General features: G+C 68.1%; 98 protein-coding genes. 53 read left to right on the top strand and 45 right to left on the bottom strand.

Going from position 1 to position 94,612, the window contains the following annotated elements; all coding sequences use genetic code 11:
- The 3 genes from AC07YH_RS11355 to AC07YH_RS11345 all read left to right on the top strand — a co-directional run.
- The coding region (locus AC07YH_RS11355; RefSeq protein ID WP_494747090.1) for a hypothetical protein at nucleotides 1–224 on the top strand (224 nt) is incomplete at its 5' end.
- Entirely contained in the window at nucleotides 221–880 is a 660-nt protein-coding gene (locus AC07YH_RS11350; protein WP_494747089.1) for an outer-membrane lipoprotein carrier protein LolA, read from the top strand. The genes AC07YH_RS11355 and AC07YH_RS11350, both read left to right, overlap by 4 nt.
- 316 nt (nucleotides 881–1,196) lie before the next feature.
- On the top strand, nucleotides 1,197–2,003 hold the full coding sequence (locus AC07YH_RS11345) for an exodeoxyribonuclease III (protein ID WP_494747088.1): 807 nt from the start codon (nucleotides 1,197–1,199) through the stop codon (nucleotides 2,001–2,003).
- Here the strand turns inward: AC07YH_RS11345 and AC07YH_RS11340 are convergent.
- Nucleotides 2,000–2,866 carry an SDR family oxidoreductase gene (locus AC07YH_RS11340; protein ID WP_494747087.1) on the bottom strand — a complete coding sequence of 289 codons (867 nt, stop codon included), beginning with the start codon at nucleotides 2,864–2,866 and terminating at the stop codon, nucleotides 2,000–2,002. The genes AC07YH_RS11345 and AC07YH_RS11340 overlap by 4 nt on opposite strands.
- A 94-nt stretch (nucleotides 2,867–2,960) precedes the next feature.
- Between AC07YH_RS11340 and AC07YH_RS11335 the strand changes: the two genes are divergently transcribed.
- Entirely contained in the window at nucleotides 2,961–3,797 is an 837-nt protein-coding gene (locus AC07YH_RS11335) for a helix-turn-helix transcriptional regulator (RefSeq protein ID WP_494747086.1), read from the top strand.
- A 5-nt stretch (nucleotides 3,798–3,802) separates the two neighbouring features.
- On the opposite strand, the gene AC07YH_RS11330 is transcribed toward AC07YH_RS11335, so the two are convergent.
- Genes AC07YH_RS11330 through AC07YH_RS11305 form a run of 6 tightly spaced genes read right to left on the bottom strand, consistent with a single transcriptional unit; the run spans nucleotide 3,803 to nucleotide 7,736 of the window.
- Nucleotides 3,803–3,985 carry a hypothetical protein gene (locus tag AC07YH_RS11330; RefSeq protein ID WP_494747085.1) on the bottom strand — a complete coding sequence of 61 codons (183 nt, stop codon included), beginning with the start codon at nucleotides 3,983–3,985 and terminating at the stop codon, nucleotides 3,803–3,805.
- Between the two features lie 58 nt (nucleotides 3,986–4,043).
- A complete protein-coding gene (gene dnaQ / locus AC07YH_RS11325; protein ID WP_494747084.1) occupies nucleotides 4,044–4,754 on the bottom strand; it encodes a DNA polymerase III subunit epsilon in 711 nt (236 codons plus the stop codon).
- A gap of 31 nt (nucleotides 4,755–4,785) precedes the next feature.
- Entirely contained in the window at nucleotides 4,786–5,385 is a 600-nt protein-coding gene (gene coaE, locus AC07YH_RS11320; RefSeq protein ID WP_494747083.1) for a dephospho-CoA kinase, read from the bottom strand.
- 1 nt (nucleotide 5,386) lies between these two features.
- On the bottom strand, nucleotides 5,387–6,238 hold the full coding sequence (gene aroE, locus AC07YH_RS11315) for a shikimate dehydrogenase (protein WP_494747082.1): 852 nt from the start codon (nucleotides 6,236–6,238) through the stop codon (nucleotides 5,387–5,389).
- Complete coding sequence (locus AC07YH_RS11310) at nucleotides 6,235–6,834, bottom strand: Maf family protein (protein WP_494747081.1); 600 nt, start codon at nucleotides 6,832–6,834, stop codon at nucleotides 6,235–6,237. Before AC07YH_RS11310 ends, aroE begins: the two co-directional genes overlap by 4 nt.
- Nucleotides 6,831–7,736, bottom strand: a complete 906-nt coding sequence (locus AC07YH_RS11305; RefSeq protein WP_494747080.1) for a pyruvate, water dikinase regulatory protein — start codon at nucleotides 7,734–7,736, stop codon at nucleotides 6,831–6,833. The genes AC07YH_RS11310 and AC07YH_RS11305 overlap by 4 nt, the downstream gene beginning before the upstream one ends.
- 446 nt (nucleotides 7,737–8,182) lie before the next feature.
- Between AC07YH_RS11305 and hemE the strand changes: the two genes are divergently transcribed.
- From hemE to rho, 4 genes are all read left to right on the top strand, one after another.
- Complete coding sequence (gene hemE / locus AC07YH_RS11300; RefSeq protein ID WP_494747079.1) at nucleotides 8,183–9,226, top strand: uroporphyrinogen decarboxylase; 1,044 nt, start codon at nucleotides 8,183–8,185, stop codon at nucleotides 9,224–9,226.
- The gene (hemH, locus tag AC07YH_RS11295; protein ID WP_494747078.1) at nucleotides 9,226–10,254 is read left to right on the top strand and encodes a ferrochelatase; all 1,029 of its coding nucleotides are present in this window, start codon (nucleotides 9,226–9,228) and stop codon (nucleotides 10,252–10,254) included. Before hemE ends, hemH begins: the two co-directional genes overlap by 1 nt.
- Nucleotides 10,251–10,718: a CopD family protein gene (locus tag AC07YH_RS11290; RefSeq protein WP_494747077.1), complete on the top strand. Its 468-nt coding sequence runs from the start codon at nucleotides 10,251–10,253 to the stop codon at nucleotides 10,716–10,718. Before hemH ends, AC07YH_RS11290 begins: the two co-directional genes overlap by 4 nt.
- A 380-nt stretch (nucleotides 10,719–11,098) precedes the next feature.
- On the top strand, nucleotides 11,099–12,532 hold the full coding sequence (rho, locus tag AC07YH_RS11285) for a transcription termination factor Rho (protein WP_494747076.1): 1,434 nt from the start codon (nucleotides 11,099–11,101) through the stop codon (nucleotides 12,530–12,532).
- Nucleotides 12,533–12,731: 199 nt separating this feature from the next.
- On the opposite strand, the gene AC07YH_RS11280 is transcribed toward rho, so the two are convergent.
- Together AC07YH_RS11280 and AC07YH_RS11275 are read right to left on the bottom strand one after the other, a co-directional pair.
- Nucleotides 12,732–13,697: a quinone oxidoreductase family protein gene (locus tag AC07YH_RS11280; RefSeq protein ID WP_494747075.1), complete on the bottom strand. Its 966-nt coding sequence runs from the start codon at nucleotides 13,695–13,697 to the stop codon at nucleotides 12,732–12,734.
- The gene (locus AC07YH_RS11275; RefSeq protein ID WP_494747074.1) at nucleotides 13,697–14,404 is read right to left on the bottom strand and encodes a dienelactone hydrolase family protein; all 708 of its coding nucleotides are present in this window, start codon (nucleotides 14,402–14,404) and stop codon (nucleotides 13,697–13,699) included. The genes AC07YH_RS11280 and AC07YH_RS11275 overlap by 1 nt, the downstream gene beginning before the upstream one ends.
- 126 nt (nucleotides 14,405–14,530) lie before the next feature.
- Here AC07YH_RS11275 and AC07YH_RS11270 point away from each other — a divergent pair, with 126 nt between their 5' ends.
- The 6 genes from AC07YH_RS11270 to AC07YH_RS11245 all read left to right on the top strand — a co-directional run bounded on the left by AC07YH_RS11270 (nucleotide 14,531) and on the right by AC07YH_RS11245 (nucleotide 20,561).
- A complete protein-coding gene (locus tag AC07YH_RS11270) occupies nucleotides 14,531–14,776 on the top strand; it encodes a DUF6489 family protein (protein WP_494620026.1) in 246 nt (81 codons plus the stop codon).
- Between the two features lie 4 nt (nucleotides 14,777–14,780).
- Nucleotides 14,781–16,121 (top strand): tRNA uridine-5-carboxymethylaminomethyl(34) synthesis GTPase MnmE, encoded by a 1,341-nt coding sequence (mnmE, locus tag AC07YH_RS11265; RefSeq protein ID WP_494747073.1) that lies wholly within the window; start codon nucleotides 14,781–14,783, stop codon nucleotides 16,119–16,121.
- A 182-nt stretch (nucleotides 16,122–16,303) separates the two neighbouring features.
- On the top strand, nucleotides 16,304–18,160 hold the full coding sequence (gene mnmG, locus AC07YH_RS11260) for a tRNA uridine-5-carboxymethylaminomethyl(34) synthesis enzyme MnmG (RefSeq protein ID WP_494747072.1): 1,857 nt from the start codon (nucleotides 16,304–16,306) through the stop codon (nucleotides 18,158–18,160).
- A 16-nt stretch (nucleotides 18,161–18,176) separates the two neighbouring features.
- Nucleotides 18,177–18,815, top strand: a complete 639-nt coding sequence (rsmG, locus tag AC07YH_RS11255; RefSeq protein WP_494747071.1) for a 16S rRNA (guanine(527)-N(7))-methyltransferase RsmG — start codon at nucleotides 18,177–18,179, stop codon at nucleotides 18,813–18,815.
- A complete protein-coding gene (locus tag AC07YH_RS11250) occupies nucleotides 18,805–19,608 on the top strand; it encodes a ParA family protein (RefSeq protein ID WP_494747070.1) in 804 nt (267 codons plus the stop codon). The genes rsmG and AC07YH_RS11250 overlap by 11 nt, the downstream gene beginning before the upstream one ends.
- Nucleotides 19,609–19,649: 41 nt before the next feature.
- Nucleotides 19,650–20,561, top strand: coding sequence for a ParB/RepB/Spo0J family partition protein (locus AC07YH_RS11245; protein ID WP_494747069.1), 912 nt, complete (start codon nucleotides 19,650–19,652; stop codon nucleotides 20,559–20,561).
- A gap of 218 nt (nucleotides 20,562–20,779) precedes the next feature.
- Here AC07YH_RS11245 and holA read toward each other — a convergent pair whose 3' ends face one another.
- From holA to AC07YH_RS11225, 4 genes are all read right to left on the bottom strand, one after another.
- Nucleotides 20,780–21,832 carry a DNA polymerase III subunit delta gene (gene holA / locus AC07YH_RS11240; RefSeq protein ID WP_494747068.1) on the bottom strand — a complete coding sequence of 351 codons (1,053 nt, stop codon included), beginning with the start codon at nucleotides 21,830–21,832 and terminating at the stop codon, nucleotides 20,780–20,782.
- Nucleotides 21,833–21,839: 7 nt separating this feature from the next.
- Nucleotides 21,840–22,349 (bottom strand): LPS assembly lipoprotein LptE, encoded by a 510-nt coding sequence (gene lptE, locus AC07YH_RS11235; RefSeq protein ID WP_494747067.1) that lies wholly within the window; start codon nucleotides 22,347–22,349, stop codon nucleotides 21,840–21,842.
- 5 nt (nucleotides 22,350–22,354) lie between these two features.
- Entirely contained in the window at nucleotides 22,355–24,940 is a 2,586-nt protein-coding gene (leuS, locus tag AC07YH_RS11230) for a leucine--tRNA ligase (RefSeq protein ID WP_494747066.1), read from the bottom strand.
- A gap of 140 nt (nucleotides 24,941–25,080) precedes the next feature.
- Nucleotides 25,081–25,608, bottom strand: coding sequence for a DUF3576 domain-containing protein (locus tag AC07YH_RS11225; protein WP_494747065.1), 528 nt, complete (start codon nucleotides 25,606–25,608; stop codon nucleotides 25,081–25,083).
- Between the two features lie 253 nt (nucleotides 25,609–25,861).
- Between AC07YH_RS11225 and AC07YH_RS11220 the strand changes: the two genes are divergently transcribed.
- Nucleotides 25,862–26,272, top strand: coding sequence for an NtrZ family periplasmic regulatory protein (locus AC07YH_RS11220; protein ID WP_199743570.1), 411 nt, complete (start codon nucleotides 25,862–25,864; stop codon nucleotides 26,270–26,272).
- On the opposite strand, the gene AC07YH_RS11215 is transcribed toward AC07YH_RS11220, so the two are convergent.
- On the bottom strand, nucleotides 26,269–26,874 hold the full coding sequence (locus AC07YH_RS11215; RefSeq protein ID WP_494747106.1) for a thiamine phosphate synthase: 606 nt from the start codon (nucleotides 26,872–26,874) through the stop codon (nucleotides 26,269–26,271). The genes AC07YH_RS11220 and AC07YH_RS11215 overlap by 4 nt on opposite strands.
- Nucleotides 26,875–26,906: 32 nt before the next feature.
- On the opposite strand from AC07YH_RS11215, the gene AC07YH_RS11210 reads away from it, so the two are divergent.
- Complete coding sequence (locus AC07YH_RS11210) at nucleotides 26,907–27,560, top strand: YggS family pyridoxal phosphate-dependent enzyme (RefSeq protein WP_494747064.1); 654 nt, start codon at nucleotides 26,907–26,909, stop codon at nucleotides 27,558–27,560.
- Here the strand turns inward: AC07YH_RS11210 and AC07YH_RS11205 are convergent.
- Nucleotides 27,557–28,066, bottom strand: coding sequence for a L,D-transpeptidase family protein (locus AC07YH_RS11205; protein WP_494747063.1), 510 nt, complete (start codon nucleotides 28,064–28,066; stop codon nucleotides 27,557–27,559). The two genes, AC07YH_RS11210 and AC07YH_RS11205, sit on opposite strands and share 4 nt — an antisense overlap.
- Nucleotides 28,067–28,140: 74 nt before the next feature.
- Between AC07YH_RS11205 and AC07YH_RS11200 the strand changes: the two genes are divergently transcribed.
- Complete coding sequence (locus AC07YH_RS11200; RefSeq protein ID WP_494747105.1) at nucleotides 28,141–28,827, top strand: response regulator transcription factor; 687 nt, start codon at nucleotides 28,141–28,143, stop codon at nucleotides 28,825–28,827.
- A 59-nt stretch (nucleotides 28,828–28,886) separates the two neighbouring features.
- On the opposite strand, the gene secB is transcribed toward AC07YH_RS11200, so the two are convergent.
- On the bottom strand, nucleotides 28,887–29,381 hold the full coding sequence (gene secB / locus AC07YH_RS11195) for a protein-export chaperone SecB (RefSeq protein WP_494747062.1): 495 nt from the start codon (nucleotides 29,379–29,381) through the stop codon (nucleotides 28,887–28,889).
- Nucleotides 29,382–29,606: 225 nt separating this feature from the next.
- Between secB and timA the strand changes: the two genes are divergently transcribed.
- The 4 genes from timA to AC07YH_RS11175 are packed head-to-tail and all read left to right on the top strand — an operon-like array spanning nucleotide 29,607 to nucleotide 32,578.
- Nucleotides 29,607–30,212: a TIM44-related membrane protein TimA gene (timA, locus tag AC07YH_RS11190; RefSeq protein WP_494747061.1), complete on the top strand. Its 606-nt coding sequence runs from the start codon at nucleotides 29,607–29,609 to the stop codon at nucleotides 30,210–30,212.
- A complete protein-coding gene (gene mltA / locus AC07YH_RS11185; protein ID WP_494747060.1) occupies nucleotides 30,213–31,382 on the top strand; it encodes a murein transglycosylase A in 1,170 nt (389 codons plus the stop codon). It begins immediately after the preceding gene.
- 1 nt (nucleotide 31,383) lies between these two features.
- Nucleotides 31,384–31,968, top strand: coding sequence for a Smr/MutS family protein (locus tag AC07YH_RS11180; protein ID WP_494747059.1), 585 nt, complete (start codon nucleotides 31,384–31,386; stop codon nucleotides 31,966–31,968).
- A 49-nt stretch (nucleotides 31,969–32,017) separates the two neighbouring features.
- On the top strand, nucleotides 32,018–32,578 hold the full coding sequence (locus tag AC07YH_RS11175; RefSeq protein WP_494747058.1) for a DUF4337 domain-containing protein: 561 nt from the start codon (nucleotides 32,018–32,020) through the stop codon (nucleotides 32,576–32,578).
- Here AC07YH_RS11175 and AC07YH_RS11170 read toward each other — a convergent pair.
- Genes AC07YH_RS11170 through AC07YH_RS11145 form a run of 6 tightly spaced genes read right to left on the bottom strand, consistent with a single transcriptional unit; the run spans nucleotide 32,575 to nucleotide 36,632 of the window.
- Entirely contained in the window at nucleotides 32,575–32,898 is a 324-nt protein-coding gene (locus AC07YH_RS11170) for a phosphoribosyl-ATP diphosphatase (protein WP_494747057.1), read from the bottom strand. The genes AC07YH_RS11175 and AC07YH_RS11170 overlap by 4 nt on opposite strands.
- Nucleotides 32,895–33,671: an imidazole glycerol phosphate synthase subunit HisF gene (gene hisF, locus AC07YH_RS11165; protein ID WP_494620065.1), complete on the bottom strand. Its 777-nt coding sequence runs from the start codon at nucleotides 33,669–33,671 to the stop codon at nucleotides 32,895–32,897. Before hisF ends, AC07YH_RS11170 begins: the two co-directional genes overlap by 4 nt.
- Nucleotides 33,671–34,405, bottom strand: a complete 735-nt coding sequence (hisA, locus tag AC07YH_RS11160) for a 1-(5-phosphoribosyl)-5-[(5-phosphoribosylamino)methylideneamino]imidazole-4-carboxamide isomerase (RefSeq protein WP_494626320.1) — start codon at nucleotides 34,403–34,405, stop codon at nucleotides 33,671–33,673. The genes hisF and hisA overlap by 1 nt, the downstream gene beginning before the upstream one ends.
- A complete protein-coding gene (gene hisH, locus AC07YH_RS11155) occupies nucleotides 34,393–35,034 on the bottom strand; it encodes an imidazole glycerol phosphate synthase subunit HisH (protein WP_494747056.1) in 642 nt (213 codons plus the stop codon). The genes hisA and hisH overlap by 13 nt, the downstream gene beginning before the upstream one ends.
- A gap of 9 nt (nucleotides 35,035–35,043) precedes the next feature.
- On the bottom strand, nucleotides 35,044–35,634 hold the full coding sequence (gene hisB, locus AC07YH_RS11150) for an imidazoleglycerol-phosphate dehydratase HisB (protein ID WP_494646084.1): 591 nt from the start codon (nucleotides 35,632–35,634) through the stop codon (nucleotides 35,044–35,046).
- A gap of 8 nt (nucleotides 35,635–35,642) precedes the next feature.
- Nucleotides 35,643–36,632, bottom strand: a complete 990-nt coding sequence (locus AC07YH_RS11145) for an adenosine kinase (RefSeq protein WP_494747055.1) — start codon at nucleotides 36,630–36,632, stop codon at nucleotides 35,643–35,645.
- A gap of 145 nt (nucleotides 36,633–36,777) precedes the next feature.
- Here AC07YH_RS11145 and AC07YH_RS11140 point away from each other — a divergent pair, with 145 nt between their 5' ends.
- Nucleotides 36,778–37,638, top strand: a complete 861-nt coding sequence (locus AC07YH_RS11140; protein ID WP_494747054.1) for an ATP-grasp domain-containing protein — start codon at nucleotides 36,778–36,780, stop codon at nucleotides 37,636–37,638.
- A 144-nt stretch (nucleotides 37,639–37,782) separates the two neighbouring features.
- Here AC07YH_RS11140 and nth read toward each other — a convergent pair whose 3' ends face one another.
- On the bottom strand, nucleotides 37,783–38,490 hold the full coding sequence (nth, locus tag AC07YH_RS11135) for an endonuclease III (RefSeq protein ID WP_494747053.1): 708 nt from the start codon (nucleotides 38,488–38,490) through the stop codon (nucleotides 37,783–37,785).
- A gap of 98 nt (nucleotides 38,491–38,588) precedes the next feature.
- Here nth and AC07YH_RS11130 point away from each other — a divergent pair, with 98 nt between their 5' ends.
- The gene (locus tag AC07YH_RS11130) at nucleotides 38,589–39,494 is read left to right on the top strand and encodes a methylated-DNA--[protein]-cysteine S-methyltransferase (protein WP_494747052.1); all 906 of its coding nucleotides are present in this window, start codon (nucleotides 38,589–38,591) and stop codon (nucleotides 39,492–39,494) included.
- Between the two features lie 6 nt (nucleotides 39,495–39,500).
- Here AC07YH_RS11130 and hslU read toward each other — a convergent pair whose 3' ends face one another.
- The 3 genes from hslU to hslV form a co-directional block, all read right to left on the bottom strand.
- Nucleotides 39,501–40,796: an ATP-dependent protease ATPase subunit HslU gene (gene hslU / locus AC07YH_RS11125; RefSeq protein ID WP_494747051.1), complete on the bottom strand. Its 1,296-nt coding sequence runs from the start codon at nucleotides 40,794–40,796 to the stop codon at nucleotides 39,501–39,503.
- Nucleotides 40,793–41,611 (bottom strand): DUF4440 domain-containing protein, encoded by an 819-nt coding sequence (locus AC07YH_RS11120; protein ID WP_494747050.1) that lies wholly within the window; start codon nucleotides 41,609–41,611, stop codon nucleotides 40,793–40,795. The genes hslU and AC07YH_RS11120 overlap by 4 nt, the downstream gene beginning before the upstream one ends.
- A 70-nt stretch (nucleotides 41,612–41,681) precedes the next feature.
- Entirely contained in the window at nucleotides 41,682–42,281 is a 600-nt protein-coding gene (hslV, locus tag AC07YH_RS11115) for an ATP-dependent protease subunit HslV (RefSeq protein ID WP_492919295.1), read from the bottom strand.
- A 5-nt stretch (nucleotides 42,282–42,286) separates the two neighbouring features.
- On the opposite strand from hslV, the gene AC07YH_RS11110 reads away from it, so the two are divergent.
- Both AC07YH_RS11110 and AC07YH_RS11105 read left to right on the top strand, forming a co-directional pair.
- On the top strand, nucleotides 42,287–43,024 hold the full coding sequence (locus tag AC07YH_RS11110; RefSeq protein ID WP_494747049.1) for a HesA/MoeB/ThiF family protein: 738 nt from the start codon (nucleotides 42,287–42,289) through the stop codon (nucleotides 43,022–43,024).
- 59 nt (nucleotides 43,025–43,083) lie between these two features.
- Nucleotides 43,084–44,037, top strand: coding sequence for an alpha/beta fold hydrolase (locus AC07YH_RS11105; protein ID WP_494747048.1), 954 nt, complete (start codon nucleotides 43,084–43,086; stop codon nucleotides 44,035–44,037).
- Nucleotides 44,038–44,040: 3 nt separating this feature from the next.
- On the opposite strand, the gene AC07YH_RS11100 is transcribed toward AC07YH_RS11105, so the two are convergent.
- Together AC07YH_RS11100 and AC07YH_RS11095 are read right to left on the bottom strand one after the other, a co-directional pair.
- Nucleotides 44,041–46,053, bottom strand: a complete 2,013-nt coding sequence (locus AC07YH_RS11100; RefSeq protein ID WP_494747047.1) for an alpha/beta hydrolase family protein — start codon at nucleotides 46,051–46,053, stop codon at nucleotides 44,041–44,043.
- Between the two features lie 111 nt (nucleotides 46,054–46,164).
- Nucleotides 46,165–47,151, bottom strand: coding sequence for a 2-hydroxyacid dehydrogenase (locus AC07YH_RS11095; RefSeq protein ID WP_494620093.1), 987 nt, complete (start codon nucleotides 47,149–47,151; stop codon nucleotides 46,165–46,167).
- Between the two features lie 72 nt (nucleotides 47,152–47,223).
- On the opposite strand from AC07YH_RS11095, the gene AC07YH_RS11090 reads away from it, so the two are divergent.
- The 5 genes from AC07YH_RS11090 to AC07YH_RS11070 all read left to right on the top strand — a co-directional run bounded on the left by AC07YH_RS11090 (nucleotide 47,224) and on the right by AC07YH_RS11070 (nucleotide 52,310).
- Nucleotides 47,224–47,757 (top strand): SH3 domain-containing protein, encoded by a 534-nt coding sequence (locus tag AC07YH_RS11090; RefSeq protein WP_494747046.1) that lies wholly within the window; start codon nucleotides 47,224–47,226, stop codon nucleotides 47,755–47,757.
- Nucleotides 47,758–47,837: 80 nt separating this feature from the next.
- The gene (fabA, locus tag AC07YH_RS11085) at nucleotides 47,838–48,353 is read left to right on the top strand and encodes a 3-hydroxyacyl-[acyl-carrier-protein] dehydratase FabA (RefSeq protein ID WP_494747045.1); all 516 of its coding nucleotides are present in this window, start codon (nucleotides 47,838–47,840) and stop codon (nucleotides 48,351–48,353) included.
- Nucleotides 48,354–48,424: 71 nt separating this feature from the next.
- On the top strand, nucleotides 48,425–49,639 hold the full coding sequence (gene fabB / locus AC07YH_RS11080) for a beta-ketoacyl-ACP synthase I (protein ID WP_494747044.1): 1,215 nt from the start codon (nucleotides 48,425–48,427) through the stop codon (nucleotides 49,637–49,639).
- A gap of 15 nt (nucleotides 49,640–49,654) precedes the next feature.
- Entirely contained in the window at nucleotides 49,655–51,430 is a 1,776-nt protein-coding gene (locus AC07YH_RS11075; protein WP_494747043.1) for an O-linked N-acetylglucosamine transferase, SPINDLY family protein, read from the top strand.
- Between the two features lie 64 nt (nucleotides 51,431–51,494).
- Nucleotides 51,495–52,310: an enoyl-ACP reductase FabI gene (locus AC07YH_RS11070; RefSeq protein ID WP_494747042.1), complete on the top strand. Its 816-nt coding sequence runs from the start codon at nucleotides 51,495–51,497 to the stop codon at nucleotides 52,308–52,310.
- Between the two features lie 3 nt (nucleotides 52,311–52,313).
- Here the strand turns inward: AC07YH_RS11070 and AC07YH_RS11065 are convergent, their stop codons facing one another.
- The 4 genes from AC07YH_RS11065 to AC07YH_RS11050 all read right to left on the bottom strand — a co-directional run bounded on the left by AC07YH_RS11065 (nucleotide 52,314) and on the right by AC07YH_RS11050 (nucleotide 57,563).
- Nucleotides 52,314–52,922 (bottom strand): TetR/AcrR family transcriptional regulator, encoded by a 609-nt coding sequence (locus AC07YH_RS11065; protein ID WP_494747041.1) that lies wholly within the window; start codon nucleotides 52,920–52,922, stop codon nucleotides 52,314–52,316.
- Nucleotides 52,922–54,523 (bottom strand): DHA2 family efflux MFS transporter permease subunit, encoded by a 1,602-nt coding sequence (locus AC07YH_RS11060; protein WP_494747040.1) that lies wholly within the window; start codon nucleotides 54,521–54,523, stop codon nucleotides 52,922–52,924. The genes AC07YH_RS11065 and AC07YH_RS11060 overlap by 1 nt, the downstream gene beginning before the upstream one ends.
- Before the next feature lie 15 nt (nucleotides 54,524–54,538).
- Nucleotides 54,539–55,654 (bottom strand): HlyD family secretion protein, encoded by a 1,116-nt coding sequence (locus tag AC07YH_RS11055; protein WP_494747039.1) that lies wholly within the window; start codon nucleotides 55,652–55,654, stop codon nucleotides 54,539–54,541.
- Nucleotides 55,655–55,772: 118 nt separating this feature from the next.
- Entirely contained in the window at nucleotides 55,773–57,563 is a 1,791-nt protein-coding gene (locus tag AC07YH_RS11050) for a methyl-accepting chemotaxis protein (protein WP_494747038.1), read from the bottom strand.
- 393 nt (nucleotides 57,564–57,956) lie between these two features.
- Between AC07YH_RS11050 and AC07YH_RS11045 the strand changes: the two genes are divergently transcribed.
- Nucleotides 57,957–58,097 carry a hypothetical protein gene (locus AC07YH_RS11045; protein ID WP_494747037.1) on the top strand — a complete coding sequence of 47 codons (141 nt, stop codon included), beginning with the start codon at nucleotides 57,957–57,959 and terminating at the stop codon, nucleotides 58,095–58,097.
- Here the strand turns inward: AC07YH_RS11045 and dut are convergent.
- Together dut and coaBC are read right to left on the bottom strand one after the other, a co-directional pair.
- Nucleotides 58,094–58,561, bottom strand: a complete 468-nt coding sequence (gene dut, locus AC07YH_RS11040; RefSeq protein WP_494747036.1) for a dUTP diphosphatase — start codon at nucleotides 58,559–58,561, stop codon at nucleotides 58,094–58,096. The two genes, AC07YH_RS11045 and dut, sit on opposite strands and share 4 nt — an antisense overlap.
- A 63-nt stretch (nucleotides 58,562–58,624) precedes the next feature.
- Nucleotides 58,625–59,821: a bifunctional phosphopantothenoylcysteine decarboxylase/phosphopantothenate--cysteine ligase CoaBC gene (gene coaBC, locus AC07YH_RS11035; protein WP_494747104.1), complete on the bottom strand. Its 1,197-nt coding sequence runs from the start codon at nucleotides 59,819–59,821 to the stop codon at nucleotides 58,625–58,627.
- Between the two features lie 153 nt (nucleotides 59,822–59,974).
- Between coaBC and AC07YH_RS11030 the strand changes: the two genes are divergently transcribed.
- Nucleotides 59,975–60,535: a hypothetical protein gene (locus AC07YH_RS11030; protein ID WP_494747035.1), complete on the top strand. Its 561-nt coding sequence runs from the start codon at nucleotides 59,975–59,977 to the stop codon at nucleotides 60,533–60,535.
- Between the two features lie 4 nt (nucleotides 60,536–60,539).
- Here AC07YH_RS11030 and AC07YH_RS11025 read toward each other — a convergent pair whose 3' ends face one another.
- The 3 genes from AC07YH_RS11025 to AC07YH_RS11015 are packed head-to-tail and all read right to left on the bottom strand — an operon-like array spanning nucleotide 60,540 to nucleotide 63,453.
- On the bottom strand, nucleotides 60,540–61,136 hold the full coding sequence (locus AC07YH_RS11025; RefSeq protein WP_494747034.1) for a hypothetical protein: 597 nt from the start codon (nucleotides 61,134–61,136) through the stop codon (nucleotides 60,540–60,542).
- Nucleotides 61,137–61,184: 48 nt separating this feature from the next.
- Nucleotides 61,185–62,690, bottom strand: a complete 1,506-nt coding sequence (gene ubiB / locus AC07YH_RS11020) for a 2-polyprenylphenol 6-hydroxylase (RefSeq protein WP_494747033.1) — start codon at nucleotides 62,688–62,690, stop codon at nucleotides 61,185–61,187.
- 4 nt (nucleotides 62,691–62,694) lie between these two features.
- On the bottom strand, nucleotides 62,695–63,453 hold the full coding sequence (locus AC07YH_RS11015) for a class I SAM-dependent methyltransferase (RefSeq protein ID WP_494620122.1): 759 nt from the start codon (nucleotides 63,451–63,453) through the stop codon (nucleotides 62,695–62,697).
- A 70-nt stretch (nucleotides 63,454–63,523) separates the two neighbouring features.
- On the opposite strand from AC07YH_RS11015, the gene mutM reads away from it, so the two are divergent.
- From mutM to dnaA, 6 genes are all read left to right on the top strand, one after another.
- Nucleotides 63,524–64,387, top strand: coding sequence for a bifunctional DNA-formamidopyrimidine glycosylase/DNA-(apurinic or apyrimidinic site) lyase (mutM, locus tag AC07YH_RS11010; RefSeq protein ID WP_494747032.1), 864 nt, complete (start codon nucleotides 63,524–63,526; stop codon nucleotides 64,385–64,387).
- Between the two features lie 111 nt (nucleotides 64,388–64,498).
- Nucleotides 64,499–64,774, top strand: coding sequence for a hypothetical protein (locus tag AC07YH_RS11005; protein ID WP_494747031.1), 276 nt, complete (start codon nucleotides 64,499–64,501; stop codon nucleotides 64,772–64,774).
- A gap of 5 nt (nucleotides 64,775–64,779) precedes the next feature.
- On the top strand, nucleotides 64,780–66,630 hold the full coding sequence (locus AC07YH_RS11000; RefSeq protein ID WP_494747030.1) for a prolyl oligopeptidase family serine peptidase: 1,851 nt from the start codon (nucleotides 64,780–64,782) through the stop codon (nucleotides 66,628–66,630).
- A gap of 26 nt (nucleotides 66,631–66,656) precedes the next feature.
- A complete protein-coding gene (locus tag AC07YH_RS10995) occupies nucleotides 66,657–67,445 on the top strand; it encodes an enoyl-CoA hydratase (protein WP_494747029.1) in 789 nt (262 codons plus the stop codon).
- A gap of 198 nt (nucleotides 67,446–67,643) precedes the next feature.
- A complete protein-coding gene (gene rpsT, locus AC07YH_RS10990; protein ID WP_004617408.1) occupies nucleotides 67,644–67,919 on the top strand; it encodes a 30S ribosomal protein S20 in 276 nt (91 codons plus the stop codon).
- A gap of 404 nt (nucleotides 67,920–68,323) precedes the next feature.
- The gene (gene dnaA, locus AC07YH_RS10985; protein WP_494747028.1) at nucleotides 68,324–69,805 is read left to right on the top strand and encodes a chromosomal replication initiator protein DnaA; all 1,482 of its coding nucleotides are present in this window, start codon (nucleotides 68,324–68,326) and stop codon (nucleotides 69,803–69,805) included.
- 87 nt (nucleotides 69,806–69,892) lie between these two features.
- Here dnaA and AC07YH_RS10980 read toward each other — a convergent pair whose 3' ends face one another.
- Nucleotides 69,893–70,759: a type 1 glutamine amidotransferase domain-containing protein gene (locus AC07YH_RS10980; RefSeq protein ID WP_494747027.1), complete on the bottom strand. Its 867-nt coding sequence runs from the start codon at nucleotides 70,757–70,759 to the stop codon at nucleotides 69,893–69,895.
- Nucleotides 70,760–70,835: 76 nt separating this feature from the next.
- Here AC07YH_RS10980 and AC07YH_RS10975 point away from each other — a divergent pair, with 76 nt between their 5' ends.
- Nucleotides 70,836–71,309: a helix-turn-helix domain-containing protein gene (locus AC07YH_RS10975; RefSeq protein ID WP_494747026.1), complete on the top strand. Its 474-nt coding sequence runs from the start codon at nucleotides 70,836–70,838 to the stop codon at nucleotides 71,307–71,309.
- Here the strand turns inward: AC07YH_RS10975 and AC07YH_RS10970 are convergent.
- Nucleotides 71,306–71,917, bottom strand: coding sequence for an alpha-ketoglutarate-dependent dioxygenase AlkB (locus AC07YH_RS10970; RefSeq protein ID WP_494747025.1), 612 nt, complete (start codon nucleotides 71,915–71,917; stop codon nucleotides 71,306–71,308). The two genes, AC07YH_RS10975 and AC07YH_RS10970, sit on opposite strands and share 4 nt — an antisense overlap.
- Before the next feature lie 92 nt (nucleotides 71,918–72,009).
- On the opposite strand from AC07YH_RS10970, the gene AC07YH_RS10965 reads away from it, so the two are divergent.
- The 3 genes from AC07YH_RS10965 to dnaJ all read left to right on the top strand — a co-directional run bounded on the left by AC07YH_RS10965 (nucleotide 72,010) and on the right by dnaJ (nucleotide 78,221).
- The gene (locus AC07YH_RS10965) at nucleotides 72,010–74,673 is read left to right on the top strand and encodes a M1 family metallopeptidase (RefSeq protein WP_494747024.1); all 2,664 of its coding nucleotides are present in this window, start codon (nucleotides 72,010–72,012) and stop codon (nucleotides 74,671–74,673) included.
- Nucleotides 74,674–74,998: 325 nt separating this feature from the next.
- On the top strand, nucleotides 74,999–76,900 hold the full coding sequence (gene dnaK, locus AC07YH_RS10960) for a molecular chaperone DnaK (RefSeq protein WP_494747023.1): 1,902 nt from the start codon (nucleotides 74,999–75,001) through the stop codon (nucleotides 76,898–76,900).
- 160 nt (nucleotides 76,901–77,060) lie between these two features.
- Nucleotides 77,061–78,221 (top strand): molecular chaperone DnaJ, encoded by a 1,161-nt coding sequence (dnaJ, locus tag AC07YH_RS10955; protein ID WP_494747022.1) that lies wholly within the window; start codon nucleotides 77,061–77,063, stop codon nucleotides 78,219–78,221.
- Here the strand turns inward: dnaJ and AC07YH_RS10950 are convergent.
- Nucleotides 78,218–78,712, bottom strand: a complete 495-nt coding sequence (locus AC07YH_RS10950) for a TonB family protein (protein WP_494747021.1) — start codon at nucleotides 78,710–78,712, stop codon at nucleotides 78,218–78,220. The two genes, dnaJ and AC07YH_RS10950, sit on opposite strands and share 4 nt — an antisense overlap.
- A 130-nt stretch (nucleotides 78,713–78,842) precedes the next feature.
- Here AC07YH_RS10950 and mutS point away from each other — a divergent pair, with 130 nt between their 5' ends.
- The 4 genes from mutS to AC07YH_RS10930 all read left to right on the top strand — a co-directional run bounded on the left by mutS (nucleotide 78,843) and on the right by AC07YH_RS10930 (nucleotide 85,212).
- The gene (gene mutS, locus AC07YH_RS10945) at nucleotides 78,843–81,548 is read left to right on the top strand and encodes a DNA mismatch repair protein MutS (RefSeq protein WP_494747020.1); all 2,706 of its coding nucleotides are present in this window, start codon (nucleotides 78,843–78,845) and stop codon (nucleotides 81,546–81,548) included.
- Nucleotides 81,549–81,569: 21 nt separating this feature from the next.
- On the top strand, nucleotides 81,570–84,392 hold the full coding sequence (locus AC07YH_RS10940; RefSeq protein WP_494747019.1) for a [protein-PII] uridylyltransferase: 2,823 nt from the start codon (nucleotides 81,570–81,572) through the stop codon (nucleotides 84,390–84,392).
- Nucleotides 84,393–84,451: 59 nt separating this feature from the next.
- On the top strand, nucleotides 84,452–84,619 hold the full coding sequence (locus tag AC07YH_RS10935; RefSeq protein ID WP_494620161.1) for a hypothetical protein: 168 nt from the start codon (nucleotides 84,452–84,454) through the stop codon (nucleotides 84,617–84,619).
- A 62-nt stretch (nucleotides 84,620–84,681) separates the two neighbouring features.
- Nucleotides 84,682–85,212 carry a hypothetical protein gene (locus tag AC07YH_RS10930; RefSeq protein WP_494747018.1) on the top strand — a complete coding sequence of 177 codons (531 nt, stop codon included), beginning with the start codon at nucleotides 84,682–84,684 and terminating at the stop codon, nucleotides 85,210–85,212.
- On the opposite strand, the gene AC07YH_RS10925 is transcribed toward AC07YH_RS10930, so the two are convergent.
- The gene (locus AC07YH_RS10925) at nucleotides 85,184–85,768 is read right to left on the bottom strand and encodes a hypothetical protein (protein ID WP_494747017.1); all 585 of its coding nucleotides are present in this window, start codon (nucleotides 85,766–85,768) and stop codon (nucleotides 85,184–85,186) included. The genes AC07YH_RS10930 and AC07YH_RS10925 overlap by 29 nt on opposite strands.
- Before the next feature lie 157 nt (nucleotides 85,769–85,925).
- Nucleotides 85,926–86,309, bottom strand: coding sequence for a DUF2237 family protein (locus AC07YH_RS10920; RefSeq protein ID WP_494747016.1), 384 nt, complete (start codon nucleotides 86,307–86,309; stop codon nucleotides 85,926–85,928).
- A gap of 55 nt (nucleotides 86,310–86,364) precedes the next feature.
- On the opposite strand from AC07YH_RS10920, the gene AC07YH_RS10915 reads away from it, so the two are divergent.
- Both AC07YH_RS10915 and AC07YH_RS10910 read left to right on the top strand, forming a co-directional pair.
- Nucleotides 86,365–87,246, top strand: coding sequence for an HpcH/HpaI aldolase/citrate lyase family protein (locus AC07YH_RS10915; protein WP_494747015.1), 882 nt, complete (start codon nucleotides 86,365–86,367; stop codon nucleotides 87,244–87,246).
- A 19-nt stretch (nucleotides 87,247–87,265) separates the two neighbouring features.
- Nucleotides 87,266–88,282, top strand: a complete 1,017-nt coding sequence (locus AC07YH_RS10910) for a hypothetical protein (protein ID WP_494747014.1) — start codon at nucleotides 87,266–87,268, stop codon at nucleotides 88,280–88,282.
- On the opposite strand, the gene AC07YH_RS10905 is transcribed toward AC07YH_RS10910, so the two are convergent.
- Together AC07YH_RS10905 and AC07YH_RS10900 are read right to left on the bottom strand one after the other, a co-directional pair.
- Nucleotides 88,279–88,710 (bottom strand): HIT domain-containing protein, encoded by a 432-nt coding sequence (locus AC07YH_RS10905; RefSeq protein ID WP_494747013.1) that lies wholly within the window; start codon nucleotides 88,708–88,710, stop codon nucleotides 88,279–88,281. The genes AC07YH_RS10910 and AC07YH_RS10905 overlap by 4 nt on opposite strands.
- The gene (locus tag AC07YH_RS10900) at nucleotides 88,703–89,749 is read right to left on the bottom strand and encodes a MaoC family dehydratase (RefSeq protein WP_494747012.1); all 1,047 of its coding nucleotides are present in this window, start codon (nucleotides 89,747–89,749) and stop codon (nucleotides 88,703–88,705) included. The genes AC07YH_RS10905 and AC07YH_RS10900 overlap by 8 nt, the downstream gene beginning before the upstream one ends.
- 134 nt (nucleotides 89,750–89,883) lie before the next feature.
- On the opposite strand from AC07YH_RS10900, the gene mdh reads away from it, so the two are divergent.
- Nucleotides 89,884–90,846: a malate dehydrogenase gene (mdh, locus tag AC07YH_RS10895; RefSeq protein ID WP_494747011.1), complete on the top strand. Its 963-nt coding sequence runs from the start codon at nucleotides 89,884–89,886 to the stop codon at nucleotides 90,844–90,846.
- A gap of 203 nt (nucleotides 90,847–91,049) precedes the next feature.
- Nucleotides 91,050–91,187: a hypothetical protein gene (locus tag AC07YH_RS10890; protein WP_494747010.1), complete on the top strand. Its 138-nt coding sequence runs from the start codon at nucleotides 91,050–91,052 to the stop codon at nucleotides 91,185–91,187.
- Here AC07YH_RS10890 and AC07YH_RS10885 read toward each other — a convergent pair.
- Nucleotides 91,184–91,615 carry a CBS domain-containing protein gene (locus AC07YH_RS10885; RefSeq protein ID WP_494747009.1) on the bottom strand — a complete coding sequence of 144 codons (432 nt, stop codon included), beginning with the start codon at nucleotides 91,613–91,615 and terminating at the stop codon, nucleotides 91,184–91,186. The two genes, AC07YH_RS10890 and AC07YH_RS10885, sit on opposite strands and share 4 nt — an antisense overlap.
- 118 nt (nucleotides 91,616–91,733) lie before the next feature.
- Here AC07YH_RS10885 and AC07YH_RS10880 point away from each other — a divergent pair, with 118 nt between their 5' ends.
- From AC07YH_RS10880 to rpsP, 3 genes are all read left to right on the top strand, one after another.
- Nucleotides 91,734–92,240 (top strand): DUF1993 domain-containing protein, encoded by a 507-nt coding sequence (locus tag AC07YH_RS10880; RefSeq protein WP_494747008.1) that lies wholly within the window; start codon nucleotides 91,734–91,736, stop codon nucleotides 92,238–92,240.
- A 218-nt stretch (nucleotides 92,241–92,458) separates the two neighbouring features.
- Nucleotides 92,459–93,988, top strand: coding sequence for a signal recognition particle protein (gene ffh, locus AC07YH_RS10875; protein WP_494747007.1), 1,530 nt, complete (start codon nucleotides 92,459–92,461; stop codon nucleotides 93,986–93,988).
- 24 nt (nucleotides 93,989–94,012) lie between these two features.
- Nucleotides 94,013–94,564 carry a 30S ribosomal protein S16 gene (rpsP, locus tag AC07YH_RS10870; RefSeq protein WP_494747006.1) on the top strand — a complete coding sequence of 184 codons (552 nt, stop codon included), beginning with the start codon at nucleotides 94,013–94,015 and terminating at the stop codon, nucleotides 94,562–94,564.
- Nucleotides 94,565–94,612 lie beyond the last annotated feature (48 nt).

The following is a 94,612-nucleotide window of genomic DNA, read 5'->3' as shown; positions in this document are numbered from 1 at the left end:
ATCCTGTCCGGATCGCGGGCGTTTCTGCATGCGCCTCACAGCTCTACGATCTGGGCCCCGGCTTTCGCCGGGGAGACGGAGTAAGGGCAACCTTCACCTTGAGCAGGCGTTCCTCCCGTCCCAACTATGGGCTTCAACCTGAACGCCCCTTCATCGGGGCGCCGGAAAATGGCCTTGCGGCGGCCTTCGCGCAGGCCAAGGTTGCGGCTAAGGAGTTCGCATGACCACTCGCCGTCTTCTTCTCGCGGCCGGCCTCGCCGCCGCCATCGTCTCGCCCACCCTGGCCCCCTCGGCTTTCGCTCAGGACGCCAAGCCGGTCGCCGCCAAACTGACGCCTGAACAGCAGGCGCTGATGGACAAGGCCACCGCCTATATCCAGGGCCTGTCCTCGGCCAAGGGCCGCTTCGTGCAGACCGATGCGCGCGGAACCCAGACGCAGGGGACCTTCTACATGCAGCGTCCGGGCAAGGCGCGGTTCGCCTATGACCCGCCGGCCGGCCTGCTGGTCGTCAGCAACGGCAACAACGTCAACATCTTCGACAGCCGGCTGAAGACCTTTGAGAGCTATCCGCTCAGCAAGACGCCGCTGAACCTGCTGCTGGCCCGCGAGGTCCGCCTGGATCGCGGCGTGATCATCACCGACGTGCGCCCGTTGGCCGATGGCTTCACCATCGTCGCCCAGGACGCCAAGCGCCAGGCGTTGGGCCGCATCTCGCTGGACTTCTCCAACAGCCCGGTCGCCCTGATGGGCTGGACCATCACCGACATCAAGGGCGGCCAGATCCGTGTGCGCCTGGTCGATTTCGCCGAGACCTCGGACCTGGATCCCAAGCTGTTCGTGCTTACCGATCCGCGACGCAAGGTCGGGAAGCCCTCCTAGGTTGCCGGTTTTTCCGGTTCGGGACGGTGCAAACGTTGGAAATGTGACATTACCACAACAGGCAAGAATCAACCCACCTTGGGGTTGACTTAAAACTTGGAAGTGGCATATTTAACACGCATGGCGATGAGCGACCGACCCGCTCCTCGCAAACCGTGCCGGATCCTATCCCCTCCCGGCGGCGGCATGAGAGACTAGACTTTTGCCCCCGGACGCTAAGGTGTCCGGGGGCATTTTTCTTTTGGCGACCGGCCTCTGGCCGGAGGGTCGTCCTGACAGGCTGGCGTTTCCCCTTCCGGAGCTTTAGAGCGAGGCCATGCGCCTCCGTATCGCCACCTGGAACGTCAATTCCGTCCGCCTCCGCGCCGAACAGGCCGCTCGCTTCGTCGACGAGCAGGCTCCGGACGTCCTGTGCATGCAGGAGATCAAGTGCCAGGAGGGCGAGTTCCCGCGCGAGGCCTTCGAGGCCATGGGTCTGCCGCACCTGAAGATCGCCGGCCAGAAGGGCTGGCACGGGGTGGCCATCGCCTCGCGCCTGCCGTTCGAGGACGTGCCGACCCTGATGAACTGCCGCGAGGGCCATGCCCGCTGCGTGGCGGTCAAGGTCGCCGGTGTCGACATCCAGAACTTCTACATCCCGGCCGGCGGCGACACGCCCGACCGGATCGGCAATCCGAAGTTCGACCATAAGCTGGACTTCTACGAGACCCTGACCGCCGCCCTCAAGAAGCGCGACCCCAAGGCGCCTCTGATCGTCACCGGCGACCTGAACATCGCGCCCGGCGAGAACGACGTGTGGAGCCACCGCCAGATGCTGAAGGTCGTCAGCCACACGCCCGCCGAACTCGAAGCCTTCGACGCGATGATGAAGTCGATGGACCTCCTGGACCTGCCGCGCCTGGCGACGCCGGAGCCGGAGAAGCTGTTTTCCTGGTGGAGCTACCGCGCCGCCGACTTCCGCAAGTCCAACCGCGGCCTGCGCCTGGACCATATCCTGGCCAGCCCCGGCCTGCGCGACGCGGCGATCGTGGACGGCAAGGTGTCCTCGCGCGTCCACGACACCGTCCGGGAGTGGGAGCGTCCCAGCGACCACGCGCCGGTGACGGCGGACTTGAAGGTCTAGAAGTAGCCGGCGTTTTCCAGGTCTTCGGCCAAGCTCGGCCCCGTCGGCGCCCAGCCCAGCGTTTCCCGCGTCCAGGCCGCCGAGGTCGCCGCGTCCATGCCGGCGAACATGGCGAACCAGCCGAAGTGCTCGGCGGGCCGGCTCTCGACCGGGAGGCCCAGGCCCTTGCCGATCGCGGTCGCAATCGTCTTCATCGGCACGGCTTCCTCGGCGACGGCGTGATAGCGCTCGCCGCCCGCGCCGCGCTCGATGGCCAGGCGGTAGAGCTTGGCGGCGTCGCTGCGATGGACCGCCGACCACCTGTTGTCGCCTTCGCCGATATAGGCCGCGACGCCCTTCTCGCGGGCCAGGTTGATCAACATCGGTACGAAGCCGTGATCGCCGGCCCCGTGGGTGGTCGGCGCCAGGCGCACGATCGAGGCGCGGACGCCCTTGGCGACTAGCGCGTCGGCGGAAGGCTCGGAAATCCGGGGCGAGCCGCCGCCGGGCCGGTCTTCCTCGGTGGCCATCCGGCCGGAAGCCAGCATCGCCGTGCCCGAGGTCACCAGGATCGGCTTGGTCGTGCCCTCCAGCGCCGCGCCCAGAACGCCGATGGCCCGGCCGTCCTGCTGGGCGTTCTCGGCGAACTTCGAGAAGTCGTGGTTGAAGGCGGTGTGGATCACGCCGTCGCAAGCCGCCGCGCTGCTCGCCAGGACCTCATGGTCGTCGAGCGTGCCGAGCACGGCTTCCGCGCCCGCCGCCCGCAGCTGGGCCGCGCCGGCGTCGGAGCGCGACAGCCCCAGCACCTGATGGCCGTGGGCGAGCAGTTCCTGAACGACGGCCGAGCCGACGAAGCCGGTGGCGCCGGTGACGAAAATGCGCATGGGCGGGACCTTTCGAGGTTTCACTCCGGCCACCCTGCGCGCTAGGATCATCCTGTTAAAGTAGTGAGTTTATACGGGTATAAGACCTAACAGGATGAACGCGCCGCACCTGACCGAACATCGCCTGGGCGCCTATCTGCGCGACCGTCGGGCCAAGCTGGACGCCGCCGCCCTGGGTTTCTCGGGACCCCGCCGCCGCACGCCGGGCCTGCGCCGCGAGGAGGTCGCTCAGCGCGCCCACATCAGCGCCACCTGGTACACCTGGCTGGAGCAGGGCCGAGGCGGAGCGCCGTCGGCCGACGTTCTGGACCGCATCGCCCGCGCCCTGATGCTGACCGAGGTCGAGCGCGAACATCTCTATCTGCTGGGCCTGGGTCGGCCTCCGGAGGTCCGCTACCGCGAAACCGAAGGGGTGAGCCCCCGGCTACAGCGGGTGCTGGACGCCCTCGACCCCAGCCCGGCCATGATCAAGACCCTGACCTGGGACGTCATCGCCTGGAACCGCGCCGCCACCGTGGTGCTGGCCGACTATGGCGACTTGCCGCTGGAGGAGCGCAACATCCTGCGCCGCATCTTCTGCGATCCGCGCTCAAAGGCCTTCAACACGGAATGGGAGCACGTCGCCCGGTTCGTGGTCGCCGCCTTCCGCGCCGATGTCGCGCGGGCCGGGGCAGGGGCCGAGGCCTCGGTCAACGCCCTGGTCGAGGAGCTGACCCGCCGCAGTCCGGACTTCAGGACCATGTGGGCCGAGAACGACGTCCGCTACTACGGCGACGGCATCAAGACCCTGCGCCACCCGGTGCTGGGCCAGGTCTCGTTCGAGTACTCGGCCTTCGCCGTAGATGGGCGGCCGGACCTGGGGATGATCGTCTATAATCCGGCGACACCGGAGGACTTGGCGCGCGTCCGGGCGCTGGTGGACGGTAACTAGCGGTCTCAGCGGACGAAGATTGACCCCGCCACGCTCAGCACCAGCCCAACCCCGATCACCACCATGGCCACACGCACCTGTCGGTGAGCGACGTTCACGGTCCAGCCCATCATGGGATTCATTTTGGGAACGATGAGACGCGGATCGTGGGGGTCATTGTAGAAGCCCCAGCTGTACTTGTTTTGCATGGCGACAAAATCCTTGGGCAAGGAATTCTAACGCCGTTTCTCGATTGAAAGAAGAGCCTCAGCCTTCCAGCGCCACGACGCCCTGGGTGATCCACAGGGCCTTGTCCTTGAGGTTCTTGCGGATCCAGGCGGCGTGGACTTCGCGCTCGGCGTCGGTCGAGCGCAGGGGCAGGGGACGCGGGCGGGCGCCGTACGAACCCTGGACCGCGGCCGAGACCGATAGGGCCTCGACGTGGGTCAATTCCAGGGCGCGTTCCTTGCCGCCCTGCAGTTCCAGATAGACCTCAGCCAGCAGGTGCGAGTCGATCAGCGCCCCGTGCTTGTCGCGGCTGTCGAGGCTGATCTTGAAGCGTTTGCAGAGCGCGTCGAGCGAGTTGTACATGCCCGGAAAGCGCTTCTTGGCCATGGCCAGGGTGTCGATCCAGCGCTCTTCCAGGATCGGCGCGCGGCCGCATTTCTCCAGCTCGAAATTGACGAAGCTGCGGTCGAAGGCGGCGTTGTGGGCGACCACGACGCTGTCGCCGACGAAATCGATGAACTTGTCGGCGATCTCGTGGAACTTCGGCTTGCCGGTCAGGAAGGCCGACGACAGGCCGTGGACCTTCTCGGCCTCGGCCGGCATGTCGCGCAGCGGGTCGCAATATTCATGGAACGAGCGGCCGGTCGGCATGAAGTCGACCACCTCGATGCAGCCGATTTCGACCAGGCGGTCGCCCGTCTTCGGATCGAAGCCGGTGGTTTCGGTGTCGAGGATGATTTCCCGGGCCATCGCTTTTCAATGGCCCGCTTCGTCGCCGGCTTCAAGCGTGGCCGGGAGTTCTCAACAGAGTCAGAAGGTCGCGGACCTGCTGTTTGGCGCTGTCGAGCCCCTGGCTGGTGTCGATGACGAAGTCGGCGCGCGCGCGCTTTTCGGCGTCTGGCGTCTGGCGGGCCAGGATCGCCTCGAATTTCTCCGGGGTCATCTCCGGGCGGGCCAGGACGCGGGCCCGCTGGACGTCGGCGGGGGCGGAAACCACGACCACCTTGTGGACCTTCTTCTCGCCGCCGGTCTCGAAGAGGAGCGGGATGTCGAGCACCACGATCTCGTGGCCTTCGGCCTGGGCGGTTTCGAAGAACCCGATCCGATGCGCGCCGACCAGCGGGTGGACGATCGCCTCCAGCTTGGCCAGGGCCTCGGAATTGCCGACCACCTGGGCGGACAGTTTGGCGCGGTCGATCGCGCCGTCCACCACCACGCCGGGAAAGGCTTCCTCGACCGGTCCGACCGCCGCGCCGCCGGTGGCGTAGAGCGCGTGGACGGCGGCGTCGGAGTCGTAGACCGGCACGCCTTCGGCCTGGAACAGCGCCCCGGTCGTCGACTTGCCCATGCCGATCGAACCGGTGAGACCCAGGATCAGCATGTCAGGCCTCGCCCAGCAGCTTCAGCGCAATGGTCCGAACATCGACCTGCGCCGGCGGCGCGACGCCATAGATGGCTTCGAAGCTGGGGACCGCCTGGCGCAGCAGCATCTCCAGGCCATCGACCGTGCGGCGGCCTGCCGCTTCGGCGCGGCGCAGGAATTCGGTGCGCAGCGGCTTGTAGACCATGTCCATGACCACGGCCGTCTCTGGCGTCAGGGAAAGATCCGCCATGGGACCTTCGCCGCCGCCCAGGCCCAAGGAGGTCGCGTTGATCACCAGGCCGGCCTCGGACAACAGGCTGGGCAGGCCGGTCTCCTCGGACGCGATCACCTTGGGCCCGAAGGCGTCGGCCAGCTCCTGGGCGCGGGCCAGGGTGCGGTTGACGACACGGACATGCGGCGCGCCGGCCAGCAGCAGGGCCGCGACCGCGCCCCGCGCCGCGCCGCCGGCCCCGAGGATCACCACCGGCGCGGCCGTGATGTCGAAGCCGGGGGCCTGGATGGCGATGGCGTCCAGCAGGCCGGGGCCGTCGGTGTTGTCGGCATGGACCGTTCCGTCGGCGCTGAAGATCAGCAGGTTCGCCGCGCCGGCCATCTTGGCCAAGTCGCTGGCGGTGTCGGCCAGCGCCAGGGCCCGTTCCTTGAACGGGATGGTGACGTTGAGACCCTTGATCGCCCCACCGCGCAGACCGCCGATGAAGGCCTCGAACCCTTCCAGGGTCGGGGCGAACGGGACATAGGCGGCATCGAGACCGGCCGCCGCGATCCAGGCGTTGTGCAGGATCGGGCTCATCGAGTGCTTGATCGGCGCGCCGCAGACGCCGCCGACGATGGCGGCTCCAGAGATCGTCATGTGGCGAGAGCCCCGTGAAGACGCAGGAAGTCGAGCAGGCCGATCAGCGGCAGGCCCAGAATGGTGAAATAGTCGCCATCGACGGCGTCGAACAGCTGCACGCCCTCGCTCTCCAGCTCGTAGCAGCCGACCGACCACAGCAGGGCCTCGCCGCGCCGCTCTATATAGGCGTCGAGCCAGGCGTCGCTGAACGGACGCACCGACAGCTTGGCGCTCTCGACGATCCGCCAGATCGGCTGGCCGTCGCGGGCCACGACCACGGCCGAGTGCAGCTTGTGGGTCGTTCCGCGCAGCTCCAGCAGATGCTCGCGCGCCTGCGCCAGGCTTTCGGCCTTGTCGAACAGCTTGCCCTTGAGGTCGAGCGTCTGGTCGGCGCCGATCACCAGGCCGGGGCGCTTGGCCGAGACCTTGACCGCCTTCATCTCCGCGAGGGCGTCGGCGATGTCGCGCGGCGTGACCTCCTCGGCCAGCAGGCCGGCCTTGGCCGCGTCTTCGTCGACGCCGGGGCTGACCGCCTCGAAGGCGACGCCGGCGTTCTTCAGGATCATCTGCCGCGCCGAGCTCTTCGACGCGAGCGTTACCGGGGTGAGACTCATCCCAGGACCTCGACCTTGCCGCGGCCGCCCGACAGCAGGTTGATGATCGCCGCCGCCGTCTCCTCGACGGAACGGCGCGTGATGTCGATCACCGGCCAGTTCATCCGCTCGAACAGGCGGCGGGCGGCGATGATCTCCTGGCGCACGGCGTCGCCGTCCACATAGTCGCTCTCGCGGTTCTCCTTGAGGGACAGCAGGCGGTTGCGGCGGATCTGGATCAGCCGGTCGGGCGAGGTGATCAGGCCGACGATCAATGTGTTCTTCAGCTCGAACAGCTCGGGCGGCGGCGGCCGGCCAGGCACCAGCGGCACATTGGCCGCGCGCACGCCCCGGTGCGCCAGATAGATGCAGGTCGGGGTCTTGGAGGTCCGCGACACGCCGACCAGGATGACGTCGGCCTGGGTCAGGTCCTGACCGCCCTGGCCGTCGTCATGGGCGATGGCGTAGTCCAGGGCCTCGATGCGATCGAAATAGTCGTTGGTCAGGGCGTGCTGGGCGCCGACCCGGGTCGAGATCCGTGCGCCCAGATAGCGCGACATGGCGCTGATCACCGGATCCAGAGCGGCGATGCAGGGCATCTCCAGCTTGCGGCAGCCTTCCTCGAGCGCCTGGCGCAGGTTCGGATCGACGATGGTGTGCATCACAACGCCCGGCGCGCCGCCGATTTCCTCGAGCGCCCGGTCCAACTGACGCGTGGAACGGACAAGCGCGTAGATGTGTTCGATGGGCAGGATATCGGTGAAACGAGCGCACACCGCGCGCGCCATGGCGTTCAAGGTCTCGCCCGTGGAGTCCGAAACCAGGTGGATATGGAAGTAGGTGGCGAAGCGCGGCGGCAGCCGTTCCCCGTCCCCCTGAGCCAGACTCTCCTGTGGATCATCCGTTAACGGTTGCTTAACCACTTGCCGTGCCTCTGGGGACGCCTGGGCGCCGAATGGCCCAGAAGGTGTAGTGTCATGGCGCCGCTGTGATCAACGGTCGCATTGCTCGCGTACCATCCCCAGGCTCGCCCCGCATCCCCCGAAGCGTGAATCCCAGCTGTCCAAGGCCTGGGAAAGAGTCCCGTGAAGGGTCTTTGTCCCGGCGCGGCGAATTAAGATTTCATTAAGACCTTCAAGGCCCTGCAAGCCTGTCCACATGATTAACAGACTCTTAATCACATGTGGGAAGGCCTGGGGGAAAAGGCGGATCAGCTGTGCGAGTCACTCGCCCGTCAGGCGTTTTCCCCACTATGCAGTTGCCCTCCAACCCCCTCCATTCATCTTAATTTCTTATTAAGAAATGATAGAAAGACCTTAGGGAGCTTACGGACTTGAGCCGGGACGCTCGCCGGGCTTTAACCCGAGCCATGACGTCTCCCACCCAGACTCCTAAATTTCTCTCAACGCTCGCCGGAGAGCACCACGCGAACCCGCCGATCTGGTTCATGCGTCAGGCAGGCCGGTATCTGCCCGAGTATCGCGCGGTGCGCGCCACGGCGCCGGACTTCATCAGCTTCTGCTTCGATCCGGAAAAGGCGGCGGAAGTCACCCTGCAGCCCATGCGTCGGTTCCCCTACGACGCCTCGATCGTCTTCGCTGATATCCTGCTGATCCCCGGCGCCCTGGGCCAGAAGGTCTGGTTCGAGGCCGGCGAAGGTCCGAAGCTGGGCGAAATGCCGTCGATCGAGTCCATGGCCGACAAGGCCGGGAATGCGGGCGAGGCCCTCAAGCTCGTCGGGGAGACGCTGACCCGGGTTCGATCGGCGCTCGATCCTTCGAAGGCCCTGATCGGCTTCGCCGGCGCGCCGTGGACGGTGGCGACCTACATGATCGAAGGCGGCTCCAGCGATCGCAGCGGCGCGCGGACCTACGCTTACCAGAACGCCGAGAAGCTGGACGCCCTGATCCAGGTGCTGGTCGACTCGACGATCGACTACCTGGCCATGCAGGTCGACGCCGGCGCCCAGGCCCTGAAGCTGTTCGAAAGCTGGGCCGAGGGCCTGTCCGAGCCGCTGTTCGACCGCCTGGTCACCCAGCCGCACATCAAGATCATCGAGGGCCTGCGGGCGCGCGGCGTGACGGTCCCGATCATCGGCTTCCCACGCGGGGCCGGGACGCTGGTCGAGGACTACGCGACCAAGGTCCCGGTGCAGGGCGTGGCGCTGGACACCTCGGCTTCGGCGAAGCTGGGCCAATCGATCCAGAAGACCAAGACCATCCAGGGCGCGCTTGATCCGCTGCTGCTGCGGGCCGGTGGCGATGAACTCCTTCGCCGCGTCGACCAGCTGCTGGAACAGTGGAACCAGGGCCCCTACATCTTCAACCTGGGTCACGGCATCCTGCCCGACACGCCGATCGCCAATGTCGAACTCGTCCTCGAGCGGGTGACCGGCCAGAAGGTCGGCGGCTAGTGGCCAGGAAGCTCGCCGTCGTCCTGTTCAATCTCGGCGGGCCGGATGGTCCGCGCGCGGTGCGGCCGTTCCTGTTCAACCTGTTCCGTGATCCAGCCATCATCGGCCTGCCGGCGATCGCCCGCTATCCGATCGCGGCCCTGATCGCCACGACCCGCGAGAAGATGGCCAAGGCCAACTACGCGATCATGGGCGGCGGCTCGCCGTTGCTGCCGGAGACGGAAAAGCAGGCGCGGGCGCTGGAAGCCGAGCTGGCCAAGGCGCTGCCGGATGTCGAGGCCAAGTGCTTCATCGCCATGCGCTACTGGAACCCGCTGACCGGCGAGACGGCCAAGAAGGTCAGTGCATTCGCACCGGATGAAGTCGTACTGCTGCCGCTCTATCCGCAGTATTCGGCGACCACGACCGCTTCGTCGCTGAAGGCTTGGCGCGAGACCTACAAAGGCGGTGGTCGTCAGACGACGGTGTGCTGCTATCCGGACGAGGCCGGCCTGGTCGAGGCCCACGCCCGGCTGATCCGCGAGACCTGGGAGAAGGCCGGTTCGCCGGCGAACGTGCGCCTGCTATTCTCGGCCCATGGTTTGCCCGAAAAGGTGATCCTGGCCGGGGACCCCTACCAGAAGCAGGTCGAGGCCACGGCCGCGGCGGTCGCCGCCAAGCTGCCGGCGGGTCTGGACTGGACCGTCTGCTACCAGAGCCGGGTCGGGCCGATGAAGTGGATCGGTCCCTCGACCGACGACGAGATCCGCCGGGCCGGCGTCGACGGCAAGGGCGTGATCGTCACCCCGATCGCCTTCGTGTCCGAGCATGTCGAGACCCTGGTCGAGTTGGATCACGAATACGCCGAACTGGCGAAAGAGCAGGGGGTCGCCCCCTACATCCGCGTGCCGGCCCTGGGCGTCGCGCCGGAGTTCATCGCCGGCCTGGCCGCCATGGTGGGCAAGGCCCTGGCCACCGGCGGGGTCATCCCCGGCGGCGATTGGCGCGGGCCTGAAACCTGCCCCTGCAATGAGGAACACCCGGCGTGATCGATTTCCTGGTCGCCCACTTCAACGTCGTGCGCGGGCTGCACATTCTGTCGGTCATCGCCTTCATGGCCGGGATGCTCTACCTGCCGCGCCTGTTCGTCTATCACACCAAGGCTACGCCGGGTTCGGAGATGGACGAGACCTTCAAGGTCATGGAGCGCCGGCTGCTGCGCGGGATCATCAATCCCGCCTCGATCGCGACGGCGGTGTTCGGCCTCGGCCTGATCCTGGCCGATAGCGCCATCCGCGGCTGGAGCTTTCTCGCTCAGCCCTGGATGGTCACCAAGCTGATCGCCCTGGTCGGCCTCTATGGCTGGCACGGCTTCCTGTCGGCCTCGCGCAAGAAGTTCGAACGCGGCGAGAATGTCCGCTCGGAGAAGTTCTGGCGGATCACCAACGAAATCCCGTTCGTGCTGGCGATCGTCATCGTCATCTCGGTGACGACGAAGTTCCTGAACCACTGACCTGGAGTTTATCCTCGGGCCGACCTTGGTCGGACCCGGGGGACAGGCTCAGGGTGAGGAATGCGGGTAGGACCTCGCACTAGAAACCCTCATCCTGAGCTTGTCGAAGGACGAGGGTTTCGGTCCTGCCGCTTGACCGGCCGCGCCCCGCGTGGTTTGCATCCAGAAGGTTCGCTATCTGCGAACCTACCTCTTCACGGACCGGCGCCCGTCCTGGCGCGCCCTGCGAGCCATCCGCTCCAAGGTCTGTCCCCCAAGCGACCGCGTCATCGCCAATCGACGCGCATGCTGGTCTGCCCTACGGGTTTGGCCAGCATGACTTTCAAAGTTCTACCGGCCGGACTCCGTCTTGGGGTCCGCGCCCCTCCTTGAGTCTTGTCATGACCGAAGAAACCGAAAACGAAATCCCGGCCGCCGAAGAAGCGACCACCGAAGAGACCACTGTCGATATCGACACCACGGTCGAAGCCGCTGCCGCCGATGCGGAAGCTGACGCCGAAGGCGAAGACGACGGCTCGGGCATCGCCGAGGCCGTCGCGGCCCTGGGCCTGAAGTCCATGTCCCTGCAGGAGCTGAAGGAGAAATCCCCGGCCGACCTGCTGGCGTTCGCCGAGACCTTCGAGGTCGAGAACGCCAACTCCATGCGCAAGCAGGACATGATGTTCGCGATCCTGAAGACCCTCGCCGAAGAAGGCGTGGAGATCTCGGGCTCGGGCACCATGGAAGTGGTGCAGGACGGCTTCGGCTTCCTGCGCTCGCCGGAAGCCAACTACCTGCCGGGTCCGGACGACATCTACGTCTCGCCCTCGCAGATCCGGAAGTATGGCCTGCGCACCGGCGACAGCGTCGACGGCGCCATCCGCTCGCCGCGTGAAGGCGAGCGCTACTTCGCCCTGACCAATGTCTCGAAGATCAATTTCGAGAGCCCGGACAACGTCCGCCACAAGGTCCACTTCGACAACCTGACGCCGCTCTATCCCGACGAGCGCCTGAACATGGAACTGCCCGATCCGACCATCAAGGATCGCTCGGGCCGCGTCATCGACATCGTCGCGCCGCTCGGCAAGGGCCAGCGCTGCCTGATCGTCGCCCCGCCGCGCGTGGGTAAGACGGTCATGCTGCAGAACATCGCCAAGTCGATCGAGACCAACCACCCCGAGTGCTACCTGATCGTCCTGCTGATCGACGAGCGCCCGGAAGAAGTCACCGACATGCAGCGCACGGTGAAGGGCGAGGTCATCGCCTCGACCTTCGACGAGCCGGCGACCCGTCACGTCCAGGTGGCCGAGATGGTCATCGAAAAGGCCAAGCGCCTGGTCGAGCACAAGCGCGACGTCGTCATCCTGCTGGACTCGGTCACCCGTCTGGGCCGCGCCTACAACACCACCGTCCCGTCGTCGGGCAAGGTGCTGACCGGCGGTGTCGACGCCAACGCCCTGCAGCGCCCGAAGCGCTTCTTCGGCGCGGCGCGTAATGTGGAAGAGGGTGGTTCGCTCTCGATCATCGCTACGGCCCTGATCGACACCGGCAGCCGCATGGACGAAGTGATCTTCGAAGAGTTCAAGGGCACCGGTAACTCGGAAATCGTCCTGGACCGCAAGGTCGCGGACAAGCGCATCTTCCCGGCCATCGACGTGCTCAAGTCGGGCACCCGCAAGGAAGAGCTCATCACGCCGCGCGACCAGCTGCAGAAGACCTACGTCCTGCGCCGCATCCTCAACCCGATGGGCGCCTCGGACGCCATCGAGTTCCTGCTGGACAAGCTGCGCCAGTCGAAGACCAACGGCGACTTCTTCCAGTCGATGAACACCTGAGTCCAAGCGGACTCACCGCAGATACGAGAAAGGCCCCGGTTCTACCCGGGGCCTTTTTTGTTCGATCCTCCCTCTCTGGGGGAGGTGGCCCGGAGGGCCGGAGGGGGCAGCGCGGCCTATGCCGAGATGGCCCCCTCAGTCGCTCCGCGACAGCTCCCCCAAAAGGGGAGCATCTACTTGGTGTGACCAGCCCTACTCATCATGGAATCAGCAGGGTGGCGCCGGTCGTACGGCGACCCTCCAGCGCTTCATGCGCCGCGCGCGCCTCCGCCAGCGGGAAGGTCTGGCCGATGTCGATCTTCACCGCGCCCGAGCCCAGGACGGCGAACAGGGCCTCGGCGCTCTCGTCCAGTTCCTCGGTCGTGCCGATGTAGTCGAACAGGCGCGGGCGGGTGACGAACAGCGACTTGCCCGACAGCTCTAGCGGCGCGAAGGCCGGGACCGGACCCGAGGCGTTGCCGAAGGTGACCAGTACACCGCGCTTGGCCAGGCTCTTGAAGCTGGCGTCCCAGGTGTCCTTGCCGACCCCGTCGTAGACAACCGCCACGCCCTTGCCGCCGGTGATCTCGGCGACCCGGGCGGCGACGTCTTCGTGGCCGTAGTCGATGGCGTGGTCCGCACCGAGCTGACGGGCGAGGGCCAGCTTGGCCTCACCGCCGGCGGTGGCGATGACCGTCGCGCCCAAGGCCTTGCACCACTGCACCAGGATTTGGCCGACACCGCCGGCCGCCGCGTGGACCAGGACGAGGTCGCCCTGTTTCACGTGGAAACACCGGCGAACCAGGAACTCGGCGGTCATGCCCTTGAGCAGGACGGCGGCCGCGATCTCCAGGCTGACGCCCTCGGGAACCTTCACCGCGCGCTCGGCCGGGACGACCGCCGCTTCGCTATAGGCGCCCATGGTCCCATTGTAGGCCACGCGGTCACCGATCTGGAACCGGGTGACGCCCTCGCCGATGGCCTCGACTACGCCAGCGGCTTCCAGTCCGATCCCAGAGGGGAGCTTCAGGGGGTACAGGCCTGAGCGGTGATAGGTGTCGATATAGTTCAGCCCAACGGCCTGGTGCCGAACCAGGATCTGGCCGGCTGCCGGGGAGGGGGCGTCCACCTGGACGGCCTCGAGGACCTCGGGCCCGCCGGTGCGGGAAAACTGGATCGCCAGCATCAGCCCAGCGCCTTCTGGAAGAAGGTCAGGCTGCGGCCGTTGGCCTTGGCGGCGTCGGCGGCGTCATAGTGCGCGCCGCCCTCGCGCGCGAAGGCGTGGTCGCGATCGGCGTAGGTGTGAAGCTCGATCTGCGGGTGGTCCTTGAGGGCGGAGAGGATCAGCTGACGGGCTTCCGGCGGGACGAACTGGTCCTTCTCGGCGATGTGCATCAGCAGCGGATGGGTCAGCTTCTCGGCCTCGTTCACGTGCTTCTCGAGACCGACGCCGTAGTAGGAGACGCTGGCGTCGACGTCGGTGCGGGTCGCGGTCAGGAAGGCCAGCAGGCCGCCCAGGCAATAGCCGACCGCCCCGACCTTGCCGTTGACGCCCGACAGCTCGCGCGCGGCCGTGATCGTGGCGGCGATGTCGCCGACGCCGGCGTCCACGTCGAACGCGTTGAACAGTTCGAAGGCGCGCTTCCACTCGGCTTCGGACTGGTCGGTGATGTCGATGCCCGGCTCGATCCGCCAGAACAGGTCGGGCACGATCGCCACATAGCCTTGCGAGGCCAGGCCGTCGGCGATGTCGCGCATCACCTTGTTGACGCCGAAGATCTCCTGGATCACCACGATGGCCGGGGCGTTATCCGCCTCGCTAGCCCCTTGGGGTCGCGCGACATAGGCCGAGAAGTCACCATCGGGCGTGGTGATCGTAAGGGTCTCACTCATCGGGATACTCCGTCCGTAAGGGCCCTCGGCGAGGACCGATGTGACTTTCGACCAAAGCGCTCTAACCTGCGCCGACGGGGCTTGGCCCATAACAATATCGTGCCCTGACCGAAGGGAACCTCCCACATGAAAATGACCATTGAGATCGATTGCACCCCGGTGGAGGCGCGCGCCTTCCTCGGCCTGCCGGACGTCAGCGCTTTGAACGACCATCTGGTCAAAGAGATGCAGAACCGCATGGACGCCAACATGGCCATGCTGGCGCCCGAGGAGCTGATGAAGAACTGGATGGCGTTCGGCACGGGCGCCCAGGAGCAGTTCCGCAAGCTGATGACGGCGGCGGCCGGCGCGGCGGCTGGGAAGCGCGACTAACCCGATGAGCGATACGATCTTCGCCCCGGCCACGGCGGCCGGGCGCGCGGCTGTGGCCGTGGTGCGCGTCTCGGGTCCGGCGACCTTGCGGGTGGTCGAGGCCCTCACGGGGAAACCGCCAAAGGCCCGGATGGCCGCGCTGCGGACCCTGCGCCACGACGGCGTCGATCTGGACGAGGCCCTGGTCCTGCGCTTCGAAGGACCGGCCAGCTATACCGGCGAGGACAGCGCCGAGTTTCACGTGCATGGCGGCCGGGCCGTGGTCGAGGCGCTGCTGGCGGCGCTGTCGGACCTGGGTCTGCGCCTGGCCGAGCCCGGCGAGTTCACCCGCCGCGCCTTCGAGAACGGCAAGTTGGACTTGGCCCAGGCCGAGGGGGTCGCCGACCTGATCGACGCCGAGACCGAGGCCCAGCGTAAGCAGGCCCTCGGCCAGGTCGGCGGGGCGCTGAGCCAGCGTTACGACCGCTGGCGCGATCTGCTGCTTCATTCGCTGGCCATGCTGGAAGCGGCTGTCGACTTCCCTGATGAGGACTTGCCGGAGGAGGTGGCCGAGCGGGCGCGTCCTGCGCTGCGTACTCTGAGCGCCGAGCTCGACGCAGCCCTGGCCGATGTTTCCCGTGGACGCCGCGTACGCGACGGCTTCCGCATCGCCCTGGTTGGCGCGCCGAATGCTGGCAAGAGCACCTTGCTCAATGGCCTCGTCGAGCGCGAGGCGGCGATCGTCACGGACACACCTGGCACTACCCGGGATGTTATTGAGGTCCCGCTGGTGCTCGGCGGCTACAAGGTTCTAATCGCCGATACGGCCGGGATCCGCGAAACGGCCGATGCGATCGAAGCCGAGGGTGTCCGCCGCGCGCGGGCCTGGGCTGAAGAAGCTGACCTAAGGCTTTGGGTCGTCGATGGGTTTCACGTGAAACATACGGTGAAGCTTGAAGAGGCCGTTCGACCTGGCGACTGGCTGGTGCTGAATAAGGCCGACATCGCCGATGCCGACGCGCTGGGTAGGGCCGAGGCGCAGTGGGCGGGTGAGGGGCTTAAGATTCTGCGTCTCTCCGCGAAATCCGAGGCCGGGGTCAGCGATCTGAGGCAGTCGCTTTCGGATCATGTCGCCGACGCGCTGTCTGGCGCCGAGTTCCCGGCGGCGACCCGACTGCGTCACGCTGAGCGTCTGAATGAAGCCCAAGGTTATCTCGTCCGGGCGCTGTCGGAAGTGGGCCTGGAGGTCGAGCTGGCCGCCGAGGATGTTCGTCTCGCCGCCCGCGCCTTGGAGAAGATCACCGGCCGGGTCGATCCGGAGGACGTGCTGGGCCGCGTCTTTTCGACCTTCTGCATCGGCAAGTGATGTTCCACGTGGAACGTCCCCTATATTATCCCCACAGTATCCACTGGGCGCTCACAGCTGGGGTGGGGGTGTTTCACGTGAAACGCCTTTGAGTCACATCGACCGCCTCGCCTGATTGGCGTATATGTCGAGTCCAACGCCCCCGCAGTAGCCTCGGGGGCGTTCGCATTGAGGCGAGTCTTTTGTCCAACTCCTGGGATGTCATTGTCATCGGCGGCGGTCACGCCGGCTGCGAGGCGGCGGCCGCCTCGGCGCGCACGGGCGCGCGCACCCTGCTGCTGACCCACAAGCTTGAGACCATCGGCGAGATGTCCTGCAACCCGGCCATTGGCGGCCTGGGCAAGGGCCATCTGGTCCGTGAGATCGACGCCCTGGATGGCGTCATGGGCCGCATGGCCGACAAGGGCGGCATCCAGTTCCGGATGCTGAACCGCTCCAAGGGCCCGGCCGTCCGCGGCCCGCGCGCCCAGATCGACCGCAAGCTCTATCGCGAGGCGATGCAGGCCGAGCTGGCCGTCACGGCAAACCTCGACATCATCGCCGCCGCCGCCGAGGACCTGATCGTCGAGGACGGTAAGGTGGCTGGCGCCGTCGACGGGGAAGGGCGGTCGTACCAGGCTTCACGTGTAATCCTCACCACCGGCACCTTCCTGAAGGGCGTCATCCATCTGGGCGAGACCCGGATCCCGGCCGGCCGCGTCGGCGACCAGCCGTCGATCGGTTTGGCCGATCGCCTGTACGGTCTCGACTTCCAGATGGGTCGCCTGAAGACCGGTACGCCCGCGCGTCTGGACGGTTCGACCATCGCCTGGGACCGGCTGGAGATGCAGCCCGGCGACGACGAGCCCGTGCCGTTCTCGTTCCTGAACGACAAGATCGACACCCCGCAGATCGCCTGCGGGATCACCTTCACGACCGCCGAGACCCACCAGATCATCGCCGACCGGCTGACTGAGTCGCTGGTCTATGGCGGTCGCGCCACGGGGATCGGGCCGCGCTATTGCCCGTCGATCGAGGACAAGGTCGTCCGCTTCGCCGACAAGACCAGCCACCAGGTGTTTCTGGAGCCGGAAGGCCTGGACGACACCACGGTCTATCCGAACGGCATTTCCACCTCGGTCTCGGAAGAGACCCAGCTGTTGTTCCTGCGCACGATCCCCGGCCTGGAGGCCGTGGAGGTCAAGCGCTACGGCTATGCGATCGAATATGACTATGTCGATCCGCGCGAGCTGTACGCCACGCTGGAGACCAAGCGCCTGCCGGGCCTGTACCTGGCCGGCCAGATCAATGGTACGACCGGCTATGAAGAGGCGGGGGCCCAGGGCTTGGTCGCCGGCCTGAACGCTGCGCTGGCGGTGCAGGGCAGGGAGCCCGCCGTCTTCGCGCGCGACGAGGCCTATATCGGGGTGATGATCGACGACCTGGTCACCCGGGGCGTCACCGAGCCCTATCGGATGTTCACCAGCCGGGCCGAGTTCCGCCTGACCCTGCGTGCCGACAATGCCGACCAGCGCCTGACCGATCGCGGGATCGAACTGGGCGTGGTCAGCGAGCGCCGCGCTACGGCCTGGTCCGAGAAGAAGGCGCGCCTGGCAGCAGCCCGCGCCTTCGCCCGCTCGGTAACCCTGACGCCGAACGAGGCGGTGAAGGCCGGGTTCAAGGTCAACAGCGATGGCGTTCGCCGGGACCTGTTCGCCATGCTGGCCTATCCCGACGTGACCCTCGACAATCTCGGCGCCGTGTGGCCCGAGGTTTTCACGTGGAACACCGACGTCCGCGAGCAGATCGAGATCGAGGCGGCCTATGCCGGCTATCTCGACCGCCAGCGCGCCGACGCCGAGAGCCTGCGCAAGGACGAGGACCTGCGCCTGCCGGCCGATCTCGACTATGCCGACATCGGCAGCCTCTCGAACGAAGTCCGCGAGAAGCTGGCCCGCGTGCGCCCGATGACCCTGGGCCAGGCCGCCCGTATCGAGGGCGTCACCCCTGGGGCGCTGACCGCGCTGCTGGCCCATGTGAGGCGCAGCCGTGCAGCCTGAAGCTTCCCAAAAAGAGATGGGGACGACTGAATCCCCCGCGCTCGACGCATCTGGTTACCAAGCCCTTACCGGCGTCTCCGACGCCCAGATGGCTGACCTGACGCGCTTCCAGGAGCTGCTGGCCGAATGGAACGAGGTCATGAACCTCGTCGGCCCGCTGACCATCGCCACCTACTGGACCCGCCACGCGCTGGACAGCAGCCAACTGCTGGCCCTCGCTCCCGAGGCCAAGACCTGGGCCGACCTCGGCGCTGGCGCCGGTCTGCCCGGGGTCGTGCTGGCCATACTTCTGAAGGGTCAGGACGGGGCCAAGGTTCACCTCGTCGAGAGCATGGCCAAGCGCTGTCGCTTCCTCGAGGTTGCGGTCAAGGCGCTGGATCTGCCCGCCGAGATCCACAACGTCCGGGCCGAAGAGTTGAAGCTGAAGGTCGATGTCGTCACCGCGCGCGCCTGCGCCCCGATGACCAAGCTGCTGGGCTTCGCCGAACCCTATCTGCATCGCGGCGCGACCGGCCTTTTCCTCAAGGGCCAGGATGTCGCCACCGAGCTGACCGAGGCCAAGAAGGTCTGGGCGTTCGGCAGCGATCTGCTCCCCAGCCAAAGCGACCCCCGTGGCCGCATCGTTCAAGTGAAGAGGCTTTCCCGTGTCCGCTAATCCTCTCCGCGTCCTGGCCATCGCCAACCAGAAGGGCGGCGTCGGCAAGACCACGACCGCCATCAACCTGGGCACCGCCCTGGCGGCCTGCGGCGAACGCGTGCTGCTGATCGACGCCGACCCGCAGGGCAACTGCTCTACGGGCCTGGGCATCACCCGCATCCAGCGCCGCACCACGCTCTATGACGTGCTGATGGGCGAGTCGCCGGTGGTGGACGCCGCCGTGAAGACCGAACTGCCCGGCCTGGACGTCATACCGGCTGACGCCGACCTGTCGGGCGTCGAGATCGAACTGGGTCAGACCGCCCGCCGGTCCTACCGCCTGCGCGACGCGCTGGAGAGCATCCGCGCCAACGGCCCCTACACCTATGTGCTGATCGACTGCCCGCCGTCGCTGAACGTGCTGACCGTCAACGCCATGACCGCCGCCGACGCGGTGTTCGTGCCGCTGCAGTGCGAGTTCTTCGCCCTGGAAGGCCTGACTCAGCTGATGCGGACCATCGAGCGCATCCGCGGCAGCCTCAATCCGCGCCTGGAAATCCAGGGCGTGGTGCTGACCATGTACGACCGCCGCAACAGCTTGTCCGAGCAGGTGGCCCGCGACGTCCGGGAATACTTCGGCGACAAGGTCTATGACGCGGTCATCCCGCGTAACGTCCGCGTCTCGGAGGCGCCGTCGTTCGGCAAGCCCGTGCTGCTGTATGACCTGAAGTGCGCCGGCAGCCAGGCCTACCTGAAGCTGGCCCGTGAGGTGATCAGCCGCGAGCGCGATCGCCAGGCCCAGGCGGCCTAAGCACTTTTCCGCATATCGATCCGAACTAGAACGAGAAGAAGATGGAGTCCGTAGTGGCTGAGGCGAGTGGTTCCGAGGGGCGTCGTGGTCTGGGTCGGGGTCTGTCCGCCCTGCTGGGCGAGGTCGAGAACGCGCCGGCCCAGGCGCCGGGCGACAACGCCCCCGGCTCGCGCGAAGCGCCGATCGAGATCCTGAAGCGCAATCCCGACCAGCCGCGCCGCACCTTCCGTGAGGAGGACCTGGAGGACCTGTCCAACTCGATCCGCGAGAAGGGCGTCCTGCAGCCGATCCTGGTGCGTCCCGCGCCCGGTTCGCCCGGCGAATACCAGATCGTCGCCGGCGAACGCCGCTGGCGCGCGGCCCAGCGCGCCGGCCTGCGCAGCGTGCCGATCATGGTCCGCGAGCTGGACGACCTGGCGGTGCTGGAAATCGGCATCATCGAGAACGTCCAGCGCGCCGACCTGAACGTCCTGGAAGAGGCGCTCTCCTACAAGGTGCTGATGGAGAAGTTCGAGCGCACCCAGGAAGCGATCGCCCAGACCATCGGCAAGAGCCGTAGCCACGTCGCCAACACCATGCGCCTGCTGGCCCTACCGGACGAGGTGCAGTCCTACCTGGTCAGCGGCGAGCTGTCGGCCGGTCATGCCCGCGCCATCGCCGCCGCCGCCGACCCGGTGGCCCTGGCCAAGCAGATCATCGACGGCGGCCTGTCGGTTCGCGAAACCGAGGCTCTGGCCCGCAAGGCGCCGTCCTCGTCGCCGGCCAAGAACAAGGGCGGCCGTCCGCCGCGCGTGAAGGATACCGACACCCAGGCGCTTGAAGCCGACCTGTCGTCGGTCCTGGGCCTCGACGTCTCGATCGACCATCGCGGCTCGACCGGAACCCTGACCATCACCTATGCGACGCTCGAGCAGCTCGACGACCTCTGCAACCGGCTGACGCGCGGGGTCTGATCGTCTGCACCTAAAACCGTGCGAATGAGCGGATTTCTGGGGTCTCCAAAATCGCCTCTGTCGCGCACCGAACGGCGCCTTTCCGTACTCCGGGAGGCGCCGTTTTCGTGAGAGGAGGGCGCTCCACAGCGATTTCCGCCGCAAACCCTTCTCGCATAAGGCTTTCTTGAAAGTCGTCCACAGGCGCGCAAAGGGCCGGTTTTCGGGGGTTTTGAGCCCTACAGCCCCAACCGTCGCGCGCGACCCGCGATCATCAGCGCCAGGCGCTCGGCGATCAGCTGGTCGGGGGAGCCGGAGGTCTTGCAGGCGCGGTCGGCGTTGAGGACCTCGCCCTGAATCTCGAGGATCGCTTCCAGGTTCCAGGCGCGGGCCTGGCGCAGGAATTCGCGCTCCTGCTTCCAGAAGACGCCGGAGGCCTTGGCGGCGGCCTGCAGGTCGACGCCGTTCTTGTGCAGGGTCAGGACGCGGCGCAGACGGCCCAGATAGTAGCCGATGGCCCGGACAGCGGCCGGACCGCCTTCGCCCTCGGCGGCGGCGCGGCGGAGGGCTTGCTGGGCGAGACCGGCCTTGCCGCCAAAGGCGTCGGCGGCGGCGTCGCTGAGCGAGGCCTCGGGCTCGACGCCGAGGAAATCCGTCAGGTCGGCGGCGGTGGCGGTGATGCCGCTGCCCGGGCCGAGGTAGAGAGCCAGGCGTTCGATCTCGGCGCGGGCCACGCCGCGCTCCTTGGGCAGGCGCGAGACGAAGAGGTCCAGGGCCTCGCCGTTCAGGCTGACCTTGTCATTGGCCAGGGTGTCGCGGGCCAGGCGGGCCAGGTCGCCGGCTTCGTCCTCGTAGCAGGGGATGACGGCGCAGCCATTGGCCTTCTCGCCAACCTTGCGCAGCTGGGACTCGCGGCCCAGGGCCCCGGCCTCGACCAGGAAGAAGGCGTCGGGGTTCAGCTGGCCCTCGACATGGCGGGTCAGGGCCTCGGCGGCCTGCTTGTCGGGACCGGCCTTCTCGCCGTTCAGGCGCAGTCGCACCAGGCGGCGGCCGCCCATCAGCGACATGGCCGACAGCTCGTCCTCCAGCTTGGCCGGATCGGCGTCCAGGTCGCCGTCGGTCAGCATGGCGGTGTCGAAGGGATCGTCCGGGCGCTCGACCACGCGCTTGGCCAGGGCGTTGGCGCGATCGCGCACCACGCCCCGGTCCTTGCCGTAGAGGACCACGGCCCGGATGTCCGGGGTCGGCTCCCGCAGGAAGCGTTCGACGTCCGGACGCTTGGAGAGGATCATTGTCGGACTAGGCCACCGGCTTCTTCTTGCCGGCCGCCAGCCAGGTGGCCAGTTCGAGCTGGATCTTGCGCGCGGCTTCCGCCGCCGCCCGTTCCTGGCCGTCGTTCTGGGCCGCGATGGCCGCGTAGGGCTGGTCGGCCGAGTCGTAGGTCACCGACACCTCGGTCTTGCCCTTGGTGGCCTCGGCGCCGTTCTTGGCGTCCAGCAGGCGCCAGTCGACGCTCATCCGCAGTTCGTAGCGGTTGGCGACGTTGTCGAGGCGCACGCCGCGGGCAAAGCGGATTTCCTTGACCGAGAAGTACAGCTTGTAGGCGCTGGGATCGCCCTGCTTGTGGCCCAGATAGTCGTCCAGCTGCTCGCGCAGCAGGTAACCGCCCCGGCCCTCGTCGGGGATGGTCTCGATGCTGGAGAGGCCGCCCTCGACGCCCGGACGGCCATACAGCGGCGTGAAGCCGGCGCAGGCCGAGAGGGCGAGGGTGGAGAGGGCCAGTACGCCGGCGAGCAGGGTGCGTTTCATCGATCTCAGTTCGCGACGATGTTGACGATGCGGTCCTTGACCACGATCACCTTGCGGACCGTGACGCCCTCAAGGTGGGCCAGGACGTTGGGATCCGCCAGAGCGATTTTCTCGACCTCGGCTTCGGGCGCGCCGGCCTTGACCTTGATCTCGCCGCGACGCTTGCCGTTGATCTGGATCGGCAGGACGCGCTCGTCGTCCGCGGCCAGGGCCGGGTCGGCCTTGGGCCAGGGCGCGTTGACGACCATGCCTTCGCCGCCGATCGAGGCCCAGGCCTCCTCGGCCAGGTGGGGCGTGAACGGGGCGACCAGGCGCGCCAGGATGTTCAGGGCTTCCTTGCGGGCCGCCAGCACGCCTTGCGACGCGCCCTCGGCCGGTGCGGCCTTCAGGGCGTTCAGGAACTCGTACAGGCGCGCCACGCCGCTGTTGAAGCGGAAGCCCTCGATGCTGTCGGTGACGAAGCCGATCAGCTTGTGAGCCGACTTGCGCAGGGTCACGGCGGCTTCGTCCGCCGCGTCATGGGCGAAGTCGCCGGCCGGCTGGCTGTCGAACTCGTTCCACAGGCGGTGGGTGAAGCGCCACGAGCCTTCGACGCCCGAATTGGTCCACTGGACGTCACGCTCGGGCGGGCTGTCGCTCATGACGAACAGGCGGGCGCTGTCGACGCCGTAGGCCTCGAAGATGTCCTCGGGGGCGACGACGTTCTTCTTGGACTTCGACATCTTCTCGATGTCGCCGATGATGATCGGCGCGCCGGTCTTGGCGTGCACGGCCGAGCGGGTGTTGCCCTCGACGGTGATGCGGATGTCCGACGGCTCGACCCACTCACCGGCCTCGTTCTTGTAGGCCTCGTGGGTGACCATGCCTTGCGTGAACAGGCCCGCGAACGGCTCCTCGACCGACAACAGGTTCTCGTCCTTCAGGGCGCGGGTGATGAAGCGCGCGTACAGCAGGTGCAGGATCGCGTGCTCGACGCCGCCGATATACTGGTCGACGGCCATCCAGTAGTCGGCTGCTTCCTTGCCGACCGGCTCGTCGGCGGTCGGGTCGGCGAAGCGGGCGAAGTACCAGCTGGAGTCGATGAACGTATCCAGCGTGTCGGTCTCACGCTCGGCCTTGCCGCCGCACGACGGGCAGCTGGTGTGACGCCAGGTCGGATGGCGCAGCAGCGGATTGCCCGGCTTGTCGAAGGTGACGTCGTCGGGCAGGGCGACCGGCAGCTGGTCTTCCGGCACCGGCACGACGCCGCAGGCCTCGCAGTGGATGACCGGGATCGGGCAGCCCCAGTAGCGCTGGCGCGAGACGCCCCAGTCGCGCAGGCGATAGACGGTCGCGCCCTGGCCCTGGCCGGCCGCTTCGATGCGGGCCACGGCCTCGGCCTTGGCGGCCTCGATGTCCAGGCCGTCCAGGAATTCCGAATTGTAGATCTTGCCGGGGCCGACATAGGCCTCCTTGCCGACCGTGAAGGTCGCGGCGTCCTCGCCGTTCGGCAGCACCACCGGCAGCACCGGCAGGTCGTACTTGCGGGCGAAGTCCAGGTCGCGCTGGTCGTGGGCCGGGCAGGCGAAGATCGCGCCGGTGCCGTAGTCCATCAGGATGAAGTTGGCGATCCAGACGGGCAGGGTGATCGACGGGTCCAGCGGGTGCTGAACGCGCAGGCCGGTGTCGTAGCCCAGCTTTTCCGCGCTCTCGATCTCGGCTTCCGAGGTGCCGCCCTTGCGGCAGTCGGCGATGAACTGCTGGACCTCGGGGTTCTCGATACCCAGACGTTCGGCCAGAGGATGCTCGGGCGCGATGCCGACGAAGCTGGCGCCGAACAGGGTGTCGGGACGGGTGGTGTAGACCTCCAGCCCGTCGGCCATGCCATCGGGGGCCTCACCCTCGAAGGCGAACTTGAAGCGCAGGCCCTTGCTGCGGCCGATCCAGTTCTCCTGCATCAGGCGAACCTTGTCGGGCCAGCGGTCCAGGGTCTTCAGGCCTTCGATCAGGTCGTCGGCATATTGGGTGATGCGCAGGAACCACTGGGTCAGCTTGCGCTTCTCCACGGTCGCGCCCGAGCGCCAGCCCTTGCCGTCGATGACCTGCTCGTTGGCCAGAACGGTCATGTCGACCGGGTCCCAGTTGACCGAGGCTTCCTTGCGATAGACCAGGCCGGACTTCAGCAGGCGCAGGAACCAGGCCTGCTGCTTGCCGTAATATTCCGGGTCGCAGGTGGCGAACTCGCGCGACCAGTCGACCGAAATGCCCAGCGATTTCAGCTGCTCGCGCATGGCGGCGATGTTGTCGTAGGTCCAGCCCTTGGGGTGGACGCCGCGCTCCATGGCCGCGTTCTCCGCGGGCATGCCGAAGGCGTCCCAGCCCATCGGGTGCAGGACGTTGAAGCCCTGGGCGCGCTTGTAGCGGGCCACGACGTCGCCCATGGCGTAGTTGCGCACGTGGCCCATGTGGATGCGGCCCGACGGATACGGGAACATCTCGAGCACGTAGTATTTCGGACGGCCGTCGTTGATCTCGCCGGTCTTGAAGACGTCGGCCTTCGCCCAGGCTTCACGCCACTTGGGCTCGGTGTCTTTGGGATTGTAGCGGGCCATCGGAAACCAGGTGTCTAGATGCAGGAACGCGCCCCGAAGGCGACCGCATCAACGATAAGCGGTTTCGCGGCCGGAGCGCGCAGAGAAATAGGAAGTCTGAAGGGTTCTCGCCGGTCTCAGCGAGAACCCTCCGAAGGGCCTTAGCCCTTGATGTTCGAAAGTCGAAGCTGACGCGCGCGGGTCAGGATCGCGTTTTCCAGGTCGGTGGCGGTCTGGTCGGCGACCGGAGCATCGACCCAGGCGCCGTTGACGTCCTTGGACTGCTTGAACACCGTGACATTCAGGCCGTCGGCGCGCAGGCGGGTGTCCAGGATGTAGACCGTGGCCTTGAAGCGCTCGGCCGGGGTTTCCGGGTTCACGTACCAGTCGGTGATGATCACGCCGCCGTACGGGTCGGCCGAGGCCAGCGGCATGAAGGCCAGGGTGTCCAGGCTGGCGCGCCACAGATAGCCGTTGACGCCGATCGAACCTTCCGAGGTCGGAGCCTTATTGCCACGGCCGAAGCGCTTGAACGGGTTCAGGCCCGGCTCGTCGCTTTGGGTGGTGAACGTCTTCGGGGGCTTGTTGCTGGCGCATGCGGTCATGCCCAGCATCGACAGAGCCAGGACGCCTGCGGCGACGCCGCGCATCACGGACCCACGTTCAAACGCCATAGTACCTCGCTCCAAATATCTTTCGGGCGCTAGCGCGCACCCTGGCGCGCCCCCGCGGCCGGGAGCCGGTCTATAGCATGGCTGCGCCGCCTCAAAACAGGAATCGCGTGACCTCGTCGCAACAGGACTCGATTGAATCGCCCATTTTGGCGTGGGGTGCGACCTAAGCGAGGTTGACCGCGTTCCGGTCCAGCCTTTAATCGCAATGTAAGGGGCTCGTGCCTATATGGAACGAGTGGGGACAACTGAGTATAGGCGGCGAGTGGTGATGACCGCGACGCGTTTCTTTTTGGCGGGGACTGCCGCGCTGATCCTGACGGGATCGGCGTCGATGGCGTTCGCCCAGGCCAAGCCGCATGCCGTCACGCCTGATTTCTCGGTCAAGAATGACTTCACCAGCGCCGCCGCCGGCGTCCAATATCCGCAGGATGACAAGCGCACCCTGCGTTGGGACGCCAAGAAGGGCCGCTGGGGCCTGAAGCTGGACCTCGACCAGCCTTCGAGCCGCGAAATGGAAATGCAGGACGTCCAGGCCGGCGCCTATTTCAAGGTGACCCCGTCGATCCGCGTCGGCGGCGCCGTCAGCCTGGGTGAATCCAACCCGGCCCTGGCCGCCCGCAAGGCCCAGCAGCCCGACCCGGCCCCGCGCGTCCGCCTCGAGACCGCTTTCAAGTTCTAATCTTCGGCCAGCGCCTCTACGGCCGCTATCCCGATGATGCCGCTGCCTTCCAGCAGCGAGACCGTGCGCGCGCGTATGCCACCCAGCGCGTAGACCGGCAGTGCGGTCGCTCCCACCAAGCTTTTCAAGCCGTCCACGCCCAAAGGCTCGCCGCCCGACGGGCTGTTGCTGGGGAAGACCGGCGAGATCACGACGGCGTCGGCCTGCGCGTGCTCGGCGGCCTTGAGGGCGGCGAAATCGTGGGCCGCGACGGTGATCAGCCAGCGGTCGTGCTCTGCGCGCAGGCGAGGGATTTCGGCCGAAAGCCGTTGGGGCATGTGCAGGCCGTCGGCGTTGATGTCGTCGGCCAAGCGGCGATCGGCCCCGACCAGCAGCAGCAGGCCACGTTCGGTGGCGATCGTCCGCAGACGGAAGCCACGCTCGACCGCGTCCTCGGTGTCGAAGGCCCGATAGACGACGCCCGCGCCGGCCGGCAGGCGTTCGGCGACGGCCTCGGGGTTCGGGACGCGCTGCGGATCGGTGAAGAACAGCAGGCCGGGCAGGGTCCGGCCGCGCGCGGTCCTTGGCGGAAAGGCGCTGGCCGCACTAGACAGGGCCTGCAATTCGCTCACGTCCCCGTCCAAGGCGTCCCTCAATGTCGCAAGCCCTCGCCGAAATCCAAGCCCGTATCGCCGCCGCCGAGCTGCGCGCCGGGCGTCCGGCGGGCGCGGTGACCCTGGTGGCGGTGTCCAAGACCCAGCCCTGGGAGCATATCGCGCCCGTGCTGGACGCGGGACAGAAAGTATATGGCGAGAACCGCGTGCAGGAGGCGATGGAGCGTTGGGGCCCGCGCCGCGAGGGTCTGGAGCTGCGTCTGATCGGCCCGCTGCAGACCAACAAGGCCCGCGAGGCCGTGGCCTTCTTCGACGTCATCGAGACGCTGGATCGCGAGAAGCTGGCCCGCGTGCTGGCCGAGGAGGTCCAGCGAGCCGGCAAGGCCCCGCGCCTCTACGTCCAGGTCAATATTGGCGAAGAGGACCAGAAGGCCGGGATCGCCCCCGCCGAAGCCGACGCCTTCATCGCCGCCTGCCGGGAGACCTATGGCCTGACGGTAGAGGGCCTGATGTGCATCCCGCCCGTCGACGCCGATCCCGCTCCGCACTTCGCGGCCTTGCGGGCCATCGCCGAGCGCAACGGCGTCGAGAAGCTGTCGATGGGCATGAGCGACGATTTCGAAGTGGCGATCGCGCAGGGCGCGACCTCGGTGCGGGTGGGTTCGGCGCTGTTCGGCAGCCGCCACTACACCTAGTCGGCCACGATCTCGACCGCGTCGCCGGGCTGGGCGATCGCCAGAAGCGCTTCCAGGTCAGGCCGCGCCAGGGCCACGCAGCCCTCGGTGCCCGGATAACCCTCCCGCGCCAGGTGCATGAAGATCGCCGAGCCCATGCCGGGCACGGGCGGGCGGTCGTTGTGGCCCAGGATCACCACCAGGTCGTAGACGTTGTCGTCGCGCCACATCCGCTCGGCGCTGGCCGGATAGGGCAGCAGGACGGGGCGGTTGTAGTTCGGATCGCTCGGGGCGTCGCACCAGCCGTCGTCGGGCCGGGTGGCGTGAAGGGGCAGGGCGGTCTTCGGGCCACCCTTGTAGACATCCGGCCGGTACCAGACCTCGCGCATCACCCAGGTCCCGGTCGGGCTCTTGTTGTCGCCCTCGCGCTTGTCGGCGGCGGCGATCGCGCCGGCCTTGCCGATCGCGCAGCGCAGGATCTGTCCGTTCAACTCGAAACGGCCGTCGGCATGGGCTCGGAACAGCATCTATTGTCTACTCCCGGACTTAAGGTCCCGCTCGGGGTTGTCCCCGAGGGCCGCAGCGGTGCATGTTCCGCCTCATGGCGCAACGCAAGACGCTTCTGCTGATCGATGACGACGAGGACCTGCGCGGCGCTTTGGCCGAGCAGCTGGCCTTGCACGAGGAATTCGCCGTGGCCGAGGCCTCGACCGCCGGCGAGGGCGTGAAGATGTCGCGCGAGGTCAAGCCGGACCTGATCCTGCTGGACGTCGACCTGCCCGACATGGACGGCCGCGAGGCCTGCCGCCTGATGCGCAAGAACGGGGTCACGGCTCCGGTGATCATGCTGACGGCCGCCGCCAGCGACAGCGACACCATCCTGGGCCTGGAGTCCGGGGCCAACGACTACGTCACCAAGCCCTTCCGCTTCGGCGTGCTGCTGGCCCGCATCCGCGCCCAGCTGCGCAGCTACGAGGCCTCGGAAGACGCGCTGTTCCGCATCGGTCCGTACGAATTCCGCCCGTCCGCCAAGCTGCTGGTCGACGAGAAGCAGAAGAAGGTGCGGCTGACCGAGAAGGAAACCAACATCCTCAAGTACCTCTACCGCGCCGGTTCCAAGCCCGTGTCGCGCGAGGAGCTGCTGACCGAGGTCTGGGGCTACAACGCCGGTGTCACCACCCACACGCTGGAAACCCACGTCTACCGCCTGCGCCAGAAGATCGAGCCCGATCCGGCCGTGGCGCGGATCCTGATCACCGAGATGGGCGGGTATCGGCTGCAGCCGTAACGAAAAAGGCCCGGTCAGCGATGACCGGGCCTTCTTACTTTCGGGGATCGGCTAAACGCTTAGGCGTTGCCGACCACGCCGCCGGCTTCGGCCTGGGCCTTGCGCGCGGCGTAGACGCCGGCGAAGTCGATCGGGTCGATCAGGAAGGGCGGGAAGCCGCCTTCGGCCGAGACGTCCGAGATCAGGCGACGGGCGTACGGGAACAGGAAGCGCGGGCACTCGATCAGCAGCACCGGCTCCAGATCGGCTTCCGGCACGCCCTCGATGTGGAACAGGCCGCCGTACACGACTTCGATGTGGAACACGGCTTGCTCGTCGCGCAGGGCGCGGGCCGACAGCTTCAGGTCCACTTCGAACAGGCCGTCCGGACGACCGCGGGCGTTCATCTCGACGCCCATGTCGATCTGCGGCTGGGCCGCGCCGGCGCGCAGGCTGTCGGGAGCCAGCGGGTTTTCGAACGAGAAGTCGCGCACGAATTGCGCCAGGATACGGATGCCCGATTGCGCGGCGGCGTTGTCGTCCGAAGTCGCCTGAGGGGCGGTGGTGTCGGTCATTAGGATAAAATCCGTAATCGGCGTCTAAAACGCCTAAGAAAGGTGGGGCGCTGCTACCATGAGGGTTAGTCTGGCGCAACGCCAGGCGCCTGACGCGAGAGCCCGTCTAGCCTATATAGACACCCAGGAGCCTGTTTCCACAGGCTCCCGTCTTAAGTTGGAGTGTGGCGGGCGCCGAAACCGCACACACTTTCGGCTGCCACACTCCCCTGGGCCCCAAGCCCGTTGCCGGACCTTGAAGTGCTCCAGATCCTGTTCCTTGCCGCGGTCGCCGCCGTTGTCCTGTATCAACTGTACGCCACCCTTGGGCGTCGCACGGGACGTCAGCCCGAGGACGTGGTGACGGCCCAGCCCGGCGCCGCGCCGGTTCCGGCGGAGACGCACCCGATCCTGCGCACCGAAGGCCTGGCGGCCTTGAAGTCCAAGCAACCGGACTTCGATCCGACCAAGTTCCTGGCCGGCGCCCGCTCGGCCTATGAGCAGATCGTCAAGGCCTATGCCGAAGGCGACCGCGAGACGCTGAAGCCCCTGCTGGCCCAGGACGTGATGGACAATTTCGAGCAGGCCATGGCCGCGCGCGAAGCCGCGGGCCGCAGCGAGAAGGTCGAGTTCATGACCCCGCCGCGCCTGGACCTGGAGAAGATCGACGTGGTCGGCGACCTGGCCAAGGCCGTGGTGCGGATCCTGGCCGAGGTGCGCACCCGCACCAAGGACGAGCGCGGCGAAGGCGTCGACGATCGTCGCACGGCCGAGCTCTGGACCTTCGAGCGCGAGGTCAAGAGCGCCAACCCCAACTGGCGCCTGGCGTTCGTCGCCGCCGCCGAGGCGTAGATGTCGCGAGTCCGCGGCATCCCGACCGCCCTGGCCCCTCTGGCTCTGGCGGCCCTGCTGCTGAGCGCCTGCGCCAGCACGACGATGGCCCCCGCGCCGCCGCCGGTCGCGACCGCTCCGACGCCGCCGGCGACCAATATCCCACCGCCGCCTTCGACCCGACCGGCGACGGCGTTGTCGTTCTCCAGCCTGAACGGCTGGGCGGACGAGGACCATCTGGCGGCTCTGAGCGCCTTCCGCGCCGGCTGCGGCGTCGCCAAGGACGCGGCCATGGCTCGCGTTTGCAGCCTGGCCAAGTCGATGACGATCCAGGATCGGGAGAGCGCCCGCGCCTTCCTGGAAGCCAATTTCCGCGTCGAGCCCATCGGTGACGAGGGCCTGCTGACCGCCTATTTCGCCCCGCAGTACGAGGCGCGGATGTCGCGCAACGCCGAGTTCACCGTTCCGCTGCGCGGCCTGCCGGCCGACCTGGTGGTGCTGGACCTGGGCGCGTTCGAGCCCGGCTTCGTCGGCAAGAAGATCACCGGCCACGTCGAAGGCCCGACCTTCGTGCCCTATCCCGACCGCGCCGAGATCGAGGCGACCCCCACCGACAAGCCGCTGGCCTGGATGCGGCCGGAAGAGCTGTTCTTCCTGCAGATCCAGGGTTCGGGCGTGCTCGTCCTGCCCGACGGTCGCCGGGTGCGGGCGGTGTTCGCCGGGACGAACGGCCGACCGTTCGTGGGCGTCGCCAACGCCATGCGCGACAAGGGCCTGCTGCCCGACAACAACACCTCCGGCGACGCCATCCGGACCTGGCTGGCCGACCATCGCGGGCCCGAGGCCGACGCGATCATGCAGCTGAACCCGCGCTACGTGTTCTTCAAGACGCTGCCCGATGACGGCAAGGAGCCCGTCGGTTCGGCCGGCGTGCCGCTGCCGCCCGGCCGGGCCATCGCCATCGACCCCAGCCGCCACGGCATGGGCGAGCTCTACTGGCTGGACGCCGCCGCGCCGAAGCTGGCGGGCGCCTTCCCGGCCTATCGCCGCCTGGCCGTGACCCTGGACACCGGCGGGGCGATCAAGGGCGACGTGCGGGCCGACCTCTATATGGGCACCGGGACCGCCGCCGGGGCCGAGGCCGGCCGCGTGCGCCACGCCCTGCGCCTCTACCGGCTTGTTCCCCAGTAGGATGGCGAAGAAGCCGCCGCCATCCCAAGAGAAAAAGGGGCCCGAGGACGATCGCCGCCTCTGGAAGCTCGTCGCCTCGACGGTCATGCCGCGCGCGCCGCAAAAGCCCGAAAAGATGCGGTCCAAGGCCCGGATCCGGCCCTCGCTGAAGGCTGATACGGCCCTGCCCGCCGACCCACCGACGCGCCTGGTCTCGATCGCCCCGTTGCGCGTGAGTCCCGAGGAGCTGAAGCCGGCGCCGGCCAAGACCCTGAAATACGCGCCCGACCGCATCGAGCCCAACCGCAAGCGCCGCATCGTCAAGGCCCACGACCCGATCGGCGCGCGCCTGGACATGCACGGCCTCGACCAGGACCAGGCCCGCGCGACCCTGGAGGGCTTCATCCGCCGCGCCTATGACGACGGCCACCGCGCGGTGCTGGTGATCACCGGCAAGGGCCGGATCGGCCATGGCGTGCTGAAGCAGCGGACCCCGGAATGGCTGGCGGGCCCGGCCGTGCGCGAGATGATCGCCGGGGTCTCGACCGCCGACCAGCGGCACGGCGGCGAGGGCGCGCTCTACGTGGCCCTCAAGCGCAAGGCCTGAAAGCGCCACGATCCACGCGCAAAGCTTGGCCGGAGCTGCGGAGGCGCGCATGGATATCGAGATCGGGGCCGAAGCCAAGGACAAGAGCCTGAATCAGAAGGTCGCCATCACCGTCGTGGCGCTGTCGATCTTCATGGGCGTGTCGGGCATCAAGGACGGCAACATCACCCAGGCCATGCAGCAGGCGCAGTCCGACAGCGTCGACGCCTGGAACGAGTACCAGGCCACCAAGACCAAGCTTCACATCGACGAGACGGCGCTGAACCAGGTGCGTCTGATGGCCGGTGATCAGCGCGCGGCAGTCCAGGCCGAGGCCCTGCGGCTGGAGACCGAGATCGCCAAGTACAAGGCCGAAGCGCCGGCCCTGAAGGCCAAGGCCGAGGGGTTCTCCGGCCAATACGACGCGCTCAACGTCCATGACGACCAGTTCGACGCCTCCGACGCCCTGATCTCGATCGCCGTATCGATCGCGGCGGTGGCGGCGCTGGTCGAGATCCCGGCGGCGCTGTGGGCGGCCTGGGGGTTCGGGGCGCTGGGCGTGGTGATGGGTCTGGCCGGCTTCCTGGGCTGGAGCCTGCACTCGGCCTTCCTCAGCAAGCTGCTGGGTTAGCTTTTCCGCGAGGCCTTTTCGGCGATGCCGGACGTGCCTTCGCGGGCTTCCAGCTTCTCGGCGACGGCGTCCAGCGAGACGCCCGAGGCGGCCATCAGGGCCAGCCAGTGATAGAGCAGGTCGGCGCTTTCGGCGGCCAGGGCGTCGGGGCCCTGGGCGACAGCGGCGATCACGGTCTCGACGGCTTCCTCGCCCAGCTTCTTGGCGGCCAGGGCCGGGTCGTTCAGCAGCTTGACGGTGTAGGACGCGGTGGGATCACCGCCCTTGCGGCTTTCGATCGTGGCGGCCAGACGGTCGAGGACGTCGGTAAGGCGGCTCATGCGGCGCTCCGGTCCAGGCGCACGGGGATGCCGGCGTCGGCCATGGCCTGCTTGGCCTCGCCGATGCTGATCTCGCCGAAGTGGAAGATCGAGGCGGCCAGCACGGCGGCGGCATGGCCTTCGCGGGCGGCCTCGACCAGGTGTTCGGTCTTGCCCGCGCCGCCCGAGGCGATCACCGGCACGTTCACCGCGCCCGTCACGGCCTTCAGCAACGGAATGTCGTAGCCGATCTTGGCCCCGTCGCGGTCCATCGAGGTCAGCAGGATCTCGCCCGCGCCGCGCTCGACCACCTTGGCGGCCCAGTCGACGACGTCCAGGCCGGTGTCCTTGCGGCCGCCATAGGTCCAGACGTTCCAGCCCGAGCCGTCCTCGCGCAGCTTGGCGTCGATGGCCACGACCACGCACTGAGCCCCGAAGGCGTCGGCGCCGGCGGCGATCAGGTCGGGGTTCTCGACCGCGGCGGTGTTGGTCGAGACCTTGTCGGCCCCGGCCAGCAGCAGCCGGCGCATGTCCGACACTTGTCGGACGCCGCCGCCCACCGAGACGGGCATGAAGCAGACCTCGGCGGTGCGCGAAATGACGTCCAGGATCAGGCCGCGGCCTTCGCTGGAGGCGGTGATGTCCAGGAACATCAGCTCGTCGGCGCCGGCGGCGTCATAGGCCCGCGCCTGCTCCACCGGATCGCCGGCGTCGCGCAGGGCCACGAAATTGACCCCCTTGACCACCCGCCCGTCCTTCACGTCGAGGCAGGGAATGATCCGGGTCTTCAGCATCAGACCGCCGCCGCGATCAGGGCTTCGGACGGCTTGATCGTGCCGGCATAGAGCGAGCGGCCCAGGATGGCGCCGGCGATCTCGACGCCCTTGCGGGCCTTGAGGCGTTCGATGTCGGCCACGGCGGCCACGCCGCCCGAGGCGATGACCGGGATCGAGACGGCGTCGGCCAGCTCGCCCACGCCTTCCACGTTGACGCCGGTCAGGGCGCCGTCGCGGCTGATGTCGGTGATGATCAGGGCGGCGACGCCGGCGTCCTCGAAGCGACGCGACAGGTCGATGGCCGACAGGTCCGACAGGCCGGTCCAGCCGTCGATGGCGACCTTGCCGTCGCGGACGTCGACGGCCACGGCGATCTGCTCGGGCCACAGGCGGGCGGCCTTCTTGACCAGTTCGGGATCGTGCACGGCCACGGTGCCCAGGATCACGCGCGACACGCCCGCCTCGATCCAGGCCTCGACGCCCTCCAGGGTGCGGATGCCGCCGCCCAGCTGCACGGGGATGGAGATCGACTCCAGGATCTGTTCGACGGCGGCGGTGTTGACCGACTTGCCCTCGATGGCGCCGTTCAGGTCGACGACGTGCAGCCACGAGAAGCCGTCCTTGACGAAGCGCTGGGCCTGGTCGGCGGGCGAGTTGTTGAAGACCGTGGCCTTCTCCATGTCGCCGTGCAGCAGGCGCACGCACTGGCCGTCCTTCAGGTCGATGGCGGGATAGAGGATCATGGGCGCCATTCCAGGAAGTTGGCGAGCAGGGCGAGCCCTGCGGCTTGTGACTTTTCAGGGTGAAACTGTAGGCCCGCGACATTGCCCTTGGCCACCGCCGCGACGAACGGGCCGCCATGGTCTGTGGTGGCCACGACGTCGGCCGGATCGGCCGCGTTCAGGGCGAACGAGTTGGCGTAGTACATGTGGGCGCCGTCCTCGATGCCTGAGAACAGGGCGTGAGGGCGGGCGAATTGGATGGCGTTCCAGCCCATGTGCGGGATGGTCAGCGACGGATCGGTCGGCTCGAGCTTCTTCACCTGGCCGGCGATCCAGTCGAGGCCCGGCGTGACGCCGAACTCCAGGCCTTCGGTGGCCAGCAGCTGGTGGCCGACGCAGATGCCCATGAAGGGCTGGCCACGACCGTGCACGGCTTCGTTCATCGCCTCGTAGACGCCGGTCGCGTCCAGGCCCGCGCGGCACGAGGCGAAGGCCCCGACGCCGGGCAGGAAGACGCGATCGGCCTTGGCGACAAGGTCGGGATCGGCGGTGACGACGATGTCGGCGTCGAGCGCGCGGCGGCGGGCCGCCTCACGCAGGGCCTTCTCGGCCGAACGCAGGTTGCCCGACCCGTAGTCGATCAGGGCGACGGTCTGCATGGAGTATCCTTACAGCACGCCCTTGGTGGACGGCGCCTGGCCGCCGGTCTTCGGGTCGATCTCGACCGCCTGACGCAGCGCCCGGGCCAGGGCCTTGAAGCCGCTTTCGGCCACATGGTGGGTGTTGTCGCCGTACAGCGTTTCCAGATGGACGCACGCCCCGACGTTCATGGCGAACGCGTGGTGGAACTCCTTGAAGAGCTCGGTGTCCATCTCGCCGACCTTGGGCCGCTTGAAGTCGACCTTCCAGATCAGGTACGGCCGGTTGGACAGGTCGATGGCGCAACGCGTCAGGGCCTCGTCCATCGGGATATAGGCGTGGCCAAAGCGCCGGATGCCCTTGAAGCCATCCAGCGCCTTGTTGATCGCCAGGCCCAGTACGATGCCGGTGTCCTCGACCGTGTGGTGCATGTCGATATGCAGGTCGCCCTTGGTCTCGACCTTGAGGTCGAAGCCGCCGTGGCGCGCGAAGCTCTCCAGCATATGGTCGTAGAAACCGATGCCGGTGGAGATCGTCGAGACGCCGGTCCCGTCGAGATCGATCCAGACCCGGATCTGGGTCTCCTTCGTCTCGCGGACCACTTCAGCGGTGCGGGCCATGAGTGTCCTTACAGTCCGTTCTTCTCGGCCAGCTCGCGCAGGGAAACCTGCGGGCGCGGACCGTAGTGGTCGATGACCTCGGCGGCGGCCAGGCTGCCCAGCTGGCCGCAGACCGGCAGCGGGCGGCCCTGCGACAGGCCGAAGAGGAAACCTGCGGCGTATTGGTCGCCCGCGCCGGTCGTGTCCACGACTTTTTCCACGGGATAGGCCGAGATTTCGTGAAGGCTCGCGCCGGCGGCGATCACCGAGCCCTTTTCACCGCGGGTGACCGCGGCGATCTCGCAGCGCGCGGCCAGGGCCTGCACGGCGGCGTCGAAATCGGTGGTCTCGAACAGCGAGCAGACCTCGGCTTCGTTGGCGAAGACGATGTCGCACTGGGTCTCGATGAAGCCCAGCAGGGCCGAGCGATGGCGATCGACCATGAAGCTGTCGCTCAGCGTCATGGAGATCTTGCGGCCGGCGCCGTGGGCCAGGGCTGCGGCCTTGGCGAAGGCGCGGCGAGCTTCCGGCGGGTCGAACAGGTAGCCCTCGAGATACGAGTACTTGGCCGCCTCGATGATCTCGGGATCGACGTCGGCGCTGGTCAGCTCGACGCAGGCGCCCAGATAGGTCGACATGGTGCGCTGGGCGTCGGGGGTGACGTTGATCAGGCACTGGGCGGTCGCGGGGCCTTCGGCCAGCGACGGCGTGGTGAAGGTGCAGCCGATGGCCTTCATGTCATGACGGAACACGCGGCCCAGCTGGTCGTCGGCGACCTTGCCGATATAGGCGGCGCGGCCGCCGAAGCTGGCGATGCCGGCCATGCTGTTGGCGACGCTGCCGCCCGAAGCCTCGATGCCCGCGGCCATGGCGTCATACAGGCTGGCCGCGCGCGCGGTGTCGATCAGGGCCATCGAGCCTTTGGCCATGCCTTCCTTGGCGATGAAGGCGTCGTCGCACTGGGCGATGACATCGACGATGGCGTTGCCGATGCCGGCGACGTCGTAAAGCGCGGTCATGAAGCGGGACAAACCTTTGAAAGAACGGGGCGAGACGCCGAAAACACTTGGCGATTAAAGGAAGTGGGGCCTCAAGGCAACGCGAGGCTTGCTCCATCGATCGCGACATCTTAGCTGCGGGGCTCCGTAGAACGCGAGTATCCCGATGGCCGACGTCCTGATCCTGGTCCCCGCCCGTGACGAGCACCGGTATGGCGACAGCTGGACGCCGCTGCTGGAGCGCTTGGCGACGCCGCTGCGGCGTCACGGCCTGACCATCGCCGCCCAGCCGTGGACCGACCCGGTCGAGGTTGGCCAGGCGCGTCTGGTCATGCCGTCCCTGGCCTGGGGCTACCACGCTCGCCAGGCCGACTGGTTCGCGCAGCTCGACGCCTTCGAGGCGGCCGGGATCCGCATGGTCAATCCGCCGTCGGTGCTGCGCTGGAACTCGACCAAGACCTATCTGGTCGGAATGACGGCCCAGGGCGCGCCGGTCGTGCCGACCCATGCCCATGACGGCCTGACGCCAGAGCATGTCCAGGCCGCCTTCGACGTGTTCGGGGTGGACGAGGTCGTGGTCAAGCCGCAGGTCTCGGCCGGCTCGCACGAGACCATTCGCGTGAAGCGCCACGGTTTCTCGCTGGACGGCGGTCCGACGGGGCCGGCCCTGATTCAGCCGTTCCTGCCGGCGGTGGGCGAGGAGGGCGAGCTGTCGCTGTTCTATTTCGACGGCGTTTTCAGCCATGCCGTGGCCAAGGTGGCGGTCGATGGCGACTTCCGGGTTCAGCCGCAGTTCGGCGGCAAGGCCACCGAGATCGCGCCCGAGCGCGAGGCCCTGCGCGCGGCCGAGATGGTGCTGGAGGCGGCCGGCGCGCCGCTGACCTACGCCCGCGTGGACCTGATCCGCGGTCTGGACCACACGCCGCAGCTGATGGAGCTGGAGGCGATCGAGCCGGACCTGTTCCTGGAGCACGCCCACGACAAGGGCGAGGCGTTTGCCCGGGCCGTGGTGCGAGCGATCGGCTAGCTCGGCACAGGCCCCCACCTGACCTGCTCACGCAGGTCTGTCCGCCCCCAAGCGGGGCGGAGAGTTAACCTCCGCCCTTGCGGGGTGGGCTCTCCTCCCCCTCTTGGGGGAGGGGGACCGCCGAATGGCGGTGGAGGGGGCTAGTCAGGCCCCCAGGAACAACTCCCGCGACGGGCACAGATCGCTGATCTTGCACACCTCGCACTTCGGTTTCCGCGCCACGCAGACATACCGCCCGTGCAGGATCAGCCAGTGGTGCGCCCGCGTCTGGTAGGGTGGCGGCACGATCCGCATCAGGTCCTGCTCGACGGCGTCGGGGACCTTGCCGGCCGACAGTTTCAGGCGGTGCGAGACCCGGAATACGTGGGTGTCGACGGCGATGGCGGGTTCGATGTCCAGCTCGTTCAGCACCACCGACGCCGTCTTGCGGCCGACGCCCGGCAGGGACTCCAGGTCCTCGCGGTTCAGCGGCACCTGGCCGCCGTGCTTGTCCATCAGGATGTGGGCGGCGGCGATGACGTTCTTGGCCTTGGTGCGGAACAGGCCGATCGAGGCGATGTACTTGATCAGCCCTTCCTCGCCGAGCTCCAGCATCTTCTCCGCGCTGTCGGCGACCTGGAACAATGGGCCGGTGGCCTTGTTGACCTGGACGTCGGTGGCCTGGGCCGAGAGGGCGACGGCGGTGACCAGTTCATAGGCGTTCGAGTAGTTCAGCTCGGTCTTGGGGTGCAGGTCCAGGCTCTCGAAGCGCGCGAACAGCACCTCGACCCGCTCGCGTTCGGCCGGGCTGATCCGCTTCACGGGCGGTTTCTTCTTCTTCACGAGCGCGGGTTTGGCCATGGCGCGAACCATGCCGTGATGCGCGTCCCTCGCCAAGCGCGGGGAGGACCCCTAGATTCAGGGCCGACCGCAAGAACCGGGCGGACGCCGTTATGCGAGAGCCGTAACCTATGAGCATGGCATACGACGCATCCCCCCTCCCGGAGACCGCGAGCCCGGAAACTGGCAGCGAAGAGCTGGTCCGCCTGGCCGAACGCTCGCTCGACTACCACCGTATGGCCAAGGCGCTGGACTGGCTGGCCGAGCGGTGGTCCGACCATCCCTCGCTGGACGAGGCGGCCCAGGCCGTGGGCCTGTCGCCGTTCCACTTCCAGCGCATCTTCACCCGCTGGGCCGGGGTCAGTCCCAAGAGCTTCGTCTCGGCCATCGCCCACGCCGAGGCCCGCCGCTCGCTGGAGGCCGGCGGCACGGTGCTGGACGCGGCCTTCGACGCCGGCCTGTCGGGCCCCTCGCGGCTGCACGACCTGTTCATCGCCCAGGAGGCCGCGACCCCCGGCGAGGTGCGCCGGCGCGGCGAGGGCATGAAGCTGCGCTGGGGCTGGGCCCCGACGCCGTTCGGCAAGGGCCTGTTCGTGATGGCCGACCGGGGCCTGGCGGGCCTGGCCTTTTCGGACGGCGACGACGAGGCGACCTTCGCCGACATGCACCGCCGCTTCCCGGCCGCCGCCTGGACCCGCGACGACATGGCCGCCCAGGCCACGGCCTTGCACGCTTTCACGGGCGGGGAGGGGCCGCTGCCGGTCGTGCTGATCGGCTCGCCCTATCACGTGCAGGTCTGGAAGGCGCTGTTGCAGATCCCGGCCGGCGAGACCGCCACCTACGGCCAGGTCGCCTGCTGGGCCGGCAAGCCCAAGGCCTTCCAAGCCACCGGCGGCGCCATCGGGGCCAACCCGATCTCACTGCTGATCCCCTGCCACCGGGCGATCGGCAAGAGCGGCAAGCTGACCGGCTACCACTGGGGCCTGGCCCGCAAGGCCGCGATCCTGGGAATGGAGGCGGTCGCCGCCGCCTCCTAGTCGCCCCTAGAGGATGAACCGGCTCAGGTCGGCATTGGCCGCCAAGGCGCCGATGCGTTCCTGCACATAGGCCGCGTCGATCGCCACGGTCTCGCCGCCGCGATCGGCCGCCGAGAAGCTGATCTCCTCGACCACCTTCTCCAGGATGGTCTGCAGGCGACGGGCGCCGATGTTCTCGACCGAGTTGTTCACCGCCACGGCCGCGTCGGCCAGGGCGTCGATCGCCTCGTCCGAGAAAGTCAGGGTCACGCCTTCGGTCAGCATCAGGGCCTGGTGCTGGCGGATCAGGTTGGCTTCCGGCTCGGTCAGGATGCGGCGCATGTCGTCGCGCGACAGGCCCTTCAGCTCGACGCGGATCGGCAGGCGGCCCTGCAGCTCGGGCAGCAGGTCCGACGGCTTGGCGACGTGGAAGGCGCCCGAGGCGATGAACAGGATGTGGTCGGTCTTCACCGGCCCGTACTTGGTCGAGACCGTCGTGCCTTCGATCAGCGGCAGCAGGTCGCGTTGCACGCCCTCGCGGGACACGTCCGCGCCCGAGCGTTGGGAGCTGCTGGCGACCTTGTCGATCTCGTCCAGGAAGACGATGCCGTGGTTCTCGGCCAGCTCCAGGGCCTCTTGCGTGAGGGCCTCCTGGTCCAGCAGCTTGTCGCTTTCCTCGGCGATCAGCGGGGTCCAGGCGGCGGCGACGGTGGTCTTGTGGGTCTTGGTGCGACCGCCGCCGAACGACTTCATCATTTCGGAGAGGTTCAGCACCTGGGCGCCCGGCTGGCCGGGGATCTCGAAGCTCGCGCCGCCGCCGGTGTCGGCCAGGGTCAGTTCGATCTCCTTGTCGTCCAGATCGCCGGCGCGGAGCTTCTTGCGGAAGCTGTCGCGGGCGGCGGTCGAGCCGGGGCCGGTCATGGCGTCGAGGATACGCTCCTCGGCGGCGGCTTCGGCCTTGGCCTTCACGGCGGCGCGCCGCTTGTCGCGGACCATGGCGAGCGCGCTTTCGACGAGATCGCGGACAATCTGGTCGACGTCGCGACCGACATAGCCGACCTCGGTGAACTTGGTGGCCTCGACCTTGAGGAACGGCGCCTGGGCCAGCTTGGCCAGGCGGCGGGCGATCTCGGTCTTGCCGACGCCCGTGGGGCCGATCAGAAGGATGTTCTTGGGCGTCACCTCGTCACGCAGGTCGGCCGGCACGCGACGGCGGCGCCAGCGGTTGCGCAAGGCCACGGCGACGGCCTTCTTGGCCTCGGCGTGACCGACGATGTAGCGGTCCAGTTCGGAAACGATCTCGCGGGGGGAAAACTCGGTCATCGGTCGTTGATCAGGGTCTCGAAGATCAGGCGCCACCCTTCGGGTCGCCTTTGCCAGACATGCATATAGTGCGCTGCGACAGCTTTTGGACCCTCCGACCACGTGGCTTCGCCGTGGGTCCAGACGAAATCGCCGGCCTTGGAGGCGCCGCCGCCGCGCAGGGTCAGGATCAGGGGCGGGCGGGCCTTGAGCCGCTGCGGGGCGTCCGTCGTGGAGAGCGCCCCGGTTCCACGAGGGCCCAGAAGGCGCGCGCTCGGCGTCAATATGCCGGCATAGGCCATGAACGGGTTCTGCGCCGCCGCCTCGGCCAGGGCGCGTTCGGCCTTGCGCACGGCGTCGAAGGCCTTGGCGGGGGAAGCCTCGCCGCGATTGGCCGTCAGGCCCGCCACCGCCGGCTCTTCCGGGCCTGTCGCGGCGTTTTCGCTGGTGTCGCCCGCGCCGCCGCCGTCATAGACCCAGCGCCAGACGCCATCGGCGTCCTTGCGCCAGATCGTGGCGTACCAGCCGCCGCGACGGCCATTGACGGCGTAGGGCCCCGTGGAGAGCCCGAGGTCCCCGGACTTGGCGGCCACGACCCATACCGGCCACCATTGCAGCTTCGGCTCGCCCTCGGCCGACTTGGCTTCGTAGAGCGCCTTGGCGTTGGTCGCGGTGGGGTCGAAGACGATGGCGTCGTCGGCCATGTGCCTAAGGAACGAGTCCCGTATGCCCAGCGCCAGGCCGTCGGCGGCGAACGCGCGCTCGGCGGCCTCGACCTGGCGAGCGGGCGGAGGGGTGGTGGCGACCGACAGGGCGAAGAGAGCGGCAATGAGCATGGCGAAGGATCCTCCCGGCCGCGATCAGGCGTCGCCGGGAGTCGTCCCGCACGTGGAATGCGACGAAAGCCTACAGGGCTTCGACGGTGAGATTGCCATTCGTGTAGACGCAAATCTCGGCCGCGATGGCCATCGCCTTGCGGGCGATCTCCTCGGCCGAGAGGTCCTGGTCGATCAGCGCCTTGCCGGCCGCCAGGGCGTAGTTGCCGCCCGAGCCGATCGCCGCCACCGCGTTGCCGTCGGCGCTCTCGCCCGGCTCCAGCACGTCGCCGACGCCGGTGACGGTGTAGATGGCGGTCTTATCGGCCACCAGCAGCATGGCTTCCAGCTTGCGCAGGTAGCGGTCGGTGCGCCAGTCCTTGGCCAGGTCGACGCAGGCGCGGGCCAGCTGGTCGGGATACTGCTCCAGCTTGGCCTCCAGGCGCTCGATGAGCGTGAAGGCGTCGGCCGTGGCCCCGGCGAAGCCGGCCACCACCTTGCCGCCGGCCAGGCGCCGGACCTTGCGGGCGTTGCCCTTGACGACGGTTGGGCCCATGGAGACCTGTCCGTCGCCGGCGATCACGGTCTGACCGTTCTTGCGCACCGCCAGAATGGTCGTGCCGTGCCAGTCGGGGAAGGAAGTCGAGCTTTGCATGGCTTCGCATGTGGCGAGGCCGGGCCGGAGGGTCAAGCGCCGTGAGTTTTTCGGAAAGCGAAGTCGAGCGCTACGCCCGCCACCTGGTGCTGCGTGAAGTCGGCGGTCCGGGCCAGCAGAAGCTCAAGGCCGCGCGGGTGCTGATGATCGGCGCCGGCGGTCTTGGCGCGCCGGCCGCGTTGTATCTGGCCGCCGCCGGCGTCGGGACGATCGGCCTCGTCGATCAGGACATCGTCTCGGTGTCGAACCTGCAGCGCCAGGTGCTGTACGCCACCGCCGATGTCGGCCGGCCAAAGGTCGAGGCGGCCGTCGAGCATCTGGCCGCCCTGAACCCGCACACCGTGGTCGAGACCCATCCGGTATGGCTGGACGCCGCCAACGCCGGCGACATCGTCTCGCGGTATGACCTGGTGCTGGACGGCACCGACGACTTCGCCACCCGCTTCGCCGTCAGCGACGCCTGCCTGGCCCATGGCAAGCCGCTGGTCAGCGGGGCCTTGGGTCGCTGGACCGGCCAGGTCGGGGTGTTCCACGGCAAGCCCTGCTACCGCTGCCTGGTGCCGGAGGTTCCGCCTGACGCCGAGACCTGCTCGCTGGTCGGGGTGGTGGGCGCGCTTGCGGGGGTGATCGGATCAATGATGGCCCTGGAGGCGATCAAGCTGATCGTCGGCGCGGGCGAGCCTCTGTCCGGCAAGCTGTTGATCTATGATGCCCTTTCCGCCGAGACGCGCACCGTACGGATCGGGGCCGATCCCCATTGCACAGCCTGTGGCGCTTGACGCGGAACGTTGTTCGTTGAAATCGTGAGCGCCAGGTTCAGATCGTCGGGGAGGGCGGGATGAAGACGCTTTTGCGCGGCCTGGGCGTGGCCCTGGTCCTCATCGTCGTCCTGGCCACCGCCGGCTGGTTCCTGCTGCAGCGGCCGGACATACCCTACGCCACGCTGGAGCAGCGGTATGGCTATGCCGACAGCCAATATATGGACCTGCCGGGCGGGGTGCGGGTCCACTATCGCGATCTGGGGTCGCGTGACGCGCCGGCGATCGTGCTGGTCCACGGCTTCGCGGCCTCGACCCATGCCTGGGACGGCTGGACCAAGACCTTGTCGCGGACCTACCGCGTGGTGGTCTTGGACTTGCCGGGCCACGGCCTGACGCGGACGCCTGCCGACTATGTCGTTCGATCGGACAGTTTCGAGGCGGTGGTCGATCAGCTCACCCAGCGCCTGGGGCTGGCGCGCTTCACCCTGGGCGGTAATTCGATGGGCGGGCAGGTGGCCTGGACCTATGCGCTGGATCACTCAGATCGCGTCGAGCGCCTGGTCTTGGTCGACGCCGCCGGCTGGCCGCAGCGCGAGCGGGGCGGGGCGACGATCTTCAAGTTCATCAACCATCCGGTCGGCCGCAAGATATTGAAGGATATCGAGATCCGCCCCTTGATGACCCAGGGCCTGCGGGCGGCCTATATCGATCCCCGGCTGGTCACGCCGGCCCTGACCAACCGCTATGTCGACCTGGCGCGGGCCCCGGGGCACCGCGACATCCTGCTGGGCCAGCGGCCCCGGCGCGTGGCGACGCCCGCTGACCTGTCGGCCATCCATGTCCCGACCCTGGTGATGGTCGGCCAGGACGACCGGCTGATCCCGGCCGCCGACGGCGAGAAGTTCCACAAGGCCATACCGGGCGCGACCCTCATCCTCTATCCGGGCGTCGGCCACGTGCCGATGGAGCAGATCCCGGACCGCTCGGCGGCGGACCTGGAGGCCTGGCTGGCGGCGCATCCGGCGCGGTGAGGTTCAGGCGAAGGCCTTGGCGATGTGGTCCGCCGACCTGGTCAGCACCAGGCGGAAGTTCTCGGTCGACCAGTCGCGGTGGCCGACACCCTTCATCTCGACCAGCTCGCAGGTCTTGCCCGCCGCCTTCAGGGCCTTGGCCATGATCCGCGACTGCTTGGGCGTGACGATACTGTCCTCCGTCCCGTGGATCAGTAGGACGGGCGCCTTGATCTCGGCCGCGCGCAGGGCGGGCGAGGCGGCGATCAGGGCGGCCTTGTCGGCCTTGGGGTCGCCGATCGTCTTGACCCAGTACTCGTAGGCCTTGGAGTCCGCGCCGTCCTCCTGCCGCGAGAAGGTCAGGCTCTCCATCAGGTCGGCGTCGCCGGCGATCGCAACTACGGCCTTGTAGAGGTCCGGCTTGCGCACGGCGCCCATCAGGGCCGCATAGCCACCGTAGCTGGCCCCGCAGATCGCGATCCGTTTCGGATCGGCCAGGCCGGCGGCCACGACGTGCGCCACGCAGTCCTCGACGTCCTCCTGCATCAGGTCGCCCCAGTGACGCCGACCGGCGTCCGCGAAGCTCTTGCCGTAGCCGCCGGAGCCCCGGAAGTTCGGCTGCAGGACCAGCCACCCTCGAGCCGCGAAGGTCTGGACGAACAGGTCGAAGTCCAGGCCGTCGCGGGATTCGGGACCGCCGTGCGGCAGCACGACCATCGGCCTTGGCCCCTTGGCCGAGGTGATGGGCGTCGAGAGGTAAGCGGCGATGCTCTTGCCGTCCCGGGTCTTGATCGACAGGACCTTCATGGGCGCCAGCCGAGCCTCGGTCAGCCAGGGCCGACGCTCGCCCAGCAGTTCCATGTTCTTCTTGTCGAGGTCGTACAGCCAGTAAGCGCCGGGAGCGCGGGGGCCATCGACGTAGAAGATGAAACGCTTGTGGTCGCGACTGACGTCGAAGGGCCGGACGTTGCACTCGGCGCCGAAGAAGGCGTCCACGCCGCGATAGTGGGCGGCCAGTTTCGCGTCGAGGAACCGATGGCTGAGGCGATCGCCGGTCGTCGCCACGCTGACCATGTTATAGGCCTCGTCGCAGAACACGCCGGTGATCGGGCGTTGTAGATCCTTGGCCACGACGTCCCCGATCGCCATGTCGCGCGTGTCGAAACGGCGGATGCAGGGCATGTCGGCGCCGTCGTCGTAGGCCAGCATCAGCACCACGCCCGGCTCGGGCGTGGGGGCGACGAAGTCCATCTCCGGCAACTGTTCGGCAGTGTTGCGACGGATTTTTCGGTAGAGCTTCCACTCGGTCTCGCCCGGCGCCCGGACATAGACCGTGACCACGGTCCCACGTGGATTGGCGTCGTAGCGGATCACGGGCACGCCCTTCTGGATGAACCAGCTCGTGGTCGACGACCGCCCCTTCTCAACCAGCGTGGCTTCGCCGGTGTAGACATCGACCCGGTACAGGGCTTCGACCTCCGACTGCCGGTCCCAGAGTTGCATGAGGATGTTCTTGGGATCGTCGTGCATGAGGTCGACGACATTGGCGAGATTGAACTGCCGGCGCTGGACGCCCTTCTGGTTGGCGAACAGGACCACCTGATCCTTGCCATCGACGCCCATCGAGACGATCCGACGCACCGGGATCGGCACGAAGGTGTCGTAGTACCAGAGACCGTTGGTGTGGCCGGCGACGTCCTTCTCGAAGCGCAACCAGACCAGGAGGCGCTCTTCGTTGGCCCATTCGACCTGCTCGACGGCCAGGTCGCCCAGGCGCACGGGCGCGCCAGCATGCTTGCCGGCCACGGTGTCGTAAAAGACGATGACGGCCGCCGCCTTCTTGTCGATCTCCTTGCGAACCAGGATCGCCACGCGGGTCCCGTTCGGCGACAGGGCGGTATCCAGGACCTCCGCGTCACGAAGCAGCTCGTCTATGCTCGGCGGCGTCTGCGGCTGTGGCGGGGTTTCAGCCTGGGCGTGATCCAGCGCCAGCGGAGCCATCGCGGCTCCGGCGATCACGAAACGTCTGGTGAACAAGGACGCGGCCCCCCGGTCGCTATGTCGAACTCATATTGCGCGACCAGGTCCCGCCGGCCGAGCATCGCGCGCTTCGAGGACTCACGCAACCTGAGGTGGGGGTGTTTCGCCCTAGAGCATCGACGGAATGACCCGGTCCGGCGGCCTATGGCCGTCCATGAAGGTCTTCACGTTGACGATGACCTTCTCGCCCATGTCGATGCGGCCCTCGACCGTGGCCGAGCCCATGTGGGGCAGCAGCACGACATTGGGCAGCTTCAGGAGCTTGGGGTTGATCGCGGGCTCGTGCTCGTAGACGTCCAGGCCCGCGCCGGCGATCTCGCCCTTGGCCAGCATGTTGGCGAGCGCGCCTTCGTCGATGACCTCGCCCCGGGCGGTGTTGACGATCACCGAGTGCGGCCGCAGCAGCTTCAGGCGGCGGGCCGACAGCAGGTGATAGGTGGCCGGCGTGTGCGGGCAATTGACCGAGACGAAGTCCATCCGGGCCAGCATCTGGTCCAGGCTCTCCCAGTAGGTGGCCCCGACCTCCTCGGCGATGCGCGGGCTGACGGGCTTGCGGTTGTGATAGTGGACCTGCATGCCGAAGGCCTTGGCGCGGCGGGCGACGGCCTGGCCGATGCGGCCCATGCCGATGATCCCCAGGCGCTTGCCCCACAGGCGGCGGCCCAGCATCCAGGTCGGCGACCAGCCGTGGAAACCGCCGGACTTGACCACCTCGGCGCCTTCGACGATCCGGCGCGAGGCGGCCATGATCAGGGTCATGGTCAGGTCGGCGGTGTCTTCGGTGAGCACGCCGGGCGTATTGGTGACGATGATGCCGCGCGCATTGGCCGTGGCGACGTCGATATTGTCGACACCGGCCCCGAAATTGGCGATCAGCTTGAGCCGATCGCCGGATCGCGACAGAAGGCGGGAGTCGATACGATCGGTGATCGTCGGCACCAGCACGTCGGCGCGGCCCATCGCATCGACAAGTTCATCCGCCGTCAACGGTTTGTCGGAGACGTTCAGTTCGGTATCGAACAGTTCGCACATCCGCGTCTCGACCGGATCGGGGAGTTTGCGGGTGACGATGACTTTGAGCTTGCGGGCGGCCATGGGCGGTTTGAAAAGCTCTCACTGACGGGCGTTTGAAAGCTGTAGCAAAGGGGCCCGAGGGGGCCAAGCAACATGCCGTCGAAAACAGAACATCGTTCGTTCCGAATGGGTTTCGCCCTGATGGCGCTCACCGGAGCGCTGCTGGCGGGTCCTGCCCTGGCGGAAGGGCCCAAGATCACGCCGTCGGGCCTGGAGGTGCCGCGCTACGTCTCGCTGAAATACGCCGAGGTCAACGCGCGCAACGGCCCGGACGAGGCCCACCAGCTGCTGTGGATCTACCACGCCAAGGGCATGCCGGTGCAGGTGGTGGCCGAAACGCGCGAGTGGCGGCGGATCTGCGATCCGGAAGGGGGTCTCGCCTGGGTGCACAAGCGCACCACCGACGGCCGGCGCTCGGCCATGCGGGTGCAGCCCACCAACCTGCCCCTGCTCGGCGCCCCGAAGGACGGGGCCAAGGTCAGCGCCTATCTGAAGGGCCGCTCGGTCGCCCAGCTCGACAAGTGCGAGAAGGGCTGGTGCAAGCTGCGCGCCGACGGATCGTCGGGATGGGCCAAGGAAAGCGACATCTGGGGCGCCGACCCGGCCGTCCAGTGTCGCAAGGGCTAGGCGCGAACCGGACCCGCGCCGGAACGCCCCGCGACAGGGAAACGTTGAGACCTGACCCAACGCCGTGCTAGGGCGTCCCCATGCAGAAGAACGCCTATACCTTCGAAGAACTCCTGGCTTGCGGCCGCGGCGACCTGTTTGGCCCCGGCAACGCTCAGCTGCCGGCCCCGCCGATGCTCATGTTCGACCGCATCGTCCGGATCGAATCCGACGGCGGCAAGTACGGCAAGGGCTATGTCGAGGCCGAGTTCGACATCAATCCCGACCTCTGGTTCTTCGGCTGCCACTTCATCGGCGACCCCGTCATGCCCGGGTGCCTGGGCCTGGACGCCATGTGGCAGCTGGTCGGCTTCTTCCTGGGCTGGTCGGGCGGTCCCGGCCGTGGCCGCGCCCTGGGCGTCGGCGAGGTGAAATTCACCGGTCAGGTGACCCCGGACGTCAAGAAAGTCGTCTATAAGATCGACCTCAAGCGGGTGATCATGCGTAAGTTGGTCATGGGAATCGCCGATGGTGTCCTGGAAGCCGACGGCAAGCCCATCTACGAAACCAAGGACCTGAAGGTCGGGCTGTTCACGCCCGAACAGATGGCGTCCTGATCCGTTAGACGAGACCGGCCCTCGAGAGCTGGCCCCTGGCGGATCTCGAGGGGGAGAAGAGGATTTACGATATGCGTCGCGTCGTCGTCACCGGACTGGGGATCGTCTCGTCCATCGGCAACAACGCCAATGAGGTGTTGGCGTCCCTGCGGGAAGCCAAGTCGGGCATCGTGGCCGCGCCGGAGTACGCCGAGCGCGGGTTCCGCTGCCAGGTCCATGCCGCGCCCCAGATCGACTGGGAGCCGCTGGTCGACCGTCGCGCGGCCCGCTTCCTGTCACCCGGCCTGGCCTATGCCCACATCGCCATGGAGCAGGCGATCGCCGACTCCGGCCTGGAAGAGGGCGAGATCTCCAACGAGCGCACCGGCCTGATCGTCGGCGCCGGCGGTCCCTCGACCAGCATCATCGTCCAGGCCGCGGCCACGACGATCGAGAAGGGTCCCAAGCGGATCGGCCCGTTCGCGGTGCCCAAGGCCATGAGCTCGGGTCCGTCGGCGGTGCTGTCGACCTGGTTCAAGATCAAGGGCATCAACTATTCGATCAGCTCGGCCTGCGCGACCAGCGCCCACTGCATCGGCGCGGGCGCCGAGCAGATCCAGCTGGGCAAGCAGGACGTGATCTTCGCCGGCGGTTGCGAGGAGCTGGACTGGACGCTGTCGAACCTGTTCGACGCCATGGGCGCCATGAGCAGCAACTTCAACGACACCCCGGCCGTGGCCAGCCGCGCCTATGACAAGGCCCGCGACGGCTTCGTGATCGCCGGCGGCGCCGGCATCGTGGTGCTGGAAGAGTACGAGCACGCCAAGGCGCGCGGGGCCAAGATCTACGGCGAAGTCGTGGGCTACGCGGCCAATTCCGACGGCTACGACATGGTCGCGCCGTCGGGCGAGGGCGCTGCGCGCTGCATGCGCTTGGCCATGGCCGAGGCCGGTGGCCGCACGATCGACTACCTGAACCCGCACGGCACCTCGACCCCGGTCGGCGACAGCCGCGAAATGGGCGCGGTGCGCGACGTGTTCGGCGACAAGGCCCCGATGATCTCGTCGACCAAGTCGCTGACGGGCCACAGCCTGGGCGCGGCCGGCGCGCAGGAAGCCATCTACTCGATCCTGATGCTCAACAACGGCTTCGCCGCCGAGAGCGCCCATATCGAGGAGCTGGACCCCGAGTTCGCCGACCTGCCGATCCTGCGCAAGCGCGAGGACAAGGCGCTGGAGACGGTGATGTCCAACAGCTTCGGCTTCGGCGGCACCAACGGCACGCTGATCTTCAGCCGCGCCGACTAAGGCGCGCGGGCGTCGATGAGCGCCCGCGAGGCCTTCGCCCTCTATCAAGCCGGCCGCTTGGCCGAGGCCGTCGCCCTGTGCGAGCGGCTGGTGGTCGAGGAGCCGACGGTCGAGGCCTGGCACATCCTGGGCGTTTCCCGACTGGGCCTGGACCAGGCCGAAACGGCTTTGGCGGCGCTCGACGCTGGCCTGGCGCTGGACGGCGCGCGGCCCGGCCTGTTGTCGGGTAAGGCGCTGGCCCTGACGGCCTTGGGGCGAGACCAGGAGGCGGTGGTCGCGGCTCGGGCCGCCCTGACCGCCGATCCCGACAATCCCCCTGTTTTCAAGGCCTTGGCCCTGTCGCTCCAGAGACTTGGCGGCTTCGAGGAGGCGCTGGCGGTGCTGGACCACGTCCCGCGCGAGCCGGGCGTCCTGGCTCATCGCGCCGCGCTCAAATCGCTGCTGAACCGCCCGGCCGAGGCGGCGCGGGACCTGGAAGCCTTGCTGGAACTCGACCCGCTGCATCCGGGCCTGGCCGGCGACCTGATGTGGGCCCGCCGCCAGGTTTGCGACTGGAGCGAGGACGCGGCGCTGGACATGCTGGTCAAGGCGGACCTGAAGCTGGGCCGCCCGGCCATCGCGCCGTTCGCGGCCCTGGCGATCTTCGACATTCCTGTCCTGCACCGTCGCTGCGCCCAGCTGACCGCGCCGCAACCCGGTCCGACGCCGGTATGGCCGGCCCGGCCGACGGGGGAGCGTATCCGCATCGCCTACCTCTCCTCCGACCTGCACGAGCACGCCACGGCGCGGCTCTTGGCCGGGGTACTGGAGGCGCATGACCGCTCGAAGTTCGAGGTCTTCGCCGTCTCGTATGGCCCCGAGACCGGCGGCCCGATGCAGGCGCGTTTGAAGGCGGCTTGCGAGCATTGGATCGCCGCGCGGAGCCTTTCGGATGCTGAAATCGCCCTGAAGTGTCGCGAACAAGGCATTGATATCGCGGTGGACTTGAAGGGCTACACCCAGGATGGCCGGCCAGGCGTCCTGGCCCATCGCGCCGCCCCGGTCCAGGTCAGCTGGTTGGGCTATCCGGGCACGCTCGGCGCCCGCGCCGACGTGGTCCTGGCCGACGCCGTGACGATCCCGCCGGGCGCGGAGTCCGACTGGTCCGAGGCGGTGGTGCGCCTGCCGCACTACCAGCCCAACGACGCCCTCGGACCGGTACTACCGCCGCCCAGTCGCGCCGAAGCGGGCCTGCCGGAGGGCGCGCCGGTGTTCTGCTGCTTCAACAACCCGGCCAAGATCACGCCGGAGGTGTTCGCGGCCTGGATGGCGACCCTGAAGGCCGCGCCGGATGCCGCACTCTGGCTCTATGCCGGCGCGCCGGGAGCGGCCGAAAACCTGCGGGCTCACGCAGAAGCGGCTGGGATCGCGCCCGAGCGCCTGATCTTCGCCGAGCCTGCCCCACACGACCAGCACCTGGCCCGCCACGCCCTGGCCGATCTGATGCTCGACACCTGGCCCTACGGCGCCCACACCACCGCCAGCGACGCGCTGCGGATGGGGATTCCGGTGCTGACCCTGCCCGGCAAGAGCTTCGCCAGCCGGGTCGGGGCCAGCCTTTTGACCGCCATCGGCATGCCCGAACTGATCGCCGCGTCCGAGGCTGACTACGTCGCCAAGGCCGTTGCGCTGGTTGCCGACAAAGCCCTGAAAACCCGCGTCGCCGAGGCCGTCGAGCGCTCGACCCTGTTCGATCCGGCCGCCTTCGCACGGTCGCTTGAGGCCGCGTACGAGAGCCTCGTCCGTCGCTGAAGGGTTCCGCACCGCCCCGGCCCCTGCTAACCAGCGAACAACGACTTCAGAAGGGGCCCGACACATGGCCGACGATTACGCGTTCCCCAAGGGCGAGCTGATGCGGGGCAAGAAGGGCCTCGTCATGGGCGTGGCCAACCACAACTCCATCGCCTGGGGCATCGCCTCGCAGCTGGCCGCCCAGGGCGCCGAGATGATCTTCACCTACCAGGGTGAAGCCCTGGAGCGCCGCGTGCGGCCGCTGGCCGAGAGCATCGGCGTCACCACCCTGGTCCCGGCCGACGTCACCGACGACGCCTCGATGGATGCGGCCTTCCAGGCAATTGAAGAGAAGTTCGGGACGATCGACTTCGTCGTCCACTCGGTGGCCTTCGCCAACAAGGACGAGCTGAAGGGTTCGTTCGTCGATAACACCACCCGCGAGGGTTTCCTGACGGCGATGAACATCTCGGCCTTCAGCTTCGTGGACGTCGCCAAGCGCGCGTCCAAGCTGATGCCGAACGGCGGCTCGCTGATCACCATGACCTATCTGGGGTCGGAGCGGACCATCCCGAACTACAACACCATGGGCGTGGCCAAGGCCGCCCTGGAAGCGGCGACCCGCTACATCGCCCGCGACCTGGGCCCCAAGGGCATCCGCTGCAACGCCATCTCGGCCGGCGCCATGCGCACCCTGGCCCTGGCCGGCATCGCCGGCGGCCGTGGCATGATCGCCCAAGGCCGCGCGTTCTCGGCGATGAAGGAAGACACCTCGATGGAAGGCGTCGCGGGCGCGGCCCTGTGGCTGGTCTCCGACCTTGGCCTGTCGACCACGGGCGAAGTCGTCCACGTCGACGCCGGCTTCCACATGATGGGCATGCCGGACGCCGAAGAGGCCTAAGGCTTAGGGCGCATACGCTCTCATGAAACGAACGGCCGCCTCCCTCGCGAGGCGGCCGTATTCGTCTGGGGTCTTGTCGGACGGCAGGCGCAGCAGCGAGCGCAGCTGGCTGTGGCCCATGACCATGCCGGAGAAGAACTCCGCCGCCTGGTCGAAATCCTCGACCTTCATGCGGCCCAGCTCGGTCTCGGTCTGCAGGAAGGCCGCCAGCTGCTTGCGAGCGCTGAGCGGACCGGCCTCGAAGACCTCCTTGGCGACGTCGGGCATCTCGCCCGAGCCCAGCATGATCACGCGCATCATCGAATAGCTCTTGCTGGTGATCACCGTTTCCAGCACCGAGCGGGCATAGGCCTCCAGCGCCTCGGTCGGATTCTCGATGGCCCCCGGCTCGCGCAGGGAGGCGGTGATGGCCTCGACCCGGCGGTTCATCAGGGCCCGCATCAGATCGGCCTTGGAGCCGTAGTGGTTATAGACCGTCTGCTTGGAGACCCCCGCCCGGCGGGCGATCTCCTCCATCGGGGCCGAGAGGCCGCGCTCGCCGATCACCTCGACGGCGGCGTCGAGGATGGCTTCGGTCTTGGCGACGTCGATCTGTCCAGCTACGCGAGGCATCAGTGGGCGTCCGAAGGCGGCGGGGGAGCGTTCTTGACCGGCGCGGCCAGCAGCGACACGCCAGCGGCGACGAAACAGCCGATGGCCAGCAGGGTGAAGCTGTCGCCGAAGGCCAGCACCGTTGCCTGCTGCTGCATCATGCCGCCGATGGCCTTGCGCGCCGCGCCGCCGGGATCGGCGACGCCCAGCTGCTGCATCCGCTCCATCAGCCCGTTCATCATGCCGGCCGTGGCGCCGCCTTGCGTCACCTTTGAAGAGAGGTCGTCGTAGTACAGCGCGGTCTGCTGGGTGATCGAGGTGGCCAGCAAGGCAAGGCCGATGGCCCCGCCGGTGTTGCGCGACAGGTTCACCAGGCCGGAGGCGTTCTTGACCATGTGTGGGGGCAAGGTGCTCATCGTGATCTGCTGGGTGGCGATCATGGCGATCATGACCCCGACGCCACGGCAAGCCTGGACGCCGGCGAATTCCCAGAAACCCCAGTCCTTGGTCACGCCGTGGGCCATGTACATGCCGAAACCGGCCAGCATGAAGCCGATGAACATCGGCACGCGCGGGTCGCCCTTGCGCACCAGGCGGCCAGCGAGCGGGCCGGTCAGGAACATGGAGAGGCCCGACACGACCATGGTGGTGCCAACCTCCGACGCCGAATAGTGGCGCACCCGGCCCAGGAACTGCGGCAGCAGGAAGGTGCCGCCAAACAGGCTGGCGCCCGACACCGCCGTCATCAGCACGCCGACGGTGAAGTTGCGATTGGCGAAGGCGCGCAGCTCGACGATCGGGTTCTTGTAGGTCAGCTGCCGCCAGATGAAGGTCGCGCCGCCCAGGACGGCCAGCACGGTCAGCCACAGGATGCCGCTGTCGTCGAACCAGTCGTCCTTGGCGCCTTCCTCCAGCACGAACTGCATGCTCATCAGGAAGATCGCCATGACGATCAGGCCAAACCAGTCGAAGCCCTTGGACAGGCTGGGATCGCCCTTGTCGAAATCGGCCCAGCGATAGACGCCGAACAGCACGATCAGGCCGGTCGGGACGTTGATGAAGAACAGCCAGCGCCAGCTCAGCGCCTCGGTCAGGTGACCGCCCAGCGTGGGGCCGACCGTCGGAGCCAGGGTGACGATCAGGCCCATGATCACGCTGGCGGTGATGCGCCGCTCGGGCGGGAAGGCGGTGAAGGCCACGGCGAACACCGTCGGGATCATCGCCCCGCCGATGAAGCCCTGCAGGGCCCGCGTCAGGATCATCATGTCGATCGACGAGCTCAGGCCCGTCAGCACGCTCATGACGATGAAGCCGGTGCAGGAGATCAGGTAGAGCCGCTGGGTGCCCCACAGGCGCGACAGATATCCCGACAGCGGGATCATCACGACCTCGGGGATCAGATAGGCGGTCTGGATCCAGCTGATCTGGTCGGTGCTGGCGCCCACGCCCGCTTGGATCTGCGGCAGCGAGGCCGCCACGATCTGGATGTCGAGGATGGCCATGAACTGGCCGATGACCATCGCCCCGAAGCCGAGGAACAGCTTGGTCCAGTCGACTTCGGGCTTGGGAGCGGGAATGGCCTGGGCGGCCATTTCACTCGGGGGGAGGGCGGCGTCGGTCATGACCGGACGCCTCGACTAGCGGTCCACGCCCTGGCGGGCGACCTGCGGCGTGGCCTGGCCGGCCTCGGCGAACGAAGGGCCCGAGCGGTCGCGGACGTCGACCTTGATCTCGACCGACAGGCCCGGACGCAGGGCCTGGCCCAACTGGCTGCGATCGACCACGATCTTGACCGGCAGGCGCTGGGTGATCTTGGTGAAGTTGCCGACGGCGTTCTCGACCGGGATCAGGGCGAACTCCTGACCGGTGGCCGGCGCGAAGCTGTCGACCTTGCCGACGATCTTCTGCTTGCCGAAGGCGTCGGCTTTGATCTCGACCGGTTGGCCGACGCGGATGCGCGAGACCTGGGTCTCCTTGAAGTTGGCGACGATATAGGCTTGGCCCAGCGGCACGACCGACATCAGGGCGACCCCCGGCTGGACCAGCTGGCCCGGACGGACCGAGCGGGCGCCGACCACGCCGCCGGCGGGGGCGCGGATCACGGTGCGTTCCAGGTCGAGCTTGGCCTGCTCCACGGCGGCGTGGGCGGCGGCGGCCTGGGCGATGGTCTGGGCCTTGGCCGAGCCCAGCGACTGGGCGGCGCGCTTCTCGGCTTCGAGAGCGGCCTGGGCGCTGGCGACGCCGGCGGCGGTCTGGGTGGCGCCGGCGCGCTCGGTCTGGACCTTCTGCTGGCTGACCCAGCCTTGCTTGGCCAGGGCGTCGTAGCGCTCGAGATCGGCCTTGGCGCGGCCGGCGTCGGCCTGGGCGCTGGTCACGCCGGCGGCCTTCTGGGCGATCATCGCCTGTTCCAGGCTGTTCTTGTCATCGACCGCCTTGATCGCCGCGTCGGCGGCGCCGGCGTTGGCGATCGCCTGATCCAGGCGGGCCTGGAAGGTCGACGGGTCGATCTTGGCCAGCACCTGGCCGGCCTCGACCCGCTGGTTGTCGGCCACCAGCACCTCGGCCACATAGCCGCTGACCTGCGGGCTGACCTGCACGGTGTCGGCCTGGACGAAGGCGTTGTCGGTGCTTTCGAAGTGCTGCTTGTCGAGGAACCAGAAGGTCCCGCCGACGACCACGCCGGCGAGGACGACCCCGCCCACGATCATCGGGACCAGCTTGCTCTTACCCGCGGACTTTTCCGGCGACGCCATGGCTTGACCCGTATCAAAGGTTTCAAGCGCGCCGGATACTGGGCTCCGGCGCGCTCTTCAAGGGATAAATGGACGCACCCGTCCAAAAATCAACGATACGGGAAAAATCCTAAGGCTTTCAGGCGGCGCGGCGGGTCGTCGCACCGTCCGCCAGACGGAAGCGTTGCACCAGACGGCCCAGCTCGCGCGCCTCGTTGGACAGGGCGTGGCTGGCGGCCGTGCTCTGCTCGACCATGGCGGCGTTCTGCTGGGTGGCCTGGTCCATCTGGTTCACGGCCATATTGACCTGGTGCAGGCCGGTGGCCTGTTCCGTGGCCGAGGCGGCGATCTCGGCGACGATGCGGTTGATGTCCTGCACGCCGGCGATGATCCGGCGCAAAGCCTCGCCGGTCTCGCCGACCAGGTCGACGCCCGTCTCGACCTGCTGGGTCGAGGCGTTGATCAGGGTCTTGATCTCCTTGGCGGCTTCGGCCGAGCGCTGGGCGAGCGCGCGGACCTCTTGGGCCACGACCGCGAAGCCACGGCCGGCTTCACCAGCGCGGGCCGCTTCGACGCCAGCGTTCAGGGCGAGCAGATTGGTCTGGAAGGCGATTTCGTCGATGACGCCGATGATGGCGCCGATCTCGCGCGAGCTGCTTTCGATCTGACCCATGGCGGCCACGGCGCGATCGACGACGTCGCCGCCGGTCTCGGCGTCCTTGCGGGCGCTGTCGACGGTGCGGCGGGCGCTTCCCGCGCCTTCGGCCGTGCGGCGGACCGTGGCGGTGATCTCGTCCAGCGCGGCGGCCGTCTCTTCCAGGCTGGCGGCCTGCTGCTCGGTGCGGCGCGACAGGTCGTCGGCCGCGTGGCTGATCTCGCCCGAGCCGGCCTGGATGCCGCCGACCGCGCCGTTGATCACGGTCATGGTGTCGGCCAGCTGGTCCATGGCGGCGTTGAAGTCGGCCTGCAGCTTGCGATAGGCGGGCGGGAAGGTCTCGGTCAGGCGGAAGGTCAGGTCGCCGCCGGCCAGGGCCTCCAGCCCCTTGCCGACGCCGGCGACCACCTGGGCCTGCTCGCGGGCGTTGCCCTGGCGCTCGACCTCGCCGGCCTCGCGGGCCCGTTCGGCGTCGGCGCGCTGGTCGGCGGCGACGCCTTCCAGGCGGATCTTCTCCAGGGCGGCTTCCTTGAAGGTCAGGACGGCGGCGGCCATGCCGCCGATCTCGTCCTTGCGGCCCACGGCCGGGACCTCGACGGCGTTGTCGCCGCCGGCCAGGCGGCGCATGACGGCGGTCATGGCGGTGACCGGGGCGGCGATGGCGTTGGACAGCAGCCAGCCCATCAGCACCGCGACGCCGATCGCCAGGGCGCCGCCGGCGGCCAGGGTGATGATACCGGTGCGGAAGGCCTTGGCCTGGTCGGCGCGACGCACGGCCAGTTGGTCTTCCTCGACCTTGGTCATGCTCTCCAGCACCTTGCGGATGTCGGTCAGGCGGCCGGTGGTGGCGATCTCGCCGCGCGCCTTCTCCAGCGTGGCCGGATCGTTGGCCTCGGCGATCTGCTGGCCGATCTCGGTCTCGAAGACGCCGACGGCGGCCGTCAGCGCATCGGCGCGGGCCTTCTCGTCCGGATCCTCGACCCCGGCCAGGATGCGCTCGAAGGCGGCCTTGTATTCGGTCTGGTACTTCTCGCGCTTCTTCAGGAACGAGGCGTCGCGGCTGGCGACGTAGCCGCGCACGGCGTTCTGTTCTTCGACCAGGGCTCCGGTCGTGTCGGCGATCGCGTCGACATAGGCATAGCTGTGCTCGTTCAGCGCCGTGATCTTCTGGATCGACGACAGACTGCCGGCGACCAGCGCGCCCGCGAGAATGACGCCGGCCACCAGCGCGGCGAACGCTACCAAGAGTTTGTGCGCAACCTTGAGATTAGACATGAGCAGTGCCCCAGGACCCGAAGTCGAGGGGAAGTAGCCCGCACAGGGTTAACAAACCCGAAGGGTCTTGATTAAGATCAATGTTAGGTCAAATGCGGGGGCGGGAAATCGTTTTCTCGGTCAACAGACGCCTTGCACAGCCCCGGTTCGCGTCGTTTTGACGCAGGTGTCGCGGAACTATACTTCGCGGCTTTATTGGGGGTCTTTGCACCAATGCCTGAGTGGCTGATCCGCAACGCAAGCTTGACCATGCGACGACACGTCACGATTTCCCTTGCGTCGGAATCACGACAAAGTAAAAGCCGCTCCCCACGCGCAACCAACGCCTCGGGAGTGCGTATCTCCTCCGGCGCGAGTTCCCGCCGGGCCCCGCTCAAGGTCCAGGAGGTTCCTTTGAAGACGCAGCAACCGATCGGCCAGACGCCGCTCGACATGATCCGTCCGGTGCTCTGGATGGCCGCGGCCGCTTTCGCGGCCGGCTTTGGCGGCTATCTGATGATCGGCCTGCGGGCCATTCACCCCGTCGCGGGTTAAACCCCGGTCGAGCCGAAGCCGCCAGCGCCGCGATCCGTGGCGTCCAGGTCCTCGACTTCCACCAGCGACCACTGCGGCGCGGCCGCGATGACGCCCTGGGCGATGCGGTCGCCCCGGCGGATGGTGAAGTCCTCTTCGCCCAGATTGATCAGCAGCACGCAGACCTGGCCGCGATAGTCGCTGTCGACCGTGCCCGGCGCGTTGACCACCGTCACGCCGTTCTTGAACGCCAGGCCCGAGCGCGGGCGCACCTGCATCTCGTAACCGTCCGGAACCGCCACCGAGAACCCGGTCGGGACCATGACGCGCGAGCCCGGCTTGATGACCATCGGCTCGGCTTCCGGCACGTGCGCCCGCAGATCGAAACCCGCCGCGCCGGCGCTGGCATAGGCCGGAACCGGCAGGTCGGACTGACCTTCCCAGCGCTTGAAGCGGATGGCGAGACCGGCGGGGATGGCGGACATGGGCGGTGCTCCTGAAAGACCGCCCGCCTGTAGCTGATTTGCGGCCGCTCAGGCCAGCGCCCCTTAGGAGAGAACGTCGGCGATCCGCTGCGCGATCTGGGCCGCCACCTGGTCCTTGGCCGCCCGGTCCCAGCGCTCGACACCGTCCTGGGTGATCAGCAGAACGGCATTCTCGCCGCCGCCCATCACGCCCGGTTCGGTGACGTCGTTGGCGATGATCCAGTCGCAGCCCTTGCGAGCCAGCTTGGCGCGGGCGTGTTCCTCGACATGGTCGGTCTCGGCCGCGAAGCCGACAACGAGCTTGGGCCGGTTCGGACCCGAGGCCGACAGGGTCGCCAGGATGTCGGGGTTCTCGACGAAGGTCAGGGCTGGCGGGCCGCCCTTTTCCTTCTTCAGCTTGGTCCCGAACGCCTCGTCGACCCGCCAGTCGGCGACGGCGGCCACGAACACGCCGACATCGGCGGGCAGGGCGGCCTGGCTGGCGGCCAGCATCTGGCGGGCGGTCTCGATGTCGATGCGCTTGACCCCGACCGGGGTCGGCAGGGCGACGGGGCCGGCGATCAAGGTGACTTCGGCGCCCAGCTTGGCCAGCGCCTCGGCGATCGCGAAGCCCTGCTTGCCACTGGAGCGGTTGGTGATGCCCCGCACCGGGTCGATCGGCTCGAAGGTCGGGCCGGCGGTGACCAGGGCCTTCTTGCCTTGCAGCGGTCGGGCGGCGGGACCTTCCAGCTGCGCGACGATGGCGGCGAAGATCTCTTCCGGCTCGGCCAGGCGGCCCGGCCCGAACTCGCCGCAGGCCATGGCGCCCTCGTCGGGGCCCACGAAACTGACGCCGTCGGCCTTGAGCGTCGCGATATTGCGCTGGGTGGCCGGGTGCAGCCACATCCGCACGTTCATGGCCGGGGCCATCAGCACCGGTTTGTCGGTGGCCAGCAGGGTGGTGGAGGCCAGGTCCCCGGCCAGGCCGTTCGCCGCCTTGGCGATCAGGTCGGCCGTCGCCGGCGCGACCACGATCAGGTCGGCCGAGCGCGACAGCTCGATATGGCCCATCTCGTGCTCGTCGGTCAGCGAGAACAGCTCCTGATAGACCTTGTCCTCGGCCAGGGCGGCCAGCGACAGCGGCGTCACGAACTCGGCCCCGGACTTGGTCAGGATCGGCCGCACGCCGATCCCGGCCTTGCGGAGGAGCCGGGTCAAGAGCAGCGCCTTGTAGGCCGCCACCCCGCCGCCGACGATCAGAAGAACCCGCTTGCCGTTCACTGTGTGCTCCGCGCCCACGTCCATCTCGCTCCTGCACATGCCCATGCCGACCACAAAGCGCCAGAGACAATCACACCGTGAAGATAGGGACTCGACTCGCGTTCCGCTTTCGTTCAGTAATCGTCAAAGTAGAATGAAAGGGCGGATACGATCATGAAGTTTGCACGACAAGTTGCGTACGGTGTGGCGACGGTCCTGGCCCTCGCGGCCCTGACGGGCTGTGACAGCGGGGCGTCGGCGGTGAAGGCGCCCAAGGCTGGCGAGCGGGCCCAGAGCGAAACCGCGCCGACGGCGGAGGCGGGTGGTTCGCCCGAAGACGGCGGTCGCCGCGCCGATCCGCGCGACGCGCCGGTCAAGCTGGTGGCCGGCAAGCCCTACTGGGCCGCCAACCGCACCCGCAGCGCCGAGGAGAACGCCGACCGCTCGTTCCGCAGCAACGGCGCGACCTTCGAGGCCAAGTCGACCGAGGACTATGTCGCCAAGGTCCACGCCTTCGTCAGCGACCCGCCCAAGGGGGCCGAGACGCTCAAGCGCGCGAACGGCGACCTGCTGATCTACGACCCCAAGGGCAATGTCTTCGCGGTGGTCTCCCGCGAAGGCGCGCCGCGCACGATGTTCAAGCCGGACGAAGGCGCGGACTACTGGGAGGAACAGAAGACCCGCGAGGCGCGTCGCGCGTCGGCGGCCAAGCGACGGGAGGCGGCGGAGGGGTAGGGCCTCAGGAGGGCTCGATCTGGAAGCGCTCGACCCGGATGCCGACGTCCGAGGTCTGGCCCCAGACGGCGACGGGTGTCCCGGCGGGCGCTGGGGGCGCGCCGTCCGGATAGCGGGCGCAGATGATGCGATGGGTCATGAATGGCGCTTCCTGCAGCGTGAAGCCGGCGCAGTTGCCACGATAGTGGCTTAGGTAGGCGCCCAGGTGCAGGGGGCGCTCGCCGGGATGACCCGTGGCCATTGTCCAGAACTCCAGGCCCGCGCCGTTGACGCCCAGGAAGGTGAGTAGGGCGGCGAGGATGGCCATGCTGGCGGTGCGCGCGCGCCGATCCTTCATGACCGGGAAGCGGGCGATCATGGTCGCCTGATACGGGGCGTCGTCCGGGACGGGGTCCAACCAGGTTCCGCAGGCGGTTAGCAGGCCGACGCCCGCCGCGACCACCAGGGCGACGGCTTGGCCGAAGGGGCTGGAAACGAATTCGCTGACCTGCAGGGTCCACAGCATCAGGCCGCCGATCGTGCAGATGATGGCCAGGCGCAGGGCGCCCCATCTGCGGCGCGGGGACTGGGCGATGGCGGTAGGCGGCGACGTTCCGTGCATGACGCGAGCGCTCGGTTGATGTCGCCGCCAGCTTAACCTGGCCCGATCCTACCGCGCCAGCAGCAGGCCCGTCACGAACGCGGCGCCCGCTGTCGCCGCGCCGACCAGGAACCACAGCAGCGGCCAGGTGTCTTGACGCTCGACGACGGCCGGCGCTGGCGGCGGGGCCTCGGCCAAGCGGGCCAGGGCGCGGATCGCGCGCAGGGCTTCCTCGGCGAAGTCGCGGGCCTTGGCGGCGGGCGAGAGCTCGCGGCCGATCCAGCGGCGCACCACCGGGTCGGCGGCGGCCCACAGGTCGTGCTTGGGATCGATGCGGCGAGCCACGCCCTCGACGGTGACCATGGTCTTCTGCAGGAGCACCAGCTCCGGCCGCAGAGCCATGTCGAACAGGGCGGTGATCTCGAACAGCTGCGCGAGAAGCCGGCCCATCGACACCTCGCGGGCGTCGCGGCCGAACACCGGCTCGCCGACCGCGCGCAGGGCCTGGGCGAAGGCGTCCATGTCCTGGTGAGCCGGCACATAGCCGGCGTCGAAATGGATCTTGGCCACCCGGGCGTAGTCGCGGTTCAGGAAGCCGTAGAGGATTTCGGCCAGGTAGCGCCGCTCGCCGGGGCCCAGGCGGCCGACGATGCCGTAGTCGACGGCGACCACCTGGGCCGGGGCTGCGACGAACAGGTTGCCCTCGTGCAGGTCGGCGTGGAACAGGCCGTGGTCCAGGGCCTGGGCCAGGAAGCCTCGGGTGACGTTCTCGGCCAGGGCCTTGCGGTCCAGGCCGGGCAGGTCCAGCGCGGCGGCTTCGGACAGCGGCGCGCCCTCGGCCCAAGTCAGGGTCAGGACGCGTTTGCCGACGCCCTCCCAGCAGACCAGCGGCGCGCGCATGTACGGATCGACCGCCATGGCCTCGCCCAGCTCGGCGCAGCCGGCGGCCTCGAAGCGCAGGTCCATCTCCAGGTCCAGCGACCGGATGACGACCTCGACGAACTCGGTGGGGCGCAGGCGGCGCGCGGCGGGAGCCAGCTTTTCGGCCAGGCGCGCGGCCAGGCGCAGCACGGCGCTGTCCTGCTCGACCTGGCGCTCGACGCCGGGGCGCAGAACCTTGACCGCGACCTTGCGGCCGTCGACCAGCGTGGCCGGATGGGCCTGGGCCAGGGAGGCGGCGGCGACCGGTTCGCCGATCTCGAGGTAGATCTCGCCCAGCGGCTTGCCGAGGTTGCGCTGGATTTCCGCCTCGGCGACCGACAGCGGGAACGGCGCCAGCCGGTCCTTCAGGTGCGACAGGTCCTCGGCGAAGGCGGTCCCGAAGATGTCCGCCCGCGTCGACAGGAACTGGCCCATCTTGATCGCGGCGGGGCCCTGTTTTTCCAGCACCCGCGCCAGGCGCTCGCCCGGCCGGCCACGTTTGGCCGCGCCGTCGGCGAACAGGCGCAGCACCCGGCCTGCCAGCTTGGCGGACGGCGGCAGCTGCGGCTCGACCTCGCGCGGGATCAGGGCGTCGGCCCGGACCAGGGCCCAGCCCGCGCCGATCAGGCGCCAGAAGGCGGAAAAGCTCGTCACTGGCCTAGAGCGCCCAGCCCTGGTGCAGGGCCGCGACGCCGCCGGTGAAGTTGGTGAAGGTCACCCGCTTGAAGCCGGCGTTCTCCATCATCCCGGCGAAGGTGCGCTGGTCGGGGAAGCGGCGGATGCTCTCGACCAGGTACTGATAGGCCTCGCGGTCCTTGGCGACCCACTCGCCGACCTGTGGGATGACCTTGAAGCTGTAGGCGTCGTACGCCTTGGCCAGCGCCTCGGTCACCGGACGCGAGAACTCCAGGCACAGGAAGCGGCCGCCCGGCTTCAGCACGCGGCGCGCCTCGCGCAGGGCCGCGTCGATGTCGGTGACGTTGCGGATGCCGAACGAGATGACATAGGCGTTGGCGTAGTTGTCCGGCAGCGGCAGGCGCTGGGCGTCGCCGACGGTCCAGGTGATCTCCGGCTCGCCGCCGCGCTCGATGCCGGCCATGATCATCTCGGCATTGTAGTCGACGATGTTGATCGTCGCGTCCGGGCCGCCCCGGCGCTCTTGCGCCGATCGGGCCATCTTGGCGAAGCGGCGGGCCATGTCGCCGGTGCCGCCGGCGCAGTCGACGATCACCTCGCCCGGCTGCGGGTTGAGGCGCGCGGCCACGGCGTCCTTCCAGAGCCGGTGGACGCCACCGCTCATCAGGTCGTTCATGATGTCGTAATTCTTGGCGACGCGGTCGAAGACCCCGCGCACCATCCCGGCCTTCAGCGAGGCGTCGACATCCTTGAAACCGAAGCTGGCGGAGGTGTTGCTCATGACGTCTTTGGGCCGCGCTCTCTATATGACAAACCGCTCTTAGCCCGCGTCTTCCGCCGAAGGAACACCCTTGCCCGAATTGCCCGAAGTCGAGACCGTCCGCCGGGGCCTGGAGCCCGTGCTGTCCGGGGCGCGCCTGGCCCGCGTCCGCGCCAACCGGCCCGACCTGCGCTTCCCGCTGCCGGATGGCTTCGTCCAGCGACTGACCGGGGCCAAGATCCTGCGCCTGGACCGCCGGGCCAAATACATCTTGGCTCCGCTGGATCGCGGCGACACGCTCGTCATGCACCTGGGGATGACCGGCCGCTTCGAGATCGCCGCGCCGGAGGGAACGGTGCGCCCCGGTGACTTCGCCCGCGAGGTCACGCCCGACGACAAGCACGCCCACGTCGTCTTCGAGACCGAGGAGGGCGCGGTGGTCACCTATTACGACCCACGCCGCTTCGGCTTCATGGACCTGATCCCGACCGACGCCGTCAGCCGCCATCCGTGGTTCGCGACCATGGGCCCCGAGCCGCTGGGCGACGGCTTCGACGCCAAGACGCTGGAAAAGGCCTTCGCCAACCGCAAGCAGGGCCCCAAGACCCTGCTGCTGGACCAGAAGACCGTGGCGGGCCTGGGCAATATCTATGTGTGCGAGGCCCTGCACCGCGCGCACATCTCGCCGTTCAAGCCGTCGGGCGGGATCGCCAAGACGCGCCTCGGCCCGCTGACGACCGCGATCAAGGAGGTGCTGGGCGAGGCCGTCGAGGTCGGCGGCTCGACCCTGAAGGACTTCGCCGCCGCCGACGGGGCGCTGGGCTATTTCCAGCACCGCTTCCGCGTCTATGACCGCGAGGACGAGCCGTGCCCGACCCCTGGCTGCAAGGGCGTCATCGCCCGCGAGGTCCAGGCGGGCCGATCGACCTTCTTCTGTCCAGTCTGCCAAGTCTGAGGCGTTTCGGGGAAGCCTGAGGTTGCAAGCTTCGCCAGGGCGCGCCAGGGTCCTCGTCGAACATTGATCGGCGAGGGCGGTCCCATGGTGCGAGTGTCCAGGCGTGGTGTCTTGAGTTCCCTCGTCGCCGTGGCGGCCGCGATCGGCGGACGCGCCAAGGCGGCGGTGTCCGGCCCGCCCGTGGCGCGGCTCTCGCCGGTGACCGACACCTATTTCGGCACGCCGGTCGTCGACGACTACCGCTGGATGGAGACCTTCCCGCGCACGCCCGAATGGGACGCCTGGCTGAAGGGCCAGGCCGATCACGCCCGGCGGGTGCTGGACGCCCTGCCGGATCGCGCGGCGATGGCCACGGCGATCCGCCGCTATGACGACGCGCTGGAATGATCGGCGTGCAGCCCGCCGGCCGGAGGCTGTTCCTGCAGAGGGTCGAGCCGAGCAGCCCGATGCCGCGCCTGTTCGTGGCCGACGCCGTGGGCGGGCCGGAGAAGCTGGTGTTCGACCCGGCCGCCGAGCGTCGTCCCGGCGGCCCGCCGGTCTCGCTGGACTGGTTCCTGCCTTCGCCGGACGGATCGCTGGCGGCGCTGGGCGTCGGCGAGGGCGGCTCGGAGATCACCGCCGCCTGGATCGTCGACGTCGCTTCGGGCGCGCGCACCCGGATCACCGCCCTGCGCTCCAAGGGCAGCGGCTGGAGCGGCGACGGCAAGGCCTTCTTCTATTATCGCGTCCGCGCCGACGCCGTGCCGGGCGCGACCGACTACGAACAGGGCGGCAGCTGCTGGATGCACCGCATCGGCACGGACCCGTCCGCCGATGTCGAGATCCTGCGCTCGGGCGAAGGGCCCGACTTCGTGGCCCAGGAGGACGACGCCCCGTTCGTCTTTGGCGGGGCCGGCAGCGACTGGGTGCTGGGGACCCACCTGCTGAACGGCTATCTGCAGACCCAGGTCTATGTGGCGCGCGCCGCGGACGTGGCGGCCGGCAAGCCCGCCTGGCGCAAGGTCGCCGGCCGCGCGGACGGGGTCGTCACCAGCGTCCTGGTCGGCGACGGGCTCTATCTGCTGGCCAATGGCCGGCAGTCGAGCGGCGAGGTGGTGCGGGTCGATCTGGCCAAGGGCCAGACCTTCGCCGAGGGCGCGACCGTGCTGCCGGCGAGCGCGGTGGTGATCGACACGCTGGGCGCGGCCAAGGACGGGGTCTATGTCCACGGCCTGGTCGCCGGCATGGGCGCGGTCATCCGGATCGGCCTCGACGGCAAGGTCGATCGCCTGTCGCCGCCCCAGACGGGCGCCATCTTCGGGCTGGCGACCTCGCCCCTGACCGACGGCGCCTGGTACGGTTCGGACGACCTGACGCGTCCGGCCGGCGTGTTCCGGATCGACGCGGCCGGCTTCACCGCCCACGAGGTCAATCTCGGCAAGCTGAAGCCGATCGACGCGTCGCGCTACGTGACCGAGCGGATGGAGATCAAGGCGCGCGACGGCGCGCTGGTGCCGATCGAACTGCTGCGCCTGAAAGCCCTGAAGCGCGACGGCGCGGCGCCGACCATGATCCAGGCCTATGGCGCCTACGGCACGGTCCTCGATCCGGGTTTCAGCGTCTCGGCCCTGGCCTTCCTCGATGCGGGCGGGATACTCGTCTACGCCCATGTGCGCGGCGGCGGCGAGAAGGGCGAGGCCTGGCACCAGGCCGGCATGAAGACCACCAAGCCCAACACCTGGCGCGACACGATCGACGTCGCCCTGGCCCTGGTCGCGATGGGCTGGACCAAGCCCGGCCATCTGGCGGTCGAGGGCACCTCGGCCGGCGGCATCATGGCCGGGCGGGCCCTGACCGAGCGTCCGGACCTGTTCGGGGCCGCGATCGCCAATGTCGGCTGCTTCGACACCGTCCGCTTCGAGTTGACCCCCAACGGCAAGGGCAACGACGCCGAGTTCGGCACGGTGAAGAAGGAAGACGAGTTCCGCGCCCTGCTGGCCATGGACTCCATCCGCGCCGTCAAGCCGGGCGTGCGCTATCCGGCCGTGCTGCTGACCACCGGCGCCAATGACCGCCGGGTCGAGCCCTGGATCGTCGGCAAGTTCGCCGCCACCCTGCAGGCCAAGAGCAGCCGCCCCGACCCGGCCATCCTCAGCGTCAATTACGAGGGCGGGCACTATGTGGGCGACCGGGAGGCGTCGATCGCCCGACGGGCCGACGGCTACGCCTTCGTGCTGGCCCACACGCGCGGACCCTCTCTATAACGGCTCTGTTCAAGCAGGAGACCGTGATGGCCGAGTACCAGACCCTGATCGTCGAAGCGCCCGAGACCGCGCCGGGCGTCGCCTTGATCCGCCTGAACCGGCCCGAGGCGCTGAACGCGCTGAACACCGCTCTGCTGGCCGATCTCGCCCAGGCGCTGGCGGCGGCGGAAGCCGACGACGGCGTGGGTTGCATCGTGCTGACCGGCTCGGCCAAGGCCTTCGCGGCCGGCGCCGACATCAAGGAGATGTCGGACAAGACCTACGCCCAGATGTTCAAGGCCGACTTCTTCACGGCCGGCGCGCGGGCGATCGAGCAGTGCCGCAAGCCGATCATCGCCGCCGTCGCCGGCTACGCCCTGGGCGGCGGCTGCGAGCTGGCCATGATGTGCGACTTCATCCTGGCCGCCGACACCGCCAAGTTCGGCCAGCCCGAGATCAACCTCGGCGTCGCGCCCGGCATCGGCGGCACCCAGCGCCTGACCCGCTTCGTTGGCAAGTCCAAGGCCATGGACATGATCCTGACCGGCCGGATGATGGGCGCCGAGGAGGCCGAGCGCTCGGGCCTGGTGTCGCGGGTGTTCCCGGCCGACACGCTGATCGACGAGGTCCTGGCCATCGCCGCCAAGATCGCCGGCCAGTCGCCGCTGGCCGCGGCCATGAACAAGGAACTGGTCGAGGCCGCCTATGAGACGACCCTGACGACGGGCGTGGCGCTGGAGCGGCGGCTGTTCCACTCGCTGTTCGCGTTCGAGGATCAGAAGGAAGGCATGGCGGCCTTCGTCGAGAAGCGCAAACCGGCATTCAAAGGCGAGTAGTCTTTTCTGGTCGCGTGACGGGCGCCAAAACCGGTTCCCACTTTTGGCTGTCACGCTCGGAAACGATTGCGCCAAAATGGCCCGCAGGATTCTAGCCTGTGGACCGTTGACCCCGGCCAGCGCTTCCCGTATATCCGCGCGCTCTGTTTTCCCTGCTTCGCGGTCGCCGCGTGGCTGTCCGTTTGAAGGTCCGACCTAATGGCCAATAATCCCGGCGCCAAGAAAGCGATCCGCAAGATCGCCCGCCGCACCGAAGTCAACACCGCCCGTCGCTCGCGCGTGCGCACCTTCCTGCGCAAGTTCGAAGACGCCATCGCCAAGGGCGATGTGGCTGTCGCCAAGGCCGCTTTCGTGGAGGCTCAATCGGAGCTGATGCGCGCGGTTTCGAAGGGCGTGGTTCACCCCAATACGGGCTCGCGCAAAGTGTCGCGCCTGGCTGCTCGTCTGAAGAAGCTGGATAAGGCCGCGGCCTAGTCCAGAATTTGGACGAACGCCGTTCGTCCAACGATTACAAGTATTTACAAAAGCCGATCAGGTCCGCCTGGTCGGCTTTTGCTTTGAATCCAAGGCTCTATTCCTGCCGTTGCAATCTGTGATCTGAGTAGCTGGCTTGGCTATTCCCTTGCCGGGCGAGGGGCTCTCGCGAGTCAACAGAAATATCCGGGCTCGGACGCAAGTTTTCCGTTTGACCGGCGGGGGCCGGTGGCTAGTTTAAGCGTCTCAGCGCTTCTCCAGTCTTTGGAAAAACGAGACGGCGGCGGACCCATAGCGTTCGCCGGGTAAGAACCTGTGTGCGTTGAGTGAACCGGCCGTACGCCTTTGGGGGGCGGGCGGCAGGAATGGTAGCGGCGGTTGTTTTTGTGCGAGGCGGTGGACGAATGACGATGAAGGGCGGGGTGGCCAGCCAGGACTTCTCGGCGGCGATTTCGACGGCGGCTTGCGAGCCGGCGACGAGCGTCTGGTCGAAAGTGTGCGTGGCCCTGAAGCGCGAGCTTGGCGATGCGGCCTTTGGGTCGTGGATCGCTCCGGCGATGTTGCGCGAGGCCTCGACCGGTGATGTCGTGCTGGTCACGTCGACGGGCATCGCCCGCGACTGGATCCGTCGCAGCGCCTGGCGTCGCATCGGTGAGCTGTGGACCGCGAACGACGCGACCGGCCGCCGTATCGACCTGAAGTCGCGCCTGGAATTCGAGGCTGCTCAAGTCGGCTCGGGCGTCGCCTATGTCGAAGCCGCTCCGAAGGCCGCCGAACCCATCGAGATCGTCCTGCCCGTGTCGAGCGACACGCCGATGGCCATGGCGCCGGGCGCCAAGTCGCCCCGCACGCAAGGCCTGCAGGAACGCTTCACCTTCGAGACCTTCGTCCCGGGTCCGGCCAACGAGTTCGCCCACGCCGTGGCGCGCCGGATCGCCAACTGGGCCGACGGTCACTTCAATCCCGTGCTGTTCCACGGCCCCTACGGCTTCGGCAAGACCCACCTGCTGAACGCCCTGGCCTGGGAAGCCATGCGCAACGCGCCGGAAAAGCGCGTCGTGTACCTGACCGCCGAGCGCTTCCTGTCGACCTTCGTGCGCGCCCTGATGGATCGCCAGACGGCGGCCTTCAAGGAAGAGCTGCGCGCGGCCGACCTCCTGATCATCGACGACGTCCACTTCATCGCCGGCAAGCAGTCGACCCAGGAAGAGCTGTTCCACACGCTGACCGCCCTGGTCGAGGAAGGCCGCCGCGTCGTGTTCTCGTCGGACCGTCCGCCGTCGGCCATGACCGAGATGGACGCCCACCTGCGCTCGCACCTGTCGGCGGGCCTGGTCTGCGGCCTGGAGCCGGCCGACCGCAGCCTGCGCATGGGCATCCTGGAAAAGAAGATCCAGACCCTGGCCGTGGCCCATGGCTTCGAGCCGACCATGCGTCCGGACGTGCTGCAGTTCCTGGCCGACCGCTTCACCGACAGCGTCCGCGAGCTGGAAGGCGCGCTGAACACCCTGTCGGCCCGCGCCGGCGAAGGCCTGTCGCGCATGACCCTGGACGAGGTGCAGGCCATTCTGCGTCCGCACCTGCGGTCGGGCGAGAAGCGCATCACCATCGACGACATCCAGAAGGCGACGTCCGAGCACTATGGCATGAAGCAGGCCGACCTGCTCAGCGAGCGCCGCAACCGCGCCGTGGCCCGTCCGCGCCAGGCCGCCATGTGGCTGGCCAAGCAGCTGACCACCCGTTCGCTGCCGGACATCGGCCGTCGCTTCGGCGGTCGCGACCACACCACCGTCCTGCACGCCGTGCGCCGCATCGAGGCCCTGCGCGCCGAGGACAGCGCCCTGAACCACGACCTGGAAGTCATCACCCGCAAGCTGCGCGGCTGATCCGTCCTCCAAGACTGCTCAAGGAAAAGGCCGCTCCGAAAGGGGCGGCCTTTTTCGTTGGGCGGTCGCGCCATCGGACACCCTCTCTCATGGAGAAAGGGTATCAGACAGCACCTCGGCAAACGTCCGCGCGAAGGTGTGAGTGTCGCCCGGCCAGCGAGCCGAAATGTAATTGCCATCCCGCACCACGAGCGCCGCGCTGGCGTCGGTCGCGGTGTCCCGCGCCAGGCCGCTGGTCTTCTTGCCAAACAGCGGATCGTCCGTCGGCACATCCAGGAAGTCGGCGGGCGAGGCGAGGTTGCGGGTGACCTCGTGCTGGACGGACATGTAGCCCTCGGGCTCGCCGGGCTGTTCCACATAGGTCCGGTAGTAGCCGGCATCCCAGAAACGGCCCAGGTGGGCGATGGCGCTGGCGGCCTTCTCCTGCTTCCAGGTGAGCGCGGTGGTCTTGCGGCCGTGCAGGACCGAGCGGCCATCGGCGGCCTGGCTACGGGCGGCCAGCAGCACGCCATGGCAGATGGCGGCGACGGGCTTGTCGGCGGCGAAGGTCTGCGCGACCAGGCGCTGGAGGTCCGGGCTTTCCAGATAGGACCGCATCCCGCGCGCCCGGTGGCCGCCGGGCAGCAGCAGGCCGTCGAAGTCGTCGACGCTCGGCCCCGGCCAGGTCAGCGGCGCTTGATAGGCCGGGTCGGCGATCATCGCCTTATGGGCGCGGCGGGCGCCGGCATTGGCGCGCAGCAGCAGGCCGAACAGCTTCAGTTGGCCGAGGACCGGGATCGGGCTCCACGGATCGAGGCCCCGGCCCGACACCATGATCGGGTCGGCTTGCGCCGGTTTGCCATCGGGCGTGGCGAAGGAGATGCGATGGCCCGCCGCCTTCAGCACGGACCAGCTCACCGCCGCCTCGGTCGGGTCGAAGTCGAGGGCGGGCAGGGGGATCAGGACGTGGGCCATGGGCTCAAGAGACTACGCGTCGGTCGTTTTGAAAAGAGACAGTTGAAATTCGACAGTCTGGTGGCAGTATATCGCCATGACCGACGATCAGCCCCGCTATACGGCCCGCGATCTGGCCGCCCTGTGCGACGTCTCCGAGCGCACCGTCCGCTACTATGTGGCCGAGGGTCTGTTGCCGCCGCCGGCCGCGCGCGGGCGTGGGGCCAATTTCGACGACGGGCACCTGACGCGGCTGCGGCTGATCCGGGCCATGCAGCAGGCCGGCAACGACCTCGACACCATCCGCGACTATCTGCGCGAGCTCGAGGTCGAGCTGGCGGGACGCCCGGTGGGGTTCGAGAGCGCCCTGGCCGTCTGGAGCGGCCGCACCGAACGGCTGGAGATCGCCGAACGCTTCCACGCGCGTTGGAACGTGCCCCAGCCGGTGCACCGCTATCAGGTGGCCCCCGGGGTCGAGGTGCTGATCTCCAGCGTCGGCGGCCCGCCGCAAGCGCGGTTGCAGGCGGCGCTGAAGGCCATGCGCGAGGCGCTGGAGGACGAGGACGCCTAGCGCGCCCTGCGCAGGGTCAGATTGATCCGGCCGCCGCCGGGGACCAGGCTCGACGAGCCGGCCAAAATCCGATCGACCCCATGGAAGGCCAGCCGCGCCGGTCCCGACAGCCGGCAGACGTCGCCGGAGCTCAGCTTCAGGCTCCGCGTCGGGTCCTTGCGCGAGGTCCCGCCGATCCGGAACACCGCCGTGTCGCCCAGCGAGATCGACAGCACCGGGAAAGCCGTGTCGGCCTCGTCGCGATCCTGGTGCAGGCCCATGCGGGCTTCGCCGCGATAGAGGTTGATCAGGCACGAGTCCGGCGGGGTGTCCGGATCGCCCAACTGTTTCCAGAGATCGAGCAGGGCGGGCGGCATGGCCGGCCAGGGCTGGTCCGTGCCCGGATGGCGTTCGGCGTAGCGGTATCCGCTGGCGTCGCTGGTCCAGCCCAGCGGACCGAAGGCGGTCATGCCCACGCTCATCGCCTTGCCATAGGCCGTGCCGTAGTGCGCGAACGGCGCCGTCTCGGCCGCCGCCGTGACCGCATCGACCAGGGCGGCCTGGGCCGCGGGGTCCAGCAGGCCGGGCCAGAGGTCGAAACCCGGAACGACGGTGAGGGGCTGAAACATTACTGAAATTTAAGACGCGCCATAGGGACGGAAGGTGTTGGTTTGCGCTTCCGGCGAGGGGGCCGGACTATTTTTCCATATCAGGACCGTACATGCGCCGTCTTATGTCTTCCGCGGCCGTCGCCGTGATTTTGTTCGCCGCTGGGAATGTCTCCGCCGCGACCGCCGCCAAGGCTCCGGCGGCCGTCCAGGCCGGCTCGAAGGGCGCGACCTTCGCCTCGGTGACGACCCAGCTCCCGCGCAACGTCCGGCCCTCGCACTACGACCTGTCGTTCACGCCCGACGCCGACAAGATGGCCTTCAGCGCCAGCGTGAAGATCGCCATCGAGGTCGTCGAGCCCACCGCCACCGTCACCCTGCAGGCCGCTGACCTGGCCTTCTCCAAGGCCGAGATCGCTGGCGTGGGCGCGGCGACCGTGAAGATCGACGACGAGGCCCAGACCGCCAGCTTCACGTTCGCCAAGGCGCTTCCGAAGGGCAAGTACGTCCTGGCCCTGGACTACACCGGCAAGATCTACACCCAGGCCGCGGGCCTGTTCGCGCTCGACTACGAGACCGAGACCGGCAAGAAGCGCGCGATCTACACTCAGTTCGAGAACAGCGACGCCCGCCGCTTCATCCCCTCGTGGGACGAGCCGTTCTACAAGGCCACCTACAGCGTCGAGGCCACGATCCCGACCGGCCAGATGGCCCTGAACAACATGCCGATCGCCTCGTCCAAGGACCTGGGCAACGGCAAGACCCTGGTCAAGTTCGCCACCTCGCCGAAGATGTCGACCTACCTGCTGTTCTTCGGCCTGGGCGAGTTCGACCGCGCCTCGGTCAAGGCCGCCGGCGTCGATGTCGGCGTGGTCACCAAGAAGGGCGATGCGCCCAAGGCCGATTTCGCCCTGAAGTCGGCTGCCGACATCCTGCCCTGGTACAACGACTATTTCGGCACCCCGTACCCGCTGCCGGTGCTGGACAACATCGCCGCCCCGGGCCGCAGCCAGTTCTTCAGCGCCATGGAGAACTGGGGCGCGATCTTCTACTTCGAATACGCCATGAACCTGGACCCGAAGATCTCGACGGAGTCCGACAAGCAGAACGTCTTCACCACCGTGGCCCACGAGATGGCCCACCAGTGGTTCGGCGACCTGGTCACCATGGCCTGGTGGGACGACCTGTGGCTGAACGAGGGCTTCGCCTCGTGGATGGAAGGCCGCGCGACCGAGCACTTCCACCCCGAATGGAACGCGGCCCTGGGCGCCGTGGGCGGGCGTGAATACGCCATGGGCCTGGACGCCCTGTCGACCACCCACCCGGTGGTGCAGCACGTGACCACGGTCGAGCAGGCCAGCCAGGCCTTCGACGCCATCACCTACCAGAAGGGCGAGGCCGTCATCCGCATGCTGGAAAGCTATGTGGGCCATGACGCCTGGCGCGACGGCGTGCGCGCCTACATGAAGAAGCACGCTCACGGCAACACGGTCAGCGACGACCTGTGGTCGTCGGTCGAGGGCGCGGCCAAGAAGCCGATCCTGGCCATCGCCCACGACTTCACCCTGCAGCCGGGCGTGCCGCTGATCACCGTCGACGCGGCGACCTGCGCGGCCGGCAAGACCACCCTGACCCTGACGCAGTCCGAGTTCAGCAAGGACATGCCGGGCAAGAAGCCGCTGCTGTGGCGCGTGCCCGTCACCGTCCAGGCGGTCGGCGGCGGCGAGGCCAAGACCCTGGTCACGGGCGGCAAGGGCTCGGTCACGGTGGACGGCTGCGGCCCGGTGGTCGTGAACGCTGGCCAGGCCGGCTATTTCCGCACCCAGTACGGCCCCGAGCGCTTCAGCGGCATCGTCCAGAACTTCGCCAAGCTGCCGGCGATCGACCAGCTGGGCGTGATGAGCGACGCCTGGTCGATGGGCCTGGCCGGCTACCAGCCCGCCACCGACTTCCTCGACCTGGCCAAGGCTACGCCGGCCGAAGCCGATCCGCAGGTGTTCTCCAAGATCGCCGGCGTCTATTCGGCCATCGACGCCTACTATGAAGGCATGCCCGCCGAGCGCGCCGCGTTCCGCAAGCTGGCCATCGCCAAGCTGCGCCCGCTGCTGGCCAAGGTCGGCTGGAACGCTCAAGCCGGCGAGGCCGACCGCATCGCCATCCTGCGCGGCGAGCTGATCGGCACGCTGGGCGGCCTGGGCGATCCGGACGTCGTGGCCGAGGCCACCCGCCGCTTCAACGCCGACAAGACCGACCCGTCGGCCATCCCCGGCGCCCTGCGCAAGACCATCCTCAGCGTCGTGGCCCGCCACGCCGACGCCGCCACCTGGGACAACATCCACGCCCAGGCCCTGGCCGAGAAGACCCCGCTGATCCGCGCCCAGCTGTTCTCGCTGCTGGCCTCGGCCGAGGACGAGACCCTGGCCAGGAAGGCCCTGGAACTGGCCCTGACGCCGGAGCCGGGCGAGACCATGTCCAGCTCGATGATCAGCCGCGTGGCCGGCTCGCACCCGGACATGACCTTCGACTGGGCCGTGGCCAACAAGGACAAGGTCAACGAGAAGGTCGACTCCACGTCGCGCACCCGGTTCATCCCGGGCCTGGGCGCCGGCTCGTCGAACCCGGCCACCGCCGAGAAGATCAAGGCTTGGGCGGCGGCCAACCTGGCCGAGGGTTCGCGCAAGGAAGGCGACAAGGCCGCCGTCTCGGTGCTGAACCGCGCCAAGATCCGTGAACAGCGCTTGCCCGCCATCACCGCCTGGGTCGCCAAGAACGGCTAAATCCTGGATAACTTGATATTTTTCATGGTCGCGCTCGAAATGGGCGCGACCATTTTTCTTGTCCGAAAGGACAGAATCCCCCTCGCCGCATGGGGTTATGGCCTTGCGCCCCGTCCCCTATCCCCCATATCGGGCTTCGAAGCGGGGTTGACGGGCTCGTCAACTTCGCACAACGCATTTTGCCCGCTCGGTTTTCACCGACGGAACAGGATGTGGACCCAACCGTAAACGTACGAACCCATCGGGGACGGGAACGAGAAAAACCGGGGCGCTTCCGAGAAGGCCCTAGTCCACCGTCCGCCTTAAGGAGCGAACAGGTACCAAAATGAGCAAGATTATCGGCATCGACCTGGGCACCACGAATTCGTGCGTGGCCATCATGGATGGCAAGAACCCGAAGGTGATCGAGAACGCCGAAGGCGCTCGCACGACCCCTTCCGTGGTCGGCTTCCAGGAGGACGGTGAGCGCCTGATCGGCCAGCCCGCCAAGCGCCAGGCGGTGACCAACCCGACCAACACCCTGTTCGCGATCAAGCGCCTGATTGGCCGCACCGCGAACGACCCGGTGGTCGAGAAGGACAAGGGCATGGTGCCCTACGAGATCGTCAAGGGCCCGACCGGCGACGCCTGGGTGAAAGCCCAAGGCAAGGACTACAGCCCGCAGGAAGTGTCGGCCTTCATCCTGCAGAAGATGAAGGAAGCCGCGGAAGCTCACCTGGGTGAGACCGTGACCAAGGCGGTCATCACCGTCCCGGCCTATTTCAACGACGCCCAGCGTCAGGCGACCAAGGACGCCGGCAAGATCGCCGGCCTGGAAGTCCTGCGCATCATCAACGAGCCGACCGCGGCGGCCTTGGCCTATGGCCTGGACAAGAACGACGGCAAGAAGATCGCCGTCTACGACCTGGGCGGCGGCACGTTCGACGTCTCGATCCTGGAAATCGGCGACGGCGTCTTCGAAGTGAAGTCGACCAACGGCGACACCTTCCTGGGCGGTGAAGACTTCGACCTGCGGATCGTCGACTACCTGGCCGACGAGTTCAAGAAGGAGCAGGGCGTCGACCTGCGCAAGGACAAGCTGGCCCTCCAGCGCCTGCGCGAGGAAGCGGAAAAGGCCAAGAAGGAGCTGTCCTCGACGGCTCAGTACGAGGTCAACCTGCCGTTCATCAGCATGAACGCCTCGGGCCCGCTGCACCTGAACATCAAGCTGTCGCGCGCCAAGCTGGAAGCCCTGGTCGACGACCTGATCGCCCGCACCATCGGTCCGTGCGAACAGGCCCTCAAGGACGCCGGCCTGAAGAAGAGCGACATCGACGAAGTGATCCTGGTCGGCGGCATGAGCCGCATGCCCAAGGTCCAGCAGGCGGTGCAGGACTTCTTCGGCCGTGAGCCGCACAAGGGCGTGAACCCGGACGAAGTCGTGGCGCTGGGCGCCGCGGTGCAGGCCGGCGTGCTGCAAGGCGACGTCAAGGACGTGCTGCTGCTGGACGTGACCCCGCTGACCCTGGGCATCGAGACCCTGGGCGGTGTGTTCACCCCGCTGATCGAACGCAACACCACCATCCCGACCAAGCGCTCGCAGACCTTCTCGACCGCCGACGACAACCAGTCGGCCGTGACGATCCGCGTGTTCCAGGGCGAACGCCCGATGGCCGTCGACAACAAGGTCCTGGGTCAGTTCGACCTGGTCGGCATCCCGCCGGCCCCGCGTGGCATTCCGCAGATCGAAGTCACCTTCGACATCGACGCCAACGGCATCGTGCAGGTCCACGCCAAGGACAAGGCGACCAACAAGGAGCACTCGATCCGCATCCAGGCCAATGGCGGCCTGTCGGACGCGGACATCGAGCGCATGGTCAAGGAAGCCGAGGCCAACAAGGCCGCGGACGAAGGCAAGAAGAAGCTGGTCGAGGCCAAGAACCAGGGCGAGGCGATCCTGCACTCGACCGAGAAGGCCCTGGCCGAGCACGGCGACAAGGTCGGCGCGGCTGAAAAGGGCGCGATCGAGACCGGCATCACCGAGCTGAAGACGGCTCTGGAGGGCGAAGACGTCGAGGCCATCCAGGCCAAGACCCAGGCGCTGATCCAGGCCTCGATGAAGCTGGGCGAGGCGATGTACGCCGCCCAGTCGGGTTCGGAAGACGGCGCTGACGGCGCCGAAGCCGCGGACGATGGCGTCGTCGACGCCGAGTTCGAAGAAGTCGACGACAACAAGCCGGCGAACTAATCGCCATGCGCGCGCCGCGGAACATGCTCGATAGCTCTGTTTCGCGGCCGCGACCTCTTGCCGCTTCGCCCGAGGACGCCTTGCGCCGGGCCGCGTGCTATCCCACCTCTTCCTTCATCAACGCCACTTTCGTGGGCCTTTTGGGCGCCAGACGCTGACGATGCGCGACTATTACGAAATCCTCGGCGTGACCCGGACCATCGATGATGCTGGTCTGAAGTCCGCGTTCCGCAAACTGGCGATGGAACACCACCCGGACCGCAATGGCGGCTGCGAGAACGCCACCGGCCGGTTCAAGGAAATCAACGAGGCCTATTCGGTCCTTTCCGATGCGCAGAAGCGCGCAGCCTACGACCGCTTCGGCCATGCCGGGGTCAATGGCGGCCAAGGCGGCGGCGCGGGCGGCTTCGGCGGCCAGGGCTTCGACGCCGGCGATATCTTCAACGATGTCTTCGGGGATGTGTTCGGCGAGATGTTCGGCGGCGGTCGTCGCCAGTCGAACGGTCCCCAGCGCGGCCAGGACCTGCGCTACGATCTGGAGATCTCCCTGGAGCAGGCCTATGCCGGCGCCGAGGTCGAGATCAAGGTGCCCGCCGCCATGACCTGCGAGGTCTGCGAGGGCTCGGGCGCCAAGCCCGGCACCAATCCTACTGTCTGCGGCACCTGCGGCGGCGCTGGCCGGGTCCGCGCCACCCAGGGCTTCTTCGCGGTCGAGCGCGGCTGCCCGCGCTGCGGCGGCTCGGGCCGCATGATCCTCGACCCCTGCACCAACTGCCACGGCCACGGCCAGGTGCGCCGCGAGCGCATCCTGTCGGTCCGCATCCCGGCCGGCGTCGATGACGGCGCCCGCATCCGCCTGGCGGGCGAGGGCGACGCGGGCGCGCGCGGCGGCCCGCGCGGCGACCTCTACATCTTCCTGTCGGTGACCCCGCACGAGCTGTTCGAGCGCGATGGCCTGGACCTCCTCTGCACCGTGCCGGTGCCGATGACCACGGCCGCTCTCGGCGGCGAGATCGAGGCTCCGTGCCTGCTGGGCGGCGAGACCTGTGACGGCGAATGCCGCATCACCGTCGCCGTCCCCGAAGGCGCCCAGACCGGCAAGACCGTCCGCCTCAAGGGCAAGGGCATGCCCTCCCTGCGCAGCCGCCAGCGCGGCGACCTGGTCGTCGAACTCTTCGTCGAGACCCCGACCCACCTGTCCGCGCGTCAGAAGGAACTGATGCGCGAACTGGCGGGCCTGTGCGGCGAGAAGCAGAACCCCAAGTCGGCCAACTTCGTCGGCAAGGCGAAACGGTTCTGGGAAGAGGTGACGGGGAACTAGGGCTTTCCCGTCGGTCGTCTTTCTTCCGCTCGGACAGCCGCGCGGCGGTTGTAGCGGCCCAGAACCCAGATCGCCACGAGCAGCAGGGTCAGCGCGATGGCGGCGACGCCCGCGGCAGCGCCCATCATGGACTTCAGGGTCTCATCGTCCGGCCGGATCATCGCGCGGGGTTCCGGTGGGCGGAAGACAAGCGGGATCGTGACGGAGCCCGGTGGCCCGTTGGGGTCGGGCACGGTCATCTGGAACTTCGACGCCATCTTCAGCGCCGCTTCGCCGAAATGCTCGCCGGTCGGCGACTCTTCCAAGACCATGCAGCCGTCCAGCCGCCCGTTGGCCATCACGTCGCACTGGATCGTCGCCTTGCCGGGGATGTCATGCCGCGCGGCGCGCGCCGGATAGAATTCGGCGAGATCCTCGCCGGAGGGCTTCACCAGCCAGTCGGGCCGGCGGATCAGCGTGCCGGCGGGCGGCGATGGCGAGGCTGTCGTCATGCGGCAGGCTCAACCGGGCATGGATCGTTCGTCAAGCGGCTTCGAAAGTGGGTCGAGCGGTGTTCCATCCCCCGATTTCCTTAACGCCGACTCTTAACGTGGGGCGCGACGCTCTGTACTTTCCGGCGTCATGAACGCCCACGCCACGCCGACCCCTGCGCACCTTCTCGACCCCACCGGCGCGACGCCGGTGATGCAGCAGTTCTTCGAGATGAAGGCGCGGCAGCCCGATGCGTTGATCTTCTTCCGCATGGGCGATTTCTACGAGCTGTTCTTCGACGACGCCTACAAGGCCGCCGCCGCCCTGGGCATCAGCCAGACGTTCCGGGGCACGCATGCGGGCCAGCCGATCCCGATGGCGGGCGTGCCGCAGCACGCGGCCGAGGCGTATCTCTCCAAGCTGATCCGCATGGGCTTCAAGGTCGCCGTCTGCGAGCAGATGGAAGACCCGGCCGAGGCCAAGAAGCGCGGCTCAAAGTCGGTGGTCCGCCGCGACATCGTCCGGGTGGTGACGCCGGGCACCCTGACCGAGGACGGCCTGCTGGACGCGCGCGGGGCCAACCGCCTGGCCGCCGTCGCCATCCGCGCGGGGCAAGCGGCCGTGGCGTCGGTCGAGCTGTCCACCGGCGAGGTCGAGGTCTTCGCCCTGGCCAAGGAGGCCGTGGCCCCGATCCTCGCCGCCCTGGCCCCGTCCGAAACCTTGGTCGCCGACCGCCTGCTCTCCGACGACAGCCTGTCCCAGACCCTGAAGATCTGCGGCGGTCTGGTGCAGCCGATGCCTTCGGCGCTGTCGGAGCCGCAGGCGTCTGAAGCCCGCGTGAAGCGCCTCTACGGCGTTGACACCCTGGATGGCTTCGGCGGACTGACGCCGGCCGAGATCGGGGCCTTGGGCCTGATCGCCGCTCACCTGGAGATGACCCAGGCCGGCAAGCTGCCGGCCCTGCGCGCGCCGCGTCGCGCGGCCGACGCCGACGTGATGGCCATCGACCCGGCCACGCGCGGCAGCCTGGAGATCGACCGCACCCAGACCGGCGACCGCAACGGCTCGCTGCTGGCCTGTATCGACCGCACGGTTTCGGCTGGCGGCGCTCGGATGCTGGCTTCGCGCCTGGCTCGGCCGTTGCTGGACGTCGGCGCCATCGATCAGCGCCTGGACGCCGTCGAGTGGTTCGTCGAGCACCGCCAACTACGCCAGCGCCTGCGCGAGGTGCTCAAAGGTTCGGGCGACATGGCCCGCGCCCTGTCCCGTCTGGCCCTGGGCCGGGGCGGTCCGCGCGATCTGGGCACGCTGCGCGACACCCTGAAGGTCGGCGAACGCCTGGCCGGCATGGCGGGTGGTTCGCCCGATCCGCTGTCGCCGCCGCCGTTCGAGCTGGAGCACGCCTTCAAGGCCCTGACGCCGTCGCTGCACGAGGGCCTGTCGCAGTTCCTGACCGTGCTGGAGCAGGGCCTGGGTCCCGACCTGCCGGCCCTGGCCCGCGACGGCGGCTTCGTCGCCGCCGGCATCCGGCCCGAGCTGGATCAGGCGCGCGGCCTGCGCGACGACAGCCGCAAGGTCATCATCGCCCTCGAGGCCCAGCTGATGGCCGAGAGCGGCGTGCCGCTGAAGATCCGTCACAACGGCGTGCTCGGCTATTTCGTCGAGGCCACGGCCGGCAAGGCCGACCCGCTGTTCCAGCCGCCGCTGAACGCCACCTTCATCCACCGTCAGACCCTGGCCAACCAGGTGCGCTTCACGACAGTGGAGCTGGCTGACCTGGACGCCCGCATCGCTCAGGCCGCCGAGCGCGCCCTGGCCATGGAGGTCGCCGCCTTCGAGGACTGGCGCGAACTGGCCCGCACCCAGGCCGACGCCATCCAGATCGCCGCCGAGGCCCTGGCGCGTCTGGACGTCGCCTCGGCCTTGGCCGAATGGGCGGAAGACTCCGGCGCGGTGCGGCCGATCGTCGACAAGTCCTACGCCTTTGACGCCAAGGGCGCCCGCCACCCCGTCGTGGAGGCGGCGGTGAAGCGCGCCGGCGACCCCTACACGCCCAACGACTGCTGCCTGGACGCCTCGGGCGAGACCGGCGCGCGGCTGTCGATCGTCACTGGGCCGAACATGGCCGGTAAGTCGACCTTCCTGCGCCAGAACGCCCTGTTGGCCATCTTGGCTCAGTCGGGTTGCTACGTGCCCGCCGCCAGCTTCCGCCTCGGCGTCGTCGATCGCCTGTTCAGCCGCGTCGGCGCCGGCGACGACCTGGCCCGTGGCCGATCGACCTTCATGATGGAGATGGTCGAGACCGCCGCCATCCTGACCCAGGCCGGTCCGCGCTCGCTGGTGATCCTGGACGAGATCGGCCGGGGCACGGCCACCTATGACGGCCTGGCCATCGCCTGGGCCTGCGCCGAGGCCCTGCACGACACCAACCAGAGCCGCGCCCTCTTCGCCACGCACTATCACGAGCTGGCGACACTGGAGGAGCGGATGGCGTACGTCTCCAACCTCAGCCTTCGGGCCAAGGAGTGGAACGGCGACCTCGTCTTCCTGCACGAGGCTGCGGCGGGTCCGGCCGACCGCTCGTACGGCGTGCAGGTGGCCAAGCTGGCGGGCGTGCCGGGTCCGGTGGTCCACCGCGCCCGCGAGGTGCTGGATCGCCTGGAGAGCAAGGACCAGTCGCCGGCCAAGCTGGACGACCTGCCGCTGTTCGCCGTGAGTCAGGCCGCCGCGCCCGTGCTCGTCAAAGCGGCGCCGAGCGCCGTCGAGGACACCTTGTCCGACCTGGACGTTGACGGCATGAGCCCGCGCGAGGCCCTGGAGGCCCTCTATCGTCTTAAGGGTCTCCTCAAGACCTAACGGGTATACCATCTAATCAACATGCCCCGTCGCCTTCGCCCCACCCGCCTGGAACACGTCGTCGATGGTCACGCCCTGCGGGCCCGACTGTCGGCCGCCGCCCTCGACGCCATCGGCAACGAGGCCGAGCAGCGCGCGCGGGCCATCGAGATCCTCAAGCAGGCCCTGTTCCGGGGCCGGATGATCGCCAAGGAGCGGCTGGAGAACGGCGCCAGCGGCGTCGAGACCGCCCGCCTGATCAGCGGCGTCACCGACGAGGTGATCACCGCCCTCTACGACTTCACCACCGTCCACGTGTTCCGGGCCCGCAACCCGACCGAGGGTGAGCGCCTGTGCCTGCTGGCCGTCGGCGGCTATGGCCGGGGCACCCTGGCGCCGTTCTCGGACATCGATCTGCTGTTCCTGCGGCCCTACAAGCAGACGCCGCACGCCGAGAGCGTGATCGAGTTCATGCTCTATGCGCTGTGGGATCTGGGCTTCAAGGTCGGCCACGCCTCGCGGACCATCGAGGAGTGCGTGCGCCTCTCGAAGGAAGACTTCACGATCCGCACCTCGATCCTGGAGGCCCGCCGCCTGACCGGCGACGAGCGCCTGGCCGCCGACCTGCAGAAGCGCTTCCGCGACGACGTCATGAAGGGCACCGGCGCCCAGTTCGTCGCCGCCAAGCTGAAGGAGCGCGACGACCGCCAGGCCCGCGCCGGCGCCAGCCGCTACATGGTCGAGCCCAACGTCAAGGAAGGCAAGGGCGGCCTGCGCGACCTCCACACCCTGATGTGGATCGCCGAATATCTGCATCCCGTGGACCGTCCCGAGGACGTCTTCAAGATGGAGGTGTTCTCCGGCCGCGAGACCAAGGCCTTCATCCGCGCCTTCGATTTCCTGCACGCCGTGCGCGCCCATCTGCACTTCACGACGGGCCGGCCGGAAGAGCGCCTGACCTTCGACCTGCAGCCCGAGATCGCCCGCCGCATGGGCTATGGCGATCGGGGCGACGCGCCGGCGGTCGAGCGGTTCATGCGCCGCTACTTCCTGATCGCCAAGGAGGTCGGGGCCCTGACCCGCGCTTTCTCGGCCAAGCTGGAAGCCGAGCACTTCAAGAACGAGCCCAAGGGCATCTCCCGCTTCCTCCCCGGCCAGCGGCCCAAGCGCAAGGCGCTGGATGTCGAGGGGTTCTTCGAGGACAACGGCCGCCTCAATATCGACGGGCCGGCCGTGTTCGAGGCCGACCCGGTCAACCTGATCCGCCTGTTCAAGATCGCCGACGAGCGCGACCTTGATCTGCACCCCGACGCCTTCACGGCCGTGACCCGCAGCCTGTCGCTGATCACCTCGAAGGTGCGCCGTGACCCGCACGCCTGCCGGGCGTTCCTGGACCTGCTGGCGCGCGGCAAGCGCAGCTATCGCACCCTGACCCTGATGAACGACGCCGGCGTGCTGGGCCGTTTCATCCCCGAGTTCGGCCGCGTCGTCGCCCAGATGCAGTTCAACATGTACCACTCGTACACGGTGGACGAGCACACCCTGCGGGCCGTCGGCGTGATCGGCGACATGGCCGCCGGGCGGCTGGTCGAGGACCATCCGCTGTCGGTGTCGATCATGCCGCTGATCGAGGATCGCGAGGCCCTGTTCCTGGCCATGCTGCTGCACGACACCGGCAAGGGCGGGGTCGGCGGCCAGGAGAAGGCCGGGGCCCGCTCGGCCCGCAGCGCCTGCGAGCGGCTGGGTGTCGACCGGACCAAGGTCGAGCTGGTCGCCTGGCTGGTCGAGCATCACCTCGTCATGAGCGACTTCGCCCAGAAGCGCGACGTGTCCGACCCCGGCACGGTCGCCGCCTTCGCGCGCATCGTCGAGAACCCCGAGCGCCTGCGCCTGCTGCTGGTCATCACCGTCGCCGACATCCGCGCCGTCGGGCCGGGCGTATGGAACGGCTGGAAGGGCCAGCTGCTGCGCGAGCTCTACAACGCCACCGAGGCGGTGTTCCGGGGCGGGCGCGGCAGCGACGCCGCCGCCAATGTCCTGCGCCATCAGGAGAGCCTGGCCGAGAACGCCCGCGCCACGCTGCTGGAGATTGATCCGGCCGCCCAGGGCTGGGTGTCGGCGATGGAAAACGCCTATTTCAGCGCCTTCCCGCAGGACGAGCTGTTCGAGCACGCCGCCCTGGCTCGCCGCGCCGTCATCCAGGGCGGGGCCGCCGCCGAGGGCCGCGTGCAGCCCAACCAGAACGCCGCCGAGATCGTGGTCGCCGCCAAGGACCGTCGCGGCCTGTTCGCCGATCTGGCCATGGCCATCTCGGCCCTGGGCGGCAATGTCGTCGGGGCCCGGGTCTTCACCTCCCGCCAGGGCCAGGCCCTGGACGTCTTCTATGTGCAGGACGTGACCGGCGCGCCGTTCGGCTGCGAGAACCCGCGCGCCCTGCGCCGGCTGGCCGACGCGCTGGAGGCCGCCGGCAAGGGCGAGCCGCTGGGCGTGGAGCCGCGCCGAGGCTCGGAGCTGTCGCGCGCCGCCGCCTTCGCCATCGCCCCGACCGTGACCGTCGACAACGAGGCCTCCAACGACGCCACCGTGGTCGAGGCCTCGGGCCGCGACCGTCCGGGCCTGCTGCACGCCCTGGCCAAGACCCTGGCCGACAACGGCCTGTCCATCCAGTCGGCCCATATCGACGGCTATGGCGAGCGGGCGGTCGACGCCTTCTACGTCCAGACGCCGGAGGGCGGGAAGCTGACCGAGACCCGCAAGGTCAACGCCGTGAAGGCCGACCTGCTGGCCGCCCTGGAGCAGAACGAGGCCACCGCCCCGGCCGCGCGTCCGGGCCTCAAGCGGGCGCGGGCCAGCGTGGCGCGGTAGGCTGTCTTGCCGCCGTCACGGATCGCCGCCTAGACTCCGTCCGTAACCGGGGAAGAGACATGAAGCCGCCGATCAAGAGCCTGGCCGACCTCAAGCCCGCGGTGACCGCCGGGGCCTATGCCCGCCCCACCCCGAAGGTGGTGCGTCGCAAGACCGCCAAGGTGCTGACGCCGGAGGAGAAGGCCGCTTTCCTGGCCTCGCGCCCGGATCTCTCGTCGAAGTCCTGAGCGGGATCGACATCGCCGGGCTGGCTGCTTAGACCTTCCCATAGGTTGAGTTTGGGGCGGGCATGGCGAGCCATACATCGGGAAGCACGGCGACGAACGACGTCTGGGCGCTGTGGGACAAGCTCAGACGCCTGTTTCCGACCTGGAGCCTGCTGCCGGAGGCCTTCTACACACCCGGCGCCTGGGGCTATGTCGGCGTCGATTTCGTCAGCGGCTTCCGCAGGAACCCCTCGACCTTGAAGACCTTCGACCTGCTGAAGGACGTCGACGACGCCCGCTTCGACGCCCTGTCGGCCCTGGCCAACCTCAATGCCCGCCGCCAGGAGCAGCTGCTGCGGGCGGTGGTCATCGGCTACCTGACCCTGCCGCTGACCATCACGGCCCTGGCGGCCGACCTGGCCGGCGACAGCGTCATGGGCCTGCTGCGCGAGCACACCACCGTGGCGATCCAGATCGGCGCGATGATCACCCTGGGGCCGCTCGGCTATTTCCTCAGCCACTGGCGTTCGCGCCAGATCGTCGGGGTGCTGGACTTGATCCGCATCGAACGCGGTCAGGCCCCGTTCACGGCGCTGGAGTTGCGGGAGGAGTAGGGGAGGTGGGCGAAGGTTCGCCCTTAGCGACGAGCGGGTCTACGACGTCTCCGCTGTGTCTCGGGTAATGTGTCGTGAGCTGGATCATGCTTAGCAGCATCGTGATGCCGAGAGCGGAGCCCGTGATGAGTAGCGCCAGGGAAACTGGGCCCCGGCCATTGATCACCAGCATGAGCAGGGTCTCACTAAACAGCGTGAGCCGAACGCTGTTGAAAAACGGACTGCCGAGACGCGATCCGAACAGGCCCCAAACTGGATCCAAGAGCGGTATCGAGCGCATTTGAAAGTAGTAACGGTCACTACCGTCGCCATCTCTCATATCTCGATTGGCGCAGTTCACGGCATGGCGGACGTCTCGATCCAAGACCATTCGCAAGAAGATCAGGCCAAGCACCGTCCCGGAGACAATGAGAAAGATTCCCGCTGTCGAATCGCTGATGACGTTCCCGAATTGAAGAACGAGGGCAAACAGGCCGCCTGAAATCGCAAAGGCCAGCGCCAAGATAGACGTAAGGGCTGAAAGGCCGACGGTTGAGCCGGTTTTGCGTTTTGACATGGCTGAAGCATGCAATGTTTGCGGGAATGTTCGCAACAGATCGCAGTTCGACCCAGCACAGGCCCCCACCTGACCTGCTTCCGCAGGTCTGTCCGCCCCCAAACGGGGCGGAGAGTAGAACGTTCTCCTCCCTCTTTGGGGAGGGGGCCGCCGAAAGCTAAGCCACCGCGTGGTCCTTGAGCACGCCCAGCGTCACCACGGCCAGCATCTCCTCGTGGGTGGCGTCCAGCACCACCTGCGGGGCCATGCCGGCGTCGAGGGCTTCCTTCCAGCGGCCGGCGCACAGGCACCAGCGGTCGCCGGCCTTCAGGCCCGGGAAGGCCAGTTCGGGGCGCGGGGTGGAGAGGTCGTTGCCCTGGGCCTTGGAGAACGCCAGGAAGTCGTCGGTCATCACCGCGCAGACGGTGTGCAGGCCCAGGTCGTGCGGACCCGTCTCGCAGCAGCCGTTGCGGTAGAAGCCGGTGACCGGGTCCATAGAGCAGGGGACGAGTTCGCCGCCCATGACGTTCTTGGCGCTCTTGTCGTACCGGGTGGTGCTCATGCGGCGATCCTAGACTAGGGTCGCGGCCGAAGCGAGCAGAGCAGGGACTTTACCAGTGACCGACACCGCCATTCGTCCCCGCCGCAGCGCTCTCTACATGCCGGCCTCCAACGCCAAGGCCGTGGAGAAGGCCCGCACCCTGGACGCCGACGTCATCATCCTCGACCTGGAGGACGCCGTGGCGCCGGAGATGAAGCCGGCGGCGCGCGAGGCGGCCGTGGCGGCGGTCAAGGCCGGCGGCTTCGGGGCGCGCGAGGTGGTGATCCGGGTCAATGGCCTGGACACCCCCTGGGGCGCCGACGACCTGCATGCGGCCGCAGAGGCCGGGCCGGACGCGGTGCTGGTCCCCAAGATCAACGACGCCGACGACGTGCGGCTCTACGACCAGCGCCTGAACGCCGCGCCGCCCCATACGCGGCTCTGGACGATGATCGAAACCGCCAAGGCCGCCTTCCACCTGTGGCAGATCGCGGGCGCCACGCACGGCACGCGGCTGTCGACCTGGGTGATGGGCGTCAACGACTTCGCCAAGGAGATGCGGGCCCGCCAGACGCCCGACCGCGCGCCGTTCCTGCCGCTGCTGACCCTGTCGGTGGCGGCGGCGCGGGCTCACGGCCTGACCATTCTGGACGGGGTGCACAACGACATCGAGGACCTGGCGGCGCTGGAAGCTGTCTGCGTCCAGGGCGTGGATTTCGGCTTCGACGGCAAGACGCTGATCCATCCCAAGCATCTTGAGATTTGCAACCGGATGTTCTCGCCCTCGCCCGAGGACATCGCCTGGAGCCAGGCGGTCATCGCCGCCTTCAACGCGCCCGAAAATGCTGGCAAAGGGGCGTTGCGGGTCGATGGCAAGATGGCCGAGCGCTTGCATCTGTCGCAGGCGCAGCGTCTTGTCGCGGTGGCGGAGGCCATTTCGGCACGGTCTGACGCCTAGGGGGCGCTAAAGGTTTCGTATGCGGGCTATCGTTCTATCCGTCGTCCTGATGGCCAGTCCCGCGCTGGCGCAGCAGACTCCGGCGCCGCCCGCCGGTTATGTGCCGACCTTCGGGGCCCAGGCCGCGCCGCCGGTCGTTCCCGCGCCGCCCAGCGATGCGCCGCAAGCCACGGCGCCTGAGGCCGCTCCCGCTCCGGATTCCTCGCAGATCCCGCAAGCCATCGACCCGCTGGCCGACCTGATCTCGCAGACCAACCAGCCCGTGGACGAAGAGGCGGCCGAGACGGCCAACAAGCCCGCGCCCAAGCACCGGGCGACCATCCTGCCGATCCCACCGCCCGAGCCCGAGGCTCCCGCCGGCGGCGAGCTGACCAAGGCCCAGGTCTACGAGCTGCGGGTCAAGGGCTCGATCGCGGCCGCCCAGAATCTGCAAGGGCCGCTGGACGGCGGCTGGAACGTCGCCGCGACCACGGGCGGTCAGCTCTATGCCCTGCAGATCGTCGACAAGGCCGGCGGCTATGGCGAGCTGGAAGGCGCCTGGCGCGACGTGCGTCGTCCTGGGAGCGTGGGCTCGACAGGCCTGATCGACGACCTGCGCCGTGACGGCAGCGACGTCGTCGTCCGCTTCAGCCCCAAGGGCGGCCAGTCCTCGGTGCTGACCCTGCGGCCGTCGGGCTATGAGCGCTGGTCGGGCGAGCTGGTCGAGAACGGCGTCACCCAGGCGGTCAGCGCTGAACACATCCTCCCGCAAGCCCCGCCGGGCTACGAGTCGCAGGGCCGTGGCCCCTATGTCTGGCCGCCGCGCATCGTGGCCCGTCCGGCCGCGCCCGCCGCTTCGGCCCCGGCCTGCTCGACCAAGGGCAAGAAGGGCAAGGCGCTGAAGGCCGCCAAGGCCAAGTGCGCCGCCGCGGCCCGCAAGGGCGGCAAGGCCTCGGCCCTGAAGAAGGGCAAGGGAAGCAAGGCCAAGGCGACCACCGGCAAGAAGGGCAAGGCGACAGCCTCGAAGAAGAGCTCGGCGAAAAAGAAGAAGCGCTAGGCTTTCAACGCCTGCCGCGCCGCCGCGATGGGGGCCGCGAGGTCCGTGTAGGCGGCGGCCGGGCTGTGGCCCCAGACCGGACCCGGCCAGGCGGGATCGTCCTTGCGGCGACCCACGACATGGACGTGCAGCTGGGCGGTGACATTGCCCAGGGCGCCCACATTGAGCTTGTCGACCGTGAGGCCCAGCACCGCCCCGACTGCGCGGACGGCGGTCCCGGCCAGGACGATCTCCTCCATCAGCTGGATGCGATGGGCGGTGTCCAGCTCCTCGATCTCCCGCAGGCCGGGCTGGCGCGGGATCAGCACCAGCCACGGATAGCGGGCGTCGTCCTGCAGGCGGACCTCGCAGAGGGGCAGATCGGCGACCTTGTGCGACGTGGCGACGAAGGCGGGGTCGAGGATGAAAGCTTGCGTCTCTTCAGCCACGTTTCGGAACCGCCGCCCAGTAGTCGAAGTCGAGAATGACGGCCGGATCGTAGACCCCTTCGCCGTCCTTGTCCGGGAAGTCGTCGCAAGGCCGGTCCTTGGTGGCGACAAGCCGCAGACGCAGGGCGCCGACGCTGCCGAGGTTGGCCTTGTCCAGCACCTGGCTCCAGGCGAACACCGTGCCGCCGGCGAAAAACGGGGCCACGTGCCGGCCGCCGTTGATCGCCAGGATCATCCCGGCGTTCTGCAAGCCGTTGAATGACAGCGCCTTGGCCGTCGAGATCACCACGCCGCCATAGACCAGGCGCTTGCCGGACGGGTCCTTGCCGCGCTCGAACTGGTTGAAATGGACCTTGGCCGTGTTCTGCCACAGCCGCGTGGCCATCTGGGCTTCCGCCTCCTCCACCGCCATGCCGTCGACATGGTCGATCTTCTCGCCGACCGCGTAATCCTCGAAGGCGTGCGGCGCGCCGGCCAGGGCCCAGTTGTAGCGGCTGAAGTCGAGGTCCGGCGGAACCACAAGGTCGGCCGGGGCCACCGCCGCCGACAGGGTCGGCACGGATTGCTCGGCGATCTGGGCGTCTGGATCGCGCTTTCGCACCATCACCCAGCGCACATAGCTCAGCACCGACTCGCCAAACTCGTCCTGGCCGGTCGTGCGGACGTAGACGACGCCGGTCTTGCCGTTGGAATTCTCCTTCAACCCGATCACGTCGGAGATGGCGTTCAGGGTCATGCCGTCGGTGATCAGCTTGTGGAACCGCCCTTCGGCGTAGCCCAGGTTGGCGACCGCGTTCAGGCTGATGTCCGGCACGGTCTTGCCAAAGACGACGTGGAAGGCGATCAGCGGATCGACAGCGGCATGGCGGAAGCCGCAATCCTTGGCGAAGGCCTCGGAAGAGAAGAGCGCGAAGCGCGTCCCGTAAAGCGCCGTGTACAGCGCGACGTCGCCGGCGGTGACCGTCCGGGGCGTGGCGTGGACCAGTCTCTGACCGAGGCGAAAGTCCTCGAAGAAATGGCCCGGATCGGTCTTGCTCATCCCCGGTGATCCTTATCGTTGTTCATCCATCTTTGCCGCAGTGCAGCGAAACCGGAAAGAGGGCTTGAGACTGAGCCGCGACGGGTCTAGACCGCGCCCGACATTTCACTGTCCACAGCCTTGATGGAGACCCCATGGCTCGCGCGAAGATCGCCCTTATCGGCGCCGGCATGATCGGCGGCACCCTGGCCCACATCGCCGCTCGCGAAGAGCTGGGCGACGTGATCCTGTTCGACATCGCCGAAGGCACCCCGCAGGGTAAGGCGCTCGACATCGCCGAAGCCTCGGCCGTGTTCGGCAAGGACGTGGCCCTGAAGGGCGCCAACGCCTACGAGGACATCGCCGGCGCCGACGTCTGCATCGTGACCGCCGGCGTGCCGCGGAAGCCGGGCATGAGCCGCGACGACCTGCTGGGCATCAACCTGAAGGTCATGAAGGCCGTCGGCGAAGGCATCAAGGCCCACGCTCCGAACGCCTTCGTCATCTGCATCACCAACCCGCTCGACGCGATGGTCTGGGCCCTGCAGCAGTTCTCGGGCCTGCCCAAGGAAAAGGTCATCGGCATGGCCGGCGTCCTCGACTCGGCCCGCTTCGCCTACTTCCTGGCTGAAGCCACCGGCGTGTCGGTCGAAGACATCCACGCCTGGACCCTGGGCGGTCACGGCGACGACATGGTCCCGATGGTTCGTCACTCGACGGTCGGCGGCTTGCCGCTGCCGGAACTGGTCAAGCAAGGCTGGCTGACTCAAGAGAAGCTGGACGCCATCGTCGAGCGCACCCGCAAGGGCGGCGGCGAGATCGTCGCCCTGCTGAAGACCGGCTCGGCCTTCTACGCCCCGGCGGAATCGGCGATCGCCATGGCGACGTCGTACCTGAAGGACAAGAAGCGCGTCCTGCCGTGCGCCACCTTCCTGACCGGCCAATACGGCCTGGACGGCCTGTATGTCGGCGTGCCGGTCGTCATCGGCGCCGGCGGCGCCGAGAAGATCGTCGAGTTCGAAACCAACGAAGCCGAAAAGGCGATGTTCGCCGCCTCTGTCGCGTCGGTCCAAGGCCTGATGGAAGCCTGCAAGGCCATCGACAGCTCGCTGGTCTAAGCGACTTTCGATCCTAAGAACGACGAAGGGCGGCTCCTCGCGGGGCCGCCCTTTTTTCTTGGGAGAAGCTAACCCCCCCGGCATCAAGTCGTGCTCGCACAGTGGCCGTAAGTCGACTTCAGCCATGCTGGGCGATTTAGCTATGACCTAAGCCCCCCTCCTCAAAACCGCACGAGACTCAGGCAACTTCAAAAGAGGTTGCCATGATCGATTCAGCTCAAGCCGAAAAATGGCTTCAGGAAGCAAAACGAGAGATCGTTCGATATGAGGAAACGGGGGATGACTATCATCTCTCCAGAGCGCTGAAACTCATCGCTCTCGTGGCTAGCAATACGCTCTAGTGCGCTGCGTCGCCCGGCTCCTGGGAGATCTCTTCCAGGGTCTTGCCGACCTGCTTGGCGCCGTAGTCCTTGGCCACATCGCCCAGCGAGAGGATGCCGGTCAGGTTTCCGGACTCGTTGAGCACCACCAGGCGACGGACCTGATTGTTGGCCATCTTGGCGGTGGCGTCGGCCAGGATGTCGTCTTCCTTCACGCTCAGCACCTCGCCGTCGGACATCACGTCCGAGATGGCGCTGTCGAAGCTGCGGCCTTCGGCGACCACGCGCAGGACGATGTCGCGGTCGGTGACCAGGCCCAGCACCTTGCCGTTGTCGACGATCGGCACCACGCCGCTGTCGACCTTGGCCATGGTCTCGGCGACCTGGCGAATGGTGTCGGAGGGACGGGCGACCGAGACCTGGCTGGTCATGGCGTCGCTGACTTTCATGGGGAACCTCGTGGGTTTGAATTCCGAGGCTCTAAAACCCACAGCTTGGGCCAACCGTTCCGCTTTCGGTTGTCACCGGGTGGCCCTATCTAGGCGTTTCGTCTTCCCGGAGCTTCCCATGTCGATCTCGATCCACCAGGCCAGCGTGCCCGTGTTCATCCAAGGCCTGAAGGGTCTGAAGGGCGTGCTGTCCAAGGCCGCCGACCTCGTCGAGGCCAAGAAGTGGGACCCGGACGCCCTGCTGAAGGCGCGGCTCTATCCCGACATGTTCCCGCTGATCCGCCAGGTGCAGATCGCCACCGACTTCGCCAAGGGCGGCGCCGCGCGTCTGGCCGCGCAGGAGGTTCCGGCCTGGGACGACGTCGAGACCAGCTTCGCCGACCTGATCGCCCGCGTCGACCGCGCCATCGCCTATGTCGAGGGCCTGGACGTCGCCGCGTTCGAGGGTGGCCACGACCGTGACGTCCAGCTGGTCCGCCGCGGTGAGACCTACACCTTCAAGGGCCTGGACTATCTGCAGGGCCAGGCGATGCCGAACTTCTTCTTCCACATCACCACGGCCTACGCGATCCTGCGCCACAACGGCGTCGAGGTCGGCAAGCGCGACTTCCTGGGCACGGCCTGATCCATATCCGGGGCGGTCCGGATGGGCCGCCCCTTTGACTCTTCCGCCTTTTCTGTGCATAAGCCCCGGCTTCCGGCGCTTTATCAGCAGCGCCTCCACCGTCACGACCCCGGCCTGTTAGCGCAGGATTCATCCGGACGAGGACGGCGAGGACCCCCATCGACGTGATCGTCCATGGGGGCTGATTGCGTTTGGTCTTGATTTAACCAGGGTTCGACATGTTCGACGGCCTTACAGAGCGACTTTCCGACGTCTTCGAACGTCTTGGCGGTCGCGGCGTGCTGTCCGAGAAGGACATCGACGAGGCGCTGCGCGAAGTCCGCGTGGCCCTGCTCGAGGCCGACGTCGCCCTGCCGGTCGTCAAGGACTTCATCAGCAAGGCCAAGGAACTGGCCGCCGGCGAAGCCGTCATCCGCTCAGTCAAGCCGGCCGACCAGGTGGTCAAGATCGTCTATGACGGTCTGGTCGACATGCTGGGCGGCGAGGTTCCGACAGGCCTGAACCTGGCCCTGAACCCGCCGTCGATCATCCTGATGGCCGGCCTGCAGGGCTCGGGCAAGACCACCACCACCGGCAAGCTGGCGCTGCGTCTGAGCAAGACCGAGCGCAAGAAGGTGCTGGTCGCCTCGCTGGACACCCGCCGTCCGGCCGCCATGGAGCAGCTGGCGACCCTGGCCAAGCAGGTCGAGGTCGAGAGCCTGCCGATCGTTCCGGGCCAGAGCGCCACGGACATCGCCAAGCGCGCCATGACGGCGGCCAAGCTGGGCGGCTACGACGTCCTGATCCTCGACACCGCCGGCCGCACCACGCTGGACGAGGCGATGATGACCGAGGCGGCGGAAATCGCCCGCATCGCTCAGCCGTCCGAGACCATCCTGGTCGCCGACAGCCTGACCGGTCAGGACGCCGTGCGCACGGCCAAGGCGTTCCACGAGCGCCTGCCGCTGACCGGCCTGATCCTGACCCGCGCCGATGGCGACGGCCGTGGCGGCGCGGCGCTGTCGATGCGCCACGTCACCGGCCTGCCGATCAAGTTCCTCGGCGCCGGCGAGAAGATCGACCAGCTGGACGTGTTCGACGCTCGCCGCGTCGCCGGCCGCATCCTGGGTCAGGGCGACGTCGTCGCCCTGGTCGAGAAGGCCGCCGCCGACCTGGACGTGGCCGAAGCCGAGCGCATGGCCAAGAAGCTGGCCAAGGGAAAGTTCGACCTCGACGACCTGGCGGCTCAACTGCGTCAGATGCAGAAGCTGGGCGGCATGGAAGGCATCATGGGCCTGCTGCCCGGTGTCCAGAAGGTCAAGAAGCAGATCGCCGAGAGCGGCGTCGACGACAGCATCTTCCGTCGCCAGCAGGCGATCATCGGCTCGATGACCAAGGAAGAGCGCAAGAAGCCCGACATTCTCGCGGCCTCGCGCAAGCGCCGCATCGCCGCCGGTTCGGGCGTCGATGTGGCCGAGGTCAACCGCCTGCTGAAGCAGCACCGCCAGATGGCCGACATGTTCAAGGCCATGTCCAAGGACGGCGGCAAGGGCATGGCCCGCATGGCCGCCATGATGGGCGGCGGCGACATGGCGCGCATGAAGACCATGGGCGGCGGCAAGATGCCGGTGTCCGATCCCAACGCAGCGGGAGGCCCTGGCGGCGTCCCGGGGCTGCCCGGTCTGCCGGGCCTCGGGGGCGGCGGCGACGCCAAGCCCAACCCTCTCTCCGGCCTGGGCCTGCCCGGCTTCAACCCGTTCAAGAAATAGAACTTTAGACCAAGGACTACCGAAATGCTGAAGATCCGTCTCGCCCGTGGCGGCGCCAAGAAGCGTCCGTACTACTCGATCGTCATCGCCGACAGCCACTCGCCGCGCGATGGCCGCTTCATCGAGAAGGTCGGCACCTACAACCCGCTCCTCAAGAAGGACGACGCCAACCGCGTCACCCTGAAGGTCGAGTCGATCCAAGAGTGGCTCAAGAAGGGCGCTCAGCCGACCGACCGCGTCGCGCGCTTCCTGGCCGCCCAAGGCCTGGTCGCCTGGACCCACGGCAACAACCCGCAAAAGGGCGCGCCGGGCAAGAAGGCCCAAGAGCGCACCGCCGAGCGCGCTCAGCGTGAAGAAGAGCGCAAGCAAGCCGAAATCGACGCCAAGGCCGCCGCCGAAGCCGAGAAGATCGCCGCTGCTGAAGCCGCCGCCGCTGCTGCTGCTGAAGCCGCTGAAGCCGCCGCCGCCGCTGCTGCCGCTCCGGCCGTTGAAGAAGCTCCGGCTGAAGAAGCCCCGGCCGCTGAAGCCGCTGCTGAAGAGGCTCCGGCCGCTGAAGCGCCGGCTGAAGAAGCCTAAGGCTAATCAGGGTTCCAGCGCCGTCGATGCTTTGAGGCTAGGCGGCGC

It is taken from the genome of Caulobacter sp. GW456-12-1-14-TSB4 (genome assembly GCF_059424195.1).
The sequence above is the reverse complement of the archived record's forward strand: the minus strand, read 5'-3'. Positions and strand labels throughout refer to the sequence as shown.

What these genes read in the sequence shown, in the direction of transcription:
- AC07YH_RS11350 (WP_494747089.1), top strand. Translation starts at nt 221, where the DNA reads ATGACCACTCGCCGTCTTCTTCTCGCGGCCGGCCTCGCCGCCGCCATC.
- AC07YH_RS11345 (WP_494747088.1), top strand. Translation starts at nt 1,197, where the DNA reads ATGCGCCTCCGTATCGCCACCTGGAACGTCAATTCCGTCCGCCTCCGC.
- AC07YH_RS11340 (WP_494747087.1), bottom strand. Translation starts at nt 2,866, where the DNA reads ATGCGCATTTTCGTCACCGGCGCCACCGGCTTCGTCGGCTCGGCCGTC.
- AC07YH_RS11335 (WP_494747086.1), top strand. Translation starts at nt 2,961, where the DNA reads ATGAACGCGCCGCACCTGACCGAACATCGCCTGGGCGCCTATCTGCGC.
- AC07YH_RS11330 (WP_494747085.1), bottom strand. Translation starts at nt 3,985, where the DNA reads ATGCAAAACAAGTACAGCTGGGGCTTCTACAATGACCCCCACGATCCG.
- dnaQ (WP_494747084.1), bottom strand. Translation starts at nt 4,754, where the DNA reads ATGGCCCGGGAAATCATCCTCGACACCGAAACCACCGGCTTCGATCCG.
- coaE (WP_494747083.1), bottom strand. Translation starts at nt 5,385, where the DNA reads ATGCTGATCCTGGGTCTCACCGGTTCGATCGGCATGGGCAAGTCGACG.
- aroE (WP_494747082.1), bottom strand. Translation starts at nt 6,238, where the DNA reads ATGACGATCTCTGGAGCCGCCATCGTCGGCGGCGTCTGCGGCGCGCCG.
- AC07YH_RS11310 (WP_494747081.1), bottom strand. Translation starts at nt 6,834, where the DNA reads ATGAGTCTCACCCCGGTAACGCTCGCGTCGAAGAGCTCGGCGCGGCAG.
- hemE (WP_494747079.1), top strand. Translation starts at nt 8,183, where the DNA reads ATGACGTCTCCCACCCAGACTCCTAAATTTCTCTCAACGCTCGCCGGA.
- rho (WP_494747076.1), top strand. Translation starts at nt 11,099, where the DNA reads ATGACCGAAGAAACCGAAAACGAAATCCCGGCCGCCGAAGAAGCGACC.
- AC07YH_RS11280 (WP_494747075.1), bottom strand. Translation starts at nt 13,697, where the DNA reads ATGCTGGCGATCCAGTTTTCCCGCACCGGCGGGCCCGAGGTCCTCGAG.
- AC07YH_RS11275 (WP_494747074.1), bottom strand. Translation starts at nt 14,404, where the DNA reads ATGAGTGAGACCCTTACGATCACCACGCCCGATGGTGACTTCTCGGCC.
- AC07YH_RS11270 (WP_494620026.1), top strand. Translation starts at nt 14,531, where the DNA reads ATGAAAATGACCATTGAGATCGATTGCACCCCGGTGGAGGCGCGCGCC.
- mnmE (WP_494747073.1), top strand. Translation starts at nt 14,781, where the DNA reads ATGAGCGATACGATCTTCGCCCCGGCCACGGCGGCCGGGCGCGCGGCT.
- rsmG (WP_494747071.1), top strand. Translation starts at nt 18,177, where the DNA reads ATGGGGACGACTGAATCCCCCGCGCTCGACGCATCTGGTTACCAAGCC.
- AC07YH_RS11245 (WP_494747069.1), top strand. Translation starts at nt 19,650, where the DNA reads ATGGAGTCCGTAGTGGCTGAGGCGAGTGGTTCCGAGGGGCGTCGTGGT.
- holA (WP_494747068.1), bottom strand. Translation starts at nt 21,832, where the DNA reads ATGATCCTCTCCAAGCGTCCGGACGTCGAACGCTTCCTGCGGGAGCCG.
- lptE (WP_494747067.1), bottom strand. Translation starts at nt 22,349, where the DNA reads ATGAAACGCACCCTGCTCGCCGGCGTACTGGCCCTCTCCACCCTCGCC.
- leuS (WP_494747066.1), bottom strand. Translation starts at nt 24,940, where the DNA reads ATGGCCCGCTACAATCCCAAAGACACCGAGCCCAAGTGGCGTGAAGCC.
- AC07YH_RS11220 (WP_199743570.1), top strand. Translation starts at nt 25,862, where the DNA reads ATGACCGCGACGCGTTTCTTTTTGGCGGGGACTGCCGCGCTGATCCTG.
- AC07YH_RS11210 (WP_494747064.1), top strand. Translation starts at nt 26,907, where the DNA reads ATGTCGCAAGCCCTCGCCGAAATCCAAGCCCGTATCGCCGCCGCCGAG.
- AC07YH_RS11205 (WP_494747063.1), bottom strand. Translation starts at nt 28,066, where the DNA reads ATGCTGTTCCGAGCCCATGCCGACGGCCGTTTCGAGTTGAACGGACAG.
- AC07YH_RS11200 (WP_494747105.1), top strand. Translation starts at nt 28,141, where the DNA reads ATGGCGCAACGCAAGACGCTTCTGCTGATCGATGACGACGAGGACCTG.
- secB (WP_494747062.1), bottom strand. Translation starts at nt 29,381, where the DNA reads ATGACCGACACCACCGCCCCTCAGGCGACTTCGGACGACAACGCCGCC.
- mltA (WP_494747060.1), top strand. Translation starts at nt 30,213, where the DNA reads ATGTCGCGAGTCCGCGGCATCCCGACCGCCCTGGCCCCTCTGGCTCTG.
- AC07YH_RS11180 (WP_494747059.1), top strand. Translation starts at nt 31,384, where the DNA reads ATGGCGAAGAAGCCGCCGCCATCCCAAGAGAAAAAGGGGCCCGAGGAC.
- AC07YH_RS11175 (WP_494747058.1), top strand. Translation starts at nt 32,018, where the DNA reads ATGGATATCGAGATCGGGGCCGAAGCCAAGGACAAGAGCCTGAATCAG.
- AC07YH_RS11170 (WP_494747057.1), bottom strand. Translation starts at nt 32,898, where the DNA reads ATGAGCCGCCTTACCGACGTCCTCGACCGTCTGGCCGCCACGATCGAA.
- hisF (WP_494620065.1), bottom strand. Translation starts at nt 33,671, where the DNA reads ATGCTGAAGACCCGGATCATTCCCTGCCTCGACGTGAAGGACGGGCGG.
- hisA (WP_494626320.1), bottom strand. Translation starts at nt 34,405, where the DNA reads ATGGCGCCCATGATCCTCTATCCCGCCATCGACCTGAAGGACGGCCAG.
- hisH (WP_494747056.1), bottom strand. Translation starts at nt 35,034, where the DNA reads ATGCAGACCGTCGCCCTGATCGACTACGGGTCGGGCAACCTGCGTTCG.
- hisB (WP_494646084.1), bottom strand. Translation starts at nt 35,634, where the DNA reads ATGGCCCGCACCGCTGAAGTGGTCCGCGAGACGAAGGAGACCCAGATC.
- AC07YH_RS11145 (WP_494747055.1), bottom strand. Translation starts at nt 36,632, where the DNA reads ATGACCGCGCTTTACGACGTCGCCGGCATCGGCAACGCCATCGTCGAT.
- AC07YH_RS11140 (WP_494747054.1), top strand. Translation starts at nt 36,778, where the DNA reads ATGGCCGACGTCCTGATCCTGGTCCCCGCCCGTGACGAGCACCGGTAT.
- nth (WP_494747053.1), bottom strand. Translation starts at nt 38,490, where the DNA reads ATGGTTCGCGCCATGGCCAAACCCGCGCTCGTGAAGAAGAAGAAACCG.
- AC07YH_RS11130 (WP_494747052.1), top strand. Translation starts at nt 38,589, where the DNA reads ATGAGCATGGCATACGACGCATCCCCCCTCCCGGAGACCGCGAGCCCG.
- hslU (WP_494747051.1), bottom strand. Translation starts at nt 40,796, where the DNA reads ATGACCGAGTTTTCCCCCCGCGAGATCGTTTCCGAACTGGACCGCTAC.
- AC07YH_RS11120 (WP_494747050.1), bottom strand. Translation starts at nt 41,611, where the DNA reads ATGCTCATTGCCGCTCTCTTCGCCCTGTCGGTCGCCACCACCCCTCCG.
- AC07YH_RS11105 (WP_494747048.1), top strand. Translation starts at nt 43,084, where the DNA reads ATGAAGACGCTTTTGCGCGGCCTGGGCGTGGCCCTGGTCCTCATCGTC.
- AC07YH_RS11095 (WP_494620093.1), bottom strand. Translation starts at nt 47,151, where the DNA reads ATGGCCGCCCGCAAGCTCAAAGTCATCGTCACCCGCAAACTCCCCGAT.
- AC07YH_RS11090 (WP_494747046.1), top strand. Translation starts at nt 47,224, where the DNA reads ATGCCGTCGAAAACAGAACATCGTTCGTTCCGAATGGGTTTCGCCCTG.
- fabA (WP_494747045.1), top strand. Translation starts at nt 47,838, where the DNA reads ATGCAGAAGAACGCCTATACCTTCGAAGAACTCCTGGCTTGCGGCCGC.
- fabB (WP_494747044.1), top strand. Translation starts at nt 48,425, where the DNA reads ATGCGTCGCGTCGTCGTCACCGGACTGGGGATCGTCTCGTCCATCGGC.
- AC07YH_RS11075 (WP_494747043.1), top strand. Translation starts at nt 49,655, where the DNA reads ATGAGCGCCCGCGAGGCCTTCGCCCTCTATCAAGCCGGCCGCTTGGCC.
- AC07YH_RS11070 (WP_494747042.1), top strand. Translation starts at nt 51,495, where the DNA reads ATGGCCGACGATTACGCGTTCCCCAAGGGCGAGCTGATGCGGGGCAAG.
- AC07YH_RS11065 (WP_494747041.1), bottom strand. Translation starts at nt 52,922, where the DNA reads ATGCCTCGCGTAGCTGGACAGATCGACGTCGCCAAGACCGAAGCCATC.
- AC07YH_RS11060 (WP_494747040.1), bottom strand. Translation starts at nt 54,523, where the DNA reads ATGACCGACGCCGCCCTCCCCCCGAGTGAAATGGCCGCCCAGGCCATT.
- AC07YH_RS11055 (WP_494747039.1), bottom strand. Translation starts at nt 55,654, where the DNA reads ATGGCGTCGCCGGAAAAGTCCGCGGGTAAGAGCAAGCTGGTCCCGATG.
- AC07YH_RS11050 (WP_494747038.1), bottom strand. Translation starts at nt 57,563, where the DNA reads ATGTCTAATCTCAAGGTTGCGCACAAACTCTTGGTAGCGTTCGCCGCG.
- dut (WP_494747036.1), bottom strand. Translation starts at nt 58,561, where the DNA reads ATGTCCGCCATCCCCGCCGGTCTCGCCATCCGCTTCAAGCGCTGGGAA.
- AC07YH_RS11030 (WP_494747035.1), top strand. Translation starts at nt 59,975, where the DNA reads ATGAAGTTTGCACGACAAGTTGCGTACGGTGTGGCGACGGTCCTGGCC.
- AC07YH_RS11025 (WP_494747034.1), bottom strand. Translation starts at nt 61,136, where the DNA reads ATGCACGGAACGTCGCCGCCTACCGCCATCGCCCAGTCCCCGCGCCGC.
- AC07YH_RS11015 (WP_494620122.1), bottom strand. Translation starts at nt 63,453, where the DNA reads ATGAGCAACACCTCCGCCAGCTTCGGTTTCAAGGATGTCGACGCCTCG.
- AC07YH_RS10995 (WP_494747029.1), top strand. Translation starts at nt 66,657, where the DNA reads ATGGCCGAGTACCAGACCCTGATCGTCGAAGCGCCCGAGACCGCGCCG.
- rpsT (WP_004617408.1), top strand. Translation starts at nt 67,644, where the DNA reads ATGGCCAATAATCCCGGCGCCAAGAAAGCGATCCGCAAGATCGCCCGC.
- dnaA (WP_494747028.1), top strand. Translation starts at nt 68,324, where the DNA reads ATGACGATGAAGGGCGGGGTGGCCAGCCAGGACTTCTCGGCGGCGATT.
- AC07YH_RS10980 (WP_494747027.1), bottom strand. Translation starts at nt 70,759, where the DNA reads ATGGCCCACGTCCTGATCCCCCTGCCCGCCCTCGACTTCGACCCGACC.
- AC07YH_RS10975 (WP_494747026.1), top strand. Translation starts at nt 70,836, where the DNA reads ATGACCGACGATCAGCCCCGCTATACGGCCCGCGATCTGGCCGCCCTG.
- AC07YH_RS10970 (WP_494747025.1), bottom strand. Translation starts at nt 71,917, where the DNA reads ATGTTTCAGCCCCTCACCGTCGTTCCGGGTTTCGACCTCTGGCCCGGC.
- AC07YH_RS10965 (WP_494747024.1), top strand. Translation starts at nt 72,010, where the DNA reads ATGCGCCGTCTTATGTCTTCCGCGGCCGTCGCCGTGATTTTGTTCGCC.
- dnaK (WP_494747023.1), top strand. Translation starts at nt 74,999, where the DNA reads ATGAGCAAGATTATCGGCATCGACCTGGGCACCACGAATTCGTGCGTG.
- dnaJ (WP_494747022.1), top strand. Translation starts at nt 77,061, where the DNA reads ATGCGCGACTATTACGAAATCCTCGGCGTGACCCGGACCATCGATGAT.
- AC07YH_RS10950 (WP_494747021.1), bottom strand. Translation starts at nt 78,712, where the DNA reads ATGACGACAGCCTCGCCATCGCCGCCCGCCGGCACGCTGATCCGCCGG.
- mutS (WP_494747020.1), top strand. Translation starts at nt 78,843, where the DNA reads ATGAACGCCCACGCCACGCCGACCCCTGCGCACCTTCTCGACCCCACC.
- AC07YH_RS10940 (WP_494747019.1), top strand. Translation starts at nt 81,570, where the DNA reads ATGCCCCGTCGCCTTCGCCCCACCCGCCTGGAACACGTCGTCGATGGT.
- AC07YH_RS10935 (WP_494620161.1), top strand. Translation starts at nt 84,452, where the DNA reads ATGAAGCCGCCGATCAAGAGCCTGGCCGACCTCAAGCCCGCGGTGACC.
- AC07YH_RS10930 (WP_494747018.1), top strand. Translation starts at nt 84,682, where the DNA reads ATGGCGAGCCATACATCGGGAAGCACGGCGACGAACGACGTCTGGGCG.
- AC07YH_RS10925 (WP_494747017.1), bottom strand. Translation starts at nt 85,768, where the DNA reads ATGTCAAAACGCAAAACCGGCTCAACCGTCGGCCTTTCAGCCCTTACG.
- AC07YH_RS10920 (WP_494747016.1), bottom strand. Translation starts at nt 86,309, where the DNA reads ATGAGCACCACCCGGTACGACAAGAGCGCCAAGAACGTCATGGGCGGC.
- AC07YH_RS10910 (WP_494747014.1), top strand. Translation starts at nt 87,266, where the DNA reads ATGCGGGCTATCGTTCTATCCGTCGTCCTGATGGCCAGTCCCGCGCTG.
- AC07YH_RS10900 (WP_494747012.1), bottom strand. Translation starts at nt 89,749, where the DNA reads ATGAGCAAGACCGATCCGGGCCATTTCTTCGAGGACTTTCGCCTCGGT.
- mdh (WP_494747011.1), top strand. Translation starts at nt 89,884, where the DNA reads ATGGCTCGCGCGAAGATCGCCCTTATCGGCGCCGGCATGATCGGCGGC.
- AC07YH_RS10890 (WP_494747010.1), top strand. Translation starts at nt 91,050, where the DNA reads ATGATCGATTCAGCTCAAGCCGAAAAATGGCTTCAGGAAGCAAAACGA.
- AC07YH_RS10885 (WP_494747009.1), bottom strand. Translation starts at nt 91,615, where the DNA reads ATGAAAGTCAGCGACGCCATGACCAGCCAGGTCTCGGTCGCCCGTCCC.
- AC07YH_RS10880 (WP_494747008.1), top strand. Translation starts at nt 91,734, where the DNA reads ATGTCGATCTCGATCCACCAGGCCAGCGTGCCCGTGTTCATCCAAGGC.
- ffh (WP_494747007.1), top strand. Translation starts at nt 92,459, where the DNA reads ATGTTCGACGGCCTTACAGAGCGACTTTCCGACGTCTTCGAACGTCTT.
- rpsP (WP_494747006.1), top strand. Translation starts at nt 94,013, where the DNA reads ATGCTGAAGATCCGTCTCGCCCGTGGCGGCGCCAAGAAGCGTCCGTAC.